The organism is Gordonia sp. N1V, assembly GCF_029269935.1.
Taxonomy (GTDB): Bacteria; Actinomycetota; Actinomycetes; order Mycobacteriales; family Mycobacteriaceae; genus Gordonia; species Gordonia polyisoprenivorans.
This window is the reverse complement of record NZ_JARJDD010000016.1, coordinates 1-115,343: the sequence shown is the minus strand read 5'-3', so window position 1 is coordinate 115,343 and position 115,343 is coordinate 1. Positions and strand designations below refer to the sequence as shown.

The following is a 115,343-nucleotide window of genomic DNA, read 5'->3' as shown; positions in this document are numbered from 1 at the left end:
TCCGCGGATTCCCGGGCGACGCGTTGGCGCCCAAGCCGGACTGACGGTGGCATCAAGGGCGCGGCGAACTCGTTGCGCGCCGATATCATCGACTGTGTGACCGCTGACGTCCGTCGACCCATCCGCAGACGCGGGTTGTTCACCTATGCGGAGCTCGCGGAATCCCTGGCCGCCGGCGAGTACGACTGGCATCTGGCGGTCCGACTACTCCGTGAACTGGTTCTCCGGACGCAGCGGTTGACCGACGTCGTCGACATCGATGAGGTCCATCGGCGTCCGCCACCCACCGGCACGCGCGGATGGGACGCCATACTGGGCGGGGTCGCGCACATCACCGGGCGCGATCGTGTCAGCGATCCGGAGATCTTGGCATGGTGCTTTGAACCGGACCGGTTCTGCACGGATGCGATGTTCGACCCGTTTGGCGTGCCGCCCAAGTATTTCTGGACTGACTACCTCCGGACCCCGGTGGAGCTGCAGACGCGCAACGTGGTGTTGCCGGTCGGCAATCTCGAGGGAGTCTGAGCGTGGCGCGAACGTTGACGGCGTCCGAGATCCGGGAGCTGTTGCGTGCTCTCGACTCGGAGTTGCAGGCGAGAGGAAAGGCCGGCGTTCTCTTCATCGTCGGCGGGGCGGCAATGGCCTTGGCGTACAACGCCGATCGGGCGACTGAGGATGTGGACGGAACATTCGAGCCGCGCGACGTCGTGCTTCAAGCGGCCGCATCGGTCGCTGCGCGCGAGGGTGATCTCGACCCCAATTGGCTCAGCGACGGAGTCGCCCAGCTCATGCCTCCGCTACCCGATGACCATCCCCGAAGCGAGCAGATCGGTCCGGCGCTGGTCATCAGTATCGCGTCACCGGAGTACGTCCTCGCAATGAAGGCGATGGTGACGCGCAAGTCGCAGGGGGACATCGATGACGCAGTGGCGCTGTGCCATCTCCTGTCGATCCGCACACAAGAGGCGCTGGAAGCGGTCGTGTCCCGGCACTTTCCCGGTCGGCGGCTCGGCGCCCAGGAACTCTTCTTCGAGCGGATCATCGAGTCCCTCTGAGCAGTGGCGGTGAGGCGTCGCGCAGCAGCACCACTCATGTCCGGGCGCGGGCCGCCAACCAGGCAGCCGTGCGTCGCGCGGCATGTTGGAGAGCCGGTGAGGGTCGACCCGAGATCCTCGGCGCGGCGACGACCACCACGGCCAGTAGTCGCCTCCCGCCGAATACCGGTACTCCGGCCACCCGCAGCGCCGACTGCACCGAACCATCGCTGAGGGCATATCCGCAAGCGCGAATTTCATCGATCTCGCGGCCGAAGGCGACGGCTTCGCCGGGTGAGGCGTGCTCGGCGAGCAGTGCTGCGCGCTCGTCCGCCGGTAGGAACGCCAGCATGGCCCGACCACCCGCCGTGGCGAGCAACGGTCGAGGCACGTGATCGCGCACCACGGCGCCGATCTCCGCGGGAACCTCACCCACCCCATGCAGGTACACCAGGTCGGATCCCACCAACACCGCAAGCGCCACCGGGGCCTCGATGACGGCGTTCAATTCGGTGAGTTCGTCCGGTGTCAGCGGCGGCTGATCGGCGTGGCCGGCAATGAGCCGCAGCGTGCGTAGGCGCTGGCCGAGTCGATAGCGCGCGCCGACGCGGGTCAGGTAACCGCATGCCCGAAGGTCGTCGACGAGGTCGTGGGTCGAGGAGGCCGGCGCTTCGATTTCGCGCGCGATATCGCTCAGCGACAAGGGTTTTCCGGCGCGGGCGACACACTCGAGGATGTGGTCCGCGCGCGGAATGGCGCGATGTCGGCGCATGCCCACCACCTTACGTATATACGAAAGCCTGGTCGGTGCGCTGTCGGCGATGGCCACAGTAGGGACATGGCCCCGACACCTTTGTCCCCGGACTCGTTCACCTCGGTACCCGCGACGGTCTTCGACCTCACCGCCCTGCTCGGTACCGACACCGGGGAATGCGTGATCACCGGAGAAGCGCCGACCACCTCGTCGCCACATCGGATCGCGGAGGCGTCGGCCGCAGGAATCGGAGCCCTCGGGGTCCAACTCGCCGCACTTGCGGGCGGCCGATGCGTCACCGTCGACCTCGCCACGGCGCTCGATCAACTCCGGGCGGCCTTTCTCACCACCCTCAACGGCCGGCATGTCCACACCGTCGTCGAGGACCCCTCGGCTTTGGGTAACAACGACTTCTACCGTACGAGTGACGGCCGGGGGATCTTTCTGATCACCACCTATCCTCATCAACGCGACGCGGTGTGTGTGGTCCTGAACTGTCCGCCGGTCAAATCGAAGATCGCGGCCGCGGCCGCCGAATGGGGTGCGGTCTATCTCGAGGACGCCGTGTACGCCGCCGGGGGCGTGGCGGCCGCGGTGCGCACGGCCGACGAATGGGCCGAGCACCCCGTGGGCCGGGAGAGCGCCACGCATCCGGTGATCCGACTCGAGCGCATCGGTGACGCCCCGCCCCGGCCCCTTCCCCACACGTCGGTGTGGCCGCCGCTCCACGGGATACGGGTGGTCGACATGACCCACGTGATCGCCGGGCCGGTGTCGACAAAGCTGCTCGCGACCTTCGGTGCCGATGTGTGTCACGTCAGCCGCCCCGACCTTCCCGATCCCCTGGCGATGGTCGCCCTCACCGGTGGGGGCAAGCGCAACGCGTACTGCGATGTGCGACAGCCGGATCAAGCGGCGGCGTTGCACACGCTGATCGACGCCGGCGACGTCTTCGTCAACTCCTATCTGGGACTGGATAACCGGGGCCTCGCGGCCGACGATCTCGCGCTCGAACATCCGGGCGCCGTCGTCGTCGACTACCACTGCTGGGGATCTGGGTCGGCCTGGCGCGACCGCGGCGGCTTCGATCAGCTCGCCTGCTCGGCAACGGGTTTTGCTCTCGAGGAGGGTGAAGGGGTGCCGGCCCTGCCGCCGACGCAACTGCTCAACGACTATCTCGCCGCCTATTTGGGGGCCGCCGGGGCCGTGGCGGCATTGCGCCGACGGGCCACCGAGGGCGGGACATGGCGCGTGCGAGTCGAATTGGCGCGGGTGTGCACCTGGGTTCGCTCATTGGGGATCGTCGACGCCCGTCCGGGGCGACCGATCGGGCCGCCGGTCGCGTCCGCCGAGGGCTGCGATGGTCCGCTCGGGCGCCTCGTCGAACCCTCGGTGCCGATGGTCTTCGAGGGTCTGTCGACCCCGGCACACCGCGCGCCGACACTCCTGGGGACTGCGCCCTTGCGGTGGTGACCGTTGTGACGTGCCGGCCGGCTCACTCGGGATCGTCCTCCTCACGCCCGAGCATCCCGACCGCGACCCAACTCAACGCCACCACCACGCCGCCGACGACGGCATACGGCGTGTTCGTGTCGATGACCGCGAAGCCGATGCCGTAGAGCATCGTGATGGCCAGGGCCGCGAAGGACAGGACACGACGATTCATGATCTCGACTCCTCGAACTCGGCGGCCACCGCTTTGGTGGACCCCACACAGCGCGACCCCCGAGGGGATTATCGGCCCAATCGCGCCTGGTCGTGAGCGGATCTCACGATCGAAGCGTGAGAATTGCGGCCACGCGGGCCAAACCTGAGCGAACTCCGCTCAACTTTTTTGGTCGAATCGGGAACATCTGCGCCACCCCACCCGTTGGACCCATCGAGAAACCTGAGCGATGCTGGCTCAACTTGAGTTGACCTGGACCGGCTCAACCCGGTAGGACATGAGTCGGAGGCACTGAAGTCTGCCCCCGGAGCACAGGTTTGCCACAAACCACACTCTCGTGGTGGGCGCCAAGCCTGCCGCGGGGGAGCAGGACTTGGGTGCACACCCAGAAACCAGGAGGAATAGCAAAGATGTCTCGTGCTGTCGGAATCGACCTCGGCACCACCAACTCCGTGGTGTCGGTACTCGAAGGCGGCGAACCGACCGTCATCGCCAACGCCGAAGGCTCCCGCACCACTCCGTCCGTTGTCGCGTTCGCGCGCAACGGCGAGGTGCTCGTCGGGCAGCCCGCCAAGAACCAGGCGGTCACCAACGTCGACCGCACCATCCGCTCGGTCAAGCGCCACATGGGCGAGACCGACTGGAACGTCGCGATCGACGACAAGAAGTACACCCCGCAGGAGATCAGTGCCCGCACGCTGATGAAGCTCAAGCGCGACGCGGAGTCCTACCTCGGTGAGGACGTCACCGATGCGGTCATCACCGTGCCCGCCTACTTCAACGACTCCCAGCGGCAGGCCACCAAGGAAGCCGGCCAGATCGCCGGCCTCAACGTGCTGCGCATCGTCAACGAGCCGACCGCCGCGGCCCTGGCCTACGGCCTGGACAAGGGCGAGAAAGAACAGACCATCCTGGTCTTCGACCTCGGTGGCGGCACCTTCGACGTCTCGCTGCTCGAGATCGGCGACGGAGTGGTCGAGGTCCGCGCGACCTCCGGCGACAACAACCTCGGCGGTGACGACTGGGATCAGCGCATCGTCGACTGGCTCGTCGAGAAGTTCAAGAGCTCCTCGGGTATCGACCTGACCAAGGACAAGATGGCCATGCAGCGTCTGCGTGAGGCTGCCGAGAAGGCCAAGATCGAACTGTCGGCATCGCAGTCGACCTCGATCAACCTGCCCTACATCACAGTCGACGCCGACAAGAACCCGTTGTTCCTCGACGAGCAGCTGTCGCGCAGCGAGTTCCAGAAGATCACCTCGGATCTGCTCGAGCGCACCCGCGCTCCGTTCCAGGCGGTCATCAAGGACGCCGGCATCTCCGTCGGCGACATCGATCACGTTGTGCTCGTTGGTGGTTCGACCCGTATGCCCGCCGTCACCGACCTGGTGAAGGAGTTGACCGGCGGCAAGGAGCCCAACAAGGGCGTGAACCCCGACGAGGTCGTCGCGGTCGGTGCTGCCCTGCAGGCCGGTGTGCTGCGTGGCGAGGTCAAGGACGTCCTGCTGCTCGACGTGACCCCGCTGAGCCTGGGCATCGAGACCAAGGGCGGCGTGATGCACAAGCTGATCGAGCGCAACACCACCATCCCGACCAAGCGGTCGGAGACCTACACCACCGCCGAGGACAACCAGCCGTCGGTGCAGATCCAGGTGTATCAGGGTGAGCGCGAGATCGCCTCGCACAACAAGCTGCTCGGCTCCTTCGAGCTCGGTGGCATCGCTCCTGCGCCGCAGGGTGTTCCGCAGATCGAGGTGACCTTCGACATCGACGCCAACGGCATCGTGCACGTCACCGCGAAGGACAAGGGCACCGGCAAGGAGAACTCCATCCGCATCCAGGAGGGCTCGGGCCTGAGCAAGGACGAGATCGACCGGATGATCAAGGACGCCGAGGCCCACGCCGAAGAGGACCGCAAGCGTCGCGAGGAGGCCGAGACCCGCAACCAGGCCGAGTCGTTGGTGAACCACACCGAGAAGTTCCTCAAGGACAACGAGGACAAGGTGCCCGCCGACGTCAAGGACAAGGTCAACGCTGCGATCGCCGAGGCCAACGAGGCGCTCAAGGGCAACGACATCGCCTCCATCAAGAGCGCGATCGAGAAGCTCTCGACCGAATCGCAGGAGATGGGTCAGGCCATCTACGCGGCATCGGCCGCCGAGGGTCAGGCCGCTGACGCCGCCGACGGTGGCAGCGCGACCGCAGGCGACAACGACGTCGTCGACGCCGAGGTCGTGGACGAGCCCGAGGAGAAGAAGTGACCGCTCCGGGCGCCGGGAGCGGAGCGAGCGGGCCCAATGTCGCTCCGGGCGCCGGGAGCGGAGCTGGTTCCGAGGAGCCGGTGACGGTGACCGATCGTCGTCGCATCGACCCGGAAACGGGTGAGGTGCGCGAGGATTCGGCCGCCGGGCCGGGCCCCGCAGAGGCCGAGCCCGCCGCGGCGATCCCCGATCCCGAGCCGAGCACCCCGCACTCCGACGAGGTCGCCGACCTCACGGCGGCACTGCAGCGCGAACGCGCACAGTTCGCCAACTACAAGCGGCGTACCGAGGAGGAGAAGCAGGGCCGGGTGGCCTACGGCAAGCAGGTTCTCATCGAGAAGCTGCTGCCGGTCCTCGACGACCTCGACCGTGCCCGCGAGCACGGCGACCTCGAGTCCGGTCCGCTGCGTGCGGTCGCCGACAAGCTGGCCGCAACACTGACCGGTGAGGGTGTCGTCAAGTTCGGTGAACCCGGCGACGTCTTCGACCCGGAACTGCACGAAGCCGTCCAGAACGACGGCAGCGGTTCCGAGCCGGTCCTCGGCGCGGTCTATCGCAGCGGTTACCGCCTGGGCGAGAAGGTGATCCGCACCGCGATGGTCACCGTCACCGACCCGGCGCCGGCAGCGCAGGAGAGCGGCCCGCAGGACGCTCCGACCGGTGCACAATAATCACCTGCACAACCATCCGGCGATGCGCGGACGCTCACGCGGCTTCGCGCATCGCCGGATATCGGAACATACTTCATCCAGACATGTTCATTGAGAAGGAGGTGACGTCTGGTGGCTCCGCAACGAGAATGGCTCGAGCGTGACTTCTACAAGGACCTGGGCGTTGCTTCTGATGCTTCGTCTGAAGAGATCAAGAAGGCTTACCGCAAGCTCGCCCGTGAGCTGCATCCGGACGCCAATCCGGGTGACACGCAAGCCGAAGAACGCTTCAAGCGGGTGTCCGAAGCCCACAGCGTGCTCGCCGACCCGGACAAGCGCAAAGAGTACGACGAGACGCGAGCGATGTTCGCCGGCGGACGATTCCGCGGCGGCGGCAACGGTTTTCCCGGCGGCTTCCCCGGCGCCGGCGGCGGCACCCGCTACTCGACCGAGACCGGTGCCGATTTCAACATCGGCGACCTGTTCGGTGGTGGCGGTGCGGGCGAGGGTGCCGGCGGTTTCGGCGACCTCTTCGAGGGCTTGTTCAACCGCGGCGGTTCGGGCGGCACGCGCACCTCGACCGCGACCCGGCCGCGTCGCGGCAACGACCTCGAGACCGAGACCACGTTGTCGTTCAAGGACGCGGCGTTGGGTACGACCGTCCCACTCCGGGTGACCAGCCCGGCGCCGTGCACCACCTGTCACGGCAGCGGCGCCAAGCCGGGCACCAGCCCGCGAGTGTGCCCGAACTGCAACGGATCCGGTTTTGTCAGCCGTAACCAGGGGGCGTTCGGATTCAGTGAGCCGTGCCAGGACTGCCAGGGCACCGGCTCCCGCATCGACGACCCCTGCAGCGACTGCGACGGCAGCGGCGTCAAGGTGCGCTCGCGCACCATCAACGTCCGCATCCCCTCCGGCGTCGAGGACGGTCAGCGCATCCGGCTGGCCGGACAAGGCGAAGCCGGACGCCGGGGCGCACCGTCGGGCGACCTGTATGTCGTGGTCCACGTGACCCCCGACAAGGTGTTCACCCGTAGCGGTCACGACCTGCGCGTCCAACTGCCGGTGAGCATCTCCGAACTGGTGCTCGGCTCGACGGTCTCGGTGCCGACGCTCGACGGATCGGTCGGGGTGAAGATCCCGCCGAACACCAGCGACGGCCGTACCCTTCGGGTCCGTGGCCGCGGCGTGCCCAAGCGCGCCGGCGGTGCCGGAGACCTGCTCGTCACCGTCAAGGTCGAGGTGCCCCGCAAACTCGACGACGCCGCGGTGGAGGCCATGCGTGCCTACGCCGAGGCCGAGAAGTCCAGCGGTTTCGATCCTCGGGCGGGTTGGGGGCGATGAGCCATGGCAGAACGCAAGAATCGTGGGCGGCCCGGCGCTGAGGGCGCCGGGCCGGCCGGCGGTTTCGAGGGTTTCGAGGGCGAGGTGAGCGCGACCGCCACCTTCATGATCTCGGTGGCCGCCGAGCTCGCCGGAATGCACGCGCAGACCTTGCGCACCTACGACCGGCTCGGGCTGGTGACCCCGCAACGCACCAGCGGCGGCGGGCGACGCTACTCCTCGCACGACGTCGAGGTGCTGCGCGAGATCCAGCGGCTCTCCCAGGAGGAGGGCGTGAATCTCGCGGGCATCAAACGCATCATCGAGCTCACCAACCAGGTCGACGCGCTCCAACAGCGGGTGCACGAGCTCCAACGCGAGGTCGACGCACACCGCGCCCGCCGCGGTGGCGAACTGGTCCCGGTCCCGCGGACTAATGCGCTCGTCGTCTGGCAGCCCCGGCGCCGACGCACCGAAGAGTGACCCCTGCAGTGTGACCGTCCGAGTAACGATTCACTGATCCCCGACGACAGCGATCGGTAAGCGGCCTGTGGGCCGCGCACCGATCGCGCGTTAGTCTGTGGCGGCGTGTCATCCGAGGTCGGTGACCTGACAAGGGAGGCGAATGGTGAGCGAGTCACCCGAGATCTCCATCGCCGAACCTGCAGTGCTCGGGGTCTCGGTGGTGGGCGACGAGATCGCGACCGTCGTCCGCGACGCCACCGGCGAGATCGTCGCCAGCAATCACGTGGAGCTCGCCGACGAGTCTCCGAATGCGGCGCTCGACGCGCTGCGTGAACTCGTCGACTCCGCTCCCTTCACGATCGACCACATCGTCCTGACCTGCGCCCGCCCCGACGTACGAGCACACCTCGAGTTCTCGATGAACGCACCCGGCGCACCCGAGTGGGCATCGGCGGTGAGCTTCGTCGACCTCCCGCACGCCCTGGCCCAGGTTGCGCACCGCGACGCCACCGGCGATGTCGCCGCAGTCGTCCTCGACCGGTCCGGCGCCCTCGCCTCCGGCGCCTCGATCGCCCTCGTCAACGCCGAGCACTCGTCGGTACACGCCTCCGCCGCCGTCGCCGCGCCCCAGTCGGTGCCGCTGACCGATCCGCAGGGTGCCGACGGCCTCGTGGCGCATCTGAACTCGCTGACGCGCGGAGCGGGTGCGACTCGCGTGGTCGCGGCCGGTTCCGGAGCGCAGATGCCCGACTCCGTGCGTGCCATCGAGACGGCGACGGGCTCACCGGTGACCGTGGCCGCCGCGCCCGTGTTCGCGCTGGCGCAGGGCGTCACCGAGGTGATCGCCGCCGACACCCGCGCGATCCCGGTCGCCGCGGCCGCCGTCGGACCGGCCGCGGCGGCACCGACCACGGCGATGGGCGGGGTGGGTGTGCGCTGGTGGATCATCGGCGGCGCCGCCGGGCTCGCCGCGTTGCTATGCGTGGTCGCACTGGTGGCGCTGTTCACCGGCAAGGACGACTCGGGCACGCCCGCCGCGGTCACCTCGACCGTCACGGTGCCCGGCCCGACCAGCGAGGTCACCGTCACCCGCACCGGCCAACCCGACACCCAGACGGTCGTCGACCAGCAGACCGTCACGAGTACCGTCACGCGGCCACCGGTCACCAGTACGGCCACCCAGACCGTCACCTCGACGGCAACGGCGACAGCGACGGCCACGGTCACCGAACAGGAGACCGTCACCTCGGTGGTGACGACGACCGTCACCGCGCCGCAACTGGGCCCCGGCAACCCGGGCGCGGGTGGGTAGCGGCCGCAGCAGCGTCGAGACGGGCCCTAGAACATCGGGTCGTGCTGGATGAGGCTGGCCCGCACCCCGGCGATGATCAGCCCGCGCCGAGTGTTCTCCACCATCATCGGTGAGCCGGTGATCAGGGTTTGCCGGTCGTCCCAGCTGCCCGCGGCGCCGACGACGTCGACGAGCCGACCGATGCGATGGTCGATGCCGAGCTCGGCGGGCCGGACCGGGTCGTCGAGCCACCACGGATCGGTCTGCTCCTCCGACACCGCGGTGATCGTGAGCCACGGATTGGTCGCCGCGATCTGACGCAACACCGGTAGGTCGTACAGCTCACCGGGATACCGCGCCCCGTAGTAGACGTGGGTGGGCGGAGAGGTCGCCAGCGCCGACATCTCGATGAGCAGTGCGCGCAGGGGCGCCAGGCCGGTGCCGCCGGCGACCATGAGTACCTCGCGGTCGCCGTCGATGTGCAGCGTGCCGTGCGACTGACCGAACGTCCACACGTCGCCGGGCTGGGTCTGAGCGACGATCGCCGGGCTGACCGTGCCACCGGGTACCGCGCGCACGTGGAACTCCAACTCGCCGTGCGGGTTGGGCGGAATCGCCGGGGAGAGGTTGCGCCACACCTTCGGCCACTGGGGGATCTGGGCCTCGAGGTATTGGCCCGTGTTGAATCGCAGTGGCGTGTCGGTGACGAGTCGTACCACCGCCAGACCGCGGCTGATGCGGAACTTCTCCACCACGCGGGCGGTCCAGGTCGCCGGCCCCGACGCGGTCTGCGCCGCTCCGCGCATCACACCGGTGACGAGCATCATCGCCTGCCCGACGGTCCGCTGGGCCTCGTCGTCCCACTGATCGCCGAGCGTGACCGCGAACTCACCCATCAACGCCCGGAAGATCGCCTGATAGTGCTCGGGCTGTACCCCGTACTTGCGGTGGTCGCGCCCGAGTTGCGCCAGGAACTCCACGAGTTCGGCCTGTCCGTCGGGGCTCGGGATGACGTCGAGAACGTGGTCGATGACGTGGTAAAACGCCTCGCGCTGCTGCGACATCATCGCGCCGAACAGTTCGCGCAGGTCGGGGTCGATGGCGAACAGGCGGGTGTAGATGTTGCGGGCGAAGCGGTCGGGATCGCGGGCGATCAGGTCGCGGAGTTGATGCAGCACATGGCGGGAATGACTCGCCATTGCGCACACCTCCCACCGATCACTGGTCACCGATCACCGGTCAACCGACAACATCTCCATTCTGCCCTGCGTCACCGGCAGTTCGGTTCACCCGCAGGCCGTCGCCGTGGCGCAGCCGATCCGAGGATGGCGACGACCGGCAATTCTTTTCGTCCGTCGAACGCATGAGATGCGTCAACAACTATGGCAATCTCGAATGGTGACAATGTTGGCCGGAACGATATCGGGGATCGTCGACGCCCACGTCCAACAATGGAATCCGCGTCGGACACCGTGGTCGCGTAATCCCGTCGCGCGTGGATACCGATTTGTCCCCAAAGTGGGGGACAGGCTTTTCTCGGTCGCCGTTCCCCAAGCCGAGCGCGATTATGTGTTGACCCCGCACATCATCGGACGTGCGTACGAGCCGCGACACTACGGCGCCGACATCGCGCCGGTGGCGCAAGTGGTCGGGGTGGGTATCGAGTCCGTCGTGGTGTCCGAATCGTACTGGCGCCTCGGCGATGTCGAGGAGCCCGACGCGAGCCGGCAGGCCGTCGACGAGATCGACTACCTGCAGGGACTGCCATTCGGGGTCGGCGTGGCCCCGACGCTCGGTGCGGTGATGATGCGTGCCGACCCGCGGGCCGAGGGCTTCGAGGCGCGCCTGGACGCGCAACGCGCGCTCAGCGATCGGGTGCGCGGTATCCAGGTCACCGCGACGCGTCATCCGGACCCGAAGGTCCGATCGGCCGGGCCGGTCGACGGCATGCTCGCATCGGCCGACTTCCTCTCCGGCGTCGAGAAGGTCGCCGCCCGCGGGCTCGCCGTGGAGGTCTTCGTCTACTCCCATCAGCTCTACGACGTGATCACCCTCGCCCGCGAATTCCCGGACACCACCGTCATCGTCGACCATTTCGGTTGTCCGGTAGGCGCTTTCGGCCCCGTCGGGCTGCGCACCGGGACCACCGCGGCGGCCCGCGCCGACATCCTGCGCCTGTGGCGTGAGCGCATGACCTCGATTGCCGCCGAACGCAATGTGGTGGTCAAGCTTTCCGGGCTTGCCATGCCGGTTCTCGGCTACGGCCGTGAGCCGTGGGGCAACATCGGTGCCCGCGAGACCCTGACACAGATGGTCGGCCCGCTGGTCCAGCACGTCGTCGGTCACTTCGGTGCGAGCCGGGTCATGTTCGGCTCCAACTTCCCGATCGACAAACCGAATGCATCGATCGACACCGTCATCGCGAGCCTGACCGAGATCCTCGAACCCTGGGGAGACAACGTGCTGGGCAACGTTTTTCGTAACACCGCGCGTCGCGTGTACGGCATCACCGCGCCGCAACACACGCGCGCGGGGTGAGGCGTGCCGCTCCGGCACCCCTCACCCCGCGGCGATCCGTCAGTCCCGATCCTTCGCCTCGGTCTCGCCGGGGCCTTCGGGCACCGGTGGTTGCGGCATCACCGGGTACTCGCCGGTGTAGCCCTGGCGTTGTCGGGAGATCGCCAAGACCTTGCCGCGGCAGGCGAACCACCCGCCGGTCAGCAGTGGGATACCGACGATGATGGCGATGAGGTTCCAGTAGTTGTCCCAGCACATCAACACCACGACGGCCGCGAGGAACAGCAGCGTCAGGTAGCTGGTGTACGGCGTGCCCGGCAGCCGGAAGGCCGGCCGGCTGAGGATGCCCTTCTGCTCCCATCGGTACAGCTGGATCTGGCAGGCGACGATCATGCCCCAGGTCGAGATGATGCCCAGCGCCGAGAGATCCAGGGCGATGTTGAAGGCCTCGGCCGGGACGAACAGGTTGAGTACGACGCCGAGAAGGGTCAGTGCACCGGTCAGTGCGATGCCGCCGAAGGGCACGCCGTTGCGGTTCATTTTGGCCGTGAACGCCGGGCCGCTGCCGTTCATCGCCATCGACCGCAGGGTGCGGCCGGTGGAGTAGAGACCGGCGTTGAGGCTCGACAGCGCCGCGGTGAGCACGACGAGATTCATGATGCCGCCGGCGGCGGGGACGCCGATCTTGGAGAAGAACGTCACGAACGGACTCTCTCCGGCCTTGTAGGTGGTGTAGGGCAGCAGGAGCGCCAGCACCACCAGTGATCCGACGTAGAACACCGCGATGCGCACGATGACCGAGTTGATGGCGCGTGGCATGACCTTGGCCGGTTCGGCGGTCTCACCGGCGGCGGTGCCCACCAATTCGACTGCGGCGTAAGCAAAGATGACGCCGGAGGTGACGATCACCAGTGAGAACATGCCAGTCGGGAACATGCCACCGTTGTCGGAGATCACGCTGAATCCGGTGGCGGCGCCTTCGATGTCGAAGCGTCCGCCGAGGAAGATGATGCCGACGACGAGGAAGGTGACCAGTGCGGCGACCTTGATGATCGACGCCCAGAACTCCATCTCGCCGAACAGTTTCACCGAGATGATGTTCATCGCCATCACGATGCACAGGGCGACCAATGCGATCAGCCATTGGGGGATCGCTTCGAACATGCCCCAGTAGTGGACGTAGAGCGCGATCGCGGTGACGTCGACGATGGCGGTGGCCGCCCAGTTGAAGAAGTAGAGCCAGCCGGTGACGAAAGCTGTTTTCTCACCGAAGAACTCACGCGCGTAGGAGACGAATGACCCGGATGACGGGCGATGGAGCACCAGCTCGCCGAGGGCGCGCAGGATGAAGAACACGAACACGCCGCAGACGGCGTAGGTGATGAACAGGCCCGGGCCTGCATCGTGGAGTCGGCTGCCGGCGCCCATGAACAGGCCGGTGCCGATCGCGCCGCCGATGGCGATCATCTGGATCTGCCGCGGCTTCAGACTCTTGTGATAGCCCTCGTCCTCATGGGTGAGAGCGGAATTGTCGTACGAGGTCGATGATTCGGCCGTCAATGGTTCCCCTAGGTGTGGGTCGACAGGTGGTGGGTCGACCGGCGTCGTCGGCCGCGAGCGGGTTGCACTGCGGCACATGTGTGATGGACGGGAACCCAAGTTAGGGAGCGGTTGTGACATGAATGGGAGATCCATGTAAACAGATTCGCGATTCGCCGACCCGGACATCGGACCAATGGGCACGAAAAGAACTGCCGCGAACGGGATGTGGGCCGGATGTCCGATTTAACATGACGGCCGAGTGTGGTCGGCGTCACTCCGACGAGGGGCGCCGATCAGCCCGGATATCCGCGCACGCGGCGCCGCCGTCGCGGATTGTGTGCCGGTACCGGCACGTCACGCAGGGCGCGGGAGATGATGTCGACGAACTCGGTGCACGTCTGGTAGCGCTCCTCGGGCTTCTTGGCGAGCGCCTTGGCGAACACCGAATTCAGCGCCGACGGAAGCCAATCGCGGCGCCGGGTGAGCTTCGGCGGCTCGTCACGCAGGTGGGCGTAGGTGATGGCGAACGGCGTGGACCGCGGGAACGGCGGCAGCCCGGTGAACAACTCCACCAGCGAGCACGCGAACGAATACACGTCGGTGGCGGGGGAGAGTTGTTGTGCTTGAAGCAGTTCGGGGGCGGCGTAGGCGATGGACCCCTGGACCCGGCCGTTGCGGGCCAGGGGCCGGGTGTCGTCGAGGAGTCGTGCGATACCGAAGTCGCTGAGCACGGCATCGGTGTCGTCGGAGTCGGACGTCAACAGGATGTTCGCGGGTTTGACGTCCCGATGCAGGATCTCGCGGGAGTGTGCATAGTCCAGGGCGTCACCGATCTGCGCTGCCACGCGTAGTACCGCGGGCACCCGCGGCTGTTGATCCTCACGCGGGATCAGCGACATCGCCGACGGCCCGGCGACGTACTGCATCGCCAGCCAGAGCTGCGTCCGCGGCGGCGACGAATCGACGAGCATCTCACCGCGCGAGACCATGGCCACGATGTGCGGATGGTCGAGGAGCGACGCGATCGCGAACTCTCGCTCGAAGCGTTCTCGCGCCCGGCCGGTGTCGCCGTCGTCGGCGTGGAGAACCTTCAGCGCGAGCGACGTCGATTCGCCGGTGCGGTGCACCCGGTAGACGTCGGCGCTGCTGCCGTGACCCACGACGGCGTCGACCACGAAACCCGCGACAATCTCGCCAACCCCGAACATCTCGTCAGGATATCGGCTGGTGCCGAAATCACTTCTTGGGCGTCAGGCGAAAGATCGGGAAGACACGGCCCTCGGCGGTTTCGGTGTATTTCAGGAATTGCTCGGACGCCGAGACGAAACCCTGCCATGCCTGCTCACGCTGCGCCGGATCGAGTTCGGTGGCGGTCGCCGGATGCTTTTCGATCCCGGATTTCTCGCCGGCGTATTCGATGGTGATCTCCGGATTCCTGCGCAGATTGTGCACCCATGCCGGATCCTTCGGAGAGCCGGCCGCGCTGCCGACGATGAAGCGACCTCCGGCACCGTCGGGCAGCGACATCAGCGGCGTCACCCGCTGCGCTCCCGATTTGGCGCCGATGGAGTGGACGAGGACGAGGTTACGGCCGAAGCCCATGGTGGTGACGGTGCCGTCGTTGGCGTGGAACTCGTCGATGATGGTCTTGTTGAAGTCGGTCATCACTCCATAGTGCGTGAGGGCGACGGTGGAGTGTGGACGTTGGCCAAACGTTCACCGCAGGGGCGTGCCGGTGCGGGTCTCAGGAAGGGACACGGGCACCCGGCGGCCACGCCTACGCTGAACCCATGAGCAGTGTGCACACGAGTACCGAGACCGGCAGCGTGGACCTCGCCGATCTGCGCGCCGACCTCCCCGACCAGATGATCGTCACCGACCCCGACATCCTTGCCGGGTATCGGCAGGACAGAGCCTTCGACCCGACGGCCGGTACACCGCTCGCGCTCATCCGCCCCACGACCACCGAGCACGTCCAGACGGTGGTCCGCTGGTGTGCCGCTCATCGCGTCCCGATCATCACCCGAGGCGCGGGCACCAGCCTCTCGGGAGGTTCGACGGCCGTCGACGGCGCGGTGATGCTCTCGACCGAGAAGATGCGTGAGATGAGCATCGACACCGCCACCCGAACCGCGGTGGTGCAGCCGGGGCTGTTCAATGCCGAGGTGAAGGCCGCTGCCGCGGCACACGATCTCTGGTATCCGCCGGACCCGTCGTCATTCGAGATCTGCTCGATCGGCGGCAACGTGGCCACCAACGCCGGTGGACTGTGCTGCGTCAAGTACGGCGTCACCACCGACTACGTGCTCGGTATGCAGGTGGTGCTCGCCGACGGCCGCGCGATCCGCCTCGGCGGCAAGCAACTCAAGGATTCGGCCGGGTTGTCGCTGACCAAACTGTTCGTCGGCAGCGAGGGACTGCTCGGGATCATCACCGAGGTCACCCTGCGGCTGCTGCCACCGCAGGCGTCGGCGTGCACGGTGGTCGGCACCTTCTCGTCGGTGCATTCGGCGAGCGAGGCGGTTCTCGCGATCACTGCCAGGATTCGACCGGCGATGCTGGAGTTCATGGACAAGGTCTCGATCAACGCCGTCGAGGACATGCTGCGGATGGGCCTCGACCGGGACGCGGGTGCCCTGCTCGTCGCGCAGTCCGATGCGCCGGGACCGGCCGGAGTGGCCGAGGTCGAGATCATCCGTGAGGCCTTCGAGTCGTGTGGTGCGGCCGAGGTCTTCGACACCACCGACGCCGCCGAGGGGGAGGCGTTCACCGCCGCCCGACGCGCGGCCATCCCCGCGGTGGAGAAACTCGGTTCACTGCTGCTCGAAGACGTCGGGGTGCCGCTACCGGCACTACCCGCACTGATCGACGGGGTCGGCAGGATCGCGAACGACAACGCGGTGATGATCTCGGTGATCGCCCACGCCGGTGACGGCAATACCCATCCGCTCATCGTGTTCGATCCCGACGACGCCGACGAGCACGACCGCGCCCAGAAGGCGTTCGGCCAGGTGATGGACCTGGCGATCTCGTTGGGCGGCACGATCACCGGTGAGCACGGCGTCGGCCGACTGAAGAAGGGCTGGCTCCCCGATCAGGTCGGCCCAGACGTCATGGAGCTGACCGCCGCCATCAAGGCCACCCTCGATCCCGACGGCCTGCTGAATCCCGGTGTGATCCTCTGACCCACCCCTCCGGTGGCCGGCCCCTTCCTCCGCTGGTCCGCCGCCCGGCGGCGACCGCTTCTCCCGCTGGTTGTGCTTCTACCCGCCGGCGATCCTTCTCCCGCTGGTCGAGGTGTGAGGAGCGATAGCGACGAGCCTCGAGACCTCTTGTGCCGGTGCTGGTTCCGTGTCAGCGTTGTCGTGTCGCGGGGTCTCGAGGCCCTTGCTCTGGCGGGCTCGGGCGCCTCGACCATCGGAGGGGTGGTGCCCACTTGGTGGCGATGCTCTTTCCCGCTGGTCGAGGTGTGAGGAGCGATAGCGACGAGCCTCGAGACCCGGTGAGACACAATGCCTTCCGCGCCACAACCCTGCGCCGGCGACCGCTACCGCCCCGTCCACCGCGGCGGACGCTTGCTGACGAACGCACTGATCCCCTCGATGGTGTCTTGACTGATCAGCAGCGAGTCGAGGACCGAGGAGGTCGCCTCGATCGCCTCGACCGGATCGTCGATGGCCTCGGCGTCGGCCATTGCCTGCAACGATGCCCGGACCGACGTCGGCGAGCCGGCCAGGATCTCCTGTGCCACTTGACGTGCGGCGACGAGTACCTGGCCGTGGTCGGCGATGCGGCTGACCAGACCGATGCGGTAGGCCTCGGCGGTGTCGATGCGGCGGCCGGTGAGGATCATGTCGCGGGCCAGTGCCGGGCCGATCGCGCGCGGTAGCCGAACGAGTCCGCCCGCGGCAGCGGCCAGGCCCACCTTCACCTCGGGCAGACCGAAACTCGCCTTCTCGTCGGCGACGATGATGTGGCACGCCAGAGCGATCTCGAGACCACCACCGAGGGCCACGCCGTTGACGGCGGCGATCACCGGCTTGGGTAGTTCCCGGCGTGAGGTGAGCCCGCCGAAGCCGTTCTTCGGGACCGCGAGCATCGCGTCTCCGGCCATGTGCGCCAGGTCGTTTCCGGCGGAGAACGCCTTGTCGCCCGCTCCGGTGAGGATCGCCACCCAGAGGTCGGGGTCGGCGAAGTAGGCGTCGAAGATCTCGTCGAGTTCGGCGTTGGCCGCCGGGTCGAGTGCATTACGCGCCGCGGGCCGGTTGATCGTCACCTCGAGGACACGGCCGTCCCGACGGACGACGACGTTCTCGTACTCTGACCGAAAGCCGTGCGGTCCGACCGGGAACAACTCGGACATCCGCTCATCGGAAACGGTCACGCGATTGCCGCGGGCGAAGGACCGGACGTAGATCGGTGAGCCGATGGGATCGTCACTCCCGGTCAGCAATTCGAGGAGTTCATCATCGCCGTCGGCGCCGTTGGCGACGAAGCGCGCGCCGTCGCCGAGCCGGCCAACGACGATGGACTTACGGCGCCCATTCTTGTCGGCGGGCAACACGGTGAAACTCTCGATGGTCGCGGCGCCGTCGGCATTGCGTCGCTCGTCGACGGACGGTCGGCTGTCGAGTTCTCGCTGGATGCGGGCATCGTCGCCGGCCTGCCACGGGGTCGGTGTGGTGGCGTAGATGCCCACCGAGTACTTGCTCATCAGCCCGCCGTTGGCGGCAACGAGACCGAAAGTGCCAGGGCGCGAACGCACTCGATCGACGACCTCGGCGATCGCGTGCATCGAATAGTTGTTGCCGGGCCCGCCGAAGTACGGCAGTCCGCCGGTGACGGTCAACCCACGCGGATCGTCGGCGCGCAGGCCGAAGGCATCGCAGATGTTGAACACCGCGATCGGGAAACAGCTGTAGAAATCGAGGAAGGCGATGTCGTCGAGGGTGAGGCCGGCCATGTCGAGGGCGGTGTTCATCGCGGCGATCGACGCGGGACTCGTCGACAGGTCGTCGCGTTCCATCAACGGCCGCTCCCGCAGATCGCTGTGTCCGTGCACGAATACCCAACGCGTGGGATCGATTCCGAGTTCGGTGGCCTTGGCCACCGACATCACGACGACCCCCGCGGCCTGGTTCACCTGATCGCGCGCGACCAACAGGCGCGTATAGGGTTCGGCCAGTTCGCGATTGGAGTCCGACACCGTCGCGACTTCCTCGACCGATCGCGCTTCCGGTGACGCCGCATGCGGATTGGTGGCCGCGATCGCCGACATCGGGGCGAACAGTTCGGCCATCGACCGCGCGTAGTCGGCGCGGGACAGTCCCCGACGGTGCCGCCGGGCGTTCTCCAGCAGTGCGTACTGGGTGATCGGCTCGAGGAGTCCATGTCGCGCCTCCTGCACCGAGGTGAGGCCCTTGAGCCCGAATCCGCGGTCCTCGTGATCGCCGGGCACCGTCTCGGAGAAGTCGGGGCGCGCTTCGGCGGGCGGAGACTTGAGCGCGTGCCGAACCGTCGACATCACCTCCGAGCCGAAGATCAGCACAGCGTCCGCATTGCCGTCGGCGATGGACTGCGCGAACTCGTCGACCAGTTTCTGCGGGCTCTGTCCGCCGACCACCTCGGTGACCGCGCGCCGCGGCGTGACCCCGATCCGGCCGGCGACCGCGCGCGGCATGTTGTCCGGACGGCCCAGCGGCGACGACGAGAGCGGACTCGACACCTCGAAGGATCGCACCGCCACGACGGTGTCGACGGCCCGTGCCACCTCGGTGGGTGCGACGCCGGCGTCGGTCAGTGCCGCATCGAGCGCGCGGGCGGCCAGATCGGCCTCACCCAGACCCCGGTAGTCGGCGTCGGTGATGCGCTCGGACGCCTGCCCGACGCCGACGATGACGGGGGTGCGCGGATCGAGGTCGTGCAACTGGGCCTCGTGGGTCATGCGGTGTCCTCCCGGTCACATGAGACATGTGCTCACCATCGTTCCATGTGACCAGGCGGCGCTACCGATGCGCCTGTGAGAATGCACGATCGACGGGCCGCGGGAAAGGACGTGACCGTACGCCGCGGCAACCCCTCTGTGCCGCGGCGTGCGGGGCCGTGATGTGGATCGCCCCGCGGTAAAGCGCCAGCGTGCGGCTGTTTGTCGGCTGCCGGTCGACGACATGGCACCCCCCGATGCCACGCCGATCGCGTGCGGGAAATGGGCTCTGACTCATTGTCCACCCGGACGCGGTCAACCACTGGGGGTATTGACAACAATAGAATGACAAACGACGCTCATCGATATCGGATATGTTGTCTTCCAACAAGGCGACCTTGAGGGTGGGGCGAGAAAGGCGGTAGGCCGGTAATGCGCGATCTCGATCTTCGACGGCTGCGGATGTTCATGGCGGTGGTCGATGCCCCGTCGTTGCGGGTTGCGGCCGAGCGGCTCTACATCTCCCAGCAGGCGCTTTCTGTCGCGATTCGCGAACTCGAGCGGCAACTCGACGTCGAGTTGTTCTCTCGGTCGCGAAGAACCCTGACGCCCACGCCGGCCGGGGTTGCGCTCTACGAGGGGGCGATCCCGTTGTTGGCGGGCGGGTCGAATCTCGCGGCCGAGGTCAAGATGATCGACGACAACAAGCCCGACCCGTTCTCCATCGGGCACACGCCGGGGTTGGCGCCGTCGGAGGTGTTCCAGGTCATCGAGGGTGCGGTGTTGGCCGATCCGTCGTTGCTGATCACGGTCAAGCCGCTCTGGCCGGGTGACATCCGCGATGCCATCATGTCCGGCGACGTCGACATGGTGCTCGCCCGCTCGCACACCGCGCCGACCGATCTCGCCGGCGCCATCGCCACTCGACACGAGCTGCGGCTGGCGGTCAACGCCGACAATCCGCTGTCGGAGAATCCGACGTGCGCGATGCGCGATCTCGCCGATCACCCGATCGTGGTGTCCGAACTCGAGGACGACTACAAGAACATGATCGTGTCGTACTGTCGCCGAGCGGGTTTCGAGCCGGAGATCGTCGTGTCGAATCTGCGTGGCACCCCGCCGCACATGTCGGTGATCACCCATCCGGATGCGTGTGCGTTCGTCACCAATCAGCCGGGATGGTTGTACCAGAATCAGATTCGCGTCGTTTCGTTCGACGATCCGCCGATGACCCCGGTGATGGCCATGTGGCTGCCGAACACCGCGTCGAGGATCCGGAACGCCATCCTCGACGCGGTCGGGATCACTGACGAGACAGAATGAGCTCCAGGTCGGTGCCGGTGGGCAGGGCGCCGTACTCGAATCCGCGGTCGGTGCCGAGTCGCGCGGCGATGAAGGCCTCGGCGACCTCGGTCGGTGAGAATCGCACGAGCAGAGACGCTTCCAGCGCCAGCGCCATGGATTCGACGACCCGTCGCGCGTTGCGCTGAGCGGCTGCGGCATCGAGTCCGGCGAGTTCGCCGAGCTGGTTGCGCAACCGGTCGAGGTGGGCGTCGAGGTCGGCGTGCGCACCACGCGCCAGATTCACCTCGGCGTCGAAGGCGCCGACCGATTCCGGTTCGCGGGTCATGGCGCGCAGCACGTCGAGGGCGATGACGTTGCCCGAACCCTCCCACACGGCCATCACCGGTTGTTCGCGGTAGCGCATGGCGAGCGGGAAGTCCTCGGTGTATCCGTTGCCGCCCAGGCATTCCAGGGACTCGTAGGCGTGATGCGGGCCGCGTTTGCAGATCCAGTACTTGGCCACCGCGGTCGCCAGGCGACGGAAGGCACGTTCGGTGTCCGAGGCGTCCTCGTCGTGAGCGCGGGCCAGGCGCATCGCGGTGACCGTGGCCGCCTCGGATTCCAGTGCGAGATCGGCCAATACGGCCGTCATGGCCGGCTGGTCGGCCAGCGTCGCACCGAATGCCGCGCGATGGCGGGCATGCCACACCGCTTCGGCGACGGACTGCCGCATCCCGGCGGCACTGCCCAGCACGCAGTCCAGTCGGGTCTGGGCGACCATCTCGATGATGGTGCGCACGCCGCGGCCCGGCTCGCCGACCATCAACGCGACGGTGCCGTCGAGTTCGATCTCACTGGACGCGTTGGACTTGTTGCCCAGCTTGTTCTTCAGCCGCTGGATGCGGAAGACGTTGCGGGTTCCGTCGGGTAGCACGCGGGGGAGCAGGAAGCACGACAGTCCCTCACCGCCGGCGCCCTGCGCCTGTGCGAGCACCAGGAACGCATCCGACATCGGCGCCGAGCAGAACCACTTGTGCCCGGTCAGCAGGTACTCCGCGCCCGGGCCGCCCGCGCCGACCGGTCGGGCGACGGTGGTGTTGGCGCGGACATCCGACCCGCCCTGCTTCTCGGTCATCGACATCCCGAAGATCGCCGACGACTTGTCGGCGGACAGCTCGGGAGAGTAGCTGCGGGACAGTGCTTTCGGTACCCAGGTGGCAGCGACGTCGGGTTGTAGTTCCAGTGACGGGATCACCGCGTGGGTCATCGACACCGGGCATGCATGGCCCGGCTCGATCTGTCCGAAGAGCATGAACACCGCGGCCCGGGCGACATGCGAGCCCGGCTGCGGGTCGGCCCAGCAACGGGTATGGGCGCCATGGGAAATCGATGCGGAGATGATGCGGTGATACGACGGGTGGTACTCGACCTCGTCGATGCGGTGGCCCCACCGGTCGAAGGTGTGCAGTTCAGGGGTGATGGTGTTGGCCAAGTGCGCGTCGCGCTGGAACTCCGCGCTGCCGACCAGCGCGCCGACCTCACGCAGCTCTGCCTCGGCCCATCCCGCGTCGTGACGCGCAACAGCTTCTTGCAGAACGATATTCAGCTCGTACTCGTTGACGTCGACGCGCGGTGCGGACTGATTGAAGACGGTGTGGGTCAGATGCGGCTGCGGGTGGGCCGTTTCGGCGGTGGTGCTCGGGTTGGCGGTGGTCGGGTCGGTCGAGGTCACGGCGATGCCTTTCCGGTGGGGGTCAGCGGCTGGTCGAGCACGCTGTCGGGGATGCCCATGTTGGTGAACAGAACGGTGACGGCCTCGGCGACAGACGTCCCCAATTCGTCTCCGGTGGCTGCATTTTGGACGGTCAAACCGAAAATCGCCGACCAGAAGGCCCGGGCCTCGACGCCGATCTCGGCCCGCAGCTGCCATCCGGTGCGGACCAGGGTGTCGAGGAGCGCGGCCTCGCCGCGGTCGTGCAGGGTGGACAGCGTTTCGGTGATGTGGGGGCGTAGATCGGTGCGACGTGACACCAGCAGCATGGCGGTGGTGAACAGTTCGACGTTGCGCGACTGCGGGCCGAGGAGGGTCTCGACGAGGGTGCGGGTGTAGTCACGGACCGTTGTCGCCGACGCCGCGGCCTGCTCGGCATGCCGACCGGCGCGCAGCACCGCCGCACACGCCACCTCGACGAACAACTGTTCCTTGGACCCGAAGTAGTAGGTGACCTGATTGGGAAAGGCGTCGGCCCGGGCGCAGATTTGCGCCACCGACGCGGTCTCCCCGACCTCGGCGAACACTTCACCGGCCGCACGCAGCAGTGCGCTGCGGGTGGCCTTGCCGGCCTCGCGGCTGGCGCGACGTGCAGTGGTCACGGTGACTCCCTAGTGTTTGTATGGCAAACAATAATCGGGAGGGGTGTGGTTCACAAGAGGTGTGAGATCCGCGTCCAGTTGAGAGAATCCGGATCTATCGTGACCTAGCCTGACCTAGCCTCAATACCGTTCAGTTAAGGGGTCTGGATGTGCAGACGGCTGGTTTCGTTGGTTGTGGCCAGGCGGCGTGGTGTGCCCGTTTGACGTGCCATTTCACGTACTTGCGTTTGACGACGCGCGGGTTGGCGCGGTGACGGCGTGCAGGGTTGAGTCGACGGGTGAGTCGGGTGAGGAAGGTGAGCCAGCTGCGACTGGTGATGTCAGGGTCGTGAGGGGGGGAAAGTCGCCCTGATGGGCGACCGATTGGCGTGTAATACGCAGTGCAGCAACAAAACTCACGCGGTCAGGGTCGACGCCTATGTGGGAGGCGGCATCAACCATCAGTGAGCGTATCGCGTAGTGACAACACAGATATCCCCAAATCTCTTGCAGGACAAGATCTGGGGACTTCGATCGCAGTACCGTGCGTGGACCGCGTTGATGGGTTTTGAGTTCATCGAAGACCGACTCGATCTCCCAGCGCTGGGTATAGGCTGCCGCCAGATCGGTCGCCGACACCTCGTCGGGATCCAGCAGCGTCGTGAACAACCGGTACGAGGTGGGATTGTCGCGGCCGTCATCGATCGTGTAGTCAACCACCCGCACCCGCATCGGGGCCGCACGCCTGGCCGCCGCGGAATGTGTTTGCTGCAGATCCGCCAGCCATGACCCGTCCGCCAGATCAGCCACAAATACAGGTTTGGGTCCCGACGCTGAGGTGCTGACCCGCCACAACAAATCTGCACCGGTAGCGATCGCTCTGCGCCACAACGCATATGAGAAGAATCCACGATCAGCCATCAGTAGCATTCCCGAGGTTAGTCGATCCAGCAGCGGCTCAACAAGCGCCACCTCGGACTGGGTATAGGACCCGATGTTGGCGGCGAAGATCGCGTGCGTGCCACATTCAGCGACGGCCACCACCCGTGCCAGCGGAAACGCAGCCCGCTCAACCTTATTCACCCCGGCCCGACCGAAGAACTCGTCGTTGACCGGCGTGTCGGCCACATCAAGACAGGTTCCGTCCACCGCGACCAGCCGCCGACCCGCCACCCACACACCCGGCGTCGACGACGTCCCCACCGGGACCGCCACCCGCTCGAACAACGCCTTCATCGGCGCCGACCCCAACCGCTCCCGAGCCTGAAAAATCGCCGACTTCCCCGGCACGCGATACGACTCTTGCCACCCCGACGCCCACGACAAACCATCCGTGAGCTGCGACAACACATCCTCATACGAGCCATGCGAATACAACGCCATCCCAATCGAAAAGTACGCCATCACCCGCGCCGGCAACGCACGATGACGCACCTCGGTCCGACCCGCCGACGCGATTACCTCGTCGACAAGATCAGGCGGAAACACCCTGGTCACCACACCCACCGACACCACATCCGACAACCGACGATCCGACTCCGACTTCACCCACCCAGCACGAGGCATACACCTAAACTACACCCATGTAACCTTAACTGAACGGTATTGGACCTAGCCTGGGCCTTTCACGCCGGTTGCGTGGCGTGAATAAAGAATGGTGCTCTGACCTGGGATAATTCGACTTGCGAAGGTCCGAATTTCCGTTGATCGAGGAGCACCATTCAGGTGAGTAAGTCTACGTCGCCCTACCCTGTGTTGTCTGCTGATGGGTCCGGATCGGGGATCGTGTCGCACGCGGGGGCGACGGTGTTGCTGCGGACCGCGGAGAAAACAGGACTGTCCAGCGGGTTATCGGCGGCGCTGGCGCCGTGGCGTAAACCGTTGGCGACGCATGATCCGGGCAAGATCATCGCCGACCTCGCCGTGGCGGTCGCCCTGGGTGGTGACTGCCTGGCCGACATCAACCAGGTCCGTGCCTGCCCGGGTGTGTTCGGTCATGTGGCCTCGGATCCGACCGTGTCGCGGCTGATCTCCACCCTGGCCGGCGATGCCACCACCGCCCTGGCCGCGATCAAGATCAATGCGGCCCGCGCAACTGCGCGTGCGGCGGCGTGGGCTGCCGCCGGGCAGGCGGCCCCCGACCACGGTCGTGATGCCCGCACACCGCTGGTCATCGATCTCGATGCCACCCTGGTGACCGCGCATTCGGAGAAGGAACACGCCGCCCCGACCTGGAAGAAGGGGTTCGGGTTCCACCCGATGTGCGCGTTCGTCGACCACCAGGCCGGCGGTACCGGTGAACCCCTGGCCATCGAGTTACGCACTGGCAGTGCCGGTGCGAACACCGCCGCCGACCACATCACCGCCGTCGAACAAATCCCCGACGCCGGCGGGTATCGAGTCGGCAAGAGCGTGTTGATCCGCACCGATTCCGCTGGTGGCACACACGACTTCGTCGACTACCTCACCCGACGACGCCTGTCCTACTCGGTCGGATTCGGGCTGACCACGACCATCGCCGCACTGAACGACACCCTGCTACCGCAGGCGTGGACACCAGCCTATGACGCCGACGGCGTCGAACGCGACGGGGCGTGGGTGGCCGAATTGACCGGCGTCCTCGACTTGTCCGGCTGGCCCGAGGGTATGCGGGTGATCGTTCGGAAAGAGCGGCCGCATCCGGGAGCGCAATTGCGGTTCACCGATTCCGACGGCTTGCGGTTGACCGCGTTCGCCACCAACACCGTCCGCGGTCAGCTCGCCGACCTCGAACTCCGGCACCGTCGGCGTGCCCGCTGCGAAGACCGGATTGGCAACCACAGGGTTTGCTGGAGGTTCCTGCGCGATATTGAGACAGATGTTGTCCCAGTGCCTCACGGGGCGTAGTGTCAGGCGAGACATACCGGCCGAGTATGTCTCACCTGGAGGGGTTTGCATGCACCACCGACTGTCAGTCCGCTGCGTCATTGCCACGCCCGCGAGGTTCGCGGCGCGACACCCATGGTGGGTAGTGGGGGTGTGGGTAGTGGTGGTGGGTGCGCTCAATCTGGTTGTGCCTCAGCTGGAGACGACAGCAGCCACCCGCTCCGCGGCGATCGTCCCGAATGATCTGCCGTCGACGAAAGCGCTAGTGCAGATGTCGCACGACTTCGGTGCGGACCCGTCGACCGCTGTCGGGTCGGTCGTGCTGGCCTCCGATCGTGAGTTCGGCGAGGCGGAGGCCAAGTACTACGCCTCTGTGGTGCAGCGGCTGGTGAGAGACAAGGAGCACGTATCGTATGTGCTGGACATGTACGGCAATCCAGCTACCGCCGATTTCGCGATCAGTCCGGACCGCCGCGCGGTGACGTTGTTCTTCGCCGAGCGCGGTGACATCGGGACTTCGGCGGCGCACCGGTCGACCGAGGCCATTCGCGCGCTGACTGAGGAGATTCCTCGGCCGCCAGGCTTGACCGCGGATGTCACTGGTCCCGCACCGACCGTCGTGGACGAGTTCACGTCGATGGACACCTCGATGGTCGTCATTACTGCGGTGTCGGTGCTGCTGATCAGCATATTACTGGTCGCGTCGTATCGGTCGGTATTCGCTGCGATGGTTCCGCTGTTGACGATCGGGGTGTCTCTGGCCGCGTCTCGCGCAGTGGTGTCGCTGTTGGGAGGGCATGGCGCCCTGCCGGTGTCCACTTTGACCGTCACCCTGATGACAGTGCTGGTGTTGGCTGCCGGCACCGACTACGCCATCTTCCAAGTCTCAGCGTTTCATGATCGCCGCCGGGCCGGCGACCCATCGGCACACGCCGTCGTTGGCGCTGGCCGGTCTGTCGGCGAGGTTCTGGTTGCGTCGGCGTTGACGATTGCTGCCTCGGCGACGGCGATGATCTTCGCGAAGAACGGGATGTTCACCACCTCCGGCCCTCCCATCGCAATTGGCCTGCTAGTGACGCTGGCGGTGTCGCTGTCGTTCACTCCGGCGGTGATGGCGATTCTCGGTCGTCGAGGGCGCCTGGAGCCGCGGCTGTCGCGAGACATGGTGTGGCGTAGACGGGGCCGGTGGATTCTGCGGCGCGGGACCGCTCTGACGGCGGCCGTCGTCCTCGTTCTGCTCGCTCTCGCCGTACCGTTGCTCACCTATCAGCCCACTGGTGACGACAATGCTATGCAACTGCATCCCACCGGGTCATCACGCGGCTACGACGCCGTCAAGAAGCACTTCGGTGTTGACGAGATCAACCCCGAATATCTGATCATTCGATCCGATCACGACATGCGCACTAGCAGCGACCTCGCCGCGCTCGACCGCGCCGCCGCCGCGGTCGCGGACCTGCCGACCGTCGAGCGGGTGCGTTTCCTGACCCGACCCACGGGCACACAACTCCCTGCCTCCACTGTCGGCTACCAGGCCGGGGTACTCGGTGATCGGCTCGGCGACGCCGGCACTCAGATCAGCACCGCGCTTCCACAACTCGACCGTCTCGTCGCAGGAACCACCGCACTACGCGACGGCGCGCAACGAGCCCACGAGCAGATGCCACAGCTGGTTGCCGGGGTCGATCAGATCGTGTCGACCGCCGAATCAACCCTTGATCTCTTGCCGGCCGCGAACCAACTTGCCTCCGCCCGCACCCCCGACGGCCGAAGCCTCGACGAGGTTCTCACCGAGCTCCAGCCGGCCGTGACGACCCTCGGGTCAGTGGCCGACCTCCTCGACCGACAACGCGCGCTCATCGATCCGGTCCTGGCCGTCCTCGCGCCACTTGCCAGTGGCGGGCCGTGTGCCGCCGGGCCGACATGCTCGCCCGATCGTGCACTGTTCACCCAGCTAGACACGGCGACTGGCGGTGCGCTGGGCACCGCGGTACGCGCGGCGGGCGCTGTCTCCGGACTCCCGCCGTCGACTGCGGCCACGCTGCAACAGGCACTGCCCCGCCTGCGCGACGGACTTGAGGCGGTCCGGTCGCTGACCGCGTCGTTCGGGGGACGTTCGCCCGAACAGATCCGGGCCGACCTCTATCGCCTGCGTAGCGGTATGTCACAACTGTCGACCGGCGTCACTCAGCTCGCCACTGGTCTAAGCCAGGTTGAGGGCGGAACCCGCGCAACCGCGACGATGACACGACAACTGCGCGACGGCCTCGGTGACGCCACGACCTACCTCCGCCAACTGTCAGCAGCCACCAGTAGCGGCCCTGGCGCAGGGTTCTTCCTCCCACCCGAGGCCCTGAAGGATCCCCAGTTCGTCGCTGGGTCCAAGCTGCTCATGTCCGACGACGGCCACATCGCCCGCATGCTCGTCATTCCTGCTGTCAACCCGTACGGCCACACCGCAGTCGAGAATGTCCACCGCATTGCCGACACCGCTCGCGGTGCCCTGCAGGGCAGCACACTCGCCCACGCCAACGTCAGCTCGACGGGACTGACCTCGATCACCGGCGACATCATCGACCAGTCGCAACGTGACTTCGCCTTGTTCGCCGTTGTTGCCTTGGTCGCGGTCACCCTGATCCTCATCGTCTTGCTGCGCAGCCTTGTGGCGCCCCTCGTCCTCGTGGCCACCGTCGTCCTGTCCTTCGCCGCCGCAGCAGGCCTCGGTGTCTTGGTGTGGCAACACATCATCGGCATCGACCTGCACTGGTCGGTCCTGCCTGTCGCGTTCATGTGTCTTGTTGCTGTCGGAGCCGACTACAGCATGCTGTTCGCTTCCCGCGTCCGAGAGCTCAGCGGGTCCGGAACCACCTCTGGGCTACTGCGCGCCTTCGGGTCGACTGGGCGCGTGATCACCACCGCTGGCGTCGTCTTCGCAGTCACCATGTTCGCCCTCATGAGTGGATCAGTGATCCTCGTTCTCCAGGACGGATTCATCATCGGCGTTGGACTACTCATCGACATCGCCCTCGTTCGAACCATTCTCGTACCCGGACTCCTTCACCTGCTCGGTCCCGCCATGTGGTGGCCCTCACGCCGCTGACACCGCCATGACCGCCGACCACGGGAGGAGCGTACCGATAGCACGCGTATCCACCCAGACCCCCCAACCCAAGGAGCAGTGATGACCTCACACAACCATCAACCGGGCATCCCAATGCTCGTACCCGAACGCCTGGAACGCTTTCAGATTCGGTACGTCAACCCTATCGTCACGCCTCTCACCCGGTTTCTGCCATCATTCGCGCAGCTACACCACCGCGGCCGCTCAAGTGGAAGGCATTACACGACCCCAGTCCAGGTGTTCCGAAGGGGCGACCACGTCTGCATCGCACTCATCCACGGCAAGACGAACTGGACGAAGAACGTGCTCGCTCGCGGCGACGCCCAGATCGACATGTCACGCAGAACGTCGTTCCGCGTTGTTAACCCTCGCCTCATCGAACAGGGGAAGAGCGACCCAGCCTTCACCTGGACGGCACGCTTGGTGAATCGTCATGCAGGTGTTCTCGTCGCCGACATCGCTCCCAGGCGCGAATCATTGGGCACCAGAGAACGCCCTCGATCAGGTCGCCGAGACTCTGCTTGAGCACATGCTTTCGCATTCTGCATCTGCAGTGTCAACAACTCCGGCACTGTCTGCTTACCGCGCCACGACGGCACACACACGCACGAACGTGCCGAACGGGCCAACCGATGCGGGAGCATCACTCCGATATCCCATCATGTCGAGAATCAGACGCACCGGGACCACCATGTGCCCGACCGGTAGCGTTCAGCGCATGAGGGACTCGTCAGGATCTGCGCTGACCGCGGTCATCACTACCCTGACCGACAACAGTGGAGAAGTTCCCCCACCGACCGATCCTCTCGTCATCCGCATCCTCGAAGCCGCCTCCGACGCAGTAGCCAAGATCGGGTGGACACGGCTCACCATGCGTGACGTCGCAGCTCGAGCGGGAGTGGGTCGGGCCACCCTGTACCGCCACTTCGCAGGCAAAGAGCACGTCCGCGACGCCATAGTGGTCCGGGAATTCGGCGAATTCATGCGCGAGATGGGCGAGCGACGCCACCCCGACATGTCCGCAGAAGAGGCCATGCTCGCATCGACCAGCTTTCTTCTGGATTTCGTGCGCACCAACCCGATACTCACACGGCTACGTGAAATCGACAGAGAAACGCTCCTCCGCATCACGAACGATCCAGAAATTATCGCTGCGGGGGCTACACTCTCCGCCGCTCAGTGGCAGACGCAGCTCTACGGCGAACAACCCATCAGCGACGCCGTCGCACTGAAGCTGCGCACAGCCGGCGAAATTACCACACGATTGTCACTGTCACTCATGACTTCGCCGGACACCGCGGCGGACCTCTCCACACCGGAAACAACACGCGAATTCATCCGCAGCTTCATCCTCCCTATACTGCCGACACCTTCGACGGCTACCCCGGCAACACCCTCCAACCACAAAACCAGCCAGTAGTTAGCTGTATCCCGTCGATTCCAGGCAACTGACGGATGTCCAACGTGTTCATCAGCGCGCTGGTCAGAGCCTGTTGTCCGGAAAGGGACTGCCGCACCGATAGAGACAGTTTCGGTGTCATGCCGCTGAGACGGCTGTGTTGATGGTGTTCTCGTATTCGATCGGCGTCAACCGACCGAGGCGGGCTGATCGGCGTCGGCGGTGGTAGGTCCGGATAGTGCCCCGCGGAGTGGTGGACTTTGGATCGGCGTGGACTCACGCGTTGTGATCAACCAGTCATTGGTGAATGCTAGCCTCGGCCTTTCACGGTGATTTCGTGTCGTGAATAAAGAATGGTGCCCTGACCTGCGATGATTGAACTTGCGAAGGTAACAATCAGAGCAGTTCGAGGAGCACCATTCAGGTGAGTAAGTCTACGTCGTGCTACCCGTCGTTGTCTGTAGATGGCTCCGGAACCGGGGTGGTGTCGCACGCCGGGGCGACGGTCCTGCTGCGGGCGGCCGAGAAAACCGGTCTGAGCAGGCACTTGTCGACCGGGTTGGCGTCGTGGCGCAAACCTTTGGCCACTCACGATCCGGGCAAGATTGTGCTTGACCTCGCCGTCGCGGTCGCCCTGGGCGGCGATTGCTTGGCTGATATCAACCAGGTGCGTGCCGACCCGGGCGTGTTCGGGCCGGTGGCCTCGGATCCGACGGTGTCGCGACTGATCTCCACGCTGGCCGCCGACGCACCGGCAGCCTTGTCGGCTATCAACGCCGCCCGCGCCGCAGCCCGCGCGCAGGCGTGGACCGCCGCCGGCACCGCAGCCCCCAACCACGACCGCGATGTGCGGCATCCGTTGATCATCGATCTCGACGCCACCTTGGTGACCGCACACTCCGACAAAGAGCAGGCGACGCCAAACTGGAAGAAAGGCTTCGGGTTTCACCCGCTGTGCGCGTTCGTCGATCACCAAGCCGCCGGCACCGGTGAACCACTCGCAATCATGTTGCGACCCGGCAACGCCGGGTCGAACACCGCTGCTGATCACATCACCGTCGTCGAACAGGCCCTGGCCCAAGTACCCGGCATCGATGGTTATCGGGTCGGCAAAACGGTGCTGATCCGCACCGATTCGGCCGGCAGCACCCACGAATTCCTGGAGTATCTGACCAGGCGGCGGTTGGCCTACACGGTCGGATTCGGACTCACCGAGGCCATCGCCGAGATCATCGACCGACTACTACCTGAGGCGTGGACCCCGGCCTACGACGCCGACGGGGTCGAACGTGACGGGGCGTGGGTCGCGGAACTGACGGGCATGCTGGACCTTTCGGGCTGGCCCGAGGGCATGCGGGTGATCGTCAGAAAGGAGCGCCCGCATCCGGGAGCGCAGTTGCGGTTCACCGACTCCGACGGCATGCGACAGACCGCGTTCGCCATCAACACACCCCGCGGCCAGCTGGCCGAGCTCGAACTGCGCCACCGGCGGCGTGCGCGTTGCGAGGACCGCATCCGCACCGCCAAAGACTGCGGACTGACGAACCTTCCGCTGCACGGGTTCGATCAGAACCGCATCTGGTGTGCCATCATCGCGGTGGCGTGTGAGTTGATCGCCTGGACGCAGATGCTCGCCTTCACGACCACCCCCGCCCGGCGGTGGGAACCCAAACGGCTACGACTCGGTGACTGGCCCGCGGCGGCGGGCAGTGCTGGAGTGGACTTCTCGGTGGCGCGGGCGAGCATGGAGCCGATTTTGGGTACCGAGATGACATCGAGGGCCAACGCGGTGGCGCATGCGGTATCGACCGGGTCTGGCCCGTAGCGGCTGACCAACCCGATCAGCGCGTAGACCGACCGCATCCGCGACCACGGCAGTGGGTCATCGACCAGACGGGCGGCGTAGATGCCGATATTCGGGCCGTGACGGTCACATACCTCGAGTTGAGCGGTGATGTTGCGCATCGCATACGCGCCCCTGTCCTGTGGGTAGTCGGTGGCATCGGTGCTGCGCCCACCCGGCGGCTGGCGAGGATGCTGTTTGACCAACTGCCCACGGTGAGAGAACTTCACACACTGGCTGTCGGCGCGCACATCGAGGACGGTGCCGATCCATGTTTCGGGCAACGAGTACAACGCCTTGCCGACTGAGGCGTGAAAGTCTTTGTGTACCTTCCCCCGTGTGAAGATCGGCACATCGTAGGCGGCTGGTACCGGCAACAGCCGGGGTGCTTCGTCGCTGGCGAACACCACTGCTGGCGCCATCGCGGTGGTGCCGTGAATACGTAGACCGGCTCGCCCGGCACACCACACCTGGGCCGCAGCCTGCGCCTCAGACAGGCTGGTGAAGTTCTCGCCGGCCCAGAAGTTGTTCTGCACGAAATGGATCGTGCGTTCCACCCGTGGCTTGTCGGTCGGCGTGCGTACCCGAGCGGTGTCGGTGACGAATCCGGCATGCTGGGCGTAATCCCCAACCACCCACGACCCAGCTGAGGTTTCAGTTTATTGGCTTGGGTAACAACAGGTTTCATGTTGTCGGGGATCAGCACCGCGAACACGCCACCGAAGAACTCCCACGCCGCCTCACAGCCGGCGATCACCGCGGCCAATGTCTGCGAATGCGTCAGCCACACGAACGTGTGCCGCGAATACACCGCTGTGAGGACCAACGCATGGACTTTGCGGCGCCGGCCGGTCTGCGGGTCGGTGAGCATCCCCAGATAGCCGAAGTCGAGTTGACACTCTACTTCCGGCTCACCATCGGCGACCCGCATCGAGGTGGCCGTGCGGCGATACCCGCATTCCTCGGTGGCGAACCGCACCAACGTACGGTAGGGCACCACACACCCCTGACGGCCCAACAATTCGTGAATCTTGTTCACTGTCAACGGTTTCGATTCTTCCGACCCGGCCACCCAGTCCCGGATCTGTGTGGTGAACGGCACCAACAGCTCCCAGGACTGCCCATGCCCATTCGGGCGGGCCGGACGGACAGCGGCCACGATCTGACCGATCACCTCATCGGTGAGCCCCGCCGCCCCTGACTCGCGCGTCACCCCAGCCGCGTGCGCGGCCGCGAGGTAGCGGCGCACCGTTTTGCGGTCCACCCCCGCATGCGCGGCGATCGTGCGCAGCCCCGGCGACGGTAACCCCACCGCCAGACCCAGCCACAACCGCAGGACTTCTCTGATCTCTTCCACAGCAACCTCCCGATAGCCCATGTGCCCGCTGTCCTTCCATGACGTTCGTCACGGCAGAGTCAACGGACAAAACTAGAGACCACCAGCGCAACGCGCCGGTGGTCCCATAACTGGCAATCCAGGTGGTCCCATCCCCATGGCAAAAATCAGCTCACAGCGGTCCCATCACCGTGGCAAATGACACCGCGTGCGCTCACGAACCGTCCTAGCGGTGTGTAGGCGAAGACGATGACGAAGTGCAGGCCGGTGACCAGCAACGCCAACAGTGGCAGCCCGGCGCCTGCGGCCATACCGATCGCTGCGGTCTCCCACACCGATGCCGCGGTGGTCAGCCCCCGGATGGCGCCACGTCGCGTGATGATCAGTCCAGCTCCGAGGAATCCGATCCCCGAGACGATCTGAGCGGCCACGCGTGAGGGGTCGAGACGACTTGACCGTTCTCCAGGACGTCACCGAATCCGTACTTGCTGACCAGCACGATGAGGGCCGACGCCGTGCCGACGATGGTCTGGGTGCGCAATCCGGCGCTCTTGCCCCGGAATTGGCGCTCCAGCCCGATCACCGACGACAGTACGAATGCCAGCATGAGTTCGCCGAACTGTCGCCACTGTTGGCCGTGGGCTGCGTCGATCGCAACTGACAGGTGGGTCATCCACCGATTATCGCGCGGTGTCCTTGTGGTCGGGGTGTCGATTCGCGCCGACCCCGGGTTGTCGCATCACCGACGGCGTCGGGTGATCTTGCGTCCGCAATAGAGCTTGATCGGATCGGTGCTCAGGGGCATCACGGTGAGGAAGGCGAGCACGTTGATCGCGACCGACATCCACAGGTGATTGGTGAACGACTGGAACACGGCCACGCCTGACATGAGTCCCAGGACATAGAGGACCCACCAGGCCCAGAGTTTGCCGCGGCTCACGAATGCCGTCGACGCCAGCGCGATGATGGAGATGACCAGAGAGATGCCGGTCGCCGCGACGGCGAGACCGGAGCCGGCCACGATGGAGATGGTGAGAGAAGCGATTTCGATCACCGTCACCAGGGCCCAGATCCCGATGATGGTCAGCATTCCGGCCTTGACCTGCTGCCAGGTCACCGATGTCGGATTCGTCGCGAATTGCGGACCGCCCATGATCATGTGTTCTTCTCCCACCCCGGTTGTGTGCGCCGACTGGCACCGACGCTTGTCGCACGACCATAGCCACCATCGTCGAGATGCTGAATCCGTTGTGGGAGAAATCGAACCGACGTCATTCGACGAGCGCACCGCATAGTTCCCGAATACGACAAGCGGGTCTGTGGGGCGTCGTCGCGCCGAAGTGGGCCGGCGGAAGACGTCGGCAGGGATTGCCAAGATAGATATGTCAGGACATACTGGAATCATGACACTTTGTCAGGACAAATTAGGAGAACTCACATGCCGCTGGTGCACATCCACCTGACCGAGGGCCGTCGAACCGACGCGGAGCTTCGACGTTTCGCCGACGTGGTGCAAGAGGTCATGCTCGAGCACTTCGCCGCCCCGGCGCGCGATCGCTATCAGATCATCACTGAACACAAACCCGGACGAATCATCCTCGAGGACACCGGACTCGGCTTCGAGCGCACCGACGACGCGGTGGTCATCCAGATCTTCCAGCAGGGCCGCAGCCTCGACCAGAAACGTGCTGCGTTCGGCGCGCTGGCCGACCGCTTGCATACCGAAACCGGTTTGCGCCGTGCCGATCTGGTGATCTCGGTGGCGGCGAACACTCGCGAGGACTGGTCCTTCGGTGACGGGGTCGCCCAGTTCGTGGACGGGGTATTGGCGTGACCGGCCGGTCTGCGCGGTGACCCCGGGCGCCCGTCCTCATCCGCGCCCGGTGTCCGGTCCGCCCCCGATGCCGATCTCGTTGCCATCGGGATCGCCGAAGATCGTCTTGCGGACGCCGTTGTCATAGGTCTCTTCGGATTCCGGTGTCACGCCGCGCTTTTCGGTAGCCGTGAGGAAGCTGTCGAGGTCGTCGACGAACAGCGTGACCCGCCATGGCCGGCGTCGTCGGGCGCGACAACCGCGTACAGGTGTAGGTGGGCGGCGAGTGTCCACACCCGCTCGGTATCGTTCGGGTCGAAGGTGTCCACTGCGCCGAGTAGCCGGTCGAACCAGTCGATCGACCGTTGCAGATCGGTCACCGGAACTGCCGCGAACAGGTCCATGCGTTATCGCCTCCGTGGTGGTGCCGTCCATCGGCCCCGCTCGGCTCGTCGCTACTTCTCGCTGTAGACCGGGAACACCGCGCTGTCGCCGTAGTCCTTCTCGGTCAGGTCCCGCAGCGTCTCCATGTCGTGGTCGGAGATCGTGAAGTCCACCGCGGCGTTGGCGCGCATGTGATCGGGATTGGCGGTCTTGGGCAGCGACACGGTGCCGAGTTGGAGTGTGTAGCGGATGCACAACTGCGGCACGCGCACCGAGTACTTCTCGGCGATCACTCCCACGGTGCGGTTGGTGAGGATCTCGCCGTGGGCGATGGGGGGATAGGCCTCGACGACGATGTTCTTGGCCTGGCAGTAGGCGATCAGCTCGGTCGGGGTGTTGCCGGCGTGGACGAGGATCTGGTTCACGTGCGGGGTGAAATTGCCGTGTTCCAGGATGTTCTCCAGGTCGGCCTCCAGGAAGTTCGAGACCCCGATCGAGCGGATCCTGCCTGCACTGTGGGCCTCTTCGAGGGCTTGCCACGCCTGGCGGTTTCCGTCGGCGTAGTCACCCCCGCGGAAGTCGTCCCAGGGTTGCGGGCTGTGGATGAGCATCAGGTCGATGTACTCCAGGCCGAGCTTCTCCAGTGATCCGTCGATCGCGGCCACGGCCGCGTCGTGGTCCTTGATCTCGACGGCGAGCTTGGTGGATACGAACAGGTCCTCCCGAGCGACGCCGGCGGTCCGGACTCCCTCACCGACGCCGCGTTCGTTGCCGTACGCCTGCGCGGTGTCGATGTTGCGGTAGCCGATCTCGATTGCGGCACGGACGGCCTCGGCGGCGTTGTCGTCGATGAACCAGGTTCCCAGGCCGAGCTTCGGAATGGTCGCTCCGTTGGACAGGGTGTAGGTCTCGTCGAGGATGGTCATGCTTTTTGCTCCGTTCGTAGAGAGCTCGAATATCTTGTCACTCATGGTCGGCACGTGATCGTGGTGTGCTGTCACTGCGGCGCCACCCGGTACTCCTCGTCGCTCACCGGCTCCAGCCAGTGCACCGCCGCGTGATCGTCGTCGGCCTCGTTGATCGCCAGGTGCACCATCAATCGATCCGGTGCTGCGCCGTGCCAATGCTCTTCGTCGGCTTCGAACAGGACGCGGTCACCGGGCCGGATCACCTCAAGGGGCCCGCCGCGGCGTTGGCACAGTCCGAGGCCCTCGGTGACGAACACCGTCTGGCTCAACGGATGCCGGTGCCAGAAGGTGCGTGCGCCCGGCATGAAGTGAACGAGATTCGCCGAGATCCGCGAGGGTGCGGGTGCTGCGGCAACGGCGTCGATGTAGACGTCGCCGGTGAACCAGTCCGCCGGGCCCTTGGCGGTACTGATCGAGCTTCGGGTGATTTCCATTGGGATCAAGGGCCTTTCGGGTTGTCGGGTGGCTGGTTCGTCAGTTGGGCGAACATGGGGGCGTGAGCCTCGGAGCGGCAGATCCCGCGGGACTCGTTGTCGAGTGCGGACACCCTTCGATGGTGCCCCGCCGCGGTCGCATCGCGCCAGCGTGGAAGGGGGTCCTGTCTGTACCCCCTATCGGCAGCAGCCGAGTCGTACCGTGGTCGGTGTGGAGCATCCACCGATGCTCGACAACAGTGCTCCGGGGCGGGCGAATCGCGCGGTTCGCCTTTCTCGATCCCGCGCCGCGCGAGTTGTATCCGAACTGGACGGCGCTGCCCGGGTGGCGGCCGCGCAACTGCGTCTGGCGGCCGGCAAGTATCCGAATGCTCGGGCACTGTCGGCGTTGGTCGGTGAACTCGCCACGCGCAGCATCGAAATCCGGACAATGTGGGCTGAACACGAAGTGCGCCTGCACTTCGTGGGCACCAAGTACTTCACCCACCCCGCCGTCGGTGAGATCGAACTGTCGTATCGTACGATGGATTTACCCAGCGATCCCGGACACGCGCTGACGATCTACCACGCCGTGCCCGCGTCGGCGTCGGCGGATGCGTTGCGGTTGCTCTCGGCGTGGGCGGTGTCACGCACGCTGGCGAGTTCGGTCGAGCCGGGGAGTGCCGCGCCATCGCAGTAGCGAAATCGAGTTTTCAGACCAGGGTTTCGACGTAGCCGTTGGCGGCGATGCGTTCGGCGGGCCGGGGGCGCATACGCGTGCGCATCGTCGGCCGCGAAGTACACCCACCATTCCTGAATGGCCCCGGTTTGACCGAGACTTCGTACATGTCGGCATCGACAACGATATGGGTATTGCGCCCAGCCTCTTTCGCGGCGAGGAGGGCATCGTCGGCGATCGACATCGCTTCTGCCAGAGACGGTATCGTGTGTGCGGGTTCGGCGGACTGGTCGGCACCGGTATAGACGACTGCGCCGATGCTCACCGTGACCGGTGTTTCCCCCAGGATGCCGGGTGGTGTTTCACGGATCTGTTCGATCGCGGCCAGCGCCTCGTCGCCGGAGGCCCGCATGACGACGGCGAACTCGTCGCCGCCGAGCCTTCCGGTCGCGGCACCGGGTCCGGCGATGTCGGCGATACGGGTGGCCAATCGACTGAGGATCGCATCCCCGACCGAATGGCCGTGGGCGTCGTTGATCTGCTTGAACCGGTCGACGTCGATCATGATCAGTGTGACGGATCGGCCCGACTGGAGAAAGCCGGTGGCCGCGGAGTCGAAGCCGCGGCGGTTCAGAACTCCGGTCAGCGGATCGGTATTCGCCCAATTCAGTTGGGTGCGCAATGCCTGTTTGAAAGCGGCCGAGTACGAGCGGAGCAAGAGAACTATTCCATTGGATGCGACGAATGTGACGAATGCGCTGTACGCGACGGTACCGGCGGGGGCACCCTCGATCCCCGCAATTACCGCAAAGCTCATGATCGCCAGACTACTGAAAGCCATGTGCGCGTACATCACTCCGAGTCGCACGAAATGCGCGACGAATCCCCCGATGACCGCGAACAGGACACAGCCCTGCACTGCCAGCAATGGATTCCGGGCGGCAAAGAGTCCGACGACGATCCCGACGTCGGCGTAGAGAACGAAGACGTTGTTCAACGAGGTCAGGGAGTGTGAGCCCACAGCCCTCGACCACCACGAGGTGTAGATGCGCATCCGCGTCATCACGATGGCCACCGGGACGGTCGAGACCGCGAGTGCGAGAACCACTGTCGTGCGCACGACCGATCCGCGGGTTCCGTCGGGAGTCGTTGCGCCGACGGCTGCAACGATGCCGAAACACAACGTCAACGCCGCAATTCCCCACTGCGCGACCCGATCACGACCGCCTGCCAGAAAGATCGCTGACCTGGCCGATGTCGAGACCTGTCGTTCACGGAGATCGTCATCGAGGCCGTCCCCAACCTTGCCGCGACGTCGCAAGGAGCGCGCCGACAGAGAGGATGACACAGAACTGGCCTCTCTTTATTGACAGCACTCAGATGTTCGCCGATCTTCCCCCGATGCGATCTTTTGTATGTTATCCACGCTCGTGCCGATGTCGCTTGCCCACAGCGACAGCGACTTTCGGACGTTTGACAACTGCGGTTTGTCAGGATGTGAAAATGCTCAAGACGGCTGCGATTTGTCAAGAACGCAAAGTGTCACTTAACTGTGCCGACCGTGTCCATGAGTGCTTGGGGGATGGATGGGACGTCGGCGTGACCGGAGTGAGTCGATCGGAGCGATGTGCCGTTCCGGGGCGGCCTCGGCCACATGATCGGGATCGATGATGGTGTGGGTGTTGCGTCCGGCATTCTTGGCCATGAGCAAGGCTTCATCGGCCAGCGCGGTGGCCTGTTCGAGTAGGTCGCGATACTCGTGAGAGAGCATCGGCCACTCCCGGTAGATCACGGCCCCGATGCTCACCGTCACCGGGGAGCCGCTGAGCACGTCGATCGGGGTCTCCTGGATCGCGTGGAGGAGGGTGCACACCGCTCCCGGCGCTGCCCGCAGTGCGATCGCGAACTCGTCACCACCGAGACGTCCGACGACGGCATCGGGGCCTGCCAACTCCTGCACACGCGCCGCGAGCCGACTGAGGATGGCGTCTCCCACCGAATGCCCGTACGCGTCGTTGATCTGCTTGAACCGGTCGACGTCGAGCATCATCACGGCGACGGGTGGAGTTGCGGCGACGATGCCGTCGGCTGCAACGGTGAACCCACGTCGGTTGAGCGCGCCGGTCAGGGCGTCGGTATTGGCCCAGTCCAGCTGAGTCTGCATGGTGCTCTTGAATGCTGTCGAGTATGCGCTCAACATGAGCACGATGCCGTTCGATGCGACCAGGGACACCAACGCGAAGTAGAGCACCATGCCGATCGGGTGACCGTCGTACACGGCGCGTGCGGCGAGCGCGACGATCACCGCACTGCTGAACACCAAGTGCGCGATGACGACGCGGAACCTGACGAAGTGCGCGACATAGGCACCGACGACCGCGAATGTTGTGGCGCCGTGCAGGGCAAGGAGCGGACTCGCAAAGGTGCACAGCGCGATGGTCAGACCAATGTCTGCGTACGCGACGAACAGGTGGTTGTGGGCGCGTAGAGACCGAGGACGTGACCACCACACACTGCCAAAGCTGATCCTGGACACGGAGAAGGCGACCGGGATCGTGGACCCGGCCGCGATGAGCAAGATCGTCGTCCGCACGACCGATCCCTGTGTTCCGGCAGGGGTCGTGGATGCGATGAAACCGAGAACGCCGAAAAGCACTGTCAGGATCGCGATTCCACGCTGGAGCAGTACCTCTCTGCCGCCGGCGTCCTCGACCGCACGCCCTGCTGTGCTCCAACTGTGCCTCAGTTGTGGGGCGTCCGTCGCCGCGGCGAAAGCTCTCGTTTGGTTGCCCAGCAGTGTGCCAGGTCGGTCGTCGGCCTCTGGGGACAAGTGCGCATCCCTCCATGTGCAGCGCACGAATACAGCTATTGCCTCGGATCCCCCGTGTCCGATAGTGAATTCTATCCGCCGATGCCGAACGCGGCGGTGTCGGGTGGTGTATGCGGCACCTGCCCATGAGCGCAAGCGCCGATCAGCGGTTCAGTCGCCAGATCTGCGTCGACAGGGCGGTCGCAAACGCACACCACAGCGGATACGGCGCCAGTGCCACACCCGCTCGGGTGCTCGCCGACGCGGTGCGACGGGTCAGATCGGCGCTGCTCGCGGTCAGTGCGGCGGCAAGGAGTGCGGCCGGTCCGAGCCGGTGTGCGCCGAAGAACACCACGCTCCATCCCGCGTTGAGCGTCAGGTTCACCCGAGTGCGCCGGCCAGCGCCCGGGCCTCGGCGTCGCGACCGTCGCTGCACAGGCGGTCGTAGGCCGCGGCGGCGGTGACCGCGGTGTCGGCGTAGAGGGCCGTCCACGCGATCGGGAAGGCGGCACGCGGCGGGGTGAAGCTTGGTTTGCGCAGCGTCGGGTACCAGGTGGTCACCGACTTGCTGGTGGTGAACGAGCCGATGGCGGCTGCGGCGGCGGTCGCGGCCGAGGTGGTCAGGACGGTGAGGGGGCGCATGTTCGCCACGCTACGCCGCATGATCGAAGGGCTCCTGTAACAACCAGCGGCTCACGGGGGATCACCGTGAGCCGCTGCAGTAGTGGACGATGGGGGTCGATCAGGTGGCCGGCACCCGGTCGCGGTGGGCGCCGTCGGCCCGCGCCCGGCTGTCATCGGTGTCGATCAGCTCCGCGTCGATGACGTTGTCCGGCAACGATTTCTGCTCGTCGTCGGCCATGACGTCGACGTTCTCGAGGTGCTCGTCGAGCGCGCTGTGCGTCTTGAGCGCGACCTCCTTGATGAACAGCACCGCGATCAGGCTGATCGCCGCCATCACGCCGGCCACCAGGAAGATCCGGGCGGTGCCGTCGCCGTAGGAGCCGCGGACCAGGTCGGCGAGCGGCGCGGGCAGATCGTTGAGATTGGCCAGTCCCGCCGAGCCCGTCGTCGAGGTGTCGACGCCAAGTGCGCTGAGCCCCTTGGTAATCAGATCCGCGACGTGATTGGACAACACCGCTCCCAGCACCGACACGCCGGCCGCGCCACCGAGTGAACGGAAGAACGTGATCGTCGAGGTCGCCGACCCGAGGTTGGCCGGGGACACGTTGTTCTGCACTGCCAGCACGAGATTCTGCATGCTCATGCCCATGCCGACACCCAGGACGAACAGGTATCCGTCGAGCAGCACCATGTTGGTGTGCGCGCCGATCGTCGACAGCAGGGCGAATCCTGCTGTCATCAGCGCCGCGCCGGCGACGATGAAGCCCTTCCACCGGCCGAAGCGGGTGATCAGCTGTCCGGAGACCGTCGCCGAGAGCATCGAACCGATGATCATCGGCAGCATCAGCAGGCCTGCGGAGGTCGGGGAGTAGCCGCGGGCGATCTGGAAGTACTGGCCGAGGAAGACCGCACTACCGAACAGTGCGACGCCCACCGCGACGCTGGCGACGGTGGCCAGGGCGATCGTCCGGTCCCGGAACAAACGCAGCGGGATGATCGGGTCCTTGGCCCGCGACTCGACGAACAACGCCGCCGCGATCAATGCCAGGCCGAGTACGACCAGGCCGATCGACCACACCGAGATCCAGTCGAAGTTCTTGCCCGCCAACGTCACCCAAATGAGCAGGGTGCTGACACCGGAGGCGATCAACACCGCGCCGGTGTAATCGATGCGGACTTCCTTGCGGATGACCGGGAGGTTCAGGGTGCGCTGGATGACGAGCAGGGCGATCACCGCCAGCGGGACGCAGACGTAGAACGTCCAGCGCCAGCCGAGCCAGCTGGTGTCGACGATGACGCCGCCGATCAGCGGGCCGGCGACGGTGGCCAGGGACATGACCGCGGCGATCGGACCCTGGTAGCGGCCGCGTTCGCGCGGGCTGAACATCGAGGCGATGACGATCACGACGAGCGCTTGCAGGCCGCCCAGTCCCAGGCCCTGGATGACGCGGAAGCCGATCAGCATGCCCACCGATTGGGACAATCCGGCCAGAATCGAGCCGAGTGTGAACACCGTCAGAGCGATCTGCACCAGCAGTTTCTTACTGATGAGGTCGGAGAGCTTGCCCCATAACGGGGTGGTGGCCGTCGAGGCCAGCAGGGTGGCGGTGACAACCCAGGTGTATTGGTCCTGGGTGCCGTGCAGGTCGGTGATGATCACCGGCAATGCGTTGGACACAATGGTCGAGGACAAGAATGCGACGAACATGCCGAGCAGCAGTCCGACGAGTGCCTCGATGCGCTGCCGGTGAGTCATCGGCGCGCCCGTCGACGAAGCGGGTGCGCGCTTCGAAACGGTCGTACTCATGCGAAAACCTCCCGAAGAATCAGGTCGAATCCGTCCGCGGAACGCGGGGAACAAGTCGGGTGTCACGGCGAGGGGACCAGTGGTCCGCCCGGCCGAGATATGCGCGGAGCCGACGCGCAGCAATTAGTTGACTAGCGCAACTATAAGCGTAATAGATGCAACATGCAACTATCGGGAGGTATTCCTGTCCGATTCGGATGTGATCGGTACCTCAGCGGTAGCCTCTACCCGCTCGACGCCTCAGGTGTCGTCGGTGTCGTCGCTCAGTCGGTGGAGCAGGTCGGTGAGTGTCCTGATGTCCTCGGGATCCCACTCGGCCAGGCGCTTACGCCACTCGACCACCGACGAGGCGACAACCTCGTCGTATCGACTGCGTCCGGCGTCGGTGAGGCGGACGACCCGCGCCCGCGCGTCATGTGGGTCGGGGGAGCGCTCGACCAACCCGAGGCGCACCACCGCGTCGACCTGTCGCGTGACCGTGGACTTGTCCAGGCCGAGCTCATGCACGAGTCGCGACATCGGCAGTGACTCGTGGCCGGCGAGGATGGTGATCACCGGATAGGCCGACGGGTCGAGTCGCGGATCGATCGCATGGGCGCGGGAGCGCGTCCGGTTGCGGCCGCGCCGCCAGGTGTCGGCGAGCTCGGCTTCCAGTGCGGTGATCGGGTCCGCGCTCATGATCGGCGACATTCCCCTCGGTCGGGAGTGCTCGGGCCCAGCGCCCGGACCAGGTCAGGGTAGTACGTGGCGGCGACGGGCGTGAGCATCGCGAACTCGATCCGGCCGTCTAGCATTGACGCCGATCACGAACACTTGTAGACCGAACACACTTGTCCACGATGGGAGCGGCGATGGGCCAGGCCACACCGGTGCACGCCCGTTCGGCCGTGGCCGTTCCCGTCGACGACTGGCGGCACTATCCGCCGCTGGCTCTGCCGAAGATCCTCGACGTCGCCCTCACGCAGATCGTCGAGCACGGCTATGACGCCACCAGTGTGCGCACCATCGCCGCCGAGGTCGGCGTGACGGTTCCGGCGCTGTACTACCACTACGAGAACAAGCAGGCGATCCTCGTCGCGCTGTTCGACCACGCGATGAGCACAGTCAGCGCCCACATCGACGCCGCGCTCGCCGAGGCCGGCGACGATCCGGTGCGCCGGCTCTCGGCGCTGGTCGAGGCGACCGCGTTGTATATGGCCAACCACCGGGACCTGGCCTTCTTGGACTCCGAGCGCCGCTCACTGACTGCCGAGAACGGCCGCTGGTATCGCGAGCATCGCGATACCATCGACGGGCAGCTGCGTGACGCCATCGAAGACGGTTGCCGCGCTGGGGTTTTCGCGACATCGGTTCCCGACTCCGCGCGACGGGCGATCTTGTCCATGTGTCAGGGCATCGCGAGCTGGTATCACCCCGACGGGCCCAAGACGCCTGCGGAGACGGCGGCGGAGTACGTGCGGATCGCACTCGCCGCAGTGGAGTTCGGCGCGGTGGACGGCTGAGATCCAGGGTTTGGTCAGCTGGCTGAGACCTCTTCGATCACTTCGGTCGTCCGGTGTACCGGGCATCCGGGGGCGAAGGTGCCGAGCTTGTCGACCTCGAAGCCGTTGGGGTAGCTGCGGATTCGTGGCATGTCCCGGACCAGGCGGGGTTTGCGCCGAGAGGGCAGCAGTGCGACGACCCGGGCGCGTGCCCGGAGTCCGGCGACGGAGAGCTTGCGCGCCAAAGCATTCGGCTTGCGATAGTGGAACGCCTGCAACAGGGGGGCGTCCATCACCGAGCGGCTGAAGATGTCGATCAGGGGCGCCGCCGGTTTCGGGTAGAAAGTCGTCATCAGGTGCATGGTCGAGTCCGCGACGCGCCGTGCCCCGGCGTCGAAGGCGAAGTGTGATGCCTCGTACTCGTCGAGCAGGCGTGTGAAGTCCTCGTACGTCTCCGGGATGTCGGTGATCCCCATGTGCTTTCCGAGTGAGCGGTAGTAGAGCACCGACGCGCGCACTTCCTCGTAGGTCATCCGGCGCCACCCGTAATCGTCGATCCACCGTTTGGGCACGACGACGAATGTGGCCAGGACGTAACGCATGTCGTCGTTGGTGATGTCGTACATCTTGTGCATCTGGTTGATGCGGCGAATGGCCGCTTTACCCTGTTGACTCGAAATCCCTTCCAGTAGAGGAACTTCCAGAAGCAGGCCGGTGTCGTCGTAGCGCTTCTGTACGCGTCCGGTGAACTCGCCGGTCTCGTCGAGCAGTCGTCCGATGCTCGGCACTGCGTAGGTGCGGAAGAGTGCGAAGCTCAGTGCCTGGTTCATGTCCCAGGGAAACTCGTAGGTGACGAGATTGCGGTAGATCTCGCCGAAGTCGGTGTCGGGGTCGAGGCCGTGGTTGCGGTCGATCCTGAGCATGGCTGCCTCCTTGCGTCGTGGCACCGACTATAAGATGACTTACACTTTTGTGCAAGGGGTCACACTTGGCAAGGGGTGTGGCTCAGCCAGGGAGATCCGAAAGGACGGGCATACGTCAGTGGTCGGGGGGCGGGGTCCTGGCCCCGTCGCCGAGTTCGCCGAGCGGGCCGATCGCGCTCTGGAGGAACATCCGGAACCCGAGGTCGAGGGCCTCGTAGGAGCGCAGCGTCCCGCTTTCGTATCCGACGAGCAGATACATCGAGATGGTGGCGTACTCCTCGGCGGCGAACTCGTCGCCGAGGGCCTCACGGTAGGTCTCGGCGATGAAGTCGCGGCGTTCGAGGTCGACTTCCTCCTGATGCTTGCGGACCTCCGGATCCTGGGCGGCCCAGACGCGGATGGCCCGCTCGGAATCGTGGGGCAGGGTCAGGCCGACGTCCATCAGTGCCGCGAGGCGTTCGACCGGGTCGGTGACCTTGCGCGCTTCGGCGATCGGCCGCTGGCTCTTCTCCTCGCGCCAGTAGGCGATCAGCGCCGAGGTGAACTCGGCCCAGTTGTCGAAAGCGTGATAGAAGCTGCCGGTGGTGGCGTCGGCGCGGCCGCAGACCCCCGCGAGTTTGAGCGCACCGAATCCGTCCTCGGCGAGGACGGTGAGACCTGCCTCGAGGAACCGCACGCGCGCGTATCGCGACGGCGTCGATCTCCTCTCGCGGGCCATAGGGTCCGATCCTAGTAGCGCCGACCATGAACGCCGTCCGAACGTGCGGACGCGGGTGGCAGACCGTCGGCGTCGGCCAACTCGCGGGGCGTCCGGACCTGCGACCTTGTTGATCTGCATCACACCGCCGTGTTACAAACTTAGCGAACGATCAGTCGGTGGTTCGGGTTCTTGCGTGGGCGCACACGCCTCGCCGCGACCCGGGCGCCGTGAATCCTCCGGAGGTTCTCCCCATGCCCGAAGCTGTCATCGTCGACGTCGTCCGCCTTGCCTCCGGCAAGGGCAAGCCCGGCGGCGCGCTCTCGCAGACCAAACCCGTCGAACTGCTCGCGCACGTGCTGCGCGCCCTTGTCGAGCGCAACGACCTCGACCCGGCGCTCGTCGACGACGTCATCGGTGGCTGCGTCGGCCAGGCCGGGGAACAGGCGCTCAACATCTCGCGCACCGCGCTGTTGTCGGCCGGATTCCCCGAGTCGGTGCCGGCGACCACTGTCGATCGGCAGTGCGGGTCGAGTCAGCAGGCCGCACACTTCGCCGCACAGGGCGTCATCGCGGGCGCGTACGACATCGTGATCGCCGCGGGTGTCGAGTCCATGAGCCGGGTACCGATGGGCTTCACGACCGTCGGGCAGAGCCCGTACGGGCCGAGCATCGCCGCTCGTTACCCCGAAGGGCTTGTCGGCCAGGGCATCTCGGCGGAGCTGGTCGCGGCGAAGTGGAAGTTCGACAGGGATGCGGTGGATGCCTTCGCCGCCGAGTCGCATCGTCGTGCCGCTCAGGCTGCCGCAGATGGCTTCTTCGCCAAGGAGATCCTGCCGATCGAGGTCGCCGACACCGACGGCAACCGGGTCACCCACGCCGTCGACGAGACGGTGCGCGCGCAGACCACCCAGGAAGGTCTGTCCGGACTGAAGTCGTCGTTCTACAGCCCCGAATACGCCGAGCGCTTCCCCGAAATCAACTGGCACATCACCCCCGGCAACTCCTCGCCGCTGACCGACGGTGCCTCCGGGGCGCTGATCATGAGCGACACCATGGCCGCCAAGCTCGGCCTGACTCCGCGTGCCCGATTCCACGCGTTCTCACTGGCCGGCGACGATCCGATCTTCATGCTGACCGCGCCGATCCCGGCAACCCACAAGGTGCTCAAGCGCTCGGGGTTGTCGATCGGCGACATCGACGCCTACGAGGTCAACGAGGCTTTCGCGCCGGTGCCGATGGCGTGGGCGCACGAGTTCGGTGCCGACCCCGCCAAGCTCAACCCGCGCGGCGGGGCAATCGCCCTCGGCCATGCACTCGGGTCCTCGGGAACCCGACTGCTCTCGACGCTCGTCAATCACCTCGAGGCCACCGGCGGACGCTATGGTCTGCAGACCATGTGTGAAGGCGCCGGAATGGCCAACGCCACCATCATCGAACGGATCTGAATCCATGAAACGTACCGTCTTCGAGGCTGAACACGAGCAGCTGCGCGCATCCGCCCGCGAATTCCTCGCCCGCGAATGCGCACCCAACGTCGAGAAGTGGGAGGCCGCAGGCCAGGTCGATCGCGAGGCCTACAAGAAGGCCGGCGACGCCGGACTTCTCGGCTTCAACATCCCCGAGGAGTACGGCGGCGGCGGGGTCACCGACGACTTTCGCTTCAACGCCGTCATCGTCGAGGAATTCGCCCGCTTCGGCAGCGCCGCACCCGGTCTGAGTTTGCAGAACGACGTTCTCGTCCCCTACTTCCTGCACCTGGCCAACGAGGAACAGTGCGCTCGGTGGATGCCCGGGATGGCCACGGGCGAAACGATTCTCGCGGTCGCGATGACCGAGCCCGGCGCCGGTAGCGACCTCGCCGGGATCAAGACCTCGGCCCGCCTCGACGGCGACCACTACATCCTCAACGGCTCCAAGACCTTCATCTCGGCCGGCATCAACTCCGATCTGGTGGTGGTCGTGTGCCGCACCAACCCCGACCCGGGCGCCGGGCACAAGGCATTCTCGCTGCTCGTCGTCGAACGCGACATGGAGGGCTTCGAGCGGGGTCGCAAGCTCGACAAGATGGGCCTCAAGGCGGCCGACACCGCCGAACTGCACTTCACCGACGTCCGGGTGCCCCGGGAAAACCTCCTCGGCGAGGAGAACAAGGGCTTCTACCACCTCATGCAGAACCTGCCGTCGGAGCGGCTGTCGATCGGTATCGGAGCCATCGCCGGCGCTCGCGCCGTCTTCGAGGAGACCCTGCAATACGCCAAGGACCGCAAGGCTTTCGGGCAACCCATCGGTGCGTTCCAGGCGAATCGGTTCTACCTCGCCGAGATGTCGACCGAACTCGACATCGCCGAGCAGTACATCGACCGCTGCCTGCGCGCCGTCCTCGACGGTGACCTGACCGCCGTCGACGCCGCCAAGAACAAGTGGTGGTGCACCGAACTGGCCAAGAAGGTCATCGACCGCTGCGTGCAGCTGCACGGCGGGTACGGATACATGAACGAGTACAAGGTGTCTCGCGCCTACACCGACTCGCGCATCCAGACGATCTTCGGTGGCACCACCGAGATCATGAAGGACCTCATCGGGCGGGATATGGGCCTGTAGGGGCCTCGCCGTCGACGGTGCTTTCCGCCCGATGGTCGAGGTGCCCGGCGCCCCAGGCGCCGGGCCTCGAGACCTCGTGCGGCGGTGCTGGTTTCGGACCAGCGTCGGCTGTCGGTGGTCTCGAGGTTCCTCGCCCCAGGGGGCTCGTCACACCTCGACCATCGGGTGAGAAGCGGCCTCGACCAACGTCGACCATCGGGCGAAGCACCTCGACCATCGGGCGAAAATTCGTCCGGCTCGACCTTTGACCTAGCCCACCACGATCCCCGCGACGAGGTTGATGGTCGTCGCCAGGATGACTGCTCCGAAGACGTAGGACAGCAGGCAGTGTCGTAGGGCCACTGACCGGATCTCGCGGTCGGAGACCGAGGTATCCGACACCTGATAGGTCATACCGAGGTTGTAGCTGAAGTAGAAGAAGTCGCGAAAGGCCGGCGGGTCGTCGGAGTTGAAGTCGATCCCGCCGGCTTTTCCCTTGGCGTAGTAGAGAAATGCGTACCGGGTCGCGTACATCAGGTGCAGACTCGCCCAGGACAGGAACACCCCCAGTAGGGCGATCGCCGCGGGTATCCAGTGGGCGTGCGAGCCGCCGTCGATGAGTAGTCCGATGATCCCGCCCAGCGCCGAGAGTGCCGCGACCACCACGATCACCTCGTCGACGATGGGACGGAAATCCTCCCGTCCCACGTGCGCTCGGGTGTCGGCGGCGTCCATGGGCCACAACGCCACCCAGCCGAGAAGGACGAAAACCCCGGCGGTCGTCGCGATTCCGGCGAGGACGCCATGCCCGGCATCCCGGGCGAGCAGGCCGACCCCGACCCCGAGGGCGGCGCCGCACAGCACCGATACGAGGACCCGGGGCGCAGCTGTGTTCGGAACGATGCGCATCACCCCACCATCAGTAGCACCACTGCGTCTACGCTGTGTGCCCAAGCGCCGGACATCGCGCGTCCGCCACGCCGCGACAGGAGAAGTGATGGCCCGGTCGACATCGGGGGAGTCGGTACTCGAGCGCGCCGTCCGCATCCTCGAGGTCTTCGACGCCGACCACATCACCGTCACCGTCACCGAGATCGCCGAACGCGCCGGGCTTCCGTTGTCGACGGCATCGCGCCTCGTCGACGACCTCGTCGGTCTCGGCTTGCTCCGGCGCGACGAGGATCGTCGGGTCCGGATCGGGGTACGGCTGTGGGAGTTGGCGTCTCGGGCATCCCCGACGCTCGGGCTCCGGGAGGCGGCGATGCCGTTCCTGGAGGACGTACACGCCATCGTCGGACACCACGTGCAACTCGGTGTGCTCGACGGCGCCGAGGTCTTGTTCGTCGAGCGCCTGTCGAGTCCCGGCGCGGTCATCAACGTGACACGCGTGGCCGGGCGGCTCTCGCTGCACGCGTCCTCGGCGGGCCTGGTGCTCCTTGCCCACGCGCCCGCCGGATTCCAGGAACGCGTGCTGAGCCGGACGCTACCGCGGTACACGGCGCAGACCATCGTCGATCCACGTCACCTGCGGGCGTTCCTGGCCGAGGTTCGACGCTCCGGCGTCGCGGTGTGCCCCGGTTTCATCCACGAGGATGCGACGGGGATCGCGGTGCCGATCCGCGATTCCAAAGACCTCGTGGTCGCGGCCATCTCGGTGGTGGTTCCCCGCGACGACCGGCCGACCAGCCACGTCGCGGTACTCCAGGCGGCGGCTCGAGGGATCGGTCGCGAACTGCGTCGCCCGATCGATCGGCGCTGACAGTGGTGGTAGCACTCCCATTCAATGGGAATCGTCTTGTGGGCGGTGTCGGCGATATCCAACCCTTGTGACCATGACCACATCACCGCACGCGTCGTCCACGCCGGTCCGTCTGGTGGCCGCAGCCGCCGCCGACGGCCTGGTGATGACCGTCGTCGCCGGCACGCCCGTCGCCGACGGCGTCGTCGAACTGACCCTGGCCGAATCGCACGGACACCGGCTGCCCGACTGGTCACCCGGTTCACACATCGACGTCGTCCTACCCGGCGACATCATCCGGCAGTACTCGCTGTGCGGAGATCGTTGGGACCCATTCCACTACCGGATCGCGGTTCTGCGAGAACCCTTGTCACGTGGCGGTTCTCGATACATTCATGACCAGCTGGCGGTAGGAGACGCGCTGCCGATCGGCGGGCCGCGCAACAACTTCGCGCTGGTGCCCGCCGAGCGGTATCTGTTCGTCGCGGGTGGGATCGGCATCACCCCGATCCTGCCGATGTGCCGACAGGCAGATCTGCTGGGCATCGACTGGACGCTGATCTATGTCGGACGGTCGCGACACACCATGGCTTACCTGGACGAACTCGCCGACGATCCGCGGGTGCGGGTCCATGCCACCGACGAGGGGCCACGTCCCGACCTCGCCGCCGAACTGGACGCCGTCGGCGCCGGAACCGCGGTCTACTGCTGCGGGCCCGCCGAACTCACCTCGGCCGTCGTCGATGCCGGTGCGACCCTGCCGGTTGGCACGGTACGCGTCGAACACTTTGTCCCCAAAGAACTCTCGGCGCCCGTGCGGAGTAGGTCGTTCGAGGTGGAGTTGCGTCGGTCCGGGCAAACCGTCACCGTGCCCCCGGACCGGTCGGTCCTCGAGGCCGTCTCCGACGCCGGGGTTGCGGTCCTGTCGTCGTGTCGCCAGGGCACGTGCGGCACCTGCGACACCGGCGTGCTCGACGGCCGTCCCGATCACCGCGATTCATTGTTGACCGATTCCGAACGAGAACAGAACGACTGCATGTTCATCTGCGTATCCCGTTCCTGCACCGACACACTCGTCCTCGACCTCTGAAGAGAAGACCATGACCACCGCCACCGACACCACCCGGACACACGCCCCACTCAGCGACGCCGACCCCTTCGGCCACGACATCCTCGAGTCGCCCGACGCCTTCCACGCCATGCTGCGCGACTCCGGTCCTGTGGTGTATCTGAACCGTTACGACCTGTATGCCATGGGGCGCTACGCCGAAGTGCATGCGGCGCTGACCGATTGGCAGGACTTCGAATCCGGCGCCGGCGTCGGACTGAGCAACTTCCGGCTCGAGAAGCCCTGGCGACCACCGAGCCTGTTGCTCGAAACCGATCCGCCGCACCACGATGCGCCCCGCGCCGTCCTCTCGGAGATCCTGAGTGTGCGGGCCCTGCGACGTTTACGCGATCTCTGGTGCGCCGATGCCGACGAGTTGGTGGCCGCACTCCCGGCGAACACGCCGATCGACGCAGTCCCGGAGATCGCCGAGGCGTTCCCGCTGCGCGTGTTCCCCGACGCGGTCGGGATCGGGGCGGACGGCCGGGAGAACCTGTTGCCCTACGGCGATCACTTGTTCAACTCCTTCGGCCCGCACAACGACCTCGTCGTCGCCGGTGAGCCCCGGATTGCCGCGGTGTCCGGCTGGGTCAACGAGCAATGCGGGCGAGACCGGTTGACGCCGGTCGGCCGCGATGGCCACGGCACCTTTGGTGCGCAGATCTGGGCTGCGGCCGATCGCGGTGACATCACCACCGATCAGGCGCCGACGATCGTGCGGTCGCTCCTCTCGGCCGGCGTCGACACCACCGTGCACGGGTTGGCCGCGGTCTTGCACGCCTTCGCGACCAACCCGGACCAGTGGGACCTGTTGCGCGCCAATCCTTCTCTCGCCCGTATCGCATTCGACGAGGCCGTGCGTGTCGAGGCCCCGGTGCAGACCTTCTTCCGTACCGCCACCCGCGACATCCTGGTCGGCGACGTTCTGATCCCCGAGGGCAAGAAGATCCTGATGTTCCTCGGATCGGCCAATCGCGATCCGCGCCACTGGGACAACCCCGACGCCTTCGACATCACCCGCAACCCGTCCGGTCACGTCGGATTCGGGATGGGCATTCACCAGTGCGTCGGGCAGCACGTCGCGCGCCTGGAAGCCGAGGCCGTCCTGACCGCCCTTGCGCGCCGTTTCCGACGCATCGAACTCACCGCCACGCCGCGTCGACACCACAACAACACGCTGCGCGCGTGGGGATCGTTGCCGATCACCTTCGTGGAATAGCGGACTCGCCGACCCCACCCACCTGACCATCCCGCCCGGACCACCGGGCACCCTGGAGGCCATGTCCACCTGGGAGCTCATTGCCGTCCTCGTCGCGGGAGTGGGAGCGGGCGCCATCAACGCGCTGGTCGGCAGCGGCACGCTGATCACCTTCCCCACCCTTGTGTCGTTCGGGGTGCCGCCGGTGACGGCCACGATCTCCAACGCGATCGGTCTGGTCGCCGGCGGTGTGTCGGGAACCTGGGGCTATCGCCGCGAACTGCAGGGACAGTGGCCACGGCTGCGCTGGCAGATGCCCGGCTCCTTCCTCGGCGCACTGCTGGGGTGCTTCCTGCTCCTGCATCTGCCGGAGACGGTGTTCGAGAAGGTCGTGCCGGTCCTGTTGGTCGGGGCGCTGATCCTGGTCGTCGCCGGACCACGCATCCAGCGATGGTCGCTGAGCCGATCCGGGATCCTCGGCCATACCGGAGCCGTGACCGAGGCGTTTCCGCTGAGCCCCACCAGGATCGCCGCGATGACCACGGCAACCTTCCTTGTCGGCATCTACGGCGGGTACTTCACTGCCGCGCAGGGCATCTTGCTGATCGGGGCGCTCGGCGTGATCGCCCCCGACGACCTCCAGCGCCTCAACGCCGCCAAGAACCTGCTCTCGCTGATCGTGAATGTGGTTGCGGCGGTGACCTACACGATCGTGGCCTTCGATCGCATCGACTGGACCGCGGCCGGGTTGATCGCCGTCGGGTCGCTGGTCGGTGGGGTCCTCGGCGCCCGATACGGGCGCCGGCTCCCGCCGACGGCGTTGCGGATCCTCATCGTCGTGGTCGGGCTGATCGGGCTGTGGCGACTGTTGGCCTGAGCCCGTTCTGCAGCAGTCTGTTCCGCAGCAGTCTGTTCCCCTGCGCCGCGATCCGGCGTAGCGTCATCCGAGATTGTGTTCGACGAGACGAAGGTGAGTGACGACGATGTCCGCAGTGATCGTGGTGGCAACGATTTCCCCGCAACCCGGTAAGGAAGAGGAGGTCCGTGCGGCCATCCTGACCGCCATCGACAAGGTGCACCAGGAGCCGGGCTGCGAGCTGTACGCACTGCACCAGTCGGCCACCGGCAACGAGTTCGTGATGATCGAGAAGTGGGAATCCGCCGATGCCCTCAAGGTCCACGGCGGCGCCCCCGCGCTGACCGAACTCGGAGCCGCGATCGGCGGATTGCTGGCCGGCCCGCTCGACGTCAAAACCTTCACCGCAGTGCCCGCGGGTGATGCGGACAAGGGCGCTCTCTGATCAGGTTCCGCTGACCGCCCCGACGGCGCCCGGCTTTTCGCCGACAGCGCTCTGTAGACCGCCGACAGCGCCCGTCAGAGCGCTCTCGACGCCCAGCTGGGCGCTGTCGGCGTTGTGACGGGCGCTGTCGGCGGGTTTCGGACGCTCAGTCGCGGGCTGGGACCCGGTCCTCGGCCGCTTCATCGATCACTGCCTCGGTCTGCACGATCTCGGTTAGCACGATGGCGAATTCCGACGAGCCGGCCTCAGCGTCACGCGCCGCGCGTGCGCGCAACCCCAGCACCGAGTGTCGACGACCGTAGAGGGCGTAGACGACGATCCCGACGAGCATCCACACCACGAAACGAATCCAGGTCTCGACGGACAGATTGATCATCAGCCAGCCGCAGGCCACGATCGCGACGATCGGCACGAACGGGCTGCCGGGCACCCGGAATCCGCGTTTGAGATCGGGGCGGGTCTTGCGCAGGACGAGGACGCCGGCGCACACCAGGACGAAGGCGAACAGGGTGCCGATGTTGACCATCTGCTCCAGGGTCTCGATGGGGAACACCGCGGCGATCACGGCGACGACGACACCCACGATCATGGTGATACGCACGGGGTTCCCGGATTTGTTGGTGGTGCCCCACGAACGCGGGATCAAGCCGTCGCGCGACATCGCGAACAGGACTCGGGTCTGCCCGAGCATCATCACCATGACAACGGTCGTCAGACCGGCGAGCGCACCGACGTTGATGGCGGTCTCGGCCCACGTCACCCCATGTGCCTCGAAAGCCGTTGCCAGGGTCGCACTTCCGTCGCCGACCAGCGGGCTGCCGGTGCGCAGTTGCTGATAGTTCACCATGCCGGTCAGCACGATGGTGACCGCTACATACAGCACGGTGACGATCGCCAGAGAGCCGAGAATGCCACGGGGAATGGACTTCTGCGGGTTCTTGGTCTCCTCGGCGGTGGTCGCCACGACGTCGAATCCGATGAACGCGAAGAACAGCAGGCTCGCCGCCGCCAGCAGGCCGTACCACCCGTAGTTGCTGCCGTCGGATCCGCTCAGCATGGCGAACAACGTCTGGTGCAGACCTGACGCCCCGCTCGTGTTTGGTTCGGCGGCAGGCACATACGGACGGTAGTTGTCGGTGTTGATGAAGAAGGCGCCGACGATGATCACCAGCAGCACGACAGCCACCTTGATGGCGGTGATGATGGTGGACACGCGCGAGGACAGTTTCACGCCGAAGGCGAGGGTCAAGGTGATCGCCGCGATGATCAGCACCGCGCCCCAGTCGGCCTTGAACCCGCCGATCGCGATGGTGGTCGACGTGCCGATGAAGTCGGCGAGGTAGAGCGACCACCCCTTGGCCACCACCGAACTGGCCAAGGCGAATTCGAGGATCAGGTCCCAGCCGATGATCCACGCGATGAACTCGCCGAAGGTGGCGTAGGAGAACGTGTAGGCGCTGCCGGCGACGGGCACCGTGGACGCGAACTCCGCATAGCACAGGGCGGCCAGCCCGCAGGCGACCGCGGCGAGGATGAAGGCCAACGAGACCGATGGTCCAGCCAGGTCGCCCGCGGTGCGGGCGGTGAGCGTGAAGATGCCTGCGCCGATGACCACGGCGACGCCGAAGGCGGTCAGGTCACGTGTCGTGAGATCCTTGCGCAACTTGCTGCGCGGTTCATCGGTCTCGGCGATCGATTGCTCGACGGATTTTGTCCGCCATATCCCGGTTCCGGGCATGGGTGTCTCCTCACAGCGGGTTCGCTAGGCGCAGAGCGCATCTGGCTACCGACCCCCAGGGGTGGGCTGTCGGGGCGGGGCGCGCGGGGTCACCGCGTGCACTGTCGCCCGGTCTCGTCGGACAGTCGGAAGCCGGTAGTGCCGTTCATGCAAGCAGTGTGACGTGGGACACGTCGAGAAGAATCGTCGAATCCGCTCGTGAACGCAAAAGATTCAACGAATCCGGGTGATCAGTTCATGTTCTTTGCGCTCACCGATGCCACGAGCCGAGCACGATCATGGTCTTCGTGCCGGTGGCCTTGCCGCCGCGGCGCAGGTGATTGATCACCTGCTGGAGGTGGCTGTGGTCGCGTGCGCGCACCTTGACGAGCATGTCGGGATCGCCCGCGATCGTGTAGACGGCCTCGACCTCCGGGATGCGCGTCATCTCGGCCATCATCTCGTCGGGCTGCGACGTCCCGACGTAGCGGACCTCGGTGAACGCCTCGACGGGTCGGCCCAGCGCCGCGTGGTCGATGGTGGCGGTGAATCCGGTGATGACATTCTGGGCCCGTAGCCGGTCGACGCGACGTTTGGTCGCGGCCACCGACAGATTCACCCGTGACGACAGATCGGAGAAGGTGGCGCGGCCGTCGTCGGACAGCAGTGCCAGCAGCTGAAGATCCACATCGTCGAGCTCGACCATGCGCAACAATTTATCGCAGCAGCGGCATAGCTGACAAAGATTTGCGTTGTGAGCGGTAGTTCGCGCCAAGTCCTTGTGGGCCCGTTGTCTGGCTCACTACCGTCCTGCGCCATGACCACAGCATCTTCGGCAGACATCCTCGACGACTTCTCCAACCGCGACTTCGAGCAGATCGTGCTCTGCCGCGATCCCGAAGCCGGCCTCGAATCGGTTATCGCCGTGCATGATACGACCCTCGGCCCATCGCTCGGCGGTGTGCGTATGCGCGCCTACCCCACACAAGCCGACGCGATCGCCGACGCGATGAACCTCGCGCAGGCGATGACCTACAAGGCGGCACTGGCCGGATTGCCGCTCGGTGGCGGCAAGAGTGTGATCAACGTCGATCCCCGCGTGGCCAACCGTGACAAAATCCTGGTAGCCCACGCGAAATACATTGCCGCCCTGGGTGGCCGCTACATCCCCGGCGTGGACATGGGCACCTCGGTGCGTGATCTCGAACTGATCGGACGCCACGTCGAGGTGGTGTCCAGTCAGCGCGGCGACCCGTCGTATTTCACCGCTCGCGGAGTGGTCCGCAGCATCGAGGTGGCATTGGAGGCATCCGGCCGGTCGGTCGACGGGGCGCGTGTCGCCATCCAGGGTCTGGGCAATGTCGGTCTGCACGCCGCACGCATGCTGGCCGGTGCCGGGGCCCAAGTGTTCGGCGCCGACATCGATCCGCAGCGTGTACGCGGCGCCGTTTACGAGATCGGCATCACCGCAGTCGATCTCGACGAGATCCTGCTCTCCGACGTCGACGTCGTCGCACCGTGCGCCGGTGGCGGGGTGATCGACGAGCGGGTGATCGCCGGGATGCGCGCCTCGATCCTGGTGGGAGCCGCCAACAACATGCTCGCCCATTCGGCGCTCGCACGGGACCTGCGCGACCGGGGAATCGTCCACGTCCCCGACTTCGTCGCCAACGCGGGCGGGCTGCTCGCCGTCGAGGCCGAGATCCACGATGGGGAGCAAGGACTGGAAGGCCGGGTCGACGCGATCGCCGACACCGCCCGCGACATCCTTTCTCGCGCAGCATCGACCGATACCGACAGTGTGAGCGTCGCCCTCGCGATGGCCATCGAGATCGTCGAGGGCAAGCGGAAGTACCGGCCGTACTTCGCCGCCGCGCGGTAGTCGCCACGTTCCAATGGTTGCCGTGGCCACCTCCATATCGTCGAGGTGTCTGCTTCGGTTGCCGGCGGTGACCACCCTTCCGCTGGTCGAGGTGAGACGAGCCCCCTGGGGCGAGGAACCTCGAGACCCCCTGCGCCGAGCGGTATCCGATGTGCGGTGGAGCAAGAACAACACCGGTGCAGCTGGTCTCGATGCTCGGCACACGCGCCTCGCACCTCGACCATCGGGGGGATCGGAGTTGCCCCGAGTGCGGTTTCGGTAGCCGACGTGCACGTCCAGCCGTGAGTCTGGTTATGTCGATGTCAGAGGTGCAAGCCATGTGACCTCGGAAAGGACTCGCCATGACTCCCACGCACGATGCCGAAGCAGTACAGATCTCCGTCGAGTCGGGTTCGGTGACGATCATCGGCGACCGATGGGGCTCGCCCGCAGACTCGGCACCGATCGTCATGCTCCACGGTGGTGGTCAGACCAGGCATTCATGGGATCGGAGTGCGAAAGCGCTGGCCGAGCAGGGGCGCGAGGTGTACACCTTCGATTCCCGGGGGCATGGTGACAGTTCGTGGGCGCCCGATGGCAACTATGCGCTCGACGGCTTTGTCGACGATCTTGTCGCGATACTCGCCACCCTGCCGGCCAAGCCGGTGCTGATCGGCGCGTCGCTGGGTGGGATCACCAGCCTGTGCGTCGCCGGCGAGCATCCCGACCTCGCCTCGGCACTGGTGATGGTGGATGTGGTCGTCGACGTCGAACCCGAGGGGATCGACCGGATCAAGACGTTCATGACCGACCACATCGACGGCTTTGCGTCGTTGGAGGAGGTCGCCGACGCGATCGCCGCCTACAACCCGACACGTCGACGCCCCAAGAACCTCGACGGCCTGCGCAAGAATGTCCGGCTGCGTGAGGACGGCCGCTGGTACTGGCATTGGGACCCGGCGTTCATCGCCTCCGATGACGACGAGCCACGACGGCACACCGATCCGGCTCGACTCACCGCGGCGGCACGCCAGGTTACGATCCCCACGTTGATAGTGCGCGGCGGAAAGTCGGACGTGGTCAGCGATTCCGGAATCGCATCCATGAAAGCCCTTGTCCCGCAGGCGGAGATCGCCGACGTCAGTGCGGCCGGACACATGGTCGCCGGTGACGACAATCAGGTGTTCGCCGGGGCGATCGAGGAGTTCTTGGCGCGGCACGCGCTGTGAGAAGCACTCTTCGGCGAACAGCTTGCGTCGTCCGAGGTGGTGGCAGGGTCGTCAAGATCGCGTAGAAATCGTCGCGCAGCGCGCCCACATCGCGTCAAGACCTCCCTGCATCGCTGTCGTCGCCATCCGGGCCGGAGTAGACAGACCAGATAGAACTGGTCACACGCCCGGTGGAATGGACACCGGAACCTCGGTGGCGCAACCGATGTGGAGGTGGGGTCGATAAACGCTTCGATGAGGAACGGCCGTCTGTGCCATGGCGGCGGTGCGATTACGCGCTGGTTTCGCGCACGCTGGAACCTGACCCCGCAGGAACGGCACAATCTGCGCATGTCATGCACCCCGGCGGCAGTGGTCACTGCGTCGCTCGGAGGGCACACAGCAGCATGCCGGCGGCAGTGAGACGCTGTCACCCCTCCGGCGTATCCGCCCCCAATCGCGCAGCCGGCCCGGTGAAATAGTGTTCGCCGTCGAACGACGCCGGATGTCCGGCCGCGAGGTAGGTCCCGAGGCCGGCCTGAGTGAGTTCGGCAAACAGCGGGTTGTCGGTGAGTGCTCCCGATCTGATCACCTCGTCGAAGCTGCGGTAGCGCTGCGAGAGCACCGACGACCCGTCGAGGGCGGCGGCCGCCTCGTCGGTGGAGTGTTCGGCGAACCACTTGCCGAACAACGCATTCAGCACGCTGCGATGGGTGTAGCGGTCGGCTTCACGGGAGAAGTCCGCGTCGAGAGCCTGCTCGATCGCGGTGATGACGGAGTCGGTTCCGGTGATACGAACGAGATCGCGGAAATGACGCGGTGTCAGTGCGACGAGCATGAAGCGGTCGCCGTCGGCGGTGACGACGTCAGTACCGTAGGTGCCGTACACGTCGTTGCCGGTCGCCGGGCGTGAGTGTGCGTTGACCTGGGGTTCGGTGAGATAGCCCAGGGTGCTGGCGATCGACAGTGCGGTGTCCTCCAACGGCAGGCGGATCGACGCGCCCTGGCCGGTCTGCTCGCGCCGGCGCACCGCGGAGGTTACGGCCAGCGCCGCATACAGGCCACAGACCACATCCCAGGCGGGTAGCACGTGATTGACGGGGCCGTCGTGGTCGACGGGGCCGGTAATCTGTGGGAATCCCAATCCCGCGTTGACGGTGTAGTCGACGGCGGGGGAGCCGTCTGAACCGCCGAGCAGCTCCAGGAGGATGACGTCGGGGCGGAGCCCGGCAAGGGTGTTGTGGCTCATCCACTCCCGGCCGCCGGAGTTGGTGACGAGAATGCCGCCGCCGGGACCGGATTCGGTGACGAGGCGTTGGACCATCCGCTGACCCTCGGGAGAGCGCAGGTCGGCGGTGACCGATTTCTTGCCCTTGTTGAGACCTGTCCAGTAGATGGAGGTGGTGCCGTCGTCGGTGAGCGGCCAACGATTCACGTCGGCGGCGCCGCCGATCGGATCGACCCGGATGACCTCTGCGCCCAGTTGCGAGAGGGTCAGCCCACATAGTGGGGAGGCGACGAAGCTCGATACCTCGACCACCCGAATCCCGGTCAGGGGCCGGGCGTGTTCGGTCGGCATGTCAGACCGCCTCGAGAGCAGCGCGGCGTAACCGGTTGCTGCTCATGTCACATGAACCGTCCGCCGGTGACCTCCATGACCGTGCCGGTCATGTAGGAGGACAGGTGAGTTGCGAGAAACAGTGCGACCGTGGCGACCTCGCTGACCTCACCGGCCCGCTTCATAGGGATCTCGGCCATCTTCTGATCCCACGCCTTCTGCGGCATCGCCTCGGTCATCGCCGAGCGGATGAGACCCGGCTGGATGGCGTTGACCCGTACCCCGTGGTGCGCAAGCTCTTTCGCCGCAGCCTTGGTCATACCGACGATCCCGGCCTTGGCCGCCGAATAGTTGGTCTGTCCGACCATGCCGACCTTGCCCGACAGGGAGGAGAGGTTGACGATGGCGCCGCTCTTGCGTTCGCGCATGATCGCCGCCGCCTTACGGGTGCCGTTCCAGGTGCCCTTGAGGTGGACGTTGATGACCTGGTCGAATTGCTCTTCGGTCATGTTGCGCATGGTGGCGTCCCGGGTGATGCCCGCGTTGTTGACCATCACGTCGACGGGTCCGAAATGTTGTGCAGCAGCTGCGAGTAGCGCGTCCACGTCGGCGCCGCGGGTCACATCGCACGCCACGCCGACGGCCACACCGTCCCCGCCGAGTTCGGTGGCGGCTTTCTGCGCGGCCTCGGCATTGATGTCACCGATGACGACGTGGGCGCCTTCGTCGACGAACAATTGCGCGATGGCGAAGCCGATACCCTGTGCGGCACCGGTGATCACGGCGGTCTGGTCCTTCAAGAGTGGTCCGGGCATGGGAATCCTGTCGTGTGAGTGTGCTGAGATGGTGTGGCGCGGTGGGCTACTTGCTTGCCGCACGAATGAGGTTGCCGCCGATGATGAGTCGCTGGATCTCGCTGGTGCCTTCGTAAAGCCGGAGCAGGCGGACGTCGCGGTAGATCCGCTCCACCGGAACCTCGCGCATGTAACCGGTGCCGCCGTGGACCTGCACCGCGAGATCGGCGACCTTGCTGACCATCTCGGTGCAGTAGAGCTTGGCCACCGATGGTGCGGTCCGTCGGTCCTCGCCGGTGACGTATTTGAGCGCGGCGTCACGTACGAGTGCGCGCCCGGCCATCACCCCGGTCTGCTGGTCGGCGAGCATGGCCTGCACCAATTGGAAAGAGCCGATGGGCTTTCCGCCCTGGGTGGCATTGGCCGCGTATTCGACCGACTCATCGAGGGCACGTTGTGCCTGCCCGACCGCGAGCGCAGCGATGTGCACCCGACCTCGCGCCAGGGAGGTCATCGCGGCGCGATATCCGGTCTCCTCGTCACCGCCGACGAGAGCCGAGGCGGGCACACGCACGCCGTCGAAGCTGACGTCGGAGGTCCACGCCCCTTCTTGGCCCATCTTCTTGTCCTTGACTCCGACCTCGACCCCTGGTGTGTCGGCAGGAACCAGGAATACGGCAATACCTGTGTTCTTGCCTTCTGCGGACTGTTCTGATTCAGCCCGCTCGCTTCGCTCCCGGCGCTGGGTTCTGGCGAATACGACGAACAGGTCGGCGATCGGTGCGTTGGTGATGAAACGCTTCTGCCCGTCGATCACCCACTGGTCGCCGTCGAGCGTCGCCTTGGTGCGCAGGCCGGCGGGATTCGAGCCGGCGCCGGGCTCGGTGAGCGCGAAGGAGGCGACGACGTCGCCGGAGGCGATGCGCTCGAGCCAATCCTTCTTCTGCTCGTCGGTCCCGAAGTTCACCAACACCTGCCCGGCGATGCCGTTGTTGGTGCCGAACATCGACCGCAGAGCGAGCGTCGTGTAGCCGAACTCCATCGCCAGCTCGACGTCCTGGGTGAGATCGAGGCCGAGGCCACCCCATTCTTCGGGGATCGCGTAGCCGAACAGTCCCATCTCGGCTGCCTGGGCGCGCAGGTCGTCGGGGATGGCGTTGGTCTCGGCGATCTCGTTCTCGCGCGGCACGACCTTGGTGCGGATGAAGTCGTGGACCACCGAGCGGATCTGCTCGAAGTCGTCCGCGCTGACGGCCGGGGTGTGCTGCTGTGCGGGTGAAGCCATGCGATCGAAATTATCAAATCTGTGGGGTTGTGCCAACTATCCGAACTATATCTCCTGGCTATGTCTTACATAGCGGGTGAGTGATAGTTGAGTTTGATAATCTCTGCGCGTTGATGTGAGTCGAGGAGGCAGTGGTGGCACAGCCCGTGGGTGGTCGATCGGTCGAGGCGGCATCGTCGGTGCTCAAGCAGATTGCGGCCCAGGAGATCCGCCGCATGGTCTTCGCCGGCGAGATGCGGCCGGGAACCAAGGTCGATCAGGATGCGGTCGCCGAATCTCTCGGGATGAGCAAACTGCCGGTGCGTGAGGCGCTGATCTCACTCAGCGGGGAGGGAATCATCGAGACGATTCCACGGCGCGGCGCCTTTGTGGCCGACCTGTCCCGCGAGGACATTCGCGATCACTACTGGATGCTCGGCGTGATCTCCGGGCTGGCCGCCGAACGTGCGTCGGCGACTCTCTCCGACACCGACCTCGACGAGCTGCGTGTGTTGGCGACCGAGATGGAGGAGGCGACCGAGCTCCTCGAGATCGAGCGCCTCAACTTCCGCTTTCATCGGCTGATCAACCTCGGCACCCGCTCACGGCGCCTGATCGCCGAACTCAAACTCCTCAGCGGGGCAATCCCGTCCGGCTTCTTCGACTCCCACCCGGACTCGGTCGCGTCGTCCTTGCGGGATCATCGCGAGATCGTCGATGCACTCGCCGGCCGCTCGCCGGGTATGGCACGCACGCTGACCGAAGGCCACTTCCTCCGCGGCGGTCATCGTGCGGTGGCGCTCCTGGAGGAGCGCGGGTTCTGGAGGTGAGTGAACCGTCCCCACGGTGGTAAGGGCGCTCTTCCGCCTTCCCGTCGAGCCCTTTCCGATCGGTGGTCGAGGTGCGAGGCACCCCAGGCGCCGAGCCGTTCATCGGTGGTCGAGGTGCGAGGCGCCCCAGGCGCCGAGCCTCGAGACCGAGCCGAACCGACGCTGGAACCCAACGAAGACTCACCCGAAAAAACATTCGACAACCTCTTGCCAACCCGACAATACCGGCATACACTCGAACACAACAACACGCAAACACGTGTTCGCTATCGCCGGGGGGTGACAATCATGGTCGACACCGCGTTCCCCGACGACGCACTGCCCGACGTGTCGGGGTTGTCGACCACCCAGAAACTCGCCCTCGCCCACCGTGTGGTCGATGCGCTGGCCACCGATGATTTGACCGGCCTGTCCAACGACGACCTGGTCGCGGTCGCCCAGTCCACCGAACAGTTGATCACCCGGGTCACCGTTCAGGGGGATCGGCAGATTGTGGAATTCTCCGACCGGCATTTGGCCCGGGAGTACGGGTTCGGGTCGATCACCGACGCCATGATCGGCTTGTTGCGTGTGTCGGAACCGTGGCGGCGGTGGAAGCAACTGAAAGCGACCGCCACCTTCCACACCTTTACCGGTGAGGTCGCCGCGCCGAAGTACCCGGCGTTGGCCGACGCGATGGCCTCCGGTGCGGCCGGCTCGTCGCATGCGGCGGTGGTGATCGACGTGTTGGACCGCATTCCCGCGGCAGTGCCGTTCGACGAGAAAATGTCGGCCGACGCCACGATGGCCGGGTTCGCCCGCACCCACACCCCGTCTGATTTGCGGATTTTGGGGGCACGGGTGTTGGCGCACCTCGACCCCGACGGCCACCTGACCGACGATTCGGATCGGCAACGCCGCCGCCAGATCCGCATCGGCCGGCAAGACGCGCAGAAAATGAGTGGGTTGTCGGGGCAGATGACCCCGACCCTGACCGCGCACCTCGAAGCGGTACTCGCCGCGTGGGCAGCCCCCGGAATGAACAACCCCGCCGACCCCGATTCCCCCACCGGCAGTCGCGAAGACGCCGACCCCGACGCGTTGACTGCCGCGGCAGCCCGCGATCACCGCGACCAGGTCCAACGCAACCACGACGCGTTGGAAGCAGTCCTGCGCGCCGGACTGGATGTCGGTCTCGGCCCCCAATCCCATCGAGGCCTACCGCCGCATCTGATCATCAAAGCATCGCTGTCGGAGTTGATTGCGCAGACCGGGATGGGCGTCACCGCGACCGGCACCCTCCTCCCAATCCGGGATGTGATCGCGTTAGCGGCTCACAGCCAACCCTGGTTGGCGGTGTTCGACGACCACACCAGTCTGCCCCTCTACCTCGGGCGCGCCCGGTTGGCGAGCCAAGGCCAGCGGATCGCACTGTTCGCCAAAGACGGCGGCGAGTACTGCTCGTTTCCCGGATGCACCCAACCCGCCGCGCACGTCGAAATCCATCACGCCACCACAGACCACGCGAAAGGTGGGCTCACCAACATCGGTGACCTCGCCCCCGCCTGCGGCAAACACAACCGCATGGTCGGCGACAAACCCGGACAATTCACGACCGGCATCTATCGGGACGGGCCGTGGGCAGGACGATGCTGGTGGCGCACAAACACCCCCGTCGGCGCAGCCGAACCGAACCCGAAACGCACCAACGCACTACCCGATGTCGGGGCCACCTATGCCGCGGCGTTGGCTCGCGTCCGCGCGGAGTTGCATCCACCACCCGACCCACCACCAAGTGGGGCCGCTGCCAGTGCCGATACCGATCTCGCCGAGCGCGACGACCGGGGATCGATGCTGCCCACCGGCCGACTACGGCGCACCCGAGTCCCGATCGGACACGGGTACTACGACCTCGTTGAGATCCTCACCCCCGACCCTGGCTCGCCGGTCGAGAACCGACTCGCCCAACTACTCGGTGACCACGGACTCTAGACCCCGTCACGTGCTTCCGTAAATGGCCGGAAACCAGCAGCGGTGCAACAGGTCTCGAGGCTCGTCGCTAACGCTCCTCGGCACCTCGACCACCGGAAGAAAAGGGAACTCCGCTAGCGGTCCTCGGCACCTCGACCAGCGGGAGAAAAGGGAGCGCCAGCGACGAGGCCTCGAGACCCGCCGTACCGGTGGGTGGACGCAACACGCCTCGAACAGCAAGCCTCGGGTGTTACCCGCCGACAGCCGCCGAGTACCACTTCGCTGCGGCGGCGTACTGCGCGAATACTTCTGGAGTTGGTGTAGCCGTGACTGTCTCGGACTCGACGCGCCACTCCGGGAGCTCGCCGGTCAGTGCCCACGCGGCCTGGCGGGCGGCGCCGAGTGCCACGTATTCACCGTCGGCGGGCAGCGCCACGGTGCCGTCGAACAAGGCGGGAGCGATCGCGCGTACCGCCGACGACTTGGTGCCCCCGCCGATGAACAGGAACCGCTGCACGTTGATGCCCTGATCCTCGATCCGGTTGCGGCAGTAGACGAGCGAACAGAGCAGGCCTTCGACGGCGGCACGTGCGACGTGGGCGGCGGAGAAGTTGGCGGGGGTGATCCCGGCCAGGGTTCCCGTCGCCGCAGGCAGATTGGGGGAGCGTTCACCACCGAAGTAGGGCACCATCGTCAGGCCGTCGGCGCCTGTGGGAGCCGACAGCGCGAGGTCGGCGAACCTCGTCAGATCGACGTCGAGCATCTGCGCAGTCGCCGCCAACACCGTTGCGCCATTGAGTGTGCACACCAGCGGAAGGTGCCGCCCGGTCGCATCGGCGAACCCGGCGACGATCCCGGAGGCATCGCACGGCGCGACCTCGCCGACAGCGCTGACGACGCCCGAAGTTCCCAACGACACGATCGCGTCGCCGGTACCCGCCTGCAAACCCAGTGCCGCGGCGGCGTTGTCGCCGACACCGGCGCCGAGTACGACACCGCCGGATGTCTTCCCGGCAGCCTCACCGGGTCCGACGATCCGTGGAATCCTCGGTAGTCGATCGCGAAATGCCAATTGCAGCAGATCTGTTCGATACTTCTCGTCGGCGGCGGAGAAGTAGCCGGTGCCCGAGGCATCGCTGCGGTCGGTCGTCAGAGCGCCGATGTCGGTGCCGCCGGCGAGTTTCCAGGTGAGCCAATCATGGGGTAGGCAGACAGCCGCGGTCTCTTCGGCATGGTCGGGTTCGTGGTCGGCCAGCCATCGCAGCTTGGCGGCCGTGATCGCCGCCACCGGCACCACGCCAACGGCCTCCGCCCACTTATGGGGGCCGCCGAGCTCGGTGATGAGATCGTCGGCGGCGGCGGCCGAGCGAGTGTCGTTCCACAGCAGCGCTTCACGCACCACACGCCCGGCCGCATCGAGGCACACCATCCCGTGTTGCTGACCGGCGACCGACAGCGCGGCGACGTCGTCGATACCGCCCGCAGCCCTGATGGCCTCGGTCAGCGCCAGCCACCAGTCCTCCGGGTCGACCTCGGTGCCGCCCGGATGTGGTGCGCTGCCCGAGCGCACCACGGCGCCGGTGTCGGCGTCGCAGACGACCACCTTGCACGACTGCGTCGAGGAGTCGACGCCGGCGACGAGGGTCATGACAGCAGCTCCTGGAGGGTTGCACGAGTACCGCTGTTGCGCAGGGATTCCAACGCCCACCGATACGGCTCGGTGAACGACTCGTCCTCGGCGAGGTCGCCGAACAGTGATGTGTCGGAGAGGAATGCCAGCGGTTCGGTACGTGAGCGCTGCGCCAACGGGACGAGGTGATTGGACAGCGGGTCGTCGACGGTGATCGCATCGCCGTGCTCGTCGACCCCCTCGGCGTAGCGCGTCCAGCTCGCCACCACCGCGGCCGACAGTCTCACGGAACCACGCTGCGCGAGACGGTCCCGGATCACCGGTACCAGCCATTTCGGGATGCGGTTGGAGGAGTCCTGGCACAGCCGGGCAATCGTGTCGGCGATGGCCGGATTGCCGAATCGCTCGAGCAGCGTCTCGATGTAGGCATCGACGTTGACGTCGGACAAGGGTGCAAGCGTCGGCTTGCCCTCCTCGGACATGTAGCGGCGCAACAGCTCCCGAAGATCGGGATCGACCGCGGCGTCGTGAACGTAGCGATACCCCAGAAGATGGGCGAAGTAGCACAGTGCCTGATGTCCGGCATTGAGCAGACGGAGTTTCATGAGTTCGTACGGCGTGACGTCGGCGACGACCTGCACACCTACATCCTCGAGAGCCGGCCTGCCGCACGAGAAATGGTCCTCGAGCACCCACTGGGTGAAGGGTTCGGCCACCACCGGCCAGGCGTCGGCGATCCCGGTACGCTCAGCGACCTCGCCGGCCAGTTCTGGGGGAGTGGCCGGGGTGATGCGGTCCACCATGGAATTCGGGAACCGCGTGTGCTCGTCGATCCACGCCGCCAGCTCCGGATCGCGCAGCCGGGCGTAGGCGAGGAACGTCGAATGCGCCATATGGCCGTTACCGGCGATGTTGTCACAAGACATCACGGTGAACGAGGGCACGCCCCGCTCGCGGCGTCGGGCCAGGCCGTCCACCACGAGTCCGAAGACGGTTGTCGGCGGCGCGGTTCCGGCAAGATCGGCAACGATGTCCGGATTGTCGGCGTCGAACTCGCCGGTGGCCGCCGAGAAGTTGTAGCCGCCCTCGGTCACCGTCAGGGACACGATGCGGACGGCCGGATCGGCGAGCTTCTCCAGAACGGCCTCCGGATCGTCGGGTGCATAGAGGTACTCGACGATCGAGCCGATCACCGATGTCTCCACCGCACCGTCGGGATGCTTGAGGGTCAGGGTGTACAAACCGTCCTGTGGCACAAGCGCATCCCGCATCCGCGCGTCGGTAGGCCGCACGCCGACACCGCAGATTCCCCATGACGGATCGGATGCGAGCAGCTGATCGACGTAGAAGGCCTGGTGGGCACGATGGAAGCCGCCGACTCCGAAGTGCACGATGCCCGTGGTGACCGTGGCCCGGTCGTAGCGCGGCGTCGGCACGTCACCGACAGAACCCAGCATGGTGGTGTTGAGCGGGAGGGCGTCGGCGAGAGTGCTCACGAACGGTCCTTTCGGGTCGGTTCGGGTCGGGTACCTGTGCGGTATCGCGAAACCTGCGGATGGACAACAGCTTTGATCATTCCGGGTATGCGATCGGAGTCCAGTGCCTCGGCGATCTCGTCGAGCCCGTAGTGGGCAGTGACCATCGCGTCGAGATCGACGGCGGCCGACGTCACCAACGCTCGCGCGGTCGGCCAGGTGTTGGCGTAGCGGAAGACCCCGGTCAGTACGATCTCATGGTTCTGGATCAGTGAGACCGGCAGGTCCATGGTGTCGGAGCCCATGCCGACCAGCACGGCCCGTCCGCCGGGCCGCAACGCACGCAGACCCGCGGTGACTGCGGCCGCGACACCGCTGGCATCGATGAAGGCATCCACCGGCGCCAACCCGGTGCCGGGGGCAGTTGTCTCGGTGGCACCGAAATCCAGTGCTCGCGTGCGACGTTCGGGATCGGGTTCACTGAGCACGATGCGGGTCAGCCCGGACGCCCGGGCGACCTGGGCGCACATCAGTCCGATCGGGCCCGCCCCGGCGATGAGCACGGCGTCACCGGGGCCCACGCCCGCCTTGCGCATCGAGGCGATGCCCACCGACAACGGCTCGAAGAGTGCGGCCGCCTCGTCGCTGATCTCGTCGGGAATCGGGTGGGCGAAGGCGGCGCCGATGGTGACGAACCCGGCGAGAGCGCCGTCGACCGGTGGGGTGGCGTAGAAGCGCATGTGCGGGCACAGGTTGTATGCACCGCGCATCGACTCCGCCGACGCCGGGTCGGGCCGCTGCGGTTCGATCGATACGCGCTCGCCGATCCGTGCCGCATCCACGTCTGCGCCGACGGCGACGATCGTGCCCGAGGCCTCGTGGCCGAGGATCAGGGGTTCGCGGACGACGAAGTCGCCGATACGTCCGTGCCGCACGTAGTGGGTGTCCGACCCGCAGATTCCGACCGCGCTGACCTGCACCAACACGTCGCCGACGGCCGGGGTGGGTACGGGGCGCTCCTCGACGGACAGATGGAGGTCGGGATGCAGAACGCCGGCGCGCATGGATTCGGACAGCGCATCACGTTTCTCGATCATTGTTGCGTGGCTCACATCGAGGATGTTAGCGTACTGAGCACATGAACGGCTAGTGAGCAGATGCTCACCACGCTCCACAGGACCACCGAGATCGAACGGAGTCGACGAGTGCCTTCTCGCAAAGATGTGGCAGATGCCGCGAAGGACGTGCCCGACGGTCCACCGAAACGACCGGCCACCGGGCGTGGGTCAGCCGGCCGGCCCGCCGCCGACACCGGTCAGGATCTGCGGCTGCTCGTGCGCGCCGCGACGATGTATCACCTCGAGGGATTGACGCAGGCAGACATCGCCGGCCGGCTCGGGGTGTCACGTCCGACGGCCGGACGGCTCATCGCGCGAGCCCGTGCCCAGGGGCTCGTCCAGGTGTCGGTGACCGCTCCCGAGCATCTGTCGGCGTCGATTCACACCGACCTCGAACGCACGGTGGAGCAGATCTTCGGTCTCGACGAGGTGCTGATCATCGACGAGGTCGCCGACGGCACCGCGTCGGGCAATGCCGCTCTCGGCCGCGCGGGTGCGTCGATCCTGTCGCGGCGCATCCAACCCGCCGACACCTTCGGCTTCACCTGGGGTCCGGAGCAGGTCGCGACCGCCGACGCGATGACCGCCAACGCGGCGGCGCAACGCGTGGTGCAGATGGACGGCTCGATGACCTCCGTCGAATACCACACCGGCGTCGACCACGCGCTGGCCCGCTTCTCCGAGCGTCTGCACGCGCAGCCGCTGCGCCTGGTCGCACCGTTGTTCGTCGACCCCGACACCGTCGCCGCCCTCAATCGTGATTCGGTTGTCTCCCAGGCTCTGTCGGCAGCACGTGGCGCGCAGGTGATGCTCTTCGGAGTGGGTTCGGTGTCGACATCGACGACCCTGTTCGAGGGCGCATTCATCGATGCGATCGTCCTCGACGAACTGCTCGAACTCGGCGCGGTCGGCGAGATCGGCGGGCGCTTCTACGACGCACAGGGCATCGCCGTCGAATCGAGTCTGGTGGAGCGGACCGTCTCGGTCCCCCTCGACGCGGTGAAGGCCTGCCCCACGGCGATCTTGATTTCCGGTGGCACCCACCGGGCCGAATCCATTCTCGGCGCACTCCGCGGCGGCTACGCGACCATCCTTGTCACCGACGTCCCGACCGCGGAATGGCTTGTCTCACAACAGGAAGGTCAGCAGTGAGATCCCTACGAGCGAGATTCCCGAGCGGGCATCTCTCCCCGTCACGCCGCCGCGGCAAGGCCGGACTGGTGGCCTTGGCCGCCACGATCGGTCTGCTGGCCACCGGATGTGCCGGTGCCGGCTCGCTCACCGGCGGCGGTGACCGCGAAGTGACGGTCGCAATGGTCTCGAATTCGCAGATGCAGGACGCGATCAAGCTGTCCGGCCAGTTCGAGCAGGAGAACCCGGGCACCAAGGTCCGCTTCGTCACACTCTCGGAAAACGAAGCGCGCGCGAAGATCACCGCGTCGGTGGCCACCGGCGGTGGTGAGTTCGACGTGGTGATGATCAGTAACTACGAGACACCCATGTGGGCGAAGAACGGGTGGCTGGTCAATCTCACCCCGTACATGGACGCCGACCCCTCCTACAACGCGAACGATTTCATTCCGACTCTGAAATCAGCGCTCTCGTACCAGGGTTCGATGTACTCGGCCCCGTTCTACGGCGAGTCGTCATTCCTCATGTACAACAAGAAGCTGTTCTCGCAGGCTGGTGTGACGCTGCCCGCGGACCCCACCTGGCCGCAGGTCGCCGACGCCGCTCGCAAACTCACCAACGACCGTACCGCGGGAATCTGCCTGCGCGGCAAGCCCGGTTGGGGTGAGGTGCTCGCCCCGCTGAACACCGTCATCAATGCCTACGGTGGTCGCTGGTATGACGAGAACTGGAACGCCCAGCTGACCAGTCCGCAGGTCGAGGCCGCCGTCCAGTTCTACGTCGACACGGTGCGCAAGTACGGGGAGGCCGGTGCCTCGTCGTCGGGCTTCCAGGAATGCGGAAACCTGATGTCGCAGGGCCAGGTCGCGATGTGGTACGACGCCACCTCGGCGGTGTCGGTGCTCGAGAGCCCGGACACCTCGACCATCGCCGGCGACGTCGGCTACCTGCCGGCCCCACGAATGGCCAAGGGCGACAACGGTTGGCTCTACACCTGGTCGCTCGGGATCCCGTCGAGCAGCAAACACCGCGACGACGCGTGGAAGTTCATCGACTGGATGACCAACCGCAAGTACATCGAACATGTGGCGAACACCTTGGGCGCCACGCACGTCCCGCCCGGTAGTCGGCTCTCGACCTACCAGCTGCCGGCCTATCAGAAGATCTCCGGGCCGTTCGCGCAGCAGACCCTGCAGGCGATGCAGGCGGCGAACCAGGACAAGCCGACGCTGGAGCCGGTGCCCTACACCGGAATCCAGTTCCTGGCGATCCCCGAGTTCCAGGATCTCGGAACCCGCGTGAGCCAACAGATCTCGGCGGCGATCGCCGGGCAGATCAGCGTCCACGACGCACTCGAACAGGCCCAGCAGTACGCCGAGGTCGTCGGCAAGTCCTACCAGAGGGAGCAGTAGAGATGGCCACCGCAGTATCCGCGCGAGGCGCGCACGTGCCCCCCGATCAGGGGTGGCCGGTGACCTCGAAGAAGGACCAGATCAGTCGCGCCGAGGGCTGGCGTCGACGCGGACCCCTGTTGCCCGCCTTGATCTTCATGATCGTGGTCACCCAGGTGCCGTTCGTGTTCACGCTCTACTACTCGACGCAGTCGTGGAACCTGGTGCGTCCGGGCTCACGTCGCTTCGTCGGATTCGACAACTACGTCGCGGTGTTCGGTGACAGCCAATTCTGGACGGTCACCCTCAACACCATCCTGCTGATCGTGGGCACCGTGATCATCTCGGTGGTTCTCGGACTGATCTTCGCCCTGCTGCTCGACCGGAAGTTCCTGGGGCGCGGCGTGGTTCGGACCCTGCTGATCACCCCGTTCCTGGTGACACCGGTCGCCGCGGCGCTGCTGTGGAAGACGAGCCTGCTCTCGCCGACCAACGGCCTGGTCAACTGGGCGTTGAGCCCGTTCGGCATTCACACCGACTGGCTCTCGGAATTCCCACTCGCCAGCGTGATGGCCGAACTCGTCTGGCAGTGGACACCTTTCATGATGTTGCTGATCCTCGCCGGACTGCAGTCGATGCCGCGGGACATCCAGGAGGCCGCACGCGTGGACGGCGCCACCAGCTTCCGGCTCTTCCGCGAACTGACCCTGCCGCACCTGCGGCGGTTCATCGAGCTCGGCACGGTGCTCGGCGCCATCTACCTGGTCAACACCTTCGATGCGGTCTACATGATGACCTCCGGCGGACCGGGTGTGGCCAGCTCCAACCTGTCCTACTACATCTATCAGCGTGCCTTCCTCGGATTCGACATCGGGCAGGCCGCCGCGATGGGCGTGGTCACGGTGATCGGCACGATCGTCGTCGCGTCACTGGCCCTGCGCCTGATCTTCAAGTCATTCACCGGAACAGAGGAGCCGGCCTGATGAGTACCGACACCCGCCCCGCCCCGACCACCACTCCGGCGTCGACGCCGGAGGTACGCCGCAGCCGCAACCCACGCCAGATGGGGCTGACCGCACTCACCTGGATCCTGGCCATCGGGTTCTTCTTCCCGGTGCTGTGGATGGTGCTGACCGCGTTCAAGAAGGAAAGCGACGCCGCCACCAACCCGCCGACGTTCTTCTTCGCCCCGACCCTGCAGCAGTTCCGCAACGTCTTCGACGCCGGAATCGGTACGCCACTGCTCAATTCGCTGTTCGCCACCATCGTCTCGACGATCCTGGTTCTGGTCCTCGGTGTGCCGGCGGCCTTCGCGTTGTCGCTGCGCCCGGTCCGCAAGACCAAGGACGCGCTGTTCTTCTTCATCTCCACCAAGATGCTGCCGATCGTGGCCGCGATCATCCCGCTGTATGTGATCGTGGGCAAGATCGGGATGCTCGACAACGTGTGGACCCTGGTGATCCTCTACACCGCAATGAATCTGCCGATCGCGGTGTGGATGATGCGGTCGTTCTTCCTCGAGGTGCCCGGCGAACTACTCGAGGCCGCCAGCATCGACGGCGCCAGTCTGTGGACCTCGGTCCGTGAGGTGATTCTGCCGCTGATTTCTCCGGGTATCGCGGCCACCGCACTGATCTGCGTCATCTTCTCGTGGAACGAATTCTTCTTTGCCGTCAACATGACCGCCGTCAACGGGCAGACGATGCCGGTCTTCCTGACCGGCTTCATGTCCGGGCAGGGCCTCTACTGGGCGCAACTGTCGGCGGCGTCGGTCCTGGCCGCGCTGCCGGTGGTGATCTGCGGCTGGATCGCCCAGAACAAACTCGTCCGCGGCCTGTCCTTCGGCGCGATCAAGTAATCGCGCCGGTCACCCACTCACCCAAGCGCTTTCGTACCAACAGGAGAACCTCATGGCAACCATCACCTACGACAAGGCCTGCTGCGTCTACCCGGGCGCCGAGTCACTGGCCGTCGACTCCCTCGACCTCGACATCGCTGACGGCGAGTTCGTGGTCCTCGTCGGACCGTCGGGCTCCGGCAAATCCACGGCGCTGCGGATGCTCGCCGGACTCGAGGAGATCGATTCCGGGCAGATCCGCATCGGCGGGGACAACATGGTCGGCGTCGCCCCCAAGGATCGTGACATCGCCATGGTCTTCCAGAACTACGCGCTCTACCCCAACAAGACCGTGGGGGAGAACATGGGATTCGCGCTGAAGATGCGTGGCATCCCCGCCGACGAACGCAAGCGCAAGGTCGCCGAGGCTGCCAAACTCCTCGACCTCACCGACTATCTGGACCGCAAACCGGCGAAACTGTCCGGCGGACAACGTCAACGCGTCGCCATGGGCCGCGCGATCGTGCGCGAACCCCAGGTGTTCTGCATGGACGAGCCGCTGTCGAACCTCGACGCCAAACTGCGGGTCCAGACACGCACCCAGATCGCCGCGCTGCAACGCCGACTCGGTACCACCACCGTCTACGTCACCCACGACCAGGTCGAGGCGATGACCATGGGCGACCGTGTCGCCGTGCTCAAACACGGTGTACTCCAGCAGTTCTCCACCCCGGCCGAACTCTACGACCACCCGGTCAACGCCTTCGTCGCCGGCTTCATCGGATCACCGGCGATGAACCTGTTCACCGCGCCGATCCGCGACGGCGCCATCTCGATCGCCGGAGCCGACATCGACATCGACGCCACATCGCAGGCGGCACTGCGCAAGTCCGGGCTGAGCTCGGTCGTCGTCGGCATCCGGCCCGAGCACCTCGCGCTCTCCGACGACGGCACCGGACTCAACGCCGACGTCGCACTTCTCGAAGAGCTCGGCAGCGAAACCTACGTCTACGCCTCGCTGGCCGACGAATCGGTCCACAACCTCGACGGTGATCCGATGGTCGTGGTGGCACGCTCTTCACAGCGGGCGCCGGCCAAGCGTGGAGAGGGAATCCGGTTGCGGCAGGCCGACAACGCGGTTCACCTGTTCCACCCCGAGACCGGCGACCGGCTGGTCTGACGGGCCGAGCGCGGGGTCAGTGCGAGGTGGCCGGTGTCGCCGAGCCCGGTGTCGCCGAGCCCGATGCTGCCGAGTCGGCGATCACCACGCCCGTCGGCGTCGGCTTGGGGCCGCGCTTGGGGATACACAGCGTGATGGCCACACCGACGAACGCGGCGACGGCACCCACCAGGAAGCACCACTTGAACGTCGTATGGGTGGGAATGTCGTTGCCCGCCATGCTGATCGTCGAGGTGGTGAGCAGCACCGCCATCACCGCCGAGGAGACGGTGGTGCCGATCGAGCGCATCAATCCGTTGAGGCCGACGGCCGCACCGGCCTCGGTCATCGGCACCGCGCCCATGATCAAGGTGGGCATCGCCGCATAGCCGATGCCGACGCCCGACGCGGCGATGATCGACGCGATCATCAGCTGCCACGGAGAGTTCATCAGGAACATCGCGAGCAGATAGCCCACACCGAGCACCGTCGCGCCGATGGCCAAGGTGTACTTGGCGCCGATCTTGTTGATCAGCGTGCCCGAGACCGGGGCGAAGACCAGCATCATCAGTCCGCCGGGCGCCATCCACAGGCCGGCCTCGAGCATGGTCTGGCCGAGTCCGACTCCGGTGCGAACGTCCATCTCGAGCAGCATCGGGATGACGATCGACTGCGCCATCATGCCGAAGCCGATGGCGACGGCGGCGATGTTGGTGAGCAGGACCGCCGGACGTGCGGTGGTCCGCAGGTCGACGAGCGGCTCGGGGGTTCGCAGCTGATAGAAACCCCACGCCCCGAGCACGACGAGACCGCCGATCAGCGTGCCGAGCGTGGTGCCCGACGTCCAACCCCAGTCGTTGCCCTTGGACACGGCGATGAGCGCGGCCGACAAACCGATGGCCAAGCCGATCGCGCCGACGAAGTCCAGACGGCCACCGACCGCGTCGGGGACGTGCGGGACGACCACGACGACCAGGGCGAGGACGGCCAACGACAGGATCGCCGATACCCAGAACAGGCCGTGCCAGTTCCAGCTCTGCGCGATCCACGCCGACAGCGGCAGACCGATCGCGCCACCCACACCGAGCGTCGCGCTCATCGCGGCGATCGCCATCGAGGTGATCTTGGGTGGCGTGACCTCACGCATGAGGCTGATGCCGACGGGGATGAAGCCCATGGCCAAGCCCTGGATCGCACGCCCGGCGATCATCGGGATGACCGAACTGCTCAGGGCGCACACGATGGAACCGGCGACGAGCAGCGCGGCGCTGCCCACCAGGACCCGCTGCTTGCCGAACATATCGCCGAGGCGGCCGGCGATGGGCATCGCGATCGCGGCGGCCAGCAATGTCGCGGTGATCACCCACGACGCGTTGGAATGGGAGGTGCCCAGCAGGGTGGGTAACTCGGGCTGGATCGGGATGACCAGCGTCTGCATCAAGGATGCGACGAGGCCACCGAAACACAGCGCGATGACGGTGGCGATCGCGGCGCCATTGGACGACCCGTTGCGCGGAACGGACTCTACTGGTGCCGGGTTCTCTGCTGCCGGCGACGAATTGGTGTCTGACATCGCACCTCCTAAGCTATATGTAGCGTACATATGTAAGGTACATATGCAAGCCGCGCAGCTCGTGAGGCTCCTCAATCGGACATACCGGGCGGCTGCGGCAGAATGTCGGTGAGCCGGATGTCGAAAGAGGTCGCAGTGGGCGGATTCCGCGAGGGTGAGCGCAACGGCACGTCACGTCCGGCGCCGGTGACCTTCGACGGGGCCGACCACGCACCGTGGCCGTCGCCGCTCTACCGCGACATCGTCGAGGAACTCAGCCGCTTTCATCGACGCAAGAGCGAACACCCCGCCGAGTCGGTGCTCGAGAGCTCGGCGTTCGCGATCCTGCTCGTCCTCTCCGACGGCCGTGCACGGACCCTGCGGGAACTCACCGACGAACTCGACCTCGAACAGTCCACGGTCAACCGGCAGGTCAACGCCGCGATCAAACTCGGCTACCTCGAACGCTTCGACGTCGAGGGCTCGACGAGCAGGCTCATCCGCCCGACCGAGAGCGGACGGGCCGCATTCACCCATGACGGCATGCTGCGGGTGAGTCGCCTCAAACAGGTCTTCGCCGATCTCGACCCTGGTACCCCGGAGGTCCTGTTGCGCGAACTGCGCGCTTTCAACGAAGCGTATGACCGTACGCTGCGAGCAGAACAACGGGGAGCGCGTTCGCGCAACCACGGCTGAGGGAGAACGTGTGGGGACATACGTGGTGACCGGATCGGCGTCGGGAATGGGTGCGGCGGTTGCCGATTCGTTGCGTGCGGCCGGGCATACGGTGATCGGGATCGATCGGGACGGCGCCGAGGTGACCGCGGACCTCTCGACGCCGCACGGGCGTGCGTCGGCGATCGCCGCGGTCCTCGACCGGGCTGAGGGCGCACTCGCCGGAGCCGTTCTCGCGGCCGGTCTCGGCCCGGCGCGCGGAGCCGAACGCACCATCGTCGAGGTGAACCTCCTTGGGGTGACCGAACTGCTCACCGCCTTCCGCCCACTGCTTGCCGCCGGTGAGAAGTCGAAAGTGGTTGTTTTCGGCTCCAATTCGACGACAGCGACGCCGCTGGTACCAGGCCGCGCGGTCGCCCGACTCGAGGCCGGCGACACCGAGGGGGCCACCCGGATCCTGCGCAGGCGGGGTAAGGCGCTGTCGGGCCCTGCGGCGTACGCGGCGTCGAAAATCGCGGTCACCCGATGGTGTCGCGTGCACGGCACCCATCCTGAATGGGCGGGGGAGGGGATCGCGGTCAACATCATCGCCCCCGGGCCGGTAATGACCCCGCTGCTGCAATCGCAACTGACCGGTGCGTCGTCGAAGAACGTCCGGTCCTTCCCGATTCCGCTGCGCGAGTATGGAACACCGGAGCAGATCACGCAGTGGGTGATGCTGATGCTCTCGCCCGCCGCCGATTTCATGGCCGGATCGGTGATCACCGTCGACGGTGGTACCGAGGCATTGCTGCGCGCACGGGACTGGCCCCGGGCCGTGCCATTGCGGGCTGTCCCACGGGTGCTGTGGCGAATGTATCGCGCCCCCAAGGACGGTCAGATCGCGCGGTACTGAGTCGCCAGGTACTCAAACGAGTGCGGGGATCACAATCCGGCCTGTTCGAGCGCCTCGTCGAACTCTTCGGCAGCGCGCTTCTCGTCCTTGCCGTCGGCGATCGCCTGCTGATACACCGCGAGTAGCTCGTTGCCGTGCTCGGCGTAGCGTCGCGCCCACGCCTCACCGTCGTAGCGCCAGTAACCGATGATGTCGTAGCGGTCGGCGGGCCAATGGTGTTCGCGGCGAAAGTGTTTGCGCACCGTACGGGATTCGGCGGCCTCGCCGGCGAACCAGCAGTATCCGATCCCGGCGGGAACGTCGAGCGCGGCGATGGTCGTGCCCAATCGGCTCGCCGAGATGCCGTTGCCGCTGCCGATCAGGCTGATGACCTCGACGCCGTCGGCGAGGTGGCCCAGATAGGCGAGGTCGCCCTCGTCGATCACCTCGACCACCAGCGTCACCGGCCTTGGATCGGTGGCGAGCTCGTCGAGAATGCGGGCGGCGGCGGGTAATCCGGCGAGATCGGTTCCCAGCAGGAGCCAGTCGGTGCCCGGCGCGGGCCGGTACCAGCCGCGCGCGTGCGACATCGCCACCGCATCACCGACGTCGGCTCGTTGGGCCCAGAGCGTCGCCGGACCACGCGAGTGGATGACGAAGTCGACGTCGACGGTCGCGGTTCGGTGGTCGACGGAGCGGATGGTGTAATTACGGCCCTCCGGCGGCTCGTCGAGGTCGTGATATCCCCACACCTCGTCGCGCAATTCCATTGCGGGAGGTCGGCTTTGGCCGGGCTCGGGAAAGTAGAGGCCCGCGGCGTCGTCGGGCCCGCCGGGCAGTTGTAGACGGGCGAGATGCTCGACGCGCAGGTGCACCCGACGGATGTGCGGGGTGAGGTCGTCGGTACCGGTGACCGTCGCGAACGAGAAACCCATGATGAGGTAAGGCTACCCCAACTTCATTGACAGTCGCTGGTCAGTCCTGGTCGTGAGGCCAGTTGCCCTGCGTCAGGAGCTCCTCGAAGTTCTTGATGAGGTGCGGGTTCAGATCGGTCTCGACGGCCTTCTCGTAGTCGCCGCCCCACTTGGCGAACCATGCGGCGTCGCGTTCCATCAGGAAGATCGGCCAGCCATGGGTGATCTCGAGATCGTCGAGGTAGAGGTCGGTCGATCCGTCCTCGCGCATGTACCAGTAGCGCTTGCCCGATTCCTCGAACGCCGCCACTTCTTGCGCCGTCACGTAGTACTCGCCGTCAGCCTGCTTCATATGACCGATCGTACGGACCATGGCGCAGACCGCCGTCTGCCCGGAGGTGACCTCGGATTGACGCTGCAGCGTTCTATAGGTCGAGGTTCTACAGGTCGAGCACCAGCTTCGGCGAGAGTGATCGGGAGACGCAGGTCATGACCGTGTCGCCGCGTTCGCGTTCGGCACGTGACAGCACGGAGTCGCGATGGTCGGGGGCGCCGCCGAGAACATCGGCCTCACATGTACCGCAGATTCCTTCCATGCACGAACCGATGACGTCGACACCGGCCTCCTCGACCGCGGCGAAGATCGTCGTGCCCTGTTCGACCGTGACAGTCACCCCCGAGACCGCGCACTCGACCTCGAAGGAGTCGAGTGCGCCCTCGGGCGCGTCGCCGGTCGCGGCCACGAACCGCTCGAGGTGCAGGCTCCCGTCCGGCCATGCTGCGCACTTCTCCTCGACGGCGTCCATCAGCGCGGCGGGTCCGCAGCAGTAGACCAGGGTGTCGGCCCGCGGCTCGCCGAGGATCGCGTCGAGATCGAACCGCCCGCTGTGTTCGTCACCGGCCCAGACCGTCACCCGATCGTCGGCCCCCAGTTCGTCGAGAAATGCCATTGAGTTCCGAGACCGACCGCAGTACAACAGGTTCCATTCGGCCCCATCGGCCTGGGCTGCCGCGATCATGGCGCGTACCGGGGTGATACCGATGCCGCCGGCGATGAACTGATATCGCGGTGAGCCGACGAGCGCGAAGTGGTTGCGGGGACCCCTGACCTGCAGGTGCGAACCCTCGGCCAGTTCTTCGTGAACGAATCGGGATCCGCCGCGGCCGTTGCGTTCACGCAGGACCGCGACAGTCCATGACGATCGGTCTGCGGGATCTCCGCAGAGGGAGTAGTGCTTCGACATCCCCGGCCGCAACAGGAGCTCGACGTGCGAGCCCGGAGTCCAGTCGGGCAGCGAACCACCGGTGGGATCGGTCAGGGTGAGCTCGACGACGCCCTCGGCCACGGTCCGCCGGCGGGCCACCCGCAGATCGAGCGTCTGCATTGCCGCACCACGGTTTTCACGAGATGGCCGTGTGGGCATGGGGGCTGAACTGCTTGCCGCCGAACTGCTTGCTGCAGAGTCGTTGTCGCCGGCCTCGCGTAGATGTGTGCGGTAGGGGCCCGGCTCCGGCCGCCGACCGCCGATCGGGGTGAGGCGCACCATCATCGAGCTGTAACCCCGCACGAAGTTCGACTGCACGCGCTCCGGCTCCGCGAGGACCTCGATGTCGTCGAATCGGGCCAGCAGTTCCTCCCACAGGATCCGCAACTGCAATTCCGCCAGCCGACTCCCCATGCAGCGATGCGTACCGATCCCGAAGGCCAGGTGGTGACGGGCGTTGCGCCGGTCGATCACAAAGCTGTCCGGGTCGTCGAATGTGCGCTCGTCTCGGTTCGCCGAGGCGTACCACATCACGACCTTGTCGCCTTTACGGATGAACTGGCCGTTCAGAACGGTGTCGCGGGTGGCGACCCGACGCATGTAGGCCAGCGGCGTCTGCCATCGGAGGATCTCGTGGACCAGCTTCGGAACCAGCCCAGGGTTGGTGCGAAGGCGGTCGAACTGTTCCGGGAACTGGTTGAGCGCGAGCACACCGCCGGTCATCGAGTTGCGTGTGGTGTCGTTACCACCCACGACCAGCAACACGAGGTTGCCGAGGAACTCCATCGGGCGGTTGATCAGGTCCTTGGTGTCTTCGGAGAGCTGCATGAGTGTGATCAGGTCGTACCCGGGCTTCTCGCCGGCCGCCAGACGAGCCGCCTTGTCGTGCCACAGTGCGCTGAAACTCCGCGCCATGTCGGCGGCGCCCCGATAGATCTCATGGGTGTTGTTGACCCCGCCGGTGGCCGATGCACTGGTGGCCACCAAGTCGGTCCACTGCACCAGCTTGCGTCGGTCCTCGTACGGGAAGTCCAGCAGCGTGGCCAGCATCCGTGAGGTCAGCTCGACACTGACCCGGTCGACCCAGTCGAACGGCTCACCCACCGGCAGCGCGTCGAGGACATCCTGGACCCGCGAACGGATCAGGCCCTCCATCTCCTCCAGATTCTGCGGAGCGACAACGCCCTGAACCGCGGCGCGTTGCTGGTCGTGGCGCGGCGGGTCCATCGCGATGAACATCTCGATATCGAGTCCTTCGGGCGGCGCGCCGAGAATGATCTGGGGTTCGGCAGAGAAGGTCTGAAAGTCCTTGTCGACGGAGACGATGTCGTCGTAGCGGGTCACCGACCAGAACGGACCGAAAGCGCTGTCAGCCCGAAAGTGCACGGGCGCTTCGTCACGCAGCCTCGCGAAGTAGGGCTGCCACTGCCCTTGACGCCACAAGAACGGATTGCTGACGTCGATCTCGGTGAGATCCAGCTCCGCAACGTCGGGGATGGCCGACTCCGCGAAGCGTGGCTGGCCGTCACCGGCCACCAGTGTCTTGGCGCGGTGAAACAGATGCAGGCCCTGGATCTGGCGCTCCATCGGTACCACTGCCTGGGCTTTGTTGATGAATTGATCGACAACACGCATGACAACAATCGCTTTCGCTGGACTCCGTGTGACCCGACAATAGCAAGCAATTTGTCTTTACAGAAGACAAATCAACAAGATTAGTCTTGACGGTGGTTGCCGACCTCGGCTCTCGATCGGCATGCCGGACCCGCTGGGTAACCTCGTCGAGGTGACCACCCGACAGACCTATGCGGAGGCGAGTAGGGCGCTGTTGCGCACAACTCTGCTCGACGGTCTGCGAGATCTGCTGGTCGAAAAGGATTGGCCGTCGATCACGATGGCCGACGTCGCCCGGAAATCGGGCGTCGGACGCCAAACCGTGTACAACGAGTTCGGTTCCCGCCACGGTCTGGCGCAGGCGTATGCGATGCGCTTGGCCACGGAATTCGCCGGCATCGTCGCGTCGACTGTCGCCGAGCGCCCACACGATATCCACGGCGCGCTGCACGATGCATTCGCCGCGTTCTTCGCCGTGGCCGCGGCCGACCCGCTCATCACGTCGCTGCAGCGTGGTGAGGCCAAGCCGGATCTGCTGCGGCTGATCACCACCGATGCCGCGCCGCTGATCACGACCGCGAGCGCGCGTCTCACCGACATGCTCACCACCTCGTGGCTCGGGCTCGCCGACGACGACGCCGTGCGTATCGCGCGGGCGATCACGCGCATGGCACTGAGCTACGTGGCGATGCCGCCCGAGAGCGACCGCGATGTCGCCGCCGACCTCGCTGCGGTCATGGCCCCCGCGGTCATCGCGGCCCGCGGCGGCGAAACGGAGTCGGGTGCCACCCCGGCGACAGAGGAGTGAATGTTCATGGCGCAGAACCTGATCGACGTCGAAGCACTGACCGAGGAGATGCTCTCGGACCGTCCGCCGGTGATCCTCGACGTCCGCTGGGCGCTGGGGCGGACCGATGGGCGTGACCGGTATCGGGAGGGTCACATCCCCGGCGCCGTCTACGTCGATCTCGATTCCGAACTGGCCGACCCGCCGTCGGCCGAACTCGGGCGCCATCCGCTGCCGTCGTCGGATCGCCTGCAGGACGCCGCGCGACGCTGGGGTGTGGACGACTCGTCGCCGGTGGTGGTCTACGACGACATCGGCAACCTGGCGGCGGCCCGCGCATGGTGGTTGCTGACCTGGGCCGGACACCTCGACGTCAGGATGCTCGACGGCGGGCTCGACGCCTGGCGGTCGGCCGGGATGCGTGTCTCCGCCGGCAACACCGCCGCGCGTCCCGGCACCGTCACCCTGACCTGCGGCGACCTCCCGCACGTGTCGCTCGACGAGGTCGCGCGACTGTCCTCGGAGATCCGGGACGGCCGCGACGACGTGGTCATCCTCGACGCCCGCGCCGGCGAACGGTATCGCGGGGAGACCGAACCGATGGATCCCCGCGCCGGACATGTGCCCGGCGCCGTCAGTGTCCCGACGGCCGGGAATCTCGCCGACGACGGACGGTTCCTGTCTCCCGAGCAACTGCGCGAACGGTTCACCGAGGCCGGGGTCACCGAGAATGCGCAGGTCATCGCCTACTGCGGATCGGGAATCAACGCCGCGCACGAGCTCGCGGCGCTGGCCATCGCCGGGTTCTCGGGCGCCTTGTTCCCGGGGTCGTGGTCGCAGTGGTGCGCCGATCCGGAGTTGCCTGCGGCGGTGGGCCCCACTCCGTAGTGTGATGTCGGGCACTCACATGTGCACATTCGGCCATGTGTTCCGACGAAACGATCGATGGGCCAGGTCCGCGTCGAGCATGTGCGGGGGCCGCACCCGGGCCAATCCTGATCCACGCGACCCCCGCGATCCACGAGCTCGAATTCACCCAAGGAGTGCAACGTTGCGCGATTTCCACTGCCGTAAATGCGGCCAGCAGCTGATTTTCGAGAACTCGCTGTGTCTGAACTGCGAGAGCAAGCTGGGCTTCCATCTGCCCTCCCGAACCATCCAGGTCCTCGACGACAAGGAGCAGGCACAGGTCGACGACGCATTGATCGGTCGCTGCGCCAACAGCGGCGTCGCCGCGTGCAACTGGCTCGTCGAGATCGGTGAGGGGTTGCCCGCGCTGTGCGAGTCGTGCCGGCTGACCCGCACCCGTCCCGACGACTCCGACACCGACGCCATGGCTGCGTTCGCCGAGGCCGAACTCGCCAAGCGGCGCGTCATCGTCGAACTCGACGAACTCCAACTGCCGATCTTCGGCAAGGACGAGGACTCGGAGATCGGCCTGGCCTTCGACCTGCTCTCCAGTGCCACCCAGCAGGTCATCACCGGCCACGCCAACGGTGTGGTCACCCTCGACCTCGCCGAGGGCGACGACGTCCACCGCGAACAGCTGCGGGTGTCGATGGACGAGCCCTACCGCACCCTGATCGGCCACTTCCGCCACGAGATCGGCCACTTCTATCAGATGGTGCTCGTCGGTGACGGCCCCAATCGCGGACGCTATGAGGAGCTGTTCGGTGATCCCGACCAGGACTATCAGGCCGCGCTCGATCGCCACTACGGCGACGGGCCGCCGGAGAACTGGAAGGACGACTACGTCTCGTCCTACGCGACCATGCATCCCGCCGAGGACTGGGCCGAGACCTTCGCCCACTACCTCCACATCCGCGACACCCTCGACACGGCGGCGGCGTTCGCCCTGGCCCCGGCCGGCGCCACTCTCGACGCCGACCTCCCCGGTCAGGTGGGCTTCGATCGCATCATCGAATGGTGGCTGCCGCTGACCTGGGCGCTCAACCAGATCAACCGCTCGATGGGCCATCAGGACCTCTATCCCTTCGTGCTGCCGCCGAAGGTCCTGGAGAAGATGGAGTTCATCCACGAACTGATCACCTCCGACGACTGAGCGGGGCTCACCGGCCCCTGGTGGTCCTTCCCGGTGGTCGAGGAGCCGCCTCCCCGGTGGTCGAGGAGCCTCGCGCGAGCACAGCGAGCACGAAGCGTCTCGAGACCTCGGCAATCTGGCGCTGGAACCCGAAACCAGCACCGGCGCAATAGGTCTCGAGGCTCCGTCGCTGGCGCTCCTGCGCACCTCGACCACCGGGTGGGGAGGGGTTGGTCGCTGCGGGGGTTCGTTGTCCGGTAGCCCCCGGATGGCGGGGCCGCAGGGATTGACTCACCGCGCGGAAAACTCTTGGGTGAGCCGAGCGGGTCGGGTGCAATGGTGTGGTTGTGCACGGTATCCCCGATTCGGAAGTGGATTGATCAGGCGTGAAGTTTCATTGGTTTCTCCCCACCAACGGCGGCGACGGTCGGACGGTGGTCGGCGGCGGCCATGGGGTGGCGGCGCAGGCCTCGTCGCGACCGGCGTCGGTGCCCTACCTCGGACAGATCGCGCGCAGTGCCGAACAACTCGGCTTCGAGGCGGCGCTCACCCCGACCGGGGCGTGGTGCGAGGACGCATGGGTCTCGACGGCCATGCTCAGCAGCGTCTCCGAGCGGCTGAAGTTCCTGGTGGCCTTTCGGCCCGGTGTCACCGCTCCGTTCCTCTCGGCGCAGATGGCCGGTACCTTCCAGAATCTGTCCGGCGGACGCTTGCTGCTGAATGTGGTGACCGGTGGTGAGGATGCCGAGCAGGCCATGTTCGGTGACTTCAGCACCAAGGAGGAGCGGTACGCCCGCGCCGACGAGTTCCTCGAGATCGTCCGGCGCCTGTGGACCGGGGAGACGCTGACCTTCGAGGGTAAGTACCTCTCGGTGGAGAACGCGACCCTGCACCAGATCCCGGACCCGCTTCCCGAGATCTACTTCGGTGGCTCGTCGGCGGCCGGAATTGCCGTGGCCGCCAAGCATGCCGACGTCTACCTCACCTGGGGTGAACCGCCCGAGGCGGTGGCCGAGAAGATCGCGCGCGTTCGTCGGGCTGCCGCCGAGCAGGGGCGGGAACTGACCTACGGCATCCGGTTGCACACCATCGCCCGCGCGACCTCGGAAGAGGCGTGGGCCGAGGCGGATCGGTTGCTGGAGAACATCTCCGCCGAGGACATCGCCCGCATCCAGGCCGGCCTGAAGCGCTCGGCGTCGGAAGGTCAGCAGCGGATGCTCGCGCTCAACAAGGGTTCCAAGGACGGACTGGAGATCTACCCGAATCTGTGGGCCGGTATCGGGCTGGTGCGCGGTGGGGCGGGGACCGCGATGGTCGGTTCCTACACCGAGATCGCCGACCTCATCGAGGCCTACCGCGACGTGGGTATCGACGAGTTCGTGTTGTCGGGGTATCCGCACCTTGAGGAGGCGTACTGGTTCGGCGAGGGCGTGCTGCCGGAGCTGACCCGTCGTGGACTGTGGGAGCATCCGGCGCCGCCGCGCGCCGCCCGCGCCGCAGTGCCCTTCGGTGCGCCGGTCAAAGCGGTGTCGGCCTCGTGACGACGGCCGTCGTCGTCGGAAATCCCAAGCCGGCCAGTCGAACCCTGGATGCCGCGACGTATGTGGCCACCCAACTCACCGGTGGCGCACCCGATCTCGTCGTCGACCTCGCGACCCTCGGTACGGCGATTCTCGACTGGTCCGACCCGGGGATCGGCGAGCTGGTGACGCAGGTCGGCGCCGCCGATCTCGTCGTGTTCGCCAGCCCGACCTACAAGGCCGCCTATACCGGACTGCTCAAGCTGTTCCTCGATCGGTTCGCCGGTGGCACAGGGCTTTCCGGTATCGCGATTCCGCTCATGCTCGGTGGTTCGCCCGCGCACTCGCTTGCACCCGAGCTCACCCTGCGGCCGGTGTTGACCGAGATCGGCGGGACCGTCCCCGGTCGCGGGCTCTACGTCGTCGACTCCCGCCATGACGATCCGGAGGCGTACGCCGACTGGTTGGCGGCGACCGCGCCGGTCGTATCCCGATTGCTGGAGGTGCACGCGTGAGCGGGTTCCGAACCAACCAGGACCTCGACGCCGCGCGACTTCGCAAGGCGTTCGGGATCTTTCCCACCGGCGTCGTCGCGGTGGCCGCGGAGGTCGACGGAGCGGTGATCGGCCTGGCCGCGAGCTCGTTCACCAGCGTCAGCCTCGATCCGCCGCTGGTGTCGGTGTCGATCGCGAACACCTCGAAGACCTGGCCGGATCTGCGTCGCGCCGATCATCTCGGGGTCACCGTGCTCGCCGACCATCAGGACGTCCTCTGCCGCCAGCTCGCCGGTCCGGTGGCCCAGCGATTCGACGGGGTGCTTCTCAACGCGTCGGACGAGGGGGCCGTGACCCTCGATGACGGTCTCGCGCAATTCGATTGCACCGTGTACCGCGAGGTCGAGGCCGGTGACCACATCATCGTCCTGCTCGAGTTGCACGGCGTCGACCACCCCGAGACCGGCAGCCCGCTCATCTTCCACCGCAGTGGATTCGGTCGGCTCGCCACCACCGCGTGACGAAAGCCGCCGTAGGTCGGCCACTGCCGGTGCGGTGAGCCACATTCCGCCGGCCAACGCCACACCCCACGCGAGAAACAGTGGGTCCCAGAGCAATGCGTGGCCGACCGCCGCCGCGCTGTCGAACGGCTCGGGCCGCGGTAGCGCTCCGAGGAGCAGCAGCCCCGCCGTGGTGGTGTTGATGGCGCCCCAGGCGATCAGCGCCGTGGCGCCCAGCCAGTAGCCGGGCCGAAGCAGGCCGGCGCCTGATCGTCGAGCCGTCAGTGCTGGTGCCACGGCCAGCATCGCCTTGTCCATCCCGATGAGAACCAATAACCAACGGCCGTCGGCGAATTGGTCCTCAGAGAATCTGTCCGCAGTCTGCCCGACAGTACTCAGTAGAACATCGCCACCGAGACCCCAGTAGATGCTGACCCCGGCGTGAACGAGACCGAGGACGGCGGCGATACCCAGAGCGGTGGACGCGCGTGCTGTCATGCACTCATCCTCGGCCGATGCCCACCGTGACACATCCGGTCGAACCCCGGGATTGCACCCCGGAATCGTTGTCGGGGTCAACCCCGAGTGCGTGAGTCGGTCCTCGTCGAATTCCTTTGGCGCGATATGCCGCCCACGGCGTGTTCGGTGACGCCAACCCCGGCGGCGGGTTACCGTCGAGCGATGACTGAGAGACCGTCGACCGAGAGACCAAGGACGCAGAGCCGGGGGATCTTCCGGAAGAAGTCGGTCGATACCGTCATCCACCAGAACGACGAGGGGCATCAGCTCGAGGGCGGGCGACTCAAGCAGGCGCTGCGGACCCGTGACCTCATCGGGTTCGGCGTCGGAATGGTCATCGGCACCGGCATCTTCACCCTCACCGGCGTGCAGGCCAAGGACAACGCCGGTCCCGCGATCATGATCTCGTTCGTCGTGGCCGGTGTGATCGCGTTGTTCGCCGCATTCTGTTACGCCGAGCTGGCCTCGGCGGTACCGACCGCGGGATCGTCCTACACCTACGCCTACACCACGCTCGGCGAGATCATCGCCTGGATCATCGGGTGGGACCTCATCCTGGAATTCGCCCTCGGCGCGGCGGTGGTCTCGCGGGGTTGGTCCGGATATCTGCAGGATGTGTTCAATCTGCCGACGACCTTCTTCGGCGAGAGCTCGACGGTCAACCTCGGAGCGGTGGCGATCGCCCTGGTGCTCGGCGTGGTCGCCACCATCGGCATCAAGGAATCCGGTTGGCTCACCAACGCTTTGGTGTATCTCAAGGTGAGCATCTGTGTGTTCATCATCATCGCCGGGTTGTTCTTCATCAAGGCCGCCAACTACACCCCGTTCATTCCGCCTGCACAGCCGACCGGCGGCGACGGCGGGTTGAGACAACCGTTGTGGCAGTGGGCCACCGGCGTCGAGGCGACGGCGTTCGGTGTGGCCGGGGTGCTGTTCGCCTCGGCGGTCGTGTTCTTCTCCTACAGCGGGTTCGAGATCGTCGCGAATCTCGGGGAGGAGACCAAGAATCCGGCCCGCGCCATGACCCGCGGATTACTCGGCACCCTGCTCATCTGCACGGTGCTCTACGTGGGTGTGTGTTTCGTCGTGGTCGGCATGGTGCACTACACCGACCTCAGTGAGGGCGCGCCACTCTCGGATGCGTTCAATCAGGTGGGTTTGAGCTGGGCGGGCGTGCTCGTCGGTATCGCTGCGGTCGCCGGCCTGACGTCGGTGATCCTTGTCGACATCGTCGGTATGTCGCGGATCGGATTCGCGCTCGCTCGTGACGGTCTGGTGCCGCACTCGGCGGGCAAGATCCACCCGAAATGGCAGACGCCGTACCGCATCACGATGCTGACCACCGCGGTCGTCGTGCTCCTCGGTGCCTTCGTCCCGCTCTCCGCGCTTGCCGAGATGGTCTCCATCGGTACGCTTTTCGCGTTCCTGGTCGTGTCCGTCGCCGTCCCCGTCCTGCGCCGAACCCAACCGGAGATGAAGCGTCCGTTCCGGGTTCCGTGGTCGCCGGTGCTGCCGATCATCTCGGCGATCTGCTGCGCGGGGCTGATGGTGAACCTTGCGATCGAGACCTGGATACGGTTCGTGGTCTGGCTGGTGATCGGTTTGGGTATCTACTTCTTCTACGGCCGCACGCACTCCAATCTGGCTCGTGCGAACCGGGATTCGACGGTCCGGGCCGAGGAGTCACCCGCGTCGTAGCGTGAGGATCGCCACCTCGGGTGGCGCACCGACCCGCACCGGTGGCCCCCAGGCGCCGGCGCCGCGCGTCGTGTACAGCGTCGTCTCGCCGACCCGGTCGAGGCCCTCGACCGACGGCTGCTGCAGCGGCACCAGATAGCGGATGGGCCAGATCTGACCGCCATGGGTGTGACCCGAGAGTTGCAGATCCACACCGAGATCCGAGGCCTGCAATGCCTGCCGGGGTTCGTGGGCGAGCAGCAGGCGAAAGCGTTGCGGGTCACTGCCGGCCAGCGCGCCCGACAGGTCGGGCCGGTACGGTTCGGGCGCGCTGTAGTCGTGGATGCCGACCACGTCGATCGTCGCCCCGCCGCGGCTGACGGCGACGCGCTGGTTGCGCAGCGTGGTCACGCCCACCCGCTCCCACTCGTCGAGCCATCGTCCGCCGTCGTCGCTGTAGAACTCATGATTGCCGCTGACCCCGAACACCCCGAGCGGTGCGCGTAGCGCGGTCAACGGCGCGAGATCGCCGGAGAGTTCGGCGACCGTGCCGTCGGTGAGGTCACCGGCGATCGCGATCAGGTCCGGCCGCTGCGCGTTGACGAGGTCGACGACGCGCCGGGTGAAGTCGGCGTCGCGGGCCGGTCCGACGTGCAGATCGGAGATGAGCGCCATCCGCGTGCCGTCGAAGGATTCGGGGAGGTCGGCGAGTCGGATCTCGGTGTGGGTGACCCGCGGGTCGGCCGCCTCGACCACCCCGTACGCGGTGAGTGCGACGGACGTGACGGCCACGGCCCCGGTCGCCGCGCGGACCGCCTGCAGGCGGCGCCGGCGTCTCGGCTCGGCGAGCTCACTCGATGACCGCCGGATGACCAGCCGCCAGATGAACGCGCCGATACCGACCACCGCCAACCCGAGCACCAGGTACAACACCGTCGCCAGCCAGGTCAGCCCGAGCCACGCCAGGGGACGAAAGGTCGAGGGATTCAGTCCGCGCCCGGTGGCGATACCGACGACGGCCAACGCCCAGAACGCGACGAGCAGGGCGTCGGCGATCACCGACCAGGGGCGCGGCAGCGCTGTGGCCCGCACGAGGCGACGATGCAGCCAGAAGGTGATGAGCGCGAGGAATGCGGCGAAGAAGACAATCATGGCAAGTTGCCGCGAACACTACCGCAGAACGGGTCCGAAGTGCTCATCCGTTCCCGCACGCTCAGTTCGGATCGCGGGTGATCTTATGCCCGGCATCCGGGTACAACATCACCCGGAACCATCCGGGCGGAGTCCATGATGGAGTGATGAGCTTCGACATCGCGACCGCCCAGACCGGCACCTACACCGAGCTCGCCGAGGCCGCAGCAGGCCTCGTTGCCGGCGAGCACGACCGCATCGCCAACGCGGCCAATATCTCAGCGCTGGTGTATCACTCACTGCCCCAGCTGAACTGGGTCGGTTTCTACTTCTTCGACGGTACCGAGCTGGTCGTCGGGCCGTTCCAGGGCAAGCCCGCCTGCGTGCGTATCGGTCTCGACCGCGGAGTGTGCGGCGCAGCGGCACGCACCCGCACGACGCAGCGCGTCGCCGATGTCCACGCGGTCCCCGACCACATCGCCTGCGACGCGCAGAGCCGCTCGGAACTCGTCGTGCCCCTCGTCGGCGCCGACGACGAGTTGATCGGAGTCTTCGACCTCGACAGCCCGGTACCGGAGCGTTTCACCGCCGACGATCAGCGCGGACTGGAGGCCATCGCGGCGGTCTTCGTCGACTCGTTGCGGTGATCGCCGCGCACCGGCGTCGCCATCACCGTCGACCACCAGGTCGACAGCGGCGACGGCTCGGGCCACACCACGTCGGTGCGGGCGGGTGCATCGTGTTCACGGTCGGTCATGCTGTCCTCCTTGTCTTTTCGCCGTGAGACGATCGATGACGACGTCGTTGAAGACTATTAGCACTCTTTTGCTTCGAGTGCTAGACGAGCGCGCGCAGCGGGGTTATATTGGGACCCGTACAGCGTGAGAGCTGCCTGTCAAAGGGTGGCAGGCAGCCTGGTCTTCAGGAGGTGAGTGCTGTGCTTCGTTTTGATCCGTTCAGTGATGTCGACGCGCTTGCTCGTGGATTGATGACCGGCTCGATGGTCGGTAGTCAGCGCGCCCCGCGGTTCATGCCGCTGGATCTGTACAAGGTCGGCGATCACTACATGCTGATCGCCGACATGCCCGGCGCCGATCCCGGATCGATCGACGTCAACGTGGACAACGGCGTGCTGACCCTCTCGGCGCAGCGCAGCGCCCCGTCCGACGACGGAGTGCAATGGCTGGCCAGTGAGCGGTTCTCGGGGAGCTATCGCCGCCAGATCACCCTGGGCGACGGCATCGACCCGGCGCGCATCTCGGCGACCTACGACAACGGTGTGCTGCATGTGAGCATCCCGCTCGCAGAGGAGGCCAAGCCGCGCAAGATCGCCGTCGAGACCAAGAGCGATCCGCACGCGATCGCGGCCGGAACATCGGGCTGAGACAACCGGTCGGGCCGAGGCAACCCATGGCCGGCCGGGGAACCGAGGACAACGCAGGAGGTTGTGATGAACATGCCCGCGCAAGAACCGATTCCGAAGGCCGACGAGGCCGACTGGGTGGAGCAGACCGTCGAGGTCACCGACGACTCCGGCGTCGACGAGTATCCGTACACGCCCCACGATGACGGTCCCGACACGGAGGAGGAGCTGATCCCCGGCGAGCAGCGCACGCCCGGTTCGCGCTGAGCGCACGGAGCCCGTGTCGCCGACGCGGTAATCGATGGCGGTGGCGTCACCGACAAACGGTGTCGCCACCGCCATCGCCGTATGAACCGGCGGGCGTAGGCTCGATGTGACGTCACCGACATACGACCCCGGGGGATCTCGTGACCACTGCCTACGACTTCACCGCCACCGATATCGACGGCAATCCCGTCGATCTGAGCACTTATCGCGGCCATCCGCTGCTCATCGTGAACACCGCATCCAAATGCGGATTCACCCCGCAGTACCAGGGTCTGGAGAAGTTGCACCGCGAGTACGCCGACCAGGGGCTGGTGGTCCTCGGATTCCCGTGTGACCAGTTCGCCCACCAGGAGCCCGGTGACGAGGACGAGATCAAGAACTTCTGCTCGTTGACCTACGACGTGACCTTCCCGATGTTCGCCAAGGTCGACGTCAACGGCGACGACGCCCATCCGCTGTATCAGTGGCTGCGCCAACAGAAGTCGGGAATCCTGGGCAGCCGGGTCAAATGGAATTTCACCAAATTCCTCGTCGACAAGTCGGGTGCGGTGGTGGCGCGGTTCGCGCCGACGGTCACGCCGGAGAAGCTCACCGACGACATCGACAAAGTGCTCTGACCGGCGGCGCACCGAACAAGAATTCCTGGTGCGACAACTGCGGGGCACCGGTGTGAACCGGTGCCCCGCAGTTGTTTCCCTTACGCGGTTGCGATGCGGCAGATCAGTCGGCCAAGGTCGCCGCGTCGATGACGAAGCGGTAGCGCACGTCGCTGTCGACGACGCGATCATAGGCCTCGTTGATCCCATCGGCGCTGATCGTCTCGATCTCTGCGCCGATGCCGTGCTCGGCGCAGAAGTCGAGCATCTCCTGGGTCGGGGCGATCCCGCCGACCATCGACCCGGCCAGCGAGCGCCGATTGTTCAGCAGCGGGAATGCCTTGAGCTGCAGGGGATGTTCGGGCAGTCCGAGTTCGACGAAGGTGCCGTTGACCGCGAGCAACGAGAGGTACTGGTTGAGGTCGAGGTTCACCGACACCGTGTTCAGGATCAGATCGAACTCGTTGCGCAGCGTGCGGAAGGTCGACTCGTCACTGGTCGCGTAATAGTGATCTGCACCGAACCGCTTGCCGTCCTCCTCTTTTCGCATCGACTGGCTGAGCACGGTCACCTCGGCGCCGAGGGCGTGGGCGATCTTGACGCCCACGTGCCCGAGCCCGCCCATGCCGATGATGGCGACCTTCTTGCCCGGCCCGGCGCCCCAATGCTTCAACGGCGAGTACAGCGTGATGCCCGCACACAGAAGGGGAGTGGCGACGTCCAGCTCCAGGCCGTCGGGAATCCGCAGCACGAAGTCCTCGGTCACCACGACCTGCTGTGAGTAGCCGCCGTGGGTGAATTCGCCCTCGTAGGTGGTGGAGTTGTAGGTTCCCACAGCACCTTTCACGCAGTACTGCTCGTCGCCGTCCTTGCAGGGGCCGCACTCGCCGCAGGACTGGACGAAGCAGCCGACGCCGACGCGGTCGCCGACCTTGTGCCGGGTGACCTCGGAACCGACCGCGGAGACGGTGCCGGTGATCTCGTGGCCGGGCACCACCGGGTAAGTGGTGCCGCCCCATTCGTTGCGGGCGGTGTGGATGTCGGAGTGGCAGATGCCCGCGTAGGCGATGTCGATGAGGACGTCGCGCGGCGCGAGGTCCCGACGTTCGATGGTGGTCTTCGACAGCGGCTGGTCGGGTGCGGTGGCGATGTAGGCGTTGACGGTTGTCGTCACGGGTGTCCTTCCCGAGCGCACGCCGCAACCCGGGGGATGTCGGGGGAGTGGCGCGGCTCTGATCGATTGCCTGCACCATCCATTGTGCTCCACATATGGCCGCGCTCGCATACTCGCAGCGCACGCCGTCGCGGATGCCGGTCCGGGGTGATTTGCGGAGATCGCGCCAGGTCTACGTCCGACGCCACCGCGGTCCGGGATCCACGTCGAGTCCGGCAACGTGAAGCGAACCCACAACGAGGGCCTTGACGGTCCATCGGAGTTCGGTCTCGATGTCGTCGTCGGGGAGGTCGGCGCGTGCGCTCGACGGTCGTTTCTCCTGGCCGTAGGAGGCGTAGACGGTATCGGCCAGTGCGACAGCCGCAAACGCGATGCCGGAAAGCAAGGTCCGCGCGGTTGCCGGGTCCAGGCCGTATACCGCGGCGACGCGATGGTGGTGCGCGCCGATCTTGGCGACCATCGTCGCGGTGGTGTCGGTTCGGCGGGTGAGGAACGGGGTGATGCCGGGGTGGTGGTGCGCGAGCAGGCGTATCGACAGTGCGAAGTCGAGGAGGTACTCGTGGATCGGGAGGGCTGCGTGTGGGTCGGGGATCGACCAGTCGAGGAAGATCTGCTCGGCGATGAGTGTGCGCAGTTCGCCGAGGCCGTCCACGTGTTTGTACAACGCCGCCTGAGTCACCCCGAGCTGCTTGGCCATCCCGGCGAAAGTAACTGCAGGCAAGGTCATTTCGACGCCGGCGGTGATGATACGAGCACGGTCGAGGGTGGGTGGGCGGCCCCGACGCCGTGGTGGCGCCGGGGCGTCGGTGCCGAGGCTTGCCTTCTCGTCCATAATTTGTATAGTACCCATAAACTAATTGATGGGAGCGCGTATGGCCACCGAGTTCGCCACCCCGCCCGCGGGTTCGGGTGACCCCGACGAGACATCACTGCGCGGCGACGAGCACCGCAGTGGGCTCGCCGACGTCACCGCACGGGTGGTGCGCATCACGCGACCCAGTGCCGGGTTGCTGCGTGTGGTGCTGGACATCGGTGAAGCGGCTCGGGATTCGACGTGGGCGCGGCCGAATGTGGCTGTCCGGATTGGCCTCGACGACGCCGAGGCCCGCTCCCGCGTCTACACCGTGCGTGACGCCGACCTCGATGCGGCACGGATCACACTCGACGTGGTACAGCACGGTGCCGACAGCCCGATGATGCGGTGGAGCACGGTGCTTCGTGTCGGCGATGCCGTCGAGCTGACCGGACCGCGTCCACACTTCCTGCCGCCGGAGGGCGGTGCGCGGGTTGCGCTGTTCGCCGATGATTCGGCGCTTCCCGCGCTCTACGAGATCCTGCGGGTCTGGCCCGAGGGGCGATCGGCGATCGCCGTCGTCCAGAGTGACGACGACGTGGCGGTCGGTGAACTGGTGTCCGGTGCGCAGGTCCGTATCGAGCAGGTCTCCGCCGAACCCGGCTCGTTGGTGCGCTCGGCGACACGGATCGCCGACCCCACCGACCTGGTCGTCTGGGCCGCCGGTGAACGCGACGAGATGCGGTCGCTGCGAGCGTATTTCCGCTCCACCCTCGGCCTGGCAAAGGATCGGACCGCGGTGTTCGGCTACTGGCGACGCGGTGTGAGCAACACCGAAATCGATCGGGTCCGCTTGCGGACCTATAACTCGTTGACGGCGCAGGGCAAGACGCTCGCCGATCTTGACGACCTGGCCCTCGAAGTCTGATCGACGTTCCGCGGTGGGCATCGAAAATACATGCGCGCCAGCGCATCTGGTACTTATCGCCCGATAGAAGATCTTCTTCGCAAATCGCCCGACGGGGTGGCTGTCGGGCAGTTGGCGTCGTATCCTCCTCCTGTTAATGGTTGTCGTTGCCAGTAGGGCGTGAAGCCCGGGACGGATCGAGAGTGCGCATCAGCAGAATGGCGGTGGCGGCGGTGGCCGCTGCGGCGGTGGTGGTCGGTATCGCCGGATGTTCGAGTTCGTCGGGCGGGTCCGACGACTCGACGATCCACGCCGTGGCGGCGGAGAACGAGTACGCCGATGTGCTCTCGCAGGTCGGCGGGCACTACGTGTCGGTCTCGGCGATCATGAGCGACCCCAACACCGATCCGCATACCTACGAGGCGAGTCCGTCGGTGGCCAAGGAACTCCGCGACGCGACCCTGGTGGTGCAGAACGGGCTGGGCTACGACGACTTCATGTCCAAGCTCGAGCAGGCGTCCCCGGTCAACGGGCGTAAAGTCGTTGTGGCCCAACAGGTACTCGGACTTCCGGACTCCACCCCCAATCCGCACCTGTGGTACGACCCCAAGACGATGCCCGCGGTGGCCAAGGCCATCGCCGACGATCTCGGCACGCTGCAACCCGCCCACAAGGACGAGTTCGAGAAGAATGCGTCGGCGTTCACCGCCTCGCTGCAGCCCTGGCTGACCGCCCTGGCGAGCTTCGCCAAGACCCACCCCGCGACACCGGTTGCCGTCACCGAACCGGTCGCCGACTACATGTTGCAGGCGGCAGGCACCGACATCAAGACGCCCTGGACGCTGCAGGCGGCGATCATGAACGACACCGACCCGTCGCCTCAGGACTCGACGCTGCAGGATTCGCTGCTGAGCGACAAGCAGGTCAAGGTCTTCCTCTACAACCAGCAGGTCACCGACGACACCACAAGCAAGTACCTGGCGCTGTCCAAGTCACACGGCATCCCGGTGGTCGGCGTGTACGAGACGATGCCGACCGGCTACACCTACCAGCGGTGGATGACCGCCGAACTCGACGCGATGTCCAAGGCCGTCACCGACGGCACCTCGACCGAGAAACTCTGAGCCGGTGGTAGGGCCCGCGGACTCGATCGTTCTCGCCGCGCACGACATCCGGGTGAGTCTGGGCGGCCAGCCGGTGCTCGACGACGTCTCCGTCGAGGTGGCGCCGGGAGAGTTCGTGGGACTGATCGGCGCCAACGGTGCCGGGAAGACGACGCTGTTGCGCGTGTTGCTCGGAGTTCTGCGGCCGAACTCCGGGCAGGTACATCGGCCCCCGCGTGGCGCGATCGGGTACCTCCCGCAGAAGGTCGGCGTCGATGCCGACACCCCGCTGCGTGCCCGCGACATCGTGGCCCTCGGCATCGACGGCGGACGACTCGGTATACCGCTGCGGCGCAGAAGGTTACGGCCCGTCGTCGACGAGGCGCTCGAAGCGGTGGACGCGCAGGCTTTCGCCGACAAGCGCATCGGCGAGCTCTCCGGGGGACAACAGCAACGCGTCCTGCTCGCGCACGCGTTGATCCGGAAACCGCAACTGTTACTCCTCGACGAACCGTTGGCGGGCCTCGACCCCGGCAGCGCCTCGGACATCGTCGACCTCCTCGACACCCTGCGCCGCACCACGGGGGTCAGCATCGTCATGACCGCCCACGACATCAATGTGCTCCTGCCGGTGATGGATCGCGTCGTCTACCTCGCCGGCGGCAAGGCCGTCGACGGCCGCCCCGGCGAGGTGATCACCACCGAGGTGCTCAGCGGGCTCTACGGACGGCCCATCCGCGTCATCCGCACCGACGGGCGAGTCCTCGTGCTCGCCGACGATCGGATGTCCTCGCCCGGGCTCGTCGCACCCGACGAGCTCGGGGTCTAGGGGCCGCATGAGTAGCGACGAGTGGCTCACCGGATTCTTCGTCACCGAATCGGTCCAGACCGCACTGCTGGTGGGTGGCTTCGTCGCCGCGGTCGCCGCCGTCGTGGGGGTGTTCACCGTCGTGCGCGGGCAGTCCTTCGCCGGTCACGCGCTCGCCGACCTCGGCGCCGTCGGCGGTTCGGCGTCGTTCCTCCTCGGTATCAGCCAGCTGTGGGGATTCGTGGGGGCCGGCGTGCTCGCGGCACTCCTGATGGAGGTCATCGGGATTCGCCGCATCCAGGGTCGTGACGTGGCCACCGGGGTGATCCTCGGGTTCGGTCTGGGCCTGACCTCGCTGCTGTTGTATCTGGCGACCACCAATGGTTCCGGTGCGTCACACGACGCCACGGTGTCGGTGCTGTTCGGATCGCTGTTCGTCATCGATCGGGCACTGGTGCCGGTCGTCGTCGCCCTCGGCCTCGTCGCACTCGCCCTGGTGGCAGCCATGTGCCGGTGGCTGCAACTCGACCTCGTCGACCATGACCTCGCCACCGCCGCCGGCGTGCGAGTTCGGTTGTCCGGCTGCGCCTTCCTGATCGCCTTGGCCCTGGCGGTGGAGTTGTCGTCGCTGACGATCGGCGTCATCCTGTCCACCGCGCTGCTCATCGGGCCACCGGCCACCGCGCTTTTGGTGACCCGGCGGTTCTCCACCGCGATCCTGCTCTCGGTCGTTCTCGGCGTGGCCGCCACCTGGCTGGGCTGTCTGCTCTCCTATGAGAGCCACTATTGGGCTGGTACGCACGGCAATTGGCCGGTCAGCTTCTGCATCGTGACACTGGTGTTCCTCGCCTATCTCCTCGCGCGCGTGCTGTCGGCCGGCCGCCGACGCCACGTCACCATCGCAATACCGGTGCCGAGCTGATGTTCGAGCCGTTTCTGATCAATGCCTGGATCGCCGGTACCCTGGTCGGGATCATCGCGGGTGTGGTGGGGTTCTTCGTCGTCCTGCGCGGGGATTCGTTTCTGGCGCATGCCGTTCCGCACGGTGCCTTCGCCGGCGCCGCGGCCGCGGTCTTGGTGGGCGCCAACCCCCTTCTCGGTCTGGGTGTCGCCGCCACCGCCGGTGCGATGACGATCTCCGCGCTGGGGGCGCGCGCCCGACGTGACGTGGCGACGGCGCTGGGCCTCGTGCTCATGTTGGGGCTCGGTGAGTTCTTCCTCAGCCGCGGCGACCAGTACTCGTCGCAGGTGTATGCCCTGCTGTTCGGGCAGATCCTCGGAGTGTCGACGATCGCCATTGTCCCGATGGTGGCTCTCGGTGCGCTGTGTGTGCTGACGGTGGCCGTCGTGTATCGGCCGCTGCTGCTCGGCTCGGTGCTACCCGACATGGCGGCCGGTCACGGCGTCGACACCCGGTACACCTCGATGGCCTTCGCGCTGGTCCTGGCATGCGCGACCACGATGAGTGTGCCGATCGTCGGTGCTCTGCTGATGTTCGCCCTGCTCGTGGGTCCGGCGGCGACGGCCCGGTGCTTCACCCGCAGCCCGGGTCGGTCGATCGCGGTCTCGGTGGTGCTGTCGGTCGGTGCGGTGTGGGCCGCCATCGCCTTGTCGGTGCAGACCGATTGGCCGATCGGGTTCTTCGTCACCGCGATCTGTGCCGCGATGTACATCGTCGGACGTCTTGCCGGCGTCCTCTCGTCACGACGCGTCGGACGGGCCGCGCGAGAACGGGATCAACCTCTGCGGACATCGCACAGGTACTCCACAGCCACCCCGTGACGGTCCTCACGCTGTGAATAAAGTCGTCTATACGTCCGCACATTGGTGGTTCGCTATCGTCTAGCCCATCATCAGGCCGACGGGGAGACGGTGAGTTCCACACTCCACAGGATCACGCGCACGACGGTGGGTTTGTCGACGCTGAACTTCGCGGTGGTGGCGGCGGTGACGCTGCTCGATCCGACGCGCGGGCCGGTCGGGGACCTCGCACGTACATGGGTCATCGCGTGCATCGTCGCCGATGCCGTCGTGGCGATGGTCTGGTTTGTCAGCGACGTCGTGACACACGGCGTGGCCGCACGAGCCTTCGGGATCTGGGCGGACGTCGGGACCGCATCGGTGTTGATCACTTTCGCCGATCCGGGTGAGGCGCTGGTGGGGTGTGTCCTGTTTGCCGTGACCGGGGCGTTCTTCACGTTCTATCTGCCGCGTTTGTGGATGCGCATCCACGTCGTCTTCGTCCTCGGGTTCATCTTGCTGATGGCGGCGCTCTCGGTGCGCGACGGCATGAACTGGCCGACCGTCATCGCCCGCACCGACGTGGTGATCGCCGGTGTACTCGGCCTACCGATGACCATCCAGATCGTGTGGGCCTCCCAACGGCGTCGCGCCCGACTGTCGGAGGTCGACGCACTGACCCGCATCGCCAACCGCCGTGGCCTCGACCGATACGTCGAATCCGTGTACCGGACGCAGCCCCGTGGCGTCCTCGGCGCGATGGTCATCGACGTCGACTACTTCAAGTCGGTCAACGACGAGTACGGCCACGATACCGGTGACCGGGTGCTGGTAGCCGTGGCGCAGGCGCTCGTCGAGGCCGTCGGAGATGCCGGGACCGTCGCGCGTAACGGCGGTGAGGAGTTCGCGGTGTTCCTCGCCCTCGACGCCGCATACGAACTGGATGCGACGACAGCACTCATGCCGGTGCGCGTCACGGTTCCCGGGATCGCGCCGGTCGGCCTCAGCATAGGGGTGGCGTCCGTGTCTATCCGGGCACCGCAGGAGATGGACGCCTCGACCGCCTGGCGTCTACTGGCCGCCGCGGACGAGGCGATGTATCGGGCGAAGGCGCGGGGTGGGGCGCGCGTCGAGAGCGTGGATCTGGCGGGTACCCCGCCCCCGTGACGCGGGCTTTCGCCGCCGGTGTCAGTCGTCGCCGAGGACCCGCACGACGGTGCGGCCGGTGAGCTTGCCGGCCTTGATCTGCTCGAGCGCCGCGGGCAGGTCGTCGAGACCGATCTCGCTGATGACGCGGTCGAGATGCGATGGGCGCAAATCGCTTTCGATGCGTGACCAGATCGACCGGCGCAGCTCCGCGCCGATGAGCACCGAGTCGATTCCGAGTAGTGCGACCCCGCGGAGGATGAACGGCATCACCGTGGCCGGCAGGTCCGCACCGCCGGTGAGGCCGCTCGCGGCGACCGCGCCACTGTGGTTCATGGTGCTCAGGACGTACGCCAGGGTCTTGCCGCCGACGCAGTCGACCGCACCTGCCCACACCGACTTGCCGAGCGGCCGGATCTTCGTCTCCTCGTCGACGAGCCGTCCGATGACCTCGGTGGCCCCGAGTTCGCGCAACAGGGGTTCGGCGTCGGGTTTGCCGCTCGACGCGGTGACGGTGAAGCCGGCCCCGGCGAGAAGATCGACGCTCACCGCGCCGACACCGCCGGAAGCGCCGGTGACGAGCACCGGTCCGTCGTCGGGGCGCACGCCGTGATCGAGTAGCGCGGCGACGCTCATCGCCGCGGTGAAGCCCGCGGTCCCGATGGTGGCGGCCTCGCGGGTGCTCAGTGATCGCAGCGCGACCACCTGTGCAGCGGGTACGCGAGCATAGTCGGCGTAGCCGCCGTTGGCCTCGGTGCCGATCGGTCCGCCGTGTGCGACGACCCGATCACCGGGGGCGAAATCGGGGTGATCGGAGGCCACGACCTCCCCGGCGACGTCGATGCCCGGAACGATCGGATACGTGCGGACCACCCCGCCGCGCGGGGTGACCGCGAGTGCGTCCTTGTAGTTGACGCCCGAATAGTGCACGGCGATCGTCACCTCGCCGTCGGGAAGATCGTTCGCGGACAACGTGGTTCGGTCGAGGGAGATCTGTCCGTCGGCTTCGGTGGCCAGCAGGGCGGTGAAGTTCTCGGGCGTGCTCGTCATCGTGGTCCTCCGTTGGGCGTTGATGGTCGCTTCTCCAGTGATGGTAGGCACCGGTGCGCGCGAGGGCAGGGCCGGTGGTCGCGCACCGGCCCCGTCAATCGCTCCCGCTTCCGATTGTGTCCGGGTACGGTCCGTACATGAGGTCACTCACCCGCGTCCTGGTCGTCCTCGCCGCGTTGGCCACGCTCGGGGCCCTGTTGCCCGCAGCAGCGCATGCCACGCCGTCGTCGGGTGTCAGGGCGGTGACCCTGGCCGAAGGTGACATTCCCGCCGACCTGCTGCCGTTCGTGCCGCGCGGGGTGCATGTGGCGGTCCGGGAGATCACCATCGCGCCCGGCGGAAGCATCGGCTGGCATTATCACGACGGGGAATTGATCGGGTTGGTGCGGGCCGGCACGCTGACCCATCCGGGCGCCGATTGCGCACCCGTCGTCTACCACACCGGCGGCATCATCAAAGAGCCTGCAGGACAAGCAAATACTCACGTGGGCCGAAACCTCGGTACCGGGCTGGTGGTGCTCGACGTGCTCTACCTGATCCCGTTGGGCAAGCCGCTGTTCGAGGATGCGCCCGCACCGGCGTGCGACGCACCGCGCTGACGCGTTCCGCATCCGACGCCCCCATCACCGAAAGTGATTGCCATTCCATGAGTCCGCGCACAACCATCGTGATCACCGGTGCCAGCGACGGGATCGGGGCGGTCACCGCCCGAACCCTCGCCGCACCCGATGTCGACCTGATCCTCGTCGGCCGTTCCGCCGGCAAACTCGACGCCGTCACCGCCGACACCGGTGCGGTGGGATTCACCGCGGACTATGCGGAACTCGACGACGTCCGCCGGCTCGCCGAGAAGATCCGCGAGCACACCGACCACATCGACGTACTGCTCAACAACGCCGGCGGTACCTTCGATCCCCGGCACGCCACGCCCGACGGGCACGAGCCCAACTTCCAGATCAACCATCTCGCACCGTTTCTGCTCACCAATCTGCTCCGAGATCGGCTGGCGGCGCCGGACGCCTGCCTGGTGGTCAACACCGCCAGCGTCGGCAACCTCGCCGGCCACGTCGACCTCTCCGATCTGGACTACCGGCGCCGGCGCCCCATCGGCCTGCGCTGCTACGGCACCGCGAAACTGATGAACATCCTGTTCACCCGTGGCATCGCGCAGCGGTGGACCGACGAGGGGATCGTCTCCGCCGCAGTACATCCCGGTCCCGCGGCGACGAGTTTCGGCCGTGACTCGGCGTTCGTCGGACTCCTGTATCGCACGCCGCTGCGCCACATCGGGACCATCACACCCGACAAGGGTGCGCAACCGCTGATCGAGTTGGCCCGCCGCGGCCCCGACCCGGAGATCAACGGGGTGTACTTTCATCGACACAAAGCCAAGGGACCCGAGAACCGCCAAGCTCACGATCAAACACTGATCGACGGATTGTGGTCGGCGTCGGCACAATTGGTGGGGGTCGATCCCGGCTGAGCTCTACCACCATGAACCCGAAGCACTCCGAGGAGAACAGATGTCCCGTCCACCGCTTCCCGAGTCCGCCCGCGAACTGTTGGCCAAGGCCAACCCCGCGGTCATGGCGACCGTCCGATCCGACGGCGCGCCCGTGTCGGCGGCCACGTGGTACCTCCTCGACGGCGACCACGTGCTGCTCAACATGGACGACGAGCGCGTCCGGCTGCGGCATCTGCGCAACGACCCGCGGGTCACGCTGACGGTCCTCGCCGAGGACAGCTGGTACACGCACGTGACGTTGATCGGCGAGGTCGTCGACTTCCGCGCCGACGACGGGTTCGCTGACATCGACCGCATCTCCCGGCACTACGGCGGCCAGCCGTACCCCGACCACGAGCGGCCCCGGACGACTGCGGTGATGGCTGTGCAGCGGTGGTACGGCTGGGGTGCCATGCAGGACAACGACCAGGCGTCACCGACCGCCGACTGACCGCAGGCGAGACTGCTCAGTCCACCCACACCGACCGGGCGCCGGCGTCGCCCACCAGGACCACCATCACGAGCGTGCCGACGGCGACGACGACGGTCGCCGCCGCCAGGATGACCGTCGTCATCCGGATGACCCGAGCCGACGGCCGCCACGGCACACGGGCCAGGATGCGCTCGTCATGCGCCGCCCACCACAGCACGGTGAGCGCGAACAGTGTTGCCACCCAGGCGATCATCTGATCGCCGAGCTCGGCATGGCGGAGGAGATCGGGGTTGGCGGCGACGCGTTTCTGCAAGGCCTCGCCTGCCGAGGTGGTCAATGGTGTGACGACGACGGCGATCGTGACGACGAGTAGCGGCACGATGCCGAGACGGCGTCGCGCGCTCGGCCAGGCGGCACTGGCGCCGGCGAGCAGTGCGGCGAGCGGAATCGCCACGACCGCGAGGTGAACGAAGAGGGGATGAGCAGGGATGCCATTGATCGTGTCCATGGGCCAGAAGTGTTGTGCTCGTCCGCTGAAGAATCGCTGAAAAGCCGACACCCACACTCGGTTTCGGTGATCCGGTGAATCCGCCCGGGGGTGTGACCGGCCGTCAGGCCGCGGCGTCGGAGGACACGGTGGTCAGGACGGCGGGGGAGCGGTGGTGTTTGACCAGATAGACGGCGGTGCTCAACACGGTCCACGCCGCGAGCACCACGAAGGGTGCCGCGTGCTGGTGATGGGGAAAGTAGATGGCGGTGTGCAAGGCACTGACCGTCGAACCCGGCGGAAGCCACCCACCGATGCTCGCCAGGATGCGCGGCAGCAGCGGCCACGCCACCGAACCGCCCGACGACGGGTTGCCGAGCAGGATCATCACCGCCCAGGTCGGCAGGATCGCCCACCGGCCCATCAGCGAACTGAACATCGTGAAGATCATGCCGCACGTGAACATGGTGAACGCCACGATGAACCACGCCTCGAAAAACGGCAGATCGAGCGTGGCCACCACCCGGTCGACGGTGAAGGTCACCAACAGGCCGCCGAGAAGTGAGTAGGCGCCCGTGAATCCGATGCGTTCCCACGGTTTCAGCGCGGCCGCGTGTACACCGAGCTGGATGGCGCCGACGAATCCGACGACGACCGCCGCGATCGTCATGTAGAAGACCGTCAGACCATGCGGGTCGCCGTCCTGCAACGGATGCAGGTCCCGAACCGTGACCGTGTACCCGGCCCGCTGTGCGGCGGGCGGAAGGGTATCGGTGAGCAGTGATGCCACCGACTGACCCGATGCACTCGAGATATCAAGGGTCATCAGGCGATTCGGCGTCGAGATTTCCACGATCGCGAACACCCGTTGCTCGGCCAGTTGCTCGGCGCCGCTCGCCCGGTCGGCCACAGAAGTGATGTCGAGCGAGCTGCCGATCGCGTCCTCGAGATCACTCTCGAGCATTCGTGACTGTGCGGTCGGAAGGCTGCCGACGATGGCGATCGGGATGGTCTCCGGCCGGGGATTGGCCGTCGCGTACGTGTAGGAACCGACGAACAGGGCAACCGCCACACTGCACAGCAGGGTGACCACGGTCGCCGGGAGGAAACGCGACCCGCGGAAACGACGCCACTTCTCGGCGGTCTGCTCCAGGATGCGCACCGTCCCAGCGTAGGGGAGCCGGTGGTGTTGCCGCGCGAGTCAGACCAACCGGACACGAGTACCGGTCACGCCGAGGCCGCCACCGTTTCCAGGGTGCGGATCACGCGCTCGGTGTCGTACCGATCACCGATGGTGATCCGCAGACCGTGTGGCCGATATGGTGTGACCGAAATCCCGCACGCGATGAGGACCTCGCCGAGAGCGACGCCCTCGGCGCCGGGCAAGAACAAGAAGTTGGCCTGACTGGGAAGCGCGTTGGCGCCTGCGGCTCGCAGTCTGTCGGCAAGACATCTGCGTTCGATCCGCATCCGCCGCACCCGCTCCGACAACTCGTCGGACAAGTCCAGGGTCAGTGGAACCGCGAGTTCGGCGAGTGATCCGACGGCGAAAGGCACTTCGTGAGAACGTAATTCGTCGATCAACGGAATCGGGCCCACCCCGTACCCGACGCGCAATCCGGCAAGGCCATGGGCCTTGCTGAAGGTCCGGACCGCGACGACACGTGGATGTGTTGAGAGCATCTCTGCGAGATCCGGTGCGGTATACGAGAATTCGAGATAGGCCTGATCGATGATCACGGTCACGTCGTCGGGGAGCGCGGTACAGAAGTCGAGTAATTCCGAGCAATCGAGTACCGCGCCGGTCGGGTTGTGCGGTGAGCACACTGCGACCGCGACGGTCTCGGGGCCGACCCGCTCGTACAGTTTCTGCAGATCGGGGCGGCCGTGAACATCGAGGGGTAGGCCGCGGAGCCGTAGCCCGAGGCTGCCGGCGAGTATCGGGTAGCCACCGAACGTGGGTATCGGCGTCAGCAATTCGGGTGACGATACGCCGCGTCGAGCACCATGGCTCACGGCGCAGTGCAGCGCGGCGGCGAGCACGCCGGTGGCACCCGGTCCCACTGTCACCGCGTCGTCGTCGACGCCGAGATGTCCGGCGATGGTGCGGCGCGTGCGGTGCGGCAGGAACTCGGGATAGCGGTTGAGCGAGGGCACCGCATCGGTCAGGGCGCGCGCCAGGCTCGGCAGCGGCCCATATGCGGATTCGTTGAGATCGAGCCGGACTCGTTGCGGTGCAGCATATCTCTGCGATGAGATTTGAAGGGGTGGGTCGGGAGCCGGGCGCAGGTGACGGGTCATCGTCTGCCGGCCCAGCGGATGGCGGTGGCCGCAGCGAAGTCGCCGGCGTGGGCGAACGCCGACATCATCACCACGTCGCCGGGTCGGACACGTCCGTCGTCGATCGCGGTGTCGAGTGTGGTGGGAACACCGACCGCGAACAGGTTGCCGCACTCGTCGAAGGTGTCGGGGTGACGCTCGGCGGGGAGTTCGAGCGCTTCGCGCCAGTTGCGCAAGAAGATTCGATTGGGCTGATTGGTGATGAACCAATCCAGCGCCGACGGAGCGATACCGATCGCATCGGCCACCTCGATCGCCACCTCGGGGACCATACGGTTGCCGCGCGCGAGCACCTTGGTGATGCGCGACTCGGTGAAGCCGATGTGGATTTGTCCGGGTCCGGCCTCCCAGTATTTGCGAGAAGGAGACGACACCGACGCCATGTCCGCCGAGTACTCACCGAAGGAGTGGGCGGCCGACCCGAGAATCGGCGACCCGTCGTCACCGAGGGTCAACAGTGCTGCGGCCGAACCATCGCCGGGGATGGCGGCCTGGGCTTTGCCCCGCACCTGCTCCTGGGTGAAGATCTGTGCCGCACTGTTCTGTGCGAGCGCGATCAACGCCGCTCCACCACCGTCGGCGCGAAGCAACGAACCGGCGATGTCGATCATGTGCATGAACGCCGCACACCCCGCGTTGTGGACGTCGAGGACGGTCCGGGGCCGCAATCCCAGCCGATGCGCCAACTCGCCACCACACCCCCGCACCGGGACCTCGGGCAGCTGACTGTGGGTGAGTACGATGCTCACCTCATCGAGGTACTCGGACCCGTGGCGATCGGTGAGAACGCCTGCCGCCGAGACCATCATGTCCGCCGACGTCTCACCGTCGGCGGCGTGATGGCGAAAAGCGGGTGCCGCGAACATCACGTTGCCCGCAAGGTCGTCGTCGGCGGCGTACCGGGCGAAATAGTCGGCCGGGACCCGGTTGTCGGGGAGATAGGCTGCGAGATCACGCAGGACCACCGGTGAGCGGGTCGGATCAAGTCTGGTCGAGGCGGTCATGACGTCATCCATTCCGGGGTGAGGGGCAGGTTGTTGTGGTGGCGGAACTCGGCGATCGCCGTGAGATTGTCGAGCTCGAGTTGGTGTCCGGCAGAGAACATCTCCCAGAAATCGCCGACCCATACCGGGCGATCGGGCGGCGCGGTGTCGGGGTAGGGATTCTCGTCGTAGAAGGGATGCCGGCAGTTGTTCCACAGCACCACCGAACCCGGACGATTCAACACCACCTGCGCATCGACGACCCGCATCAGGTAGATCATCCACAGGTGTTCGCCCTGATCCCATGCACAGTGGTAGTCGACGGTCATCGCATTCGGGTCGGAGATGGTGCGGGTGTAGATGTCGGTGTTGTCGCCGAGCCGGTCCTGGGCGACCCACAGGCCGGGCTCGTCGGTTTCGGTGAATCCGCGCAGACTGTAGGTCCATTCCTCCAGCGAGCGGGTGTCGGAGAGCCAGGAGAACAGCTCGCGGGGCGGTGCGTCCACGTACCCCTGGATCGGGCAGAACTGCCCGAAGATCTTGTCGTGCGGGTACACCGAGCGCAGCATGTCGACGATGATCGGGGTCGCCACCGTGCGGGGGTGGCTCTCGACGCGGATGAGCCCGTCGATGTCGGCGATGCGGTCCCCGAGGTCGGCGAGCGGGGCGGGCTGACTGGTCATGCGGAGTCCTCTCGGGGCAGGAAGGGAGCGAACGGTGGAACCTCATCGCTGTGGCATTCGACGACAAGACAATTGGGTCCGCGCTCGGCGAAGAGCGCCGCGCAGGCGGCGCTCGTGCCGGCCGCATCGTGGGGATGGCGGACCGTCACGCCGGTATACAGCGCCGACACGGCGCCGGCGATATCCGACGTGCGAAATCGGTTGACACCGAACGTCTCCGGAAAGTACAGATTCTCCCGCGTCACACACATGCCGTGGGCGTTGTTGTTGAGGACGATCAGGGTGACCGGGGCGTCGTGCTCCACGGCGGTGTGAAACTCCATGCCGTGCATGAAGAACGCACCGTCGCCGGCGATCACCACGCTTCGCCGGGACGGATCGTCGATGGCGGCCCCGATCCCCGCCGCGATCGCGTATCCCATGCCGCCCATGCCGAGGGCGACGGTGAAGCGGCCGGAGCGGCGCGGCGTCAGATGGTGTAACGCAGCGGCTCCGGCGTTGCCTGCGTCGGCGAAGACGTGCGCATCGTGGGGTAGGTGTGCGTCGATCGCCGTCATGAGTGCCGGTAGGCCCGGCAGATGCGGATCGGGGGCCGGCGGTGTCGTCAGGTATTCGACAACCGCACGCGGCGGGCGACGCGGCGGGAGCCGACGCAGGGACGCGGACTCCGCGAGATGGATGAGCGCCGTGGCGATCGAGGTGACCGCGACGGTCTTGCTGGGATACCGAGGAGGCTGTTCGCCAACGTGATACAGCTCGATACCGTCGAGCAGGTCGTCGAGGCCACCACGATCGGTGACCGTCATCCGAGTGCCGAGCGCCAGGCACACGTCGGCGTCGGCGAGGGCCCGCCGTGCCGACGGATGGCCCATCACCCCGGTGACCCCGGCGTGCGTGGTGAGGTCGGTGACGGCATCGGCGCCACCGGGAGCGGCGACGATCGTGGCACCGAGCATCGTCGCGATCGCGCTGACGGTCTCGCCCGCATGGGAGCGCGACACCTCGTCGCCGACCCACACACACGTGTGTGCGCCTGCGGTGACGCGCTCGGCGAGGAACGTGGCCAGGGTGTCGAGGGAAGCAGACGCCTGCTCCGCCGAATCGGCACCTGTCCCGGTGGCGCCGGCCGCTCCGTCATACGGCTGCGTCTGAACGTCTTTCGGCACGATCAGGGCGGCGGGCAGGCCGCGGCGCAGCGCGGCGAACGACTGGGCGAGTGCAGACCCGAGATCGGCCGCCGAGCGCACCACCGCACAGTATCCGGTGATGCCGCCGAGGACGGCGATGAGATCGATGGTGTCGGGGGGATCGAGCATGTCCTGGAAGGCACCGCGCCCGGTCAGTGGTGTCGGGGGTGCACCGATCACCGCGAGTACCGGAACCCGGCTGTCGTAGGATTCCGCCAGCGCAGCAACCACATTCAGCGCGCCCCCGCCGGATGTGGTCACGACCATGCCCGGCCGCCCGGTCATCCGCGCCACCCCGTCGGCCATCGCGCCCGCCGCGAACTCGTGTTTGGCAACCACCATCGGCATGCCGATCACCGCTCCGGTGGCGTACACGTCCTCGATGTTGGCGCCGTGGACCCCGAACACCGCGCTGATTCCGTTCTCACGTGCGGCCTCGAGGATGCACTCGGCGACGGTACCTGCGGCAACCATGCTCTGCACTCTTCGCCGGATCACCTGAAGGGCCGCTGAAAGCCGACACTGGTCGGCGCCGGGGGCATCGAATAGACTGTGCGATCAGCGTTCCACGCGGACCGATGCTCTTACCAGCCGACTCGTGACCGCCGGACGCGGGACGGACCGAGCAGTGAAGAGAACTTTGTCGTCGCCCATCGCCCGATGGGGTGTGCGAGTGCAGTCGACGGTGATCGCGGCGATCGTGGTGGCCGTCGCTCTCGGGATCGGCGGCGCGGTGACGCTGTACATGTTGCACCGCGCGAACACCGACGCGATGTATCGATCTACCGCCCGGCAGGCCTACCAGATCGCCACCGCCATCACCCACGGGGGACCCGCCGCCGTTGACTCCGACGATCTCGCCCCCGGCGCCGGTGTGGATGTGATGCAGGTGCTCGATGAGCAGGGCGAGGTCGTGGTGGCCTCACCGGGGGCGCCGACCGGCGCGGTGACACTTGCCGGATACCAGTCGGCGGGGGCGGGCACCGTGCCGGCCGACGACTCACCGGTCTACGCCGACGATGTCTACATCCCCGGATTCCATGGCGAGTACTGCGCGACCGCGGTGACGGCCAGGTATGCGGGACAACGCTATTCGGTCATCGCGCTCGACCGCGCGAGCGGCATTCGCAGCAGTGAATGGACGATGGCCTCGATCATGGCCGTCGAACTGCCGATGGTCGTGATCCTCGGCGCCGGGGCGGTCTACCTCCTCGTCGGCCGATCCCTGCGGCCGGTGTCACGAATCTCCCGGCGGGTCAATGAGATCAGTGCGAGCCGTCTCGGACAACGCGTACCGGTACCCGAGGCGCACGACGAGATCCGAGCGCTGGCGGTGACGATGAACGGGATGCTGCGCCGACTGGAGTCCAGCCACGACGCACAACTGCGCTTCGTCGGTGATGCCTCCCACGAACTGCGCAGCCCACTGACCACCGTCGTCGGACTCCTCGACCTCGCCGACGATTCCCACACCGCGATCGACACGGAAACGGTTCGGGCCGTGCTGCTTCCCGAGGCACGACGAATGCAACACATCGTCGACGACCTGTTGCTGTTGGCCCGAGCCGACGAACGTGGGCTGCCGCTGCAGCGGATCGAGGTCGACCTCGACGACATCGTCGGCGCCGAGATCGCTCGGCTCAAATCGTCGAACACCGTTGTGGTGGAACCGCATCTGGCGCCTGTTCGAGTGGTCGGTGACCGGGAGATGATCGCGCGCGCCGTCCGCAACCTCACCGACAACGCCGCCCGGTACGCCCGCTCCCGGGTGTCGTTGTCGTTGCGCGCCGACGGAGACGACGCGGTGATCACCGTCGGCGATGACGGTCCGGGTATCCCGGAAGCGCAGCGCGAGCGCATCTTCGACAGGTTCGCCCGAGTTGACGCCGACCGGCGTCAGGGATCCGGTGCCGGGCTCGGCCTGGCCATCGTGCGGGAGATCGTTCGTGCCCACGACGGCAGCGTCGTGGTGGCCGAGAGAACCGGTGGCGGTGTCGACTTCGTTGTGCGACTACCGATGCCGGCGGCCGAGAATCTCTCTTCGGCGGACCGAGGCCCTGCTCAGTCCTCCCGCAGCCGGTAGCCGGCTCCGCGCACGGTTTCGATGGAGGACACCCCGAACGGCTGGTCGATACGCCGACGGAGGTAGCCGATGTACACCTCGATGATGTTCTCGTCTCCGGTGTAGTTCTCATCCCAGACCGATTGCAGGATGGAATGTTTGGACACGACGGTGCCCTTGCGGCGCATCAGGTGTTCGAGTACCGAGTATTCCCGGGGTGTCAGCGTGATGACCTGCCCGGAGCGGGTGACCACCCGCTGGGCCGGGTCGAGACTGAGCGTTCCGGCGGTGAGCACGGCGGGGCGCTCCCGGCCGCCGCGCCGCACCACGGCCCGCAGATGCGCGTTGAGCACCACCACCGAGAAGGGTTTGACCAGGTAGTCGTCGGCGCCGAAATCGAGGGCCTCGGCCTGGTCGTACTCGCCGTCCTTGGCCGAGAGCATCACCACCGGTGTCCAGACCTCACGTCGCCGCAACTCGCGAACCACCTCGAACCCGTTGAGGCCGGGCAGGATGATGTCGAGCACGATCGCATCGAACTCCTCGGCGCTCGCCTGGGCCAGGGCGTCCACACCGTCGCCACTGACCGTGACGTTCCACCCGGCGGTGGTGAGTACCCGGCGGACGGTCTCGGCCACATTCGCGTCGTCGTCGACGACCAGCACCCGCACGCGGTCTCCACTTCGGTGTTCGGCAGGGCCCCGGCCCAAGGTCGACTCTACTACCGCTCGTCTGCCCGGACGTCGGTCCCTACTGGGCCGTCAATCCCGCTTCGGCTGCGCCCGCGGTGAGTTCTTCGAGGCCGAAGCCATCGACGGGGCCGAGTGCGCCGACGGCGCGCAAAGCGCCGGACAGTGCCTGCGCTGCGCCCCAGGCGAGGATCGAGGCGGTGAAGGTGTAGGGATCGACACCGGTGAGCGTCGTCGACGCCAGCACCGCGCCGTTGGCGTCGAGCGCCTCTGCGACGATCCACGACGACGTGCTCGCCCGTTGCTCCGCGGTCGGTCCGCCCGTCGATCCCTTCACGGCCCGGGAGAGGACGGCGTCGCCAAGGGCCTTGAGCGGAGCGATCTGCGCGGCGATCGAGGTGACCCGGGTACCGATCTGCAGGGCGCGTGCCGCGGCCGGCGGCGAGCTGAGGTAGACGTCGATGTCACGCAGCTCCGGATACGAATGGGGCAGGGCGAGATGCTCCGACGCCGGAATCGATGCCGCGGTGCGGGAGGCGCCATTGACGGTGAAGGTGTGCACGCGTTCTCCCAGACGTGCCGGACGAAGTCGCCCGTCGCGCAACGAGAATCCGGGCTCGAACATCATGCCGGCCATCGACGCCCGGGTGCCGCCGCTGGTGCCGGGATCGACGATGCCGTAACAGATTCGGACCCCCGTCGCCGCGGGGGTGTCGGCGAGGACCAGGCCGGCGGCGAGATTGCCGGGGACGTAATCGAATCCGAAGGCGCTGAGCAGCCCGATGTTCTTCTCGCGGGCCTCGGCGTCCCGATCGAACACGGCGCGGATGAAGGGCCCCTCGCCGGTGGAGTCGAGGTAGTGCGCACCGGCGTCGAGTGCGGCGTCGAGCGCGGGCCGCCCGTACCGCAGGAATGGGCCGACCGTGCTGATCAGCACATCACCCGATTCCAGCAGTGCGCGAACCGATGCCGGGTCGGTGACATCGGCGACGGCGGTGTCGGCACCGCCGATGTCGGTGGCCACCGAGGCCAAGGCGGACCGGTTGCGGGCGGCCAGTAGAGGCTCGACACCCCGCGCCCGTAGCGCGGCGGCTGTCAGCCGCCCGGTGTATCCCGTCGCCCCGAACAATACGATCTTCGACATCTGCGGCCCCCGCTCTGGACAAGTGTGCGGATTCGACGCTACAGGGCGAGCCGGGGTCGAGGATCAACGGTGCGTGAGCAGGGCGGTTCGGGCGAGCGCACGAACCGTGGGGGACAGTGTCGGAGGTGGGAGTTTGCTCCACTTCCACGGTCGTTCGACCCCCAGCAGCGCGAAGAAACGCCGTGTCGGGGAGTACGCGTCGCCCATGCTGTCCCGCGGATCGCCCGCACGCCAGCCGAGAGCGGACATGGTGTAGGCGACCGGCCCCGCGCGATCGATGACACCACCGGCCACCAGGACGAGCTCCAGCACACCGTAGTCGTGGTCGGCGTCGCTCTTGCCGAGCGGAAAGCGTTCGGCGACGGTGCGCCACAACAGGTTCGGGTCTGTGGCGCATCGTGAGCCGAGTTTCGTTGCCACATAGCGGCCCTTGAGTACACGCGCGAGGCCGATGTCGCGGGTGTACTCGCGGAGCATCGTGACCTGGTAGTGGTCGACCTCCCGATTGGACTCACCGATGGTGTCGGCGATCAGGGGTCGCAACTCGCCCACCACCGACGGCGGCAGGTACCCGGACTTCGTCAGGGTGATGCCCGCCGCGGCGTGGCGGATCAGGACGCCCATGGCGTCGAGGAGTAACGCGGCGTCCGAGGGGATCTCGTCGATCGGCTCATCGAGCCGACAGTCGATCAGCGCACGGGAGAAGTCCGGGGACAGCGTCGGGGTCAGTCGGGCGGTGACGGTCGCAACCAGGGGGCTGACGTGCGCGACGACGCCGAAGACCTGGGTTGCTCGGGACTGGATGTCGAGGCGGTCGTTGACCGCGTCGACATCGAAGAGTTCGGGATCGACGGCGTCGGCGTGGCCTGCGAGCCAGTCGCGGTCGGGATGGTCGGGATCGGCACGCACCGCCAGCAACAGCTCGTAACCCGTTGTGCCACCACAATCCTCGGGCGGGCACGCGCGCTCCCCGGCCAGACATTCCGGCCGTCGGGCCGCGGCGGTGATCGCCTCCACCGTGAGTCGATGGTCCCAGCAGTCGCCGAAATCGTAGCGATAGAACAGTGTGTCGCCGACCCGGGTCAGCAGGGTTGCCAACGGCACCCCGGCCTCGTCGCGCTCGTCCTCATCGGTCTCCCAGTCGGCGAAGGCGTATGTCGGCTTGTAACTGGTCAGCCCGCGAGCACGCGGATCGTTGTCGCGAGTCCACTGGTGCAGATGGCGATCGCCCCAACCCATCACCGCCTGTACGACGAGATGCAGATCGTCGAGTGCGATGTTCGCCGGGACTCGGAATCGACGCCAGATCGGCGGTTCGATGTCGTCGAGTTCGATGCGCAGCTCGACGCCGCCCCGCATGAGGTCAACGGTGGAGTCCCCGACCTCCCCGAGGGCGGCGGGGAGGTCGGGGAGATCGGGGACGGCATGAAGATGACGACCGGCGGCCGGAGTGGTCATGCCATCAGGGTAAGGGTGTCACCCACGCAGGCTGGTGCCGGTTTGTTGGTCGAAGACGGTGATTTTGGTGGGGTCGAAGTAGAGTTCGGCGGTACTGCCGCGACGGATCTGTGATTCGGGGGAGAGTCGGGCGATCATTTCGCCGCCGCCGAGGGTGGCGCCGGAGTCGGCGGATAGTTCGGCGAGTGCGTCATTCGCCGAGTGGTGGGAGTCGATGCGGAAGTAGGCGTAGTTGTCCGATCCCATGGATTCGAGGACGTCGATCCCGGCGGTGAACGTCATGCCGTGTGAGCGGGTGTCGGTGTCGATGAGGTGGGCGTCTTCGAGGTGTTCGGGGCGGATACCGACGAGGACCTCACCGTTGCTGTTGACCCGGCCGGCGCTGTCGGTGACTTGTTGGTGGTCGTGCAGCGCTATCGTGCCGATCGGGGTCGAGATTCCGTCGGCGCCGAGTCGTCCGGGCAGGAAGTTCATGGCGGGCGAGCCGATGAATCCCGCGACGAAGATGTTGGCGGGGTGGGTGTAGAGCTCTTGGGGGGAACCGATTTGCTGGACGTATCCCGAGCGCATGACCACGACGCGGTCACCGAGGGTCATGGCTTCGGTTTGGTCGTGGGTGACATACACGGTGGTGGTACCCAACCGTTGTTGCAGCCGGGAGATCTCCGCTCGCATCTGCACCCGCAGTTTCGCATCCAGGTTCGACAGGGGTTCGTCCATCAGGAACGCCTTGGGGGAACGCACGATCGCCCGGCCCATCGCGACGCGTTGGCGTTGCCCACCGGATA

At 66.3% G+C, this 115,343-nt stretch carries 103 protein-coding genes and 7 pseudogenes (1 of these 110 running past the window's edge); 59 read left to right on the top strand and 51 right to left on the bottom strand.

Features of this window, described 5'->3' with window-relative positions; all coding sequences use genetic code 11:
* The 3 genes in view from P3L18_RS19775 to P3L18_RS19765 are tightly spaced (at most 52 nt apart) and all read left to right on the top strand, a layout consistent with a single transcriptional unit that may run on beyond the window.
* Positions 1-44, top strand: partial view of a hypothetical protein gene (locus tag P3L18_RS19775; protein ID WP_006369923.1) — the final stretch only. The gene continues 316 nt to the left of window position 1, outside the view; 44 of the gene's 360 nt are visible here — the last part of the coding sequence; the start codon falls outside the window, past its left edge; it ends in the stop codon at positions 42-44.
* 52 nt (positions 45-96) lie between these two features.
* The gene (locus P3L18_RS19770; RefSeq protein WP_276114991.1) at positions 97-525 is read left to right on the top strand and encodes a hypothetical protein; all 429 of its coding nucleotides are present in this window, start codon (positions 97-99) and stop codon (positions 523-525) included.
* A 2-nt stretch (positions 526-527) separates the two neighbouring features.
* Positions 528-1,055, top strand: a complete 528-nt coding sequence (locus P3L18_RS19765; RefSeq protein WP_276114990.1) for a hypothetical protein — start codon at positions 528-530, stop codon at positions 1,053-1,055.
* Positions 1,056-1,089: 34 nt separating this feature from the next.
* Here P3L18_RS19765 and P3L18_RS19760 read toward each other — a convergent pair whose 3' ends face one another.
* The gene (locus P3L18_RS19760; protein WP_079931094.1) at positions 1,090-1,806 is read right to left on the bottom strand and encodes a helix-turn-helix domain-containing protein; all 717 of its coding nucleotides are present in this window, start codon (positions 1,804-1,806) and stop codon (positions 1,090-1,092) included.
* A 66-nt stretch (positions 1,807-1,872) separates the two neighbouring features.
* Between P3L18_RS19760 and P3L18_RS19755 the strand changes: the two genes are divergently transcribed.
* Positions 1,873-3,261 carry a CoA transferase gene (locus P3L18_RS19755; RefSeq protein WP_276114989.1) on the top strand — a complete coding sequence of 463 codons (1,389 nt, stop codon included), beginning with the start codon at positions 1,873-1,875 and terminating at the stop codon, positions 3,259-3,261.
* 22 nt (positions 3,262-3,283) lie between these two features.
* On the opposite strand, the gene P3L18_RS19750 is transcribed toward P3L18_RS19755, so the two are convergent.
* Complete coding sequence (locus P3L18_RS19750; protein ID WP_276114988.1) at positions 3,284-3,454, bottom strand: hypothetical protein; 171 nt, start codon at positions 3,452-3,454, stop codon at positions 3,284-3,286.
* Positions 3,455-3,864: 410 nt separating this feature from the next.
* Here P3L18_RS19750 and dnaK point away from each other — a divergent pair, with 410 nt between their 5' ends.
* The 5 genes from dnaK to P3L18_RS19725 all read left to right on the top strand — a co-directional run bounded on the left by dnaK (position 3,865) and on the right by P3L18_RS19725 (position 9,465).
* Positions 3,865-5,715, top strand: coding sequence for a molecular chaperone DnaK (gene dnaK / locus P3L18_RS19745; RefSeq protein ID WP_006369917.1), 1,851 nt, complete (start codon positions 3,865-3,867; stop codon positions 5,713-5,715).
* A gap of 86 nt (positions 5,716-5,801) precedes the next feature.
* Positions 5,802-6,386 carry a nucleotide exchange factor GrpE gene (grpE, locus tag P3L18_RS19740; RefSeq protein WP_231386570.1) on the top strand — a complete coding sequence of 195 codons (585 nt, stop codon included), beginning with the start codon at positions 5,802-5,804 and terminating at the stop codon, positions 6,384-6,386.
* Positions 6,387-6,497: 111 nt separating this feature from the next.
* Complete coding sequence (gene dnaJ / locus P3L18_RS19735) at positions 6,498-7,709, top strand: molecular chaperone DnaJ (protein WP_020169789.1); 1,212 nt, start codon at positions 6,498-6,500, stop codon at positions 7,707-7,709.
* A 105-nt stretch (positions 7,710-7,814) separates the two neighbouring features.
* Complete coding sequence (locus tag P3L18_RS19730) at positions 7,815-8,171, top strand: helix-turn-helix transcriptional regulator (protein WP_170320197.1); 357 nt, start codon at positions 7,815-7,817, stop codon at positions 8,169-8,171.
* A gap of 142 nt (positions 8,172-8,313) precedes the next feature.
* Entirely contained in the window at positions 8,314-9,465 is a 1,152-nt protein-coding gene (locus tag P3L18_RS19725) for a hypothetical protein (RefSeq protein ID WP_276114987.1), read from the top strand.
* A gap of 26 nt (positions 9,466-9,491) precedes the next feature.
* On the opposite strand, the gene P3L18_RS19720 is transcribed toward P3L18_RS19725, so the two are convergent.
* Positions 9,492-10,643 carry an FAD-binding oxidoreductase gene (locus P3L18_RS19720; protein ID WP_276114986.1) on the bottom strand — a complete coding sequence of 384 codons (1,152 nt, stop codon included), beginning with the start codon at positions 10,641-10,643 and terminating at the stop codon, positions 9,492-9,494.
* Between the two features lie 205 nt (positions 10,644-10,848).
* On the opposite strand from P3L18_RS19720, the gene P3L18_RS19715 reads away from it, so the two are divergent.
* On the top strand, positions 10,849-11,982 hold the full coding sequence (locus tag P3L18_RS19715; protein ID WP_276114985.1) for an amidohydrolase family protein: 1,134 nt from the start codon (positions 10,849-10,851) through the stop codon (positions 11,980-11,982).
* Positions 11,983-12,021: 39 nt separating this feature from the next.
* Here P3L18_RS19715 and P3L18_RS19710 read toward each other — a convergent pair whose 3' ends face one another.
* The 3 genes from P3L18_RS19710 to P3L18_RS19700 all read right to left on the bottom strand — a co-directional run bounded on the left by P3L18_RS19710 (position 12,022) and on the right by P3L18_RS19700 (position 15,168).
* Positions 12,022-13,521, bottom strand: coding sequence for an amino acid permease (locus tag P3L18_RS19710; protein ID WP_276114984.1), 1,500 nt, complete (start codon positions 13,519-13,521; stop codon positions 12,022-12,024).
* Between the two features lie 275 nt (positions 13,522-13,796).
* Entirely contained in the window at positions 13,797-14,711 is a 915-nt protein-coding gene (locus P3L18_RS19705) for a serine/threonine-protein kinase (protein ID WP_276114983.1), read from the bottom strand.
* A 28-nt stretch (positions 14,712-14,739) separates the two neighbouring features.
* Complete coding sequence (locus P3L18_RS19700; RefSeq protein ID WP_079931088.1) at positions 14,740-15,168, bottom strand: nitroreductase family deazaflavin-dependent oxidoreductase; 429 nt, start codon at positions 15,166-15,168, stop codon at positions 14,740-14,742.
* Positions 15,169-15,293: 125 nt separating this feature from the next.
* Between P3L18_RS19700 and P3L18_RS19695 the strand changes: the two genes are divergently transcribed.
* Positions 15,294-16,688: an FAD-linked oxidase C-terminal domain-containing protein gene (locus tag P3L18_RS19695; protein ID WP_079931087.1), complete on the top strand. Its 1,395-nt coding sequence runs from the start codon at positions 15,294-15,296 to the stop codon at positions 16,686-16,688.
* A gap of 362 nt (positions 16,689-17,050) precedes the next feature.
* Here the strand turns inward: P3L18_RS19695 and P3L18_RS19690 are convergent, their stop codons facing one another.
* Positions 17,051-19,447, bottom strand: a complete 2,397-nt coding sequence (locus P3L18_RS19690) for an acetyl-CoA acetyltransferase (RefSeq protein ID WP_276114982.1) — start codon at positions 19,445-19,447, stop codon at positions 17,051-17,053.
* A 411-nt stretch (positions 19,448-19,858) separates the two neighbouring features.
* Here P3L18_RS19690 and P3L18_RS19685 point away from each other — a divergent pair, with 411 nt between their 5' ends.
* Positions 19,859-20,749: a LysR family transcriptional regulator gene (locus P3L18_RS19685; RefSeq protein WP_006369905.1), complete on the top strand. Its 891-nt coding sequence runs from the start codon at positions 19,859-19,861 to the stop codon at positions 20,747-20,749.
* On the opposite strand, the gene P3L18_RS19680 is transcribed toward P3L18_RS19685, so the two are convergent.
* The 3 genes and pseudogenes from P3L18_RS19680 to P3L18_RS19670 all read right to left on the bottom strand — a co-directional run.
* A complete protein-coding gene (locus P3L18_RS19680) occupies positions 20,730-22,442 on the bottom strand; it encodes an acyl-CoA dehydrogenase family protein (protein ID WP_276114981.1) in 1,713 nt (570 codons plus the stop codon). The two genes, P3L18_RS19685 and P3L18_RS19680, sit on opposite strands and share 20 nt — an antisense overlap.
* Entirely contained in the window at positions 22,439-23,083 is a 645-nt protein-coding gene (locus tag P3L18_RS19675) for a TetR/AcrR family transcriptional regulator C-terminal domain-containing protein (protein WP_006369903.1), read from the bottom strand. The genes P3L18_RS19680 and P3L18_RS19675 overlap by 4 nt, the downstream gene beginning before the upstream one ends.
* Before the next feature lie 333 nt (positions 23,084-23,416).
* Positions 23,417-24,628: pseudogene (locus P3L18_RS19670) on the bottom strand (IS4 family transposase); the annotation flags it as partial.
* A 159-nt stretch (positions 24,629-24,787) separates the two neighbouring features.
* Between P3L18_RS19670 and P3L18_RS19665 the strand changes: the two are divergent.
* The 5 genes and pseudogenes from P3L18_RS19665 to P3L18_RS19645 form a co-directional block, all read left to right on the top strand.
* A pseudogene (locus P3L18_RS19665) lies at positions 24,788-25,873 on the top strand (IS1380 family transposase); the annotation flags it as partial.
* Between the two features lie 199 nt (positions 25,874-26,072).
* Positions 26,073-29,027, top strand: a complete 2,955-nt coding sequence (locus P3L18_RS19660) for an MMPL family transporter (RefSeq protein WP_276114980.1) — start codon at positions 26,073-26,075, stop codon at positions 29,025-29,027.
* 114 nt (positions 29,028-29,141) lie between these two features.
* Positions 29,142-29,510 (top strand): annotated as a pseudogene (locus P3L18_RS19655) (nitroreductase family deazaflavin-dependent oxidoreductase); the annotation flags it as partial.
* A 256-nt stretch (positions 29,511-29,766) separates the two neighbouring features.
* Complete coding sequence (locus P3L18_RS19650; RefSeq protein WP_276114979.1) at positions 29,767-30,468, top strand: TetR/AcrR family transcriptional regulator; 702 nt, start codon at positions 29,767-29,769, stop codon at positions 30,466-30,468.
* 403 nt (positions 30,469-30,871) lie between these two features.
* A pseudogene (locus P3L18_RS19645) lies at positions 30,872-32,128 on the top strand (IS1380 family transposase); the annotation flags it as partial.
* 388 nt (positions 32,129-32,516) lie between these two features.
* Here P3L18_RS19645 and P3L18_RS19640 read toward each other — a convergent pair.
* The 3 genes and pseudogenes from P3L18_RS19640 to P3L18_RS19630 all read right to left on the bottom strand — a co-directional run bounded on the left by P3L18_RS19640 (position 32,517) and on the right by P3L18_RS19630 (position 34,800).
* Complete coding sequence (locus P3L18_RS19640; protein ID WP_346348442.1) at positions 32,517-33,668, bottom strand: hypothetical protein; 1,152 nt, start codon at positions 33,666-33,668, stop codon at positions 32,517-32,519.
* A gap of 164 nt (positions 33,669-33,832) precedes the next feature.
* A pseudogene (locus P3L18_RS19635) lies at positions 33,833-34,233 on the bottom strand (MgtC/SapB family protein); the annotation flags it as partial.
* A gap of 132 nt (positions 34,234-34,365) precedes the next feature.
* Positions 34,366-34,800 (bottom strand): hypothetical protein, encoded by a 435-nt coding sequence (locus P3L18_RS19630; RefSeq protein ID WP_276114978.1) that lies wholly within the window; start codon positions 34,798-34,800, stop codon positions 34,366-34,368.
* A 264-nt stretch (positions 34,801-35,064) separates the two neighbouring features.
* Here P3L18_RS19630 and P3L18_RS19625 point away from each other — a divergent pair, with 264 nt between their 5' ends.
* Positions 35,065-35,460: a tautomerase family protein gene (locus tag P3L18_RS19625; protein WP_276114977.1), complete on the top strand. Its 396-nt coding sequence runs from the start codon at positions 35,065-35,067 to the stop codon at positions 35,458-35,460.
* Between the two features lie 146 nt (positions 35,461-35,606).
* Here P3L18_RS19625 and P3L18_RS19620 read toward each other — a convergent pair whose 3' ends face one another.
* The 3 genes from P3L18_RS19620 to P3L18_RS19610 form a co-directional block, all read right to left on the bottom strand.
* Positions 35,607-35,843 (bottom strand): hypothetical protein, encoded by a 237-nt coding sequence (locus tag P3L18_RS19620; RefSeq protein WP_276114976.1) that lies wholly within the window; start codon positions 35,841-35,843, stop codon positions 35,607-35,609.
* 51 nt (positions 35,844-35,894) lie between these two features.
* The gene (locus tag P3L18_RS19615; protein ID WP_276114975.1) at positions 35,895-36,749 is read right to left on the bottom strand and encodes an aldo/keto reductase; all 855 of its coding nucleotides are present in this window, start codon (positions 36,747-36,749) and stop codon (positions 35,895-35,897) included.
* Between the two features lie 71 nt (positions 36,750-36,820).
* Positions 36,821-37,225, bottom strand: coding sequence for a cupin domain-containing protein (locus tag P3L18_RS19610; protein ID WP_276114974.1), 405 nt, complete (start codon positions 37,223-37,225; stop codon positions 36,821-36,823).
* Positions 37,226-37,436: 211 nt separating this feature from the next.
* On the opposite strand from P3L18_RS19610, the gene P3L18_RS19605 reads away from it, so the two are divergent.
* Positions 37,437-37,904: a hypothetical protein gene (locus P3L18_RS19605; RefSeq protein WP_276114973.1), complete on the top strand. Its 468-nt coding sequence runs from the start codon at positions 37,437-37,439 to the stop codon at positions 37,902-37,904.
* A 13-nt stretch (positions 37,905-37,917) separates the two neighbouring features.
* Here P3L18_RS19605 and P3L18_RS19600 read toward each other — a convergent pair whose 3' ends face one another.
* The 5 genes and pseudogenes from P3L18_RS19600 to P3L18_RS19580 all read right to left on the bottom strand — a co-directional run bounded on the left by P3L18_RS19600 (position 37,918) and on the right by P3L18_RS19580 (position 43,801).
* A complete protein-coding gene (locus tag P3L18_RS19600) occupies positions 37,918-39,231 on the bottom strand; it encodes a diguanylate cyclase (RefSeq protein WP_276114972.1) in 1,314 nt (437 codons plus the stop codon).
* Between the two features lie 198 nt (positions 39,232-39,429).
* Complete coding sequence (locus P3L18_RS19595; RefSeq protein ID WP_276114971.1) at positions 39,430-40,476, bottom strand: GGDEF domain-containing protein; 1,047 nt, start codon at positions 40,474-40,476, stop codon at positions 39,430-39,432.
* A 379-nt stretch (positions 40,477-40,855) separates the two neighbouring features.
* Positions 40,856-41,334, bottom strand: a pseudogene (locus P3L18_RS19590) (TspO/MBR family protein).
* Positions 41,335-41,434: 100 nt separating this feature from the next.
* The gene (locus P3L18_RS19585) at positions 41,435-43,072 is read right to left on the bottom strand and encodes an MDR family MFS transporter (protein ID WP_276115002.1); all 1,638 of its coding nucleotides are present in this window, start codon (positions 43,070-43,072) and stop codon (positions 41,435-41,437) included.
* Positions 43,073-43,363: 291 nt separating this feature from the next.
* Positions 43,364-43,801: a MarR family winged helix-turn-helix transcriptional regulator gene (locus tag P3L18_RS19580; protein WP_079931072.1), complete on the bottom strand. Its 438-nt coding sequence runs from the start codon at positions 43,799-43,801 to the stop codon at positions 43,364-43,366.
* 161 nt (positions 43,802-43,962) lie between these two features.
* On the opposite strand from P3L18_RS19580, the gene P3L18_RS19575 reads away from it, so the two are divergent.
* Positions 43,963-44,625, top strand: coding sequence for a TetR/AcrR family transcriptional regulator (locus P3L18_RS19575; protein WP_253194096.1), 663 nt, complete (start codon positions 43,963-43,965; stop codon positions 44,623-44,625).
* 14 nt (positions 44,626-44,639) lie between these two features.
* Here the strand turns inward: P3L18_RS19575 and P3L18_RS19570 are convergent, their stop codons facing one another.
* Positions 44,640-45,527 (bottom strand): oxygenase MpaB family protein, encoded by an 888-nt coding sequence (locus P3L18_RS19570; protein ID WP_079931070.1) that lies wholly within the window; start codon positions 45,525-45,527, stop codon positions 44,640-44,642.
* Positions 45,528-45,642: 115 nt separating this feature from the next.
* Entirely contained in the window at positions 45,643-46,245 is a 603-nt protein-coding gene (locus tag P3L18_RS19565; RefSeq protein WP_079931069.1) for a TetR family transcriptional regulator, read from the bottom strand.
* Positions 46,246-46,478: 233 nt separating this feature from the next.
* On the opposite strand from P3L18_RS19565, the gene P3L18_RS19560 reads away from it, so the two are divergent.
* Together P3L18_RS19560 and P3L18_RS19555 are read left to right on the top strand one after the other, a co-directional pair.
* Entirely contained in the window at positions 46,479-47,672 is a 1,194-nt protein-coding gene (locus P3L18_RS19560) for an acetyl-CoA C-acyltransferase (RefSeq protein ID WP_020169823.1), read from the top strand.
* A gap of 4 nt (positions 47,673-47,676) precedes the next feature.
* Positions 47,677-48,828 carry an acyl-CoA dehydrogenase family protein gene (locus tag P3L18_RS19555; protein WP_276114970.1) on the top strand — a complete coding sequence of 384 codons (1,152 nt, stop codon included), beginning with the start codon at positions 47,677-47,679 and terminating at the stop codon, positions 48,826-48,828.
* Between the two features lie 249 nt (positions 48,829-49,077).
* Here P3L18_RS19555 and P3L18_RS19550 read toward each other — a convergent pair whose 3' ends face one another.
* Positions 49,078-49,716, bottom strand: a complete 639-nt coding sequence (locus P3L18_RS19550; RefSeq protein ID WP_014361718.1) for a DUF1345 domain-containing protein — start codon at positions 49,714-49,716, stop codon at positions 49,078-49,080.
* Positions 49,717-49,804: 88 nt separating this feature from the next.
* On the opposite strand from P3L18_RS19550, the gene P3L18_RS19545 reads away from it, so the two are divergent.
* The 5 genes from P3L18_RS19545 to P3L18_RS19525 all read left to right on the top strand — a co-directional run bounded on the left by P3L18_RS19545 (position 49,805) and on the right by P3L18_RS19525 (position 54,152).
* The gene (locus P3L18_RS19545; RefSeq protein ID WP_079931067.1) at positions 49,805-50,566 is read left to right on the top strand and encodes an IclR family transcriptional regulator; all 762 of its coding nucleotides are present in this window, start codon (positions 49,805-49,807) and stop codon (positions 50,564-50,566) included.
* A 73-nt stretch (positions 50,567-50,639) separates the two neighbouring features.
* Positions 50,640-51,635, top strand: coding sequence for a PDR/VanB family oxidoreductase (locus P3L18_RS19540; RefSeq protein WP_035734690.1), 996 nt, complete (start codon positions 50,640-50,642; stop codon positions 51,633-51,635).
* A gap of 10 nt (positions 51,636-51,645) precedes the next feature.
* Entirely contained in the window at positions 51,646-52,872 is a 1,227-nt protein-coding gene (locus P3L18_RS19535; RefSeq protein WP_276114969.1) for a cytochrome P450, read from the top strand.
* Between the two features lie 61 nt (positions 52,873-52,933).
* Positions 52,934-53,728, top strand: a complete 795-nt coding sequence (locus P3L18_RS19530) for a sulfite exporter TauE/SafE family protein (protein WP_276114968.1) — start codon at positions 52,934-52,936, stop codon at positions 53,726-53,728.
* 106 nt (positions 53,729-53,834) lie between these two features.
* Positions 53,835-54,152, top strand: a complete 318-nt coding sequence (locus P3L18_RS19525) for a putative quinol monooxygenase (protein ID WP_006369853.1) — start codon at positions 53,835-53,837, stop codon at positions 54,150-54,152.
* 145 nt (positions 54,153-54,297) lie between these two features.
* Here P3L18_RS19525 and P3L18_RS19520 read toward each other — a convergent pair whose 3' ends face one another.
* Together P3L18_RS19520 and P3L18_RS19515 are read right to left on the bottom strand one after the other, a co-directional pair.
* Positions 54,298-55,890: an amino acid permease gene (locus P3L18_RS19520; RefSeq protein WP_276114967.1), complete on the bottom strand. Its 1,593-nt coding sequence runs from the start codon at positions 55,888-55,890 to the stop codon at positions 54,298-54,300.
* A gap of 250 nt (positions 55,891-56,140) precedes the next feature.
* Complete coding sequence (locus P3L18_RS19515; RefSeq protein ID WP_020169830.1) at positions 56,141-56,575, bottom strand: Lrp/AsnC family transcriptional regulator; 435 nt, start codon at positions 56,573-56,575, stop codon at positions 56,141-56,143.
* A 111-nt stretch (positions 56,576-56,686) separates the two neighbouring features.
* Between P3L18_RS19515 and P3L18_RS19510 the strand changes: the two genes are divergently transcribed.
* Both P3L18_RS19510 and P3L18_RS19505 read left to right on the top strand, forming a co-directional pair.
* Complete coding sequence (locus tag P3L18_RS19510) at positions 56,687-57,751, top strand: Glu/Leu/Phe/Val dehydrogenase dimerization domain-containing protein (protein WP_276114966.1); 1,065 nt, start codon at positions 56,687-56,689, stop codon at positions 57,749-57,751.
* 341 nt (positions 57,752-58,092) lie between these two features.
* Positions 58,093-58,959: an alpha/beta hydrolase gene (locus P3L18_RS19505; protein WP_276114965.1), complete on the top strand. Its 867-nt coding sequence runs from the start codon at positions 58,093-58,095 to the stop codon at positions 58,957-58,959.
* Between the two features lie 409 nt (positions 58,960-59,368).
* Here the strand turns inward: P3L18_RS19505 and P3L18_RS19500 are convergent, their stop codons facing one another.
* Genes P3L18_RS19500 through P3L18_RS19490 form a run of 3 tightly spaced genes read right to left on the bottom strand, consistent with a single transcriptional unit; the run spans position 59,369 to position 62,575 of the window.
* Positions 59,369-60,517: a CoA transferase gene (locus tag P3L18_RS19500; RefSeq protein WP_020169833.1), complete on the bottom strand. Its 1,149-nt coding sequence runs from the start codon at positions 60,515-60,517 to the stop codon at positions 59,369-59,371.
* A 47-nt stretch (positions 60,518-60,564) separates the two neighbouring features.
* Positions 60,565-61,311, bottom strand: coding sequence for a 3-oxoacyl-ACP reductase FabG (gene fabG, locus P3L18_RS19495; RefSeq protein ID WP_276114964.1), 747 nt, complete (start codon positions 61,309-61,311; stop codon positions 60,565-60,567).
* A gap of 46 nt (positions 61,312-61,357) precedes the next feature.
* Positions 61,358-62,575 (bottom strand): acyl-CoA dehydrogenase family protein, encoded by a 1,218-nt coding sequence (locus tag P3L18_RS19490; protein ID WP_276114963.1) that lies wholly within the window; start codon positions 62,573-62,575, stop codon positions 61,358-61,360.
* Positions 62,576-62,709: 134 nt separating this feature from the next.
* Between P3L18_RS19490 and P3L18_RS19485 the strand changes: the two genes are divergently transcribed.
* Together P3L18_RS19485 and P3L18_RS19480 are read left to right on the top strand one after the other, a co-directional pair.
* Positions 62,710-63,384 carry a GntR family transcriptional regulator gene (locus tag P3L18_RS19485; RefSeq protein WP_079931062.1) on the top strand — a complete coding sequence of 225 codons (675 nt, stop codon included), beginning with the start codon at positions 62,710-62,712 and terminating at the stop codon, positions 63,382-63,384.
* A gap of 288 nt (positions 63,385-63,672) precedes the next feature.
* Positions 63,673-65,355, top strand: a complete 1,683-nt coding sequence (locus P3L18_RS19480; RefSeq protein WP_276114962.1) for an HNH endonuclease signature motif containing protein — start codon at positions 63,673-63,675, stop codon at positions 65,353-65,355.
* 229 nt (positions 65,356-65,584) lie between these two features.
* On the opposite strand, the gene P3L18_RS19475 is transcribed toward P3L18_RS19480, so the two are convergent.
* From P3L18_RS19475 to P3L18_RS19465, 3 genes are read right to left on the bottom strand one after another with little or no spacing between them, the layout of a single operon-like run.
* Positions 65,585-66,982 (bottom strand): FGGY family carbohydrate kinase, encoded by a 1,398-nt coding sequence (locus tag P3L18_RS19475; protein WP_276114961.1) that lies wholly within the window; start codon positions 66,980-66,982, stop codon positions 65,585-65,587.
* Complete coding sequence (locus tag P3L18_RS19470) at positions 66,979-68,460, bottom strand: mannitol dehydrogenase family protein (RefSeq protein ID WP_276114960.1); 1,482 nt, start codon at positions 68,458-68,460, stop codon at positions 66,979-66,981. Before P3L18_RS19470 ends, P3L18_RS19475 begins: the two co-directional genes overlap by 4 nt.
* Positions 68,457-69,536: an NAD(P)-dependent alcohol dehydrogenase gene (locus P3L18_RS19465; RefSeq protein WP_276115001.1), complete on the bottom strand. Its 1,080-nt coding sequence runs from the start codon at positions 69,534-69,536 to the stop codon at positions 68,457-68,459. The genes P3L18_RS19470 and P3L18_RS19465 overlap by 4 nt, the downstream gene beginning before the upstream one ends.
* Positions 69,537-69,644: 108 nt before the next feature.
* Between P3L18_RS19465 and P3L18_RS19460 the strand changes: the two genes are divergently transcribed.
* The 5 genes from P3L18_RS19460 to ugpC all read left to right on the top strand — a co-directional run bounded on the left by P3L18_RS19460 (position 69,645) and on the right by ugpC (position 75,096).
* Positions 69,645-70,709 carry a sugar-binding domain-containing protein gene (locus P3L18_RS19460; protein ID WP_172398908.1) on the top strand — a complete coding sequence of 355 codons (1,065 nt, stop codon included), beginning with the start codon at positions 69,645-69,647 and terminating at the stop codon, positions 70,707-70,709.
* Between the two features lie 68 nt (positions 70,710-70,777).
* A complete protein-coding gene (locus P3L18_RS19455) occupies positions 70,778-72,100 on the top strand; it encodes a sugar ABC transporter substrate-binding protein (RefSeq protein WP_276115000.1) in 1,323 nt (440 codons plus the stop codon).
* 2 nt (positions 72,101-72,102) lie between these two features.
* The gene (locus tag P3L18_RS19450) at positions 72,103-73,062 is read left to right on the top strand and encodes a sugar ABC transporter permease (protein ID WP_276114959.1); all 960 of its coding nucleotides are present in this window, start codon (positions 72,103-72,105) and stop codon (positions 73,060-73,062) included.
* The gene (locus tag P3L18_RS19445; RefSeq protein WP_006367985.1) at positions 73,062-73,937 is read left to right on the top strand and encodes a carbohydrate ABC transporter permease; all 876 of its coding nucleotides are present in this window, start codon (positions 73,062-73,064) and stop codon (positions 73,935-73,937) included. The genes P3L18_RS19450 and P3L18_RS19445 overlap by 1 nt, the downstream gene beginning before the upstream one ends.
* A gap of 52 nt (positions 73,938-73,989) precedes the next feature.
* The gene (gene ugpC / locus P3L18_RS19440; RefSeq protein ID WP_014361699.1) at positions 73,990-75,096 is read left to right on the top strand and encodes a sn-glycerol-3-phosphate ABC transporter ATP-binding protein UgpC; all 1,107 of its coding nucleotides are present in this window, start codon (positions 73,990-73,992) and stop codon (positions 75,094-75,096) included.
* Positions 75,097-75,112: 16 nt separating this feature from the next.
* On the opposite strand, the gene P3L18_RS19435 is transcribed toward ugpC, so the two are convergent.
* Positions 75,113-76,648 carry an MFS transporter gene (locus P3L18_RS19435; RefSeq protein WP_276114958.1) on the bottom strand — a complete coding sequence of 512 codons (1,536 nt, stop codon included), beginning with the start codon at positions 76,646-76,648 and terminating at the stop codon, positions 75,113-75,115.
* Positions 76,649-76,765: 117 nt separating this feature from the next.
* Here P3L18_RS19435 and P3L18_RS19430 point away from each other — a divergent pair, with 117 nt between their 5' ends.
* On the top strand, positions 76,766-77,323 hold the full coding sequence (locus tag P3L18_RS19430) for a MarR family winged helix-turn-helix transcriptional regulator (protein ID WP_253194091.1): 558 nt from the start codon (positions 76,766-76,768) through the stop codon (positions 77,321-77,323).
* A gap of 10 nt (positions 77,324-77,333) precedes the next feature.
* On the top strand, positions 77,334-78,197 hold the full coding sequence (locus P3L18_RS19425; RefSeq protein ID WP_276114957.1) for an SDR family oxidoreductase: 864 nt from the start codon (positions 77,334-77,336) through the stop codon (positions 78,195-78,197).
* 29 nt (positions 78,198-78,226) lie between these two features.
* On the opposite strand, the gene P3L18_RS19420 is transcribed toward P3L18_RS19425, so the two are convergent.
* The 3 genes from P3L18_RS19420 to P3L18_RS19410 form a co-directional block, all read right to left on the bottom strand.
* Positions 78,227-79,111, bottom strand: coding sequence for a siderophore-interacting protein (locus P3L18_RS19420; RefSeq protein ID WP_276114956.1), 885 nt, complete (start codon positions 79,109-79,111; stop codon positions 78,227-78,229).
* Positions 79,112-79,151: 40 nt separating this feature from the next.
* Positions 79,152-79,442: a hypothetical protein gene (locus P3L18_RS19415; RefSeq protein ID WP_026919835.1), complete on the bottom strand. Its 291-nt coding sequence runs from the start codon at positions 79,440-79,442 to the stop codon at positions 79,152-79,154.
* A gap of 88 nt (positions 79,443-79,530) precedes the next feature.
* Positions 79,531-81,990, bottom strand: a complete 2,460-nt coding sequence (locus tag P3L18_RS19410) for a cytochrome P450/oxidoreductase (protein WP_276114955.1) — start codon at positions 81,988-81,990, stop codon at positions 79,531-79,533.
* Positions 81,991-82,141: 151 nt separating this feature from the next.
* Here P3L18_RS19410 and P3L18_RS19405 point away from each other — a divergent pair, with 151 nt between their 5' ends.
* From P3L18_RS19405 to P3L18_RS19375, 7 genes are all read left to right on the top strand, one after another.
* The gene (locus P3L18_RS19405) at positions 82,142-82,777 is read left to right on the top strand and encodes a TetR family transcriptional regulator (RefSeq protein ID WP_276114954.1); all 636 of its coding nucleotides are present in this window, start codon (positions 82,142-82,144) and stop codon (positions 82,775-82,777) included.
* Positions 82,778-83,644 carry a sulfurtransferase gene (locus P3L18_RS19400; RefSeq protein WP_276114953.1) on the top strand — a complete coding sequence of 289 codons (867 nt, stop codon included), beginning with the start codon at positions 82,778-82,780 and terminating at the stop codon, positions 83,642-83,644.
* A gap of 163 nt (positions 83,645-83,807) precedes the next feature.
* Positions 83,808-84,818, top strand: coding sequence for a putative zinc-binding metallopeptidase (locus P3L18_RS19395; RefSeq protein WP_276114952.1), 1,011 nt, complete (start codon positions 83,808-83,810; stop codon positions 84,816-84,818).
* Positions 84,819-85,183: 365 nt separating this feature from the next.
* Positions 85,184-86,338, top strand: a complete 1,155-nt coding sequence (locus P3L18_RS19390; protein WP_079931033.1) for an LLM class flavin-dependent oxidoreductase — start codon at positions 85,184-85,186, stop codon at positions 86,336-86,338.
* Entirely contained in the window at positions 86,335-86,832 is a 498-nt protein-coding gene (locus P3L18_RS19385) for an NAD(P)H-dependent oxidoreductase (RefSeq protein WP_271354302.1), read from the top strand. Before P3L18_RS19390 ends, P3L18_RS19385 begins: the two co-directional genes overlap by 4 nt.
* Positions 86,829-87,332 (top strand): flavin reductase family protein, encoded by a 504-nt coding sequence (locus P3L18_RS19380; RefSeq protein WP_006367972.1) that lies wholly within the window; start codon positions 86,829-86,831, stop codon positions 87,330-87,332. The genes P3L18_RS19385 and P3L18_RS19380 overlap by 4 nt, the downstream gene beginning before the upstream one ends.
* A 660-nt stretch (positions 87,333-87,992) precedes the next feature.
* Positions 87,993-89,528, top strand: coding sequence for an amino acid permease (locus P3L18_RS19375; protein WP_276114951.1), 1,536 nt, complete (start codon positions 87,993-87,995; stop codon positions 89,526-89,528).
* On the opposite strand, the gene P3L18_RS19370 is transcribed toward P3L18_RS19375, so the two are convergent.
* Positions 89,514-90,659, bottom strand: a complete 1,146-nt coding sequence (locus P3L18_RS19370) for a metallophosphoesterase (RefSeq protein ID WP_276114950.1) — start codon at positions 90,657-90,659, stop codon at positions 89,514-89,516. The two genes, P3L18_RS19375 and P3L18_RS19370, sit on opposite strands and share 15 nt — an antisense overlap.
* A gap of 146 nt (positions 90,660-90,805) precedes the next feature.
* On the opposite strand from P3L18_RS19370, the gene P3L18_RS19365 reads away from it, so the two are divergent.
* Entirely contained in the window at positions 90,806-91,285 is a 480-nt protein-coding gene (locus tag P3L18_RS19365; protein ID WP_006367969.1) for a GAF domain-containing protein, read from the top strand.
* On the opposite strand, the gene P3L18_RS19360 is transcribed toward P3L18_RS19365, so the two are convergent.
* Complete coding sequence (locus P3L18_RS19360) at positions 91,234-91,395, bottom strand: hypothetical protein (protein WP_165776308.1); 162 nt, start codon at positions 91,393-91,395, stop codon at positions 91,234-91,236. The two genes, P3L18_RS19365 and P3L18_RS19360, sit on opposite strands and share 52 nt — an antisense overlap.
* A 180-nt stretch (positions 91,396-91,575) precedes the next feature.
* Here P3L18_RS19360 and P3L18_RS19355 point away from each other — a divergent pair, with 180 nt between their 5' ends.
* The 3 genes from P3L18_RS19355 to P3L18_RS19345 all read left to right on the top strand — a co-directional run bounded on the left by P3L18_RS19355 (position 91,576) and on the right by P3L18_RS19345 (position 92,885).
* On the top strand, positions 91,576-92,022 hold the full coding sequence (locus tag P3L18_RS19355; protein ID WP_006367968.1) for an Hsp20/alpha crystallin family protein: 447 nt from the start codon (positions 91,576-91,578) through the stop codon (positions 92,020-92,022).
* Between the two features lie 66 nt (positions 92,023-92,088).
* Positions 92,089-92,268, top strand: a complete 180-nt coding sequence (locus tag P3L18_RS19350; protein ID WP_079931026.1) for a hypothetical protein — start codon at positions 92,089-92,091, stop codon at positions 92,266-92,268.
* Between the two features lie 140 nt (positions 92,269-92,408).
* Positions 92,409-92,885 (top strand): glutathione peroxidase, encoded by a 477-nt coding sequence (locus P3L18_RS19345; RefSeq protein ID WP_079931025.1) that lies wholly within the window; start codon positions 92,409-92,411, stop codon positions 92,883-92,885.
* A gap of 103 nt (positions 92,886-92,988) precedes the next feature.
* Here P3L18_RS19345 and P3L18_RS19340 read toward each other — a convergent pair whose 3' ends face one another.
* Both P3L18_RS19340 and P3L18_RS19335 read right to left on the bottom strand, forming a co-directional pair.
* Positions 92,989-94,038 (bottom strand): NAD(P)-dependent alcohol dehydrogenase, encoded by a 1,050-nt coding sequence (locus P3L18_RS19340; protein WP_006367965.1) that lies wholly within the window; start codon positions 94,036-94,038, stop codon positions 92,989-92,991.
* A gap of 172 nt (positions 94,039-94,210) precedes the next feature.
* Positions 94,211-94,870: a hypothetical protein gene (locus P3L18_RS19335; RefSeq protein ID WP_276114949.1), complete on the bottom strand. Its 660-nt coding sequence runs from the start codon at positions 94,868-94,870 to the stop codon at positions 94,211-94,213.
* Positions 94,871-94,910: 40 nt separating this feature from the next.
* Between P3L18_RS19335 and P3L18_RS19330 the strand changes: the two genes are divergently transcribed.
* The 6 genes from P3L18_RS19330 to P3L18_RS19305 all read left to right on the top strand — a co-directional run bounded on the left by P3L18_RS19330 (position 94,911) and on the right by P3L18_RS19305 (position 100,556).
* Complete coding sequence (locus tag P3L18_RS19330) at positions 94,911-95,759, top strand: SIP domain-containing protein (RefSeq protein WP_276114948.1); 849 nt, start codon at positions 94,911-94,913, stop codon at positions 95,757-95,759.
* A gap of 182 nt (positions 95,760-95,941) precedes the next feature.
* Complete coding sequence (locus P3L18_RS19325; protein ID WP_276114947.1) at positions 95,942-96,862, top strand: zinc ABC transporter substrate-binding protein; 921 nt, start codon at positions 95,942-95,944, stop codon at positions 96,860-96,862.
* Positions 96,863-96,866: 4 nt separating this feature from the next.
* Positions 96,867-97,670 carry a metal ABC transporter ATP-binding protein gene (locus tag P3L18_RS19320; RefSeq protein ID WP_276114946.1) on the top strand — a complete coding sequence of 268 codons (804 nt, stop codon included), beginning with the start codon at positions 96,867-96,869 and terminating at the stop codon, positions 97,668-97,670.
* 7 nt (positions 97,671-97,677) lie between these two features.
* The gene (locus tag P3L18_RS19315; RefSeq protein ID WP_276114945.1) at positions 97,678-98,571 is read left to right on the top strand and encodes a metal ABC transporter permease; all 894 of its coding nucleotides are present in this window, start codon (positions 97,678-97,680) and stop codon (positions 98,569-98,571) included.
* Positions 98,571-99,431 carry a metal ABC transporter permease gene (locus P3L18_RS19310; protein ID WP_276114944.1) on the top strand — a complete coding sequence of 287 codons (861 nt, stop codon included), beginning with the start codon at positions 98,571-98,573 and terminating at the stop codon, positions 99,429-99,431. Before P3L18_RS19315 ends, P3L18_RS19310 begins: the two co-directional genes overlap by 1 nt.
* A gap of 90 nt (positions 99,432-99,521) precedes the next feature.
* Positions 99,522-100,556, top strand: coding sequence for a GGDEF domain-containing protein (locus P3L18_RS19305; protein ID WP_276114943.1), 1,035 nt, complete (start codon positions 99,522-99,524; stop codon positions 100,554-100,556).
* 21 nt (positions 100,557-100,577) lie between these two features.
* Here the strand turns inward: P3L18_RS19305 and P3L18_RS19300 are convergent, their stop codons facing one another.
* Positions 100,578-101,585: an acryloyl-CoA reductase gene (locus P3L18_RS19300; RefSeq protein ID WP_276114942.1), complete on the bottom strand. Its 1,008-nt coding sequence runs from the start codon at positions 101,583-101,585 to the stop codon at positions 100,578-100,580.
* A 137-nt stretch (positions 101,586-101,722) separates the two neighbouring features.
* Here P3L18_RS19300 and P3L18_RS19295 point away from each other — a divergent pair, with 137 nt between their 5' ends.
* Genes P3L18_RS19295 through P3L18_RS19285 form a run of 3 tightly spaced genes read left to right on the top strand, consistent with a single transcriptional unit; the run spans position 101,723 to position 103,540 of the window.
* The gene (locus tag P3L18_RS19295) at positions 101,723-102,184 is read left to right on the top strand and encodes a cupin domain-containing protein (RefSeq protein WP_276114941.1); all 462 of its coding nucleotides are present in this window, start codon (positions 101,723-101,725) and stop codon (positions 102,182-102,184) included.
* A gap of 47 nt (positions 102,185-102,231) precedes the next feature.
* The gene (locus tag P3L18_RS19290) at positions 102,232-103,068 is read left to right on the top strand and encodes an SDR family NAD(P)-dependent oxidoreductase (protein ID WP_276114940.1); all 837 of its coding nucleotides are present in this window, start codon (positions 102,232-102,234) and stop codon (positions 103,066-103,068) included.
* Between the two features lie 40 nt (positions 103,069-103,108).
* Positions 103,109-103,540: a PPOX class F420-dependent oxidoreductase gene (locus P3L18_RS19285; protein ID WP_276114939.1), complete on the top strand. Its 432-nt coding sequence runs from the start codon at positions 103,109-103,111 to the stop codon at positions 103,538-103,540.
* 16 nt (positions 103,541-103,556) lie between these two features.
* Here P3L18_RS19285 and P3L18_RS19280 read toward each other — a convergent pair whose 3' ends face one another.
* The 6 genes from P3L18_RS19280 to P3L18_RS19255 all read right to left on the bottom strand — a co-directional run bounded on the left by P3L18_RS19280 (position 103,557) and on the right by P3L18_RS19255 (position 109,676).
* On the bottom strand, positions 103,557-104,030 hold the full coding sequence (locus tag P3L18_RS19280) for a DUF2231 domain-containing protein (RefSeq protein WP_276114938.1): 474 nt from the start codon (positions 104,028-104,030) through the stop codon (positions 103,557-103,559).
* A 103-nt stretch (positions 104,031-104,133) separates the two neighbouring features.
* Positions 104,134-105,171, bottom strand: a complete 1,038-nt coding sequence (locus P3L18_RS19275; protein ID WP_276114937.1) for an ABC transporter permease — start codon at positions 105,169-105,171, stop codon at positions 104,134-104,136.
* A 65-nt stretch (positions 105,172-105,236) separates the two neighbouring features.
* Positions 105,237-106,310: an aminotransferase class I/II-fold pyridoxal phosphate-dependent enzyme gene (locus tag P3L18_RS19270; RefSeq protein ID WP_276114936.1), complete on the bottom strand. Its 1,074-nt coding sequence runs from the start codon at positions 106,308-106,310 to the stop codon at positions 105,237-105,239.
* A complete protein-coding gene (locus P3L18_RS19265; protein WP_079931010.1) occupies positions 106,307-107,353 on the bottom strand; it encodes a 3-oxoacyl-[acyl-carrier-protein] synthase III C-terminal domain-containing protein in 1,047 nt (348 codons plus the stop codon). The genes P3L18_RS19270 and P3L18_RS19265 overlap by 4 nt, the downstream gene beginning before the upstream one ends.
* Positions 107,350-108,015, bottom strand: coding sequence for a hypothetical protein (locus tag P3L18_RS19260; protein ID WP_006367946.1), 666 nt, complete (start codon positions 108,013-108,015; stop codon positions 107,350-107,352). Before P3L18_RS19260 ends, P3L18_RS19265 begins: the two co-directional genes overlap by 4 nt.
* Positions 108,012-109,676 (bottom strand): thiamine pyrophosphate-binding protein, encoded by a 1,665-nt coding sequence (locus P3L18_RS19255; RefSeq protein WP_276114935.1) that lies wholly within the window; start codon positions 109,674-109,676, stop codon positions 108,012-108,014. The genes P3L18_RS19260 and P3L18_RS19255 overlap by 4 nt, the downstream gene beginning before the upstream one ends.
* A 154-nt stretch (positions 109,677-109,830) precedes the next feature.
* Between P3L18_RS19255 and P3L18_RS19250 the strand changes: the two genes are divergently transcribed.
* On the top strand, positions 109,831-111,285 hold the full coding sequence (locus tag P3L18_RS19250; RefSeq protein WP_276114934.1) for a HAMP domain-containing sensor histidine kinase: 1,455 nt from the start codon (positions 109,831-109,833) through the stop codon (positions 111,283-111,285).
* Here P3L18_RS19250 and P3L18_RS19245 read toward each other — a convergent pair.
* The 4 genes and pseudogenes from P3L18_RS19245 to P3L18_RS19230 form a co-directional block, all read right to left on the bottom strand.
* Positions 111,264-111,935 carry a response regulator transcription factor gene (locus P3L18_RS19245; protein ID WP_006367943.1) on the bottom strand — a complete coding sequence of 224 codons (672 nt, stop codon included), beginning with the start codon at positions 111,933-111,935 and terminating at the stop codon, positions 111,264-111,266. The genes P3L18_RS19250 and P3L18_RS19245 overlap by 22 nt on opposite strands.
* A 79-nt stretch (positions 111,936-112,014) precedes the next feature.
* A complete protein-coding gene (locus P3L18_RS19240; protein ID WP_276114933.1) occupies positions 112,015-113,097 on the bottom strand; it encodes a saccharopine dehydrogenase NADP-binding domain-containing protein in 1,083 nt (360 codons plus the stop codon).
* Between the two features lie 63 nt (positions 113,098-113,160).
* Positions 113,161-114,555, bottom strand: coding sequence for a plasmid pRiA4b ORF-3 family protein (locus tag P3L18_RS19235; RefSeq protein ID WP_276114932.1), 1,395 nt, complete (start codon positions 114,553-114,555; stop codon positions 113,161-113,163).
* 18 nt (positions 114,556-114,573) lie between these two features.
* Positions 114,574-115,343 (bottom strand): annotated as a pseudogene (locus tag P3L18_RS19230) (ABC transporter ATP-binding protein); the annotation flags it as partial.

Coding starts and splice junctions, on each gene's coding strand:
- P3L18_RS19760 (WP_079931094.1), bottom strand. CDS start 1,806: ATGCGCCGACATCGCGCCATTCCGCGCGCGGACCACATCCTCGAGTGT.
- P3L18_RS19755 (WP_276114989.1), top strand. CDS start 1,873: ATGGCCCCGACACCTTTGTCCCCGGACTCGTTCACCTCGGTACCCGCG.
- P3L18_RS19750 (WP_276114988.1), bottom strand. CDS start 3,454: ATGAATCGTCGTGTCCTGTCCTTCGCGGCCCTGGCCATCACGATGCTC.
- dnaK (WP_006369917.1), top strand. CDS start 3,865: ATGTCTCGTGCTGTCGGAATCGACCTCGGCACCACCAACTCCGTGGTG.
- P3L18_RS19730 (WP_170320197.1), top strand. CDS start 7,815: ATGATCTCGGTGGCCGCCGAGCTCGCCGGAATGCACGCGCAGACCTTG.
- P3L18_RS19725 (WP_276114987.1), top strand. CDS start 8,314: ATGGTGAGCGAGTCACCCGAGATCTCCATCGCCGAACCTGCAGTGCTC.
- P3L18_RS19720 (WP_276114986.1), bottom strand. CDS start 10,643: ATGGCGAGTCATTCCCGCCATGTGCTGCATCAACTCCGCGACCTGATC.
- P3L18_RS19715 (WP_276114985.1), top strand. CDS start 10,849: ATGTTGGCCGGAACGATATCGGGGATCGTCGACGCCCACGTCCAACAA.
- P3L18_RS19705 (WP_276114983.1), bottom strand. CDS start 14,711: ATGTTCGGGGTTGGCGAGATTGTCGCGGGTTTCGTGGTCGACGCCGTC.
- P3L18_RS19700 (WP_079931088.1), bottom strand. CDS start 15,168: ATGACCGACTTCAACAAGACCATCATCGACGAGTTCCACGCCAACGAC.
- P3L18_RS19695 (WP_079931087.1), top strand. CDS start 15,294: ATGAGCAGTGTGCACACGAGTACCGAGACCGGCAGCGTGGACCTCGCC.
- P3L18_RS19690 (WP_276114982.1), bottom strand. CDS start 19,447: ATGACCCACGAGGCCCAGTTGCACGACCTCGATCCGCGCACCCCCGTC.
- P3L18_RS19685 (WP_006369905.1), top strand. CDS start 19,859: ATGCGCGATCTCGATCTTCGACGGCTGCGGATGTTCATGGCGGTGGTC.
- P3L18_RS19650 (WP_276114979.1), top strand. CDS start 29,767: ATGAGGGACTCGTCAGGATCTGCGCTGACCGCGGTCATCACTACCCTG.
- P3L18_RS19640 (WP_346348442.1), bottom strand. CDS start 33,668: ATGGGCTATCGGGAGGTTGCTGTGGAAGAGATCAGAGAAGTCCTGCGG.
- P3L18_RS19625 (WP_276114977.1), top strand. CDS start 35,065: ATGCCGCTGGTGCACATCCACCTGACCGAGGGCCGTCGAACCGACGCG.
- P3L18_RS19620 (WP_276114976.1), bottom strand. CDS start 35,843: ATGGACCTGTTCGCGGCAGTTCCGGTGACCGATCTGCAACGGTCGATC.
- P3L18_RS19615 (WP_276114975.1), bottom strand. CDS start 36,749: ATGACCATCCTCGACGAGACCTACACCCTGTCCAACGGAGCGACCATT.
- P3L18_RS19610 (WP_276114974.1), bottom strand. CDS start 37,225: ATGGAAATCACCCGAAGCTCGATCAGTACCGCCAAGGGCCCGGCGGAC.
- P3L18_RS19585 (WP_276115002.1), bottom strand. CDS start 43,072: ATGACTCACCGGCAGCGCATCGAGGCACTCGTCGGACTGCTGCTCGGC.
- P3L18_RS19580 (WP_079931072.1), bottom strand. CDS start 43,801: ATGAGCGCGGACCCGATCACCGCACTGGAAGCCGAGCTCGCCGACACC.
- P3L18_RS19575 (WP_253194096.1), top strand. CDS start 43,963: ATGGGAGCGGCGATGGGCCAGGCCACACCGGTGCACGCCCGTTCGGCC.
- P3L18_RS19570 (WP_079931070.1), bottom strand. CDS start 45,527: ATGCTCAGGATCGACCGCAACCACGGCCTCGACCCCGACACCGACTTC.
- P3L18_RS19565 (WP_079931069.1), bottom strand. CDS start 46,245: ATGGCCCGCGAGAGGAGATCGACGCCGTCGCGATACGCGCGCGTGCGG.
- P3L18_RS19560 (WP_020169823.1), top strand. CDS start 46,479: ATGCCCGAAGCTGTCATCGTCGACGTCGTCCGCCTTGCCTCCGGCAAG.
- P3L18_RS19555 (WP_276114970.1), top strand. CDS start 47,677: ATGAAACGTACCGTCTTCGAGGCTGAACACGAGCAGCTGCGCGCATCC.
- P3L18_RS19550 (WP_014361718.1), bottom strand. CDS start 49,716: ATGCGCATCGTTCCGAACACAGCTGCGCCCCGGGTCCTCGTATCGGTG.
- P3L18_RS19545 (WP_079931067.1), top strand. CDS start 49,805: ATGGCCCGGTCGACATCGGGGGAGTCGGTACTCGAGCGCGCCGTCCGC.
- P3L18_RS19540 (WP_035734690.1), top strand. CDS start 50,640: ATGACCACATCACCGCACGCGTCGTCCACGCCGGTCCGTCTGGTGGCC.
- P3L18_RS19535 (WP_276114969.1), top strand. CDS start 51,646: ATGACCACCGCCACCGACACCACCCGGACACACGCCCCACTCAGCGAC.
- P3L18_RS19530 (WP_276114968.1), top strand. CDS start 52,934: ATGTCCACCTGGGAGCTCATTGCCGTCCTCGTCGCGGGAGTGGGAGCG.
- P3L18_RS19525 (WP_006369853.1), top strand. CDS start 53,835: ATGTCCGCAGTGATCGTGGTGGCAACGATTTCCCCGCAACCCGGTAAG.
- P3L18_RS19520 (WP_276114967.1), bottom strand. CDS start 55,890: ATGCCCGGAACCGGGATATGGCGGACAAAATCCGTCGAGCAATCGATC.
- P3L18_RS19515 (WP_020169830.1), bottom strand. CDS start 56,575: ATGGTCGAGCTCGACGATGTGGATCTTCAGCTGCTGGCACTGCTGTCC.
- P3L18_RS19510 (WP_276114966.1), top strand. CDS start 56,687: ATGACCACAGCATCTTCGGCAGACATCCTCGACGACTTCTCCAACCGC.
- P3L18_RS19505 (WP_276114965.1), top strand. CDS start 58,093: ATGACTCCCACGCACGATGCCGAAGCAGTACAGATCTCCGTCGAGTCG.
- P3L18_RS19500 (WP_020169833.1), bottom strand. CDS start 60,517: ATGCCGACCGAACACGCCCGGCCCCTGACCGGGATTCGGGTGGTCGAG.
- fabG (WP_276114964.1), bottom strand. CDS start 61,311: ATGCCCGGACCACTCTTGAAGGACCAGACCGCCGTGATCACCGGTGCC.
- P3L18_RS19490 (WP_276114963.1), bottom strand. CDS start 62,575: ATGGCTTCACCCGCACAGCAGCACACCCCGGCCGTCAGCGCGGACGAC.
- P3L18_RS19480 (WP_276114962.1), top strand. CDS start 63,673: ATGGTCGACACCGCGTTCCCCGACGACGCACTGCCCGACGTGTCGGGG.
- P3L18_RS19475 (WP_276114961.1), bottom strand. CDS start 66,982: ATGACCCTCGTCGCCGGCGTCGACTCCTCGACGCAGTCGTGCAAGGTG.
- P3L18_RS19465 (WP_276115001.1), bottom strand. CDS start 69,536: ATGATCGAGAAACGTGATGCGCTGTCCGAATCCATGCGCGCCGGCGTT.
- P3L18_RS19450 (WP_276114959.1), top strand. CDS start 72,103: ATGGCCACCGCAGTATCCGCGCGAGGCGCGCACGTGCCCCCCGATCAG.
- P3L18_RS19445 (WP_006367985.1), top strand. CDS start 73,062: ATGAGTACCGACACCCGCCCCGCCCCGACCACCACTCCGGCGTCGACG.
- ugpC (WP_014361699.1), top strand. CDS start 73,990: ATGGCAACCATCACCTACGACAAGGCCTGCTGCGTCTACCCGGGCGCC.
- P3L18_RS19435 (WP_276114958.1), bottom strand. CDS start 76,648: ATGTCAGACACCAATTCGTCGCCGGCAGCAGAGAACCCGGCACCAGTA.
- P3L18_RS19430 (WP_253194091.1), top strand. CDS start 76,766: ATGTCGAAAGAGGTCGCAGTGGGCGGATTCCGCGAGGGTGAGCGCAAC.
- P3L18_RS19420 (WP_276114956.1), bottom strand. CDS start 79,111: ATGGGTTTCTCGTTCGCGACGGTCACCGGTACCGACGACCTCACCCCG.
- P3L18_RS19415 (WP_026919835.1), bottom strand. CDS start 79,442: ATGAAGCAGGCTGACGGCGAGTACTACGTGACGGCGCAAGAAGTGGCG.
- P3L18_RS19410 (WP_276114955.1), bottom strand. CDS start 81,990: ATGCGTGTTGTCGATCAATTCATCAACAAAGCCCAGGCAGTGGTACCG.
- P3L18_RS19400 (WP_276114953.1), top strand. CDS start 82,778: ATGTTCATGGCGCAGAACCTGATCGACGTCGAAGCACTGACCGAGGAG.
- P3L18_RS19375 (WP_276114951.1), top strand. CDS start 87,993: ATGACTGAGAGACCGTCGACCGAGAGACCAAGGACGCAGAGCCGGGGG.
- P3L18_RS19370 (WP_276114950.1), bottom strand. CDS start 90,659: ATGATTGTCTTCTTCGCCGCATTCCTCGCGCTCATCACCTTCTGGCTG.
- P3L18_RS19365 (WP_006367969.1), top strand. CDS start 90,806: ATGAGCTTCGACATCGCGACCGCCCAGACCGGCACCTACACCGAGCTC.
- P3L18_RS19360 (WP_165776308.1), bottom strand. CDS start 91,395: ATGACCGACCGTGAACACGATGCACCCGCCCGCACCGACGTGGTGTGG.
- P3L18_RS19350 (WP_079931026.1), top strand. CDS start 92,089: ATGAACATGCCCGCGCAAGAACCGATTCCGAAGGCCGACGAGGCCGAC.
- P3L18_RS19335 (WP_276114949.1), bottom strand. CDS start 94,870: ATGGACGAGAAGGCAAGCCTCGGCACCGACGCCCCGGCGCCACCACGG.
- P3L18_RS19330 (WP_276114948.1), top strand. CDS start 94,911: ATGGCCACCGAGTTCGCCACCCCGCCCGCGGGTTCGGGTGACCCCGAC.
- P3L18_RS19315 (WP_276114945.1), top strand. CDS start 97,678: ATGAGTAGCGACGAGTGGCTCACCGGATTCTTCGTCACCGAATCGGTC.
- P3L18_RS19310 (WP_276114944.1), top strand. CDS start 98,571: ATGTTCGAGCCGTTTCTGATCAATGCCTGGATCGCCGGTACCCTGGTC.
- P3L18_RS19300 (WP_276114942.1), bottom strand. CDS start 101,585: ATGACGAGCACGCCCGAGAACTTCACCGCCCTGCTGGCCACCGAAGCC.
- P3L18_RS19295 (WP_276114941.1), top strand. CDS start 101,723: ATGAGGTCACTCACCCGCGTCCTGGTCGTCCTCGCCGCGTTGGCCACG.
- P3L18_RS19290 (WP_276114940.1), top strand. CDS start 102,232: ATGAGTCCGCGCACAACCATCGTGATCACCGGTGCCAGCGACGGGATC.
- P3L18_RS19285 (WP_276114939.1), top strand. CDS start 103,109: ATGTCCCGTCCACCGCTTCCCGAGTCCGCCCGCGAACTGTTGGCCAAG.
- P3L18_RS19280 (WP_276114938.1), bottom strand. CDS start 104,030: ATGGACACGATCAATGGCATCCCTGCTCATCCCCTCTTCGTTCACCTC.
- P3L18_RS19270 (WP_276114936.1), bottom strand. CDS start 106,310: ATGACCCGTCACCTGCGCCCGGCTCCCGACCCACCCCTTCAAATCTCA.
- P3L18_RS19265 (WP_079931010.1), bottom strand. CDS start 107,353: ATGACCGCCTCGACCAGACTTGATCCGACCCGCTCACCGGTGGTCCTG.
- P3L18_RS19260 (WP_006367946.1), bottom strand. CDS start 108,015: ATGACCAGTCAGCCCGCCCCGCTCGCCGACCTCGGGGACCGCATCGCC.
- P3L18_RS19255 (WP_276114935.1), bottom strand. CDS start 109,676: ATGGTTGCCGCAGGTACCGTCGCCGAGTGCATCCTCGAGGCCGCACGT.
- P3L18_RS19240 (WP_276114933.1), bottom strand. CDS start 113,097: ATGTCGAAGATCGTATTGTTCGGGGCGACGGGATACACCGGGCGGCTG.
- P3L18_RS19235 (WP_276114932.1), bottom strand. CDS start 114,555: ATGACCACTCCGGCCGCCGGTCGTCATCTTCATGCCGTCCCCGATCTC.